A 113,134-nucleotide genomic window follows, 5' to 3' on the forward strand; every position below is an offset into this window, starting at 1 on the left:
TTGAGACGTCAGACATCTCGATCAACAGCTCGGGGGCCTCGCTCGTTGCGCTTCAGGGCCCATCACCCGATCGGTGGCCAACTCGAAGAAGCTCAGTGAACATGCGGGCCCTGAAAAAGGGGCTTGGCCCACCGCCATCTTGAGTGCCACCAAGGCAACTGTCTGGGGTAGCGCTGTCGGCGGTGCCGAAAGTGGTCAGGAGGACGACTCCCGAGACCAATCCGGCCGCTACCACGCCCAGTCCCGCCTTCGTGCCGTTGTTCATCGCGCCGCCGTCACGCCCAGGGCAGCGCGGTGACGCGCCAGCCCTCGGAGGTGTGCTCCAGGCGCAGCGCGAGCTGTTCATTGCTTCGGCGTAGGTGTCCCGACCGCGGCACGGTCGGGACGGTGTATCCCACGCGGACGAGGGCGGAGGCCCCGGTCGTGGGCGGTGCGCCATCGGGGACGACCGCCGACGTGATCTTGGTGGCCTGGTGGGCTTGCTCGGCCCGAAGAGCGGCCCACTCGACGCCCTGACTCGGATGCTGCTCGGCCAGGGCATCCGCCAGTTCACCGGCTGTGAGCCAGGTGGCCCTGGCGCCGGCATCGGGATACGAGCTATCGGCACCGTCGCGCGCATCGTGCTCCGAGTAGGCCGTGACGAACGCGGGAGCCGTGCGCTCAACGTCCCTCGGCAGGGCAGCTGTGGGCGGTCTGGCGCTCCGCACGCGCGGCGACGGTGTGTCGGTGGCCGGAGCCGAGGTCGCGTTCGTCCGGACGTCCGTGTTCCTGTGTGAACCGCTGGTTGTGGTAGAGCAGCCGACGGAAAGGACAGCCAAGGAACCGACTACGCCCATTGTGACTGATATGGGTATGAAATGCCCGGTCGAGGCGTGGGGAAATTGCCACCTTGATTCATGGGTTCGAGATAGCGGGCGGCGTGGCTCCTGGGGGTTGGAGGCCACGCCGCCCCTTCGCAGGGAGTGGGGGAATACTCCCTGCGGGCTTTGGGGGCAATTGCCTGCATGCTTTGAAGAAGGTCGATACATGAACCTGCGCAGCAAGGGAGTCCTTGCCGCTTTGGCTGTGCCTGAATTTTCGTAGAGGTCTGCGGACAACTCGAATCAACAAAAATCCGGAACCTGATTCCAGGAATCAGATTTCGGTTTGTGTGGCGGAGGAGAAGCGCCTTATTTGTATGCCCCGGCTCCCGCCGATGATGACGTGCTTGTGTGTATCTGACTCTTCCCTTGAGCGCCACGGGCGTGACTGGTGGAGATCTGGTGATCCCGATGAGTCTGGCGTCGGGGTGAGAGGGCGCAGGCATCGTGAGGGAGACCGGGCGCAGGTGTCTGGGCTATCCATGTCCACGCGCGACCGCCCTGACTTGACCTGTAGTGCGCTCCAGGTGGAACAGTGGGGGTTGTGAGCGATCTACTCCTTCCGGACATCTCGGTCAAGGTTCCCGCCGAAGGTCTCGCCATCGGCCAGGCCGCGGAGGCAACGGGGGTGGCGGTCGAAACGCTGCGCTACTACGAGCGGGAAGGTCTTTTGCTGGATCCAACCCCCCGAGATGGCGGCGGCCGCCGGCGATACCGTGCAGCCGACCTGTCGTGGATCGCGGGGCTGGTCATGCTGCGAGAAACGGGGATGTCGATCGCGGACATCCGCGTCATGGCCGACCTGAGCCGTCGTGACGGGACTGCCGAGGAGCGGCTCAAGCTCCTGTCGTCCCATAGGGAACGTGTCATCGAGGAGATGCGCCGCACGCAGAGGCATCTAGTCGCCATCGACCGCAAGATCGCTTCCTACAAGGCTCTGACGGAAGGGCGCCAGCCCCAGGACTAGGGCCCCCTCAGCGACTCCGCCCCGCCGGAGCCCGCCATGCACAACACGCCGCTGACCACAGCAAGGAGCACGACAACCATGTCACCCACCGCGCCTGAATGGATCACATCGTTCCTTCGTTCCGTCGACGCGGGGCAGCACGAGACCGCGTTCGGCGTATTCGCTGACGATGCGGTGCTGCACTTCGGGAGCACCACGGTGCAAGGGCTCCCGGCCATCAAGAAGTTCATGGCCGACCTCGGAACCCCGCGAGAGGTCGAGCACCGAATTCGTCAGGCGTGGCAGGTCGACGGCGACCACATTGTCCGCGGTGTGGCGGGTGTTCCCGCAGGAGGCCGCCTGGATGATGCCGACGGTCTGGCATTCGTACAGATCTTCTCCGTCGGACCGGACGGGCGGGTCACCCGCCAGAGGGTTGTCTTCGGCCCGCCCGCCGCCTGATCGACAGCATCAGACCGTTGTACGGACAATAGTGAAAGGCACATCGCATGAGGACCATTGAGCTCGGCACGCAAGGGCTGAAGGTCTCCCGGCAGGGATTTGGCGCAATGGGAATGAGCGTCGCCTACGGCGCGCGCGACGAAGAAGAGGCTGTCGCCACTTTGAACCGCGCCGTCGACCTCGGCGTCACCCACATCGACACCGCCGAAGCGTACGGTCCCTATGAGAACGAGAAGCTGATCGGCCGCGCACTGGGCTCCCGGCGGGACGAGATCACCATCGCCACCAAGTTCGGACGTGACTTCGAGAACAACGCTGTCATGGACGCCAGCGCAGCTCACGTACACCGCGCCGCCGACCGCTCCCTGCGCCACCTCGGCATCGATGTCATCGACCTCTACTACCTGCACAGGGTCGACCCGGACGTGCCGATCGAGGAGACGGTCGGTGCCATGGGAGAGCTCGTGCAGGCCGGGAAGGTTCGCTATATCGGCCTGTCCGAGGCAGCGGCCGGCACCATTCGCCGTGCCCACGCCGTCCACCCCCTGACCGCCGTGCAGTCGGAGCTGTCCCTGTTCAGCCAGGATCTCTTGGTCAATGGAATCAAGGACACTCTGAATGAACTGGGTATCGGTCTGGTCGCCTTCTCCCCGATCGGCCGTGGCTTCCTCACCGGACAGATCCGTAGCGTGGACGACCTCGACGCGGATGACGCCCGCCGTACCTTGCCGCGCTTCTCGCCCGAGAACATCGCGGCCAACCTGCACCTGGTCGACAGGATCCGCGACATTGCCGCCGCCCGACAGGCGACGCCCTCGCAGATCGCTCTTGCCTGGGTCAGCGCGCAGGGGGCCGTTCCCATCCCGGGCACCAAACGTCGCCGCTATCTGGAGGACAACGCCGGAGCCGGTGACATGGAACTGGCTGAGCAAGAGCTCGTAGCCCTCGCGGAAGCCGTTCCGCGGAACGCGGTGACCGGCGCCCGGGACACCGAGGAAGGACTCGCGGCTACCAACCTGTGACCTCGGACGGTTGGGAGACACGGCCATGGCCGGTGACCCTTTGTCCCAGGTGCTCGCAACCCTCGAAGCGCGGTATGCGGTCTCCGGGGGATACCGCGCGGCCGACGAATGGGCCTTGTCCTTCGCCTCAGAGTGCCGCTGAAGGAAATTGATCAGAGCCCAGCCGGAGCGAACCCGGCGGGCGGCCTGCTGAGCCACTCCAGGCAGGCGACTCCGCGTTCGACGGGGGCCCGGGCTGTGGAGAGGGGTCGGTTGAGGTCTGTTCGGTGGGCGTGAGTTCGCCACCTGGCGGGCGGTGTTTGGCGGTGGTGACCCAGTCGCCGGCGCCGATGTAGGCCATGTCCCCGAGGATCGGGACGCCCTGACGCTCGCAGATGCGGATGATCCGGTGGGTGCGGGCGGCGGTCAGGTCGTGGGCCCGGCCCGGCGGCGCCAGCGCCAGGATCTTCCCTTGGGGATCCGTGACGACCTGCACGTGCACGCCGCGCCGCTTGTGCTTGGCGGAGCAGTCGGCCCGCTCGTCGCCAACCCGGTCGGGCTCGGCGAGCGTGCCGTCCAGCAGGGCGAAGTCAGGGTCCGTCTCACGCAGGACCTTCAGCAGCCCCAGCGTCCGATCCGCCAGGTGCCCGATGGCGGAGGTGACGTAAGCGTGTGCGGTGCAGGGGGCAGCGCCGGTCGTCCCCACGGGTGACGATGAGCATGGTTACCCACTCAACCAGAGCGTGGGGGAGGTCGAGTGCGACAGGATGGGGAACCAACGGGGCTCCTGAGCCGCTTAGTTGAGACGTATATAGATCCTTGGGTTCCCGTTATAGCTGGGCTATGCCGTGTTCGATAGCGACGCCGAGCCATGGTGCTGCCGGACCCGAGAGGGGCAGAGGGGCGCATACGCTGTACGAGAGAACGGCCTCGTACTGTCCGACGGTGACTCCGGTCAGGAGGGCGTGGTCGAACGGCAGCCAAGTGCGCGCCCGGGGGAGCCGGAGTCGTACTCCGGTGGAGGTAAGGGCCAGATGGCGTCCCTTCATGGGGTGTAACGGATCTTGGCTGGGAAGTGCGCCGTTTCTGTGCCCCCGTGTGCATCGGCTGCCGGTGAACGCTCCCTGAAAATGGGGCAGGCCGCCGTGCAACTGCCCTTGGTGAAGTGCCAGTTCGGTCCAAGGGGGTGCCTGGTGGCCTTGTCCCAGCATGACCTACTTCGCCTGCTTGAGTCGCTACGTTCGGCAGATGGTTTGAACTCGTCCGAGAGGTCGCAGAGCGGCTGCTGCGGGAACTGATCGAGGCCGAGGCCACCGCCAGGATCGGTGCAGAGCGGGGGAGCGGACCGACACCCGCACCGCTTTGCGTAACGGGCACCAGGAGAAGACCGTGACCACGCAGGCCGGTGACCTGGAACTCGCGATCCCGAAACTCCGGGCCGGGAGTTTCTTCCCCAGCCTGCTCGAGCGTCGACGCCGGATCGACCAGGCTCTCTACGCGGTCGTCATGGAGGCATACGTCCACGGTGTCTCCACCCGTTCCGTAGACGACCTCGTGAAAGCTCTCGGATCGGACACCGGCATATCGAAGAGCGAGGTCTCCCGGATCTGCGCCAGCCTGGACGAACAGCTCGACGCGTTCAGGGCACGGCCCCTTGATCACACCCGGTTCCCCTACGTCTTCCTCGACGCCGCCTACGTCAAGGCCCGCGTCGACCACCAGCTCGTGTACCAGGCCGTTGTCATCGCGACCGGCGTCACCGAGGAGGGAGGCCGTGAAGTCCTGGGCGTCATGGTCGGGGACAGCGAGACGGAGGCCTTCTGGACCGAGTTCCTCCGCTCGCTGCGGCAACGCGGCCTGAGTGGCGTCCGCCTGGTCAGATCCGACAGCCACAGCGGCCTGGTCAACGCCGTTCGCAAGGCCATGATCGGAGCCGGCTGGCAGCGCTGTCGCGTTCACTTCGTGCGCGATGTCTTCTCCGTGATCCCGAAAGGGGCCGCGGAGAGGGTCACCGCGACGATCCGCACAGCCTTCGCCCAGCCCACTACCGAGGCGGTCAGGACCCAGCTCGACACCGTCGCCGGCATGCTCGGCCGACAGTTCCCCAAGGTCAAGCAGATGCTGCTGGAAGCGAAGGAGGACCTGACCGCGTTCGCGGACTTCCCCAACCAGCACTGGAAGAAGATCCAGTCGACGAACCCGCTCGAACGCCTGAACCGGGAGAGCAAGCGACGCTCCGACGTCGTCCAGGTCTTCCCGAACGCAGCCGTCGCCCGCCTGGCCACGGCCGTCCTCGTCGAATTCCACGACGAGTGGATCGCCTTCCCCCGCCGCTGTCTCTCCATCGAGAGCATGGACAGCCTCTATCCGGACAACACCACCTGCCTGCCCGCCACCGCCGAATGATCAGCTACACCACGTGAAGGGACATGACCTAGGCCTTGTCGGCCGCGAGGCTGTCCGGCTTCTTGCGTGGTCGCCCTGGGCTAGGTCTGGGCACCCGTATCTTCTCCAGGACCGGCTTGAGCTGGGTGTAATCGGCCCGTTGGCCTGGCGTGACGATCAGGGAAAGCGGGCGGCAGCCGCCGTCCGCGCTCAGGTGGGGCTTGCCGGAGAACGGTCGGTGGGGGCGCCGGCCGCGGCTTGGACCTGCTGGAGCGGACGTTCCCAGGTGCCGTCGGCCGACCACAGGCCACAGGCGGTGGCGTTCGTAGACGGTCTTCCGCGGCCCGAAGCGTTCGGGCAGGTCACGCCACGGCACCCCCGTCCGCACCCGATGCGGAATCCCGTCGATCACCTGCCGATGATCCCGCCACCGGCCACAACGTCCATTGCTGGCAGGCAGGAACGGGCGCAGCCGTTCCCGCTCGGTGTCGCTCGGAGCATCTCGTCCCGTGTCAGGAAGACGACCTGGACGGACGGCAGTCGTAAGGTCACATGGATTCTGATCCCTACTCCGTGATGAAGGGCGCGTATCCGATCGGGACCTCGCTCACCTGGAGGTCCGAGAAGAGCAAGGTCATGATGTGGGCGTTGGTTTCGATGCGGACCTCGTGAAAGTCGATCCCAAGGGCCTTCGACCAGCGGCGAGTTTCCTCGGACTCGGGAAGCAGTTTGGCTCCCGGGTACAGGGCGTGGCACTTCACCCCCCAGACGTATCCGTCAAGATCGGCACCGGTTTCGTGGTCGATGAGCCGGTCGTCCAAGGAGACCCGCCAGATGTCCGCCGGCACTGACGTCTCACACCGGGCCTCGACGCAGTACCGGAAGAGATACCGCAGGTAGGCCGGCTTGATGCCGGTTCGGGGATCAGCCGTCGCGTAGACGATGATCTCGTAGTCGCGCATGTAGTTGGTGTATCCGTGGTGCACGAGCGCGTGATCGAAGGTGTCGTCCAGCAACTGCTCAAGTACGGCGGTATCCATGCCGCACTTCTACCTCATCGGGCATGACCCTCGATAACGAGATTCAGCTGATGACCTCGATCCCGCGCCTGTCCCGTCGAGGAGGGCTTCCTGTCGCGTTGCGGGACTGCCGAAGCCCGCTCTCTGGGTGAGGGATCAGACCGGCGCGCTGTCAGCCAGGTGAGCCGGTACCCGGGCTGGAAGGAGCTTGGTCACGCCGGGGTCTTGCGCGCGCCGCTGAACGGGAATGTGCCCGTCGGGAGCACTGCCGAGCCGGTGATCGTGTCGCCGTCGATGGTCGCGGTGCGGTCGAGGGTGGTGGGAAAGGGCGCGTCGACCTGGGCCTGGAAGGTGATCTGCCAAGTACCCGTCACCGCGCGGGACTGCATGGTCGGCTCGTAGCGGCGTACGGCCGATTCCGGAGTGTCCTGCTGGGCGATGGCGTGCGCGAGTTCGACCGCGTCCAGCAGTGCCAGGTTGACACCATGACCGTCGAACGGCTCCATGGCGTGTGCTCCCACGTCAGCGGGGTCGGCGGAGACCAGATCGCCCGCTCGACATAGCCGTCGCTGTCGGTGAGGAACGAGTGGAGGTCGGGCGCCCAGTCGCTGAAGCGCTTGAGCAGGTAGGCCCGCAGGGCGGGCAACTCGTTGGCCTTGACGCCCGCCTCGACGACCCAGTCGGCCGCGTTGCCCTCGCCGCTGCGGGCGAACAGATGGCCGCGGTCGAGCTGTGCGGCCAGAGCGGGGTGCCGTCGGCTGGTGTTTGGGGGCCTGGGGGTGAGACCGCTGATCGCCCGCGCGCGTTCGTCCATCCGCACTGGTTCCGCCGCCTGCGAATCCGCTGGGAGGTCCGCGACGGCATCCACGAAGCCTTCCTCGGCCTCGGACGTGCACCGGTCTGCCGGCGACGTCTGAACCCGCCCCGCTTCAGAAGGACCGAGGCGGCTGTTGGAGGATCCTGGAGTCGGGAATCAGCTCCAGGAGGCACCCCATCACCATCATCACGCACGAGAACCCGATCGGTCGGGGCCCCGCCAACTACATGATCCACGCCAATCTGTCGGACCGGCAGGACGGTTCGCGCGAGCAGCTGTGGACCCGCCGGCTTACTGAGGACACCTTCGAGGTGGCTTGTCTGCCGTTCTTCACCTACGGAATCTGTTATCGCGACGTGGTGGCCATCGACAGCGACCACCTGGTGACCGAGGTCCTGCGCAAGTCCGGCCATCGGACCCTTCGCGTCGCACTCGTCGTGGAACACGCGGACCGAGAGCGGGTGCACGAGCTCCTGCACGGCAAGGCCGTCGACACCGGCCTGCCGCATGAGTGGCTGCGGGGCACCTACCTCGCCGTGAACCTCCCGCCCGGCGCGGACGAGTCGTCCTTCGTCGAGACGTTGGAACCCCTGGCCCAGGCCGGCGCCCTTTACTGGGAGATCGACTCCTGACCCGTAGATCATTCCGGCAGGAGTTCTCAGTAGCTGCCTCGCAGTGCGGTGACATGGTGGCGGACGTAATGGATGACGTGGGCGGCGCGTACGAGGGCCACGCTTTCGTCGCCGAGCCAGTGGAGTGTTCAGCGTCCACCGCTCGAACGGGCTGAGCCGGCCGTACCCGCTGACCCCGCCGCTCGTACCGAGCCCGGGCCCGCGTCAGGTCGTACAGCGCGGCGCCGTTCCGGGGCACCTCGGCCAAGTGCACGCCGTACGCCATGACGGGCGTCCGGTGCCGGCGGTGACCATCTCTTCTGCGGCTGTCATGCTGACGCCAGGTCAATCATCATCCAAGGCACCGCCTCCTCGCGGAACGAGTGCCCGACGGGGTCCGTGCCGTTGCGGTCGTCGAGGCTGAAGCCGGTCACCATGATCATGTCGGAGCCGTCGGCGAGCGAGACGAGCTGGCTTCCACAGCGGGGGCAGAAGCCGCGGTGCAAGGTCGGCCAACTCGCGTACCACGTTGGCTCGCCGCCCGGCCCGACCCATGTCAGGCTGTCCCGGCGGAACCCGACCCACAGGACCGCGGGTCCGCCGGAGATCCGCGTTTCGTGCCGGCACGAGCACAGTTCCCTGTCAAGTCCTTGTGTCCGGCCGTGGGCTGCCTCAGCGTCCGCACCGCACTGGGTCGGCGGGGCTTCGGCAGATGTGACCGATAACGAGTGCGGCGGGGCGTCGCTCCGGTGCGATCCCTGTAATCAGCCGTGGGCGGTGCAGGTCCGCAGCTACTGCGGGGCCGCTATCCTCGGCCGCGCCGGGCTTCGAAGGTCAAGTTTGCTCCGGCGCGGGTGCCTGAGCGGCAGGGGGGCGATGGAGAACTATGAGGCCGGGCTCAGAAGCCAGGATGAGGCTTGAGCCCGGTCGCGGGCGGCGTCCGTCGCCCCGTTGGAGCGGAGGACCCCCGCGCGCTCGCGCCGCTCCAAGCCGCCCGCGACGATTTGGAGGCATGCTGCTAGCCACTCGCACGGGCAAGCCGCTGCTGATGTTCAAGCGGATCGTCGCCACGCTCGGTGTGCAATCCGAGCGGGCCGCGCAATGCCGCTACCGTCGGAAGGTCGGCATTCCCGAACGCCTCGGCATCGGGCATCGATGGCCCCCGTAGCTACGACCATCAGGCACCCGCCTCACGGCTCCGTTCCGCGTCACAGTTCCCAGCGCCGCTCCGCCGGCGCTTGCATGCCGACCGCAGGGATTCCCGAAGTGACGGTGGTGCCTGCCAGCCGGTCGGCTACAGCTTGTTGGTCATGGTGCCGTCGTCGGCCTGGTGGAACCCGAGAGCAGCGTAGAAGGCCACCAGGTCGTGGTCCCATGCCGCCATGAGTACTTCTGTGTCCGGGAAGGCGGCCAATACGTGGGCTATCAGTGCCCGCGCTACACCGCGGTTGCGGTGCTGTGGAGCAACGATGATCCGATCGACGGCGATGTAGCCCGACTCTGGCGGACGACAGGCGCCGTACACCCAGCCGAGCACCGTGTCGCCCTCTGTGCAGAGATACGCGAAGGCCGGGCTGCGGTCTTCACCTGCGAGGCATATGGCGCCGCTCGGCGCCGCGATCAGTTTCCACTGCTTCTCTTCGCCGATCGCGTTCGCGGCGTGGAGGTCGGAGGCAGTGATCGGACGCACATCAAAGGTCATCGCTTCAGAGTATGGGCATCAGCCGACCTTGCGTCGATCTGAAGGCCGAGCGGAACAGCCCTGTGTGGAATAGGCCGGCGACGTTGGGCAGCGTGCTCACTCTCCGGTCTCGTCGCCCAAATCGGGGGCGTGCGGGTTGGGATGTGTGCAGGACACCAGTGGCCGGGACGCTGTCGGTGACGTTGTAGCGGCCGAGCAGGTTCTTCGGTGCATGAGCGGGGAGATCCGGGCTATGTCTTCCTCTGCCGCGAGAGCCATCTGCTCTGCTCGACGCCGAGACTCGGCTTCGGCCGCCCGGGAGTCCCGAAGAGCTCCCTTCAAGCGGACAACCTCTTTGCGGATCCGCCTTTCGACTTCCGGTGTCTGGTGCGTTTCCGTACGCACCCGCGCGTAGAACTCCTCCTTGACGTCGGCATGGCGCTTCTGCAGAGCCATGCGGTGAGCACCAGCCTCCACTCACCCAGGGGCTGGGGCCACGAGGGTGCCCTCGCATCGAGCTGATCAGCGTGTTCTCGTGCCGGCTGCGCGTGACTGTCGGTGCGGATCGCGTTGCCGCAGCCGAGTCGGCAGGCGAACTGGTTGGGGGCCGTCGTCCCGGGGTCCGGGTCACATAGCGCGGTCTCGCGCCTGAAGGCGCGGAGGACTAACGCGTCGGGGTTGTCGAAGAGCACGAGTCCGTCACGCGCGAGGAACTTGACGGCGGCCTTCGGGGTGGTCAGTGCAGGAAGCTCAGACCGCCGTTGCGAGCGAGCGCGGTCGCGAGTTCCGGTGTGCTGACGGCCTGCATGATCGCGGACGTGAACGGGGAGTGCGACTCGATCGCTGACGGCTCGCCCACGATGTGCCGCACCAGGGGCGTGTGCAGCTCGACCGTTGCGGGCGAGCAGTCGGTCCGGGGCCAGTTGGGCAAGAGCAGAGACTCGTTGAACGTCCGTGAGACTTAGGCGATGATCTGTGTCACTCGTTCCTCCTGACCCGTCGGCCGGGGCCCGACTGCCCCGCCGTGGAGATCGCACCGTGTCTCAGGGCCCGGGCAGGCAGGGGTCGGCACGGCAGCCGTGGAGGTGCCACAAACTGTGACAGAACCCTGACCGGCTCGTGGATCGGAACAGTGGAAACCTGCTGTGCAGCTACGAGTCGTTGACGGCTGGTTCCATCCTGGGCCCCAGGTCCCACTGGCCTCATGTGTTCGCCGTGATGAAAGCTCGGGAGGATCGATTCGGTGATGACGCCGTTCGTCTCGTCGTGGCCTTCGACTGATCAAGAACTCGTCGGCTCGTCGACCACGGAGCTGCTGCCGTAGCAGAGCACCATGGCACCGGACGTGACAACACGTCGGGTACTTCGGCCCGGGCGGCCGCTCGGACGCGGTTCCGTCGGTCTCAGGATGTCCGGGTCCCGTACCCGCCGCCGCCCAGCAGCAGCGCCACGTCCAGTGCCGCCACGGCGACCGCCGCAGCGAACGCGGCCCGTTCCCGGCGGCGGCCCAGCACCGTACCCGCCGCCGCGATCAGCCCGGCCCCCGCCAGCGCGGCCAGGTGCCGGGCGCCGGGCGGTCCGGCGGGCCCGAGTGCCAGCAGGGCCGACGCGGTGACCAGGGGTACCGGCAGCAGCAGCCGTACGCGGTCGGGGCCGAGCCGCTGGGGCCAGCCCCGTACGCCGGTCGCCAGGTCGCCCCGGATGTCCGGCAGTACGTTGCCGAGGTGGGCGCCGACGCCCAGCAGCGCACCGGCGGCGAGGACCCACCAGGCGGGCCACGGGTGCCCGGGCAGGCCCAGCGTGACGAAGGCCGGGAGCGCGGCGAAGGCCACCGCGTACGGCGCCCAGGACCAGCGGGTCGCCTTGAGCCGCAGGTCGTACGCCCACGCGGCCGCGACGGCGGTCAGATGCACGGCGCCCGCCGCCCACCCGGAGGCGAAGGAGAGCGTCACGCACACGGCCAGCGCGGCCCACGCGGCCGTCCACACCTGCCCGGCCTCGATCGCGCCGTCCGCGACGGGCTTGCCCCGGCGGCCCGTGACGCTGTCCCGGCGCGCGTCGACGGCGTCGTTGCACCAGCCGATGGAGAGCTGCCCGGCGAGCACGGCGCCGGTGGTGAGCAGGCAGCGGCCCGGTTCCTGTCCCGCCGTCGCGGCAAGCGCCGCCGTCAGCGCGGTGACCGCCGCCAACGGGCCGGGGTGGCACGCCCCGGCCAGGGCGGAGAACCTGCGGGCCGGGACCGTCGACTGCTCGGGAGTCACCACCCGGCGATCGTAGGAGCCCCGCCGGGCGCGCTACGATCCGGAACGGCCGGACGGGCGATCTCTGGTGCCGGGCCGGCCACCCCGGGAAGGCCTGCTGAGTCCACCGGGATCGGCCGACGTACGGGAGCGTCATGACGCGGATCGCCGCCGTGCACGGTGCCCTCGCGCCGTACCGCTTCGCCCAGGCCGAGATCACCGACATGGTGGCCGGCGCCTGTCTGCCCCGGGGCGCCGACCGCCGGGTGCTGGACCGCCTGCACCGCAACTCCGGGGTACGCGCCCGCCACATGACGCTGCCGCTCGACCGGTACGGGACGCTGGACGGCTTCGGCGCCGCCAACGACCTCTACATCACCGCCGCCACCGACCTGGGCGCCCGTGCGGTCCGGGACGCGCTGCGCGCCGCCGGGCTGTCGGCGGCCGACGTGGACCTGCTGGTCTTCACCTCGGTCACCGGGGTCGCCGTACCGTCCGTCGACGCACGGGTGGCGGGCCGGCTCGGGCTGCGGCCGGACGTGCGGCGGGTACCGCTGTTCGGTCTGGGCTGTGCCGGGGGCGCGGCCGGGCTGGCGCGCGTGCACGACTTCCTGCTGGGGCGCCCCGGGCAGGTGGCGGTGCTGCTGTCGGTCGAGCTGTGTTCGCTCACCTTCCAGCGCGGGGACGCCTCCATGGCCAACCTGGTCGCCACCGGCCTCTTCGGTGACGGCGCCGCCGCCGTGGTGGCCTGCGGGGCCGACCGCGCGGAGGCGTTCACGGGCCCGACGGTCGTGGACACCCGCAGCCGGCTGTACCCGGACACGGGCGGCGTACTGGGCTGGGACATCGGGGATTCCGGGTTCAAGGTCGTCCTCGATCCGGGCATCCCGCAGGCGCTCCGGCAGCATCTGGCCGACGACGTACGGGAGTTGCTCGGCGACCACGGTCTGAAGCCGCAGGACGTGACGGCCTGGGTGTGCCATCCCGGCGGCCCCCGCATCCTGGAGGCCGTCACCGCGGCGCTGGATCTGCCCGCCGAGGAACTCGACCTCAGCCGACGCCACTTGGCCGAGGTGGGCAACCTCTCCTCGTCCTCCGTGCTGCACGTCCTGCGCGACACCCTCGCCGAACGCCGCCCGCCGCCGGGCACTCCGGGACTGCTGCTGGCCGTCGGGCCGGGTCTGGCCTGCGAGTTGGTGCTGCTGAGCTGGTGAGCACGAGCGCGAGCACGACAGGAGGACAGACACATGATCTGGTACGCGCTGCTGGTGGCCGCCGTCGCGGGTGAGCGGGTGGCCGAACTGGCCGTGGCCCGCCGTAATGAGCGCTGGAGCAGGTCGCGCGGGGCGATCGTGGCGGGTGACGGACACTATCCGGCGATGGTCGCCCTGCACGTGGGCCTCCTGGCGGGCTGTCCGCTCGAAGTGTGGCTCGGCGGGCGGCCGTTCGTGCCCGCGCTGGGCTGGCCGATGCTGGCGGTGCTGGCGGGCGCGCAGGCGTTGCGGTGGTGGTGCGTCGGGACGCTCGGACCGCGCTGGAACACCCGCGTGCTCGTCGTACCGGGGCTGGCGCTGGTGACCCGGGGGCCGTACCGGCTGCTGCGGCACCCCAATTACGTGGCCGTGGTGGCCGAGGGGGTGGCGCTGCCGCTGGTGCACACCGCCTGGGTGACCGCCGTCGTCTTCACGGTGCTGAACGCAGCCGTGCTGACCGTGCGCATCCGCTGCGAGAACCAGACGCTGGCCGCCGCCGGCACACCGGTTCCGGCATGATCGACGTCCTGGTGGCCGGTGGCGGCCCGGCCGGGCTCGCGGCGGCCGTGCACGCCACGCTGGCCGGGCTCACGGCAGTGGTGGTCGAGCCGCGCACGGCGCCCGTGGACAAGGCGTGCGGCGAGGGCGTCATGCCCGGCGGTGTCGCCGCCCTCCGGGCGCTGGGCGTGGAACCGGCGGGCCGGGAGCTGCGCGGCATCCGCTACGTGGACGGCCTCCGCCGCGCCGAAGCACCCTTCCGGGACCGGCCGGGGCTGGGCATCCGCCGTACGACCCTGCACCGCTCGCTGCACGAGCGCGCCCTCGGCCTCGGCGTACGGATCGTCCCCGGCAGGGTCGGCGAGGTGCGCCAGACGCGGGACAGCGTCAACGCCGCCGGAATCACGGCGCGTTGGCTGATCGCCGCCGACGGTCTGCACTCTCCCGTCCGCCGCCGGCTCGGCCTGGAACTGCCCCGCAGCGCGCGGGGCCGGTACGGACTGCGCCGCCACTACCACGTCGCCCCGTGGACGGACTTCGTGGAGGTCCACTGGTCCGGCCGGGGCGAGGCGTACGTGACCCCGGTCGCCGACGGCCTGGTGGGGGTCGCGGTACTGAGCCGCGTCCGCCGCGGGTACGACGAGCATCTGACCGGCTTCCCGGCCCTCACCGCCGCGCTGCGCGGGGCCCCCGCCACGGAGGTACGCGGTGCGGGGCCGCTGCTCCAGCGGGTGCGGCGCAGGGTCGAGGGCCGGGTCCTGCTCGTCGGGGACGCGGCGGGCTACGTGGACGCGCTCACCGGTGAGGGCATCGCGCTCGCCCTGGCGACGGCCGAGGCCGCCGTACGGTGCGTCGCGGCCGGGCGGCCGGAGCGGTACGAGCGGGAGTGGGCCCGCGCCACACGCCGACACCGCCTGCTGACCAGGGCGTTGCTGGCCGCGAGCAGCCGCCCGGCCGGCGCCCGGCTCATCGTGCCGGTGGCGTCCCGGCTGCCGCCGGTCTTCGCGGCGGCGGTGCACGCGCTCCGCTGAGGAAGCCGAGCGCCGGTTCGCTTTGGGCCGTTGCGACGGTTTACGATCGCCCACTCCCACCACCGCGACCACACCGTCCAGACCCGGGCCCCGCCCGCCTGCCTGCGGCGGACGTCCCACCGGCGAGGCAGCCCGACCTTCAGGTGTCAGGGCCGGGAAGCGTTCCGCAGGCCGGCGAACCCGCTCCCGCCCTCGTCGTGGAAGGCGATCGCTTCCCTGCCGATGCCGAGTGCGTCCAGCAGGATGTCAAGCGCCGCCTCGACGTCAAGACTGAGCGCGGCTGACCCAGGCAAACCTATGCGGTCACAGCACTAGCCAAATGGTTCGGAAACAGCCTGAAATCCGCCACGAACGGTGGTTCTCGACGGGGCTCGCCCACAGGCACTGTGGTCAGCCCCGTCCGAAGCAGTAAGCATGTGAAGGAACGCCGCGATGTCCACCACGCACGTTGCCCGGCCGCCGTTCGACCCCGAGCTGGGCGCTGTCCTGTCGGTTCTCGGCAAGCAGCTCCCGAACCTGACCGCGGAGACCATCCGGCCGATGCGGGAGATGATGCACGCCGAGGCCGACCTGACCGGCGAGGCCCTGGCCAAGGCCGGTCTGGTCGTCCGGGAGATCACCATCGCGGGGTACGAGGGCGCGGACATGGCGGTCTCGGTCATCTCCCGCGCCGATCGGACCGGGCCCGGACCCGGGATCTTTCACATCCATGGCGGCGGCATGGTGCTCGGCCACCGCATGGTCGGCACCGTCCAGTTCCTGCCCTGGATCCTCGACCACGACGCCGTCCTGGTCACCGCCGAGTACCGGCTGGCGCCCGAGTTCCCCGACCCCTACCCCGTCGAGGACTGCTACGCCGGTCTGGTCTGGACGGCCGAGAACGCCGCGGAGCTGGGGATCGACCCGGCCCGGATCGTCATCGCCGGTGCGAGCGCGGGCGGCGGCCTCGCCGCCGGCACCGCACTCCTGGCCCGCGACCGCAGGGGACCGGCCCTCCTCGGCCAGGTCCTGGTCTGCCCGATGCTCGACGACCGCGACGAGACGACCTCGACGCACCAGTACGACGACGCCGGCGTCTGGATCCGTTCCAGCAACCGGTTCGGCTGGGGAGCGCTTCTCGGGGAGCGCCGCGGCGGCGACGACGTCTCGATCTACGCCGCACCGGCCCGCGCGACGGACCTCACCGGGCTGCCCCCGACGTACATCGACTGCGGCTCGGCGGAGGTCTTCCGCGACGAGGACGTCGCCTACGCCAGTGCCTTGTGGGCGGCCGGCGTACCGGCCGAGCTGCACGTCTGGGCGGGCGGGTTCCACGGGTTCGAGCTGCTCGCGCCGCATGCCGCGGTCTCGCAGGCGGCGGCCGCGGCCCGCAACGACTGGGTCGCGCGCCTCCTCGCCTCCTGACCGGCGCCGGACGCGCGGCGATACGCTGGCTCGAAGACGCTTGAGAGCGGACTCGAAGACGCTTGGGAGCGCGGATGCAGGAACTCCTCGGACGGCTCACCGCCCTGGACCCGGAGGCGAGCGAGACACTCAAGGTCGTCGCCTACTTCGACGCCCTGGTGGTGGCTGCCGTGGGAATCGACGGACTGCTGCGCGCCGCCGCCGCGATGTCGGGCGCGGTGGCCGGCATCGAGCGCCGCGACCGCGTCAGCCGCTTCAGTCCCGAGGGCCGGCGCCTGGACGACGTCGGCGGTCCCTGTTCACCGGAGCTCGTCAAGCCCGGCTTCCGGGTCTGGCTGGAACGCGAGGGCGCGCCGCACGCCAACGACGAGATGGTGGTCGAGCGGCTCGCGCTGGCTCTGGAGCTGCGCGACGCCCGCCACGGCGCGGGCAGCGGACTCGAGATCGCGGTCGACGCCGCGACGCCGGTCGGCGAGCGGGTGGCCGCGCTGGCCGCCCTGCGGGTCGACGCGGGCGCACGGATCCGGCTCGTCGCGACGAGTCTGGACGACCCGGCCCCGCAGGGTCTCTCGACGGTCGTCCCGACGCGTTACGGCATGCTGCGGGCGACACTTGACGCCTTCGGCACCTGCTCGCCCGCAGGCCACGCGGGACTCGGTCCGTGGGTCGGCGCCGACCATGCGCCCACGTCCTGGAACGGCGCGATCGTCGCCTACCGGCTCACCGGCGCCGACGACCCGGTCATCGACGCGGCCTCTCTCGGAGTCATGCTGGAACTCGTCCAGTCCTATGACCCCGACCGCCCTCACGAGGACGTGGTGGCACTCGGCCGGCTCGACGCCCACGAGTCCGAGATCCTGCGCGCCCTGGTCGAGTCCGACAGCGTCCGGTCCGCCGCCGCCCGACTCGGCATCCACCACACCACCCTGCGGGCCCGGCACGAGACACTGACCCGCCGGCTCGGCTACGACCCCCGAACCCCGGTGGGACGCATGCGCGCCGTCACGGCGACCCTCCTTCTGCGGCTCCACCACGCCTCGCCCCCACGGCACTGACCCGATCCGCCCCATCGGCCGCAGCACGCGGCCGCACACCGGCTGGGCGCTGCGGCTATCGAGGGTCCCGCCCCTCGGTCACGTCGACCATGCCGGTGAGTTCGTAGGCGAAGCCGTGCGGTGGCGGGTGCTCGGTCAGCCGCTCGGTGACGGGGGAGCCGTCGGTGAAGTGCGGCTCACGGGCCGGTCCGGCGCGGTCCCATCCGATCCGCTTGTGTGATCAACATGCGTCAAGAGTCCTCCTCGGGCAGGGCGACCACCCGGTTCTGGTAGGCCCAGACGACCGCTTGGAGACGGGAGGCCGCGCCGAGCTTGGGCAGCATCCGGGTGAGGTGGGACTTCACCGTGGACGGTTCGATGCACAGCTCGGACGCGATGCCGCTGTTGCTCATGCCCTGTGCGAGCAGCCGCAGGATGTCGAGTTCGCGCAGGGTGAGGATGCCGCCGGCCACCGCGTCCTCCCGTACGGTGACGGGCCGCCCCGGGCGGAGTGCGACGAAGGCGCGCAGGACACGCCGGGTCAGTTCCTGGTCGATCATGCCGCGGCCGCGCGCGACCTGACGGATGGCGTGGGCGATGAGATCCGGATCGGAGTCCTTGAGCAGGAACCCCGCGGCCCCGGCCTCCAGCGCCCCGAAGACGTACTCGTCCAGGTCGAAGGTGGTGAGCATGAGCACCTCCACCGGGTCGTGCCGCACGGCGCGCGCGACCTCCACGCCGTTCATCCGCGGCATGCGGATGTCGAGGCACGCCACGTCGGGGCGCTGCTGCCGGATCAGCCGCAGGGCCTGAGCGCCGTCCTCGGCGACGCCGACGACCTCGATGCCGTCCTCGGCGCCGAGGAGCGCGGCGAGTCCCTTCCGTACGAGTGGTTGATCATCGGCGATCACCACGCGGATTCCCGTGGTCACGGCTTCACCCCTCCGGTCAACCGCTGTTGTCGCGACGGCAGTTCGCGCGGGAGCACCAGCAGTACCTGCCAACCGCCGCCCGGCGTCGGCCCGTAGTCGACGCTTCCTCCCACCAGGGCGGCTCGCTCGCTCATGCCGATGAGTCCGAAGCCCTCGCGTTCCGACGCCGGGACAGAACCCGGAGGGCGGTCGTTGCGGACGGTGATGGCGACGCGGTCGTCACCGGTGCCGTCGAGTGTGACGGAGCATCGCGCGCCGGGTGCGTGCAGGGACGCGTTCGCGAGCGCCTCCTGGACCATGTGGTAGCCGACCACCTGGGCGAGGGCGGAGACGCCGGCGCCCGGGTCGGCACCGTCCGGCCGGACGGTGAGACCTATGCCGTGACCGCCCGTACGCCCCGTACACCGTGCTGCGAGCAGGTCGGGGATCGCCCGGAGCGAGCGCTCGGCGAGCGGTGCCATGTCGTCGTCGCGCAGCAGCCCGACCATTCTGCGGAGGTCGCCGAGGACGGCCATGCTCTGGGCGCGGATGTCGTGCGCCGACTCCCGCGCGGCGGCGGACCGTTCGTCGAGCTGCCGTTCCAGAGCGGCCGCGAGCACGGCGATGCCGGAGAGGTGGTGGGCGGCGATGTCGTGCAGATCGCGGGCGAGGGCGACGCGCTCGGCGACGACCGCCGAGGCGACCAGGGCCTCCCTCTCGCCGGTCAGCGCGGCGATCTCCCGCGCATGGGCCGCGCGCACCTCACGTCTGCCGACGACGACAAGGGCGATGAGCAGCGGAACCCCGACGACGATCAGACCCTGACCGACTCCCAGACCCAGTGCGACGAGAGGACCCGCCGCGCCGGACCGTACCGCGTTCACGGCGGTGGCGGCCGTGACTCCGGCGAACAGCGCCGCCGCCGTCTGGTTTCGGAGCCGGTGACCGGTCGTCACGGCGAGCAGATGGGCGGCGGCGATCTCGGGCACCGCGGTCACGCTGACGAGGTCGCCCGGCGCGACACCGGCGAGGGTTATCGCGGCGAGGACGACCAGGGCCACGGCGGTACGAGGGGTTCGCGTGCTCGTCGCGGCCGCGGCCGACTGCACCGCCACGGCGACGAGGACCGCGCACCACGCGGCGGAGCCCACGGCGGGCACGGTGCCGGAGCCGCCCGGCACGTCGGCCACGGGCGGCACCGCCAGGAGGATCGCGAGGGCGAGGGCGAGGCAGCAGATCCCCGCGACCACGGCGCCGTTCCGCGGTTCCCGCCCGGGCGTGCTCGGCGACGTGGTCATCCTCGGGAGTGTAGGGGAGCGGCGCGGCGCGCGAACGACGTTTCCTCCGGGGCCGGTTGACCGAGCCGGCCCCGGGTGAGCGCGATGATCGCGAGCGCCGCCACCACGGAACCCACGGCCATGACGGGGACGGCGACGGTGGCGAGGCCGGGGAAGAGGTCCGCCCAGAGCACGGAGACGAAGGTGTTGACGCTGACGTGCATGAGCATCGACAGGGGCAGCGACTCGTTCGTGCGGTTGAACATCCACGACATCACGACGTTGAACGACACACAGAACACGGTGAAGGCGAGCAGCCCGGCCCAACCGCGGTTGCCCTCCGCCCAGTCGGTGAGGAACAGGGGGTAGTGCCACACCGCCCACACCGGACCGAGGATCGCGGCGGACACCAACGGCGAGTACCGCCGCTGCAGCCTGTTCAGGGCGAAGTCGCGCCAGCCGGGCTCCTCGGCGAGCCCCGTGGTGACCAACTGGAGTACGAGGACCGGGAGATACGCGGCGAGCAGGGACGGAGCCGCGATCCGGCCGCCCGAGAAGACCGTACCGACGACCATCAGCCCCGCGGGAACGGCCAGCAGCGCGACGGCGTACCACCGCAGCCCGACCCGCCACCGAAGCAGCCGTCCGGCCCAGGCGCGCAGCCCGGCGCGACCGTCGACGACGGCGGTGACGACGAGGGCCGCGCCGATCGGGCCGAGGTACGCGCCGGGCAGTACGCCGAGGAGCTGAGTGGTCCCGAGAACGGCCGGGTAATCGACATCGGTGATGCCCAGGCCCTGGTTGGAGAGGATGTAGTTCAGCCAGCCGAGCCAGCTGAGCGCGCAGGCGAGAGTGAAGAAGGCGGCCAGTGGATGCGAGCGGATGAGCGAGGACATGGGTGTTCCTCCCGGACGGTGGAGAGCGACCATCCGACGGTAGGGACCGCACCGCTCGCGCTTCGAGCGCCGTTCCGCCGAACCTCGGCGCCTGCGACTTTCGATGCAACCGAAGGGGTCACCGTGTCAGACCTGATCGAACTGTCCGAGTTGCGGGTGCGGCGTGAGCGGTGGATCGACGCGCCCCCGCAGACCGTGTACGACCTGATCAGCGACGTGGAGGCATCCGCCGCGTGGACACCCGACCTGGTCTCCGCCACGTACGAGACCGAGGGTGTGCCACGGGTCGGCGCATGGTTCACCGCCGTCAACGCCGACGTGCGGCACGAGCGCGAGTGGGTGACGCGGTCACGCGTCCACGCGGCTGAGGCCGGACGCGCATTCGCCTGGTACGTCGTGATCCAGGGCGTGGACGCCACGCTGTGGCACTACCGCCTCCGGCCTCAGGACGGGGGCACCCTCGTGACGGAAAGCTGGCAGGTCGAACACCTCTTCCCGGTCATGGGCAGGAGCCGGGAGGAACTCCTCGACCTGAAGGCGCACAACACGGCGGGCATGGAGGCGACGCTGGACGCCCTTGCCGAGGTGGCGGCTGGACGTGGGCGCTGAGTCCGAGGAGGTGGGGGTGCGCGCACCCGCACGTCTCGCTATATACGTGTGCTAGCAGATGTTCTTGCGAGCAGAACATCTGTGGCGCATAGTGGAGCTCCATGGCCGGCTGGTCGACTCCCTCCGACCTTCCCTCCTGCTGTCCAGTCGACTTCCGTGTGCAAGTTCCTTCTGCCGATGGGAAATCGTGAACATAGTTCTGTGGGTCATCGCTGCACTGCTCGCCGCGGCTTTCCTTTTCTCCGGCCTGTTCAAGCTGGCCCTGTCCCACGAGAAGTACGTCGCCGCTCAGGACTGGGCCGCCGGCGCACCGCGCTGGGCTCCGCGCGCGATCGGCACGCTGGAGGTGCTGGCCGCGATCGGCGTGGTGCTGCCCGCCATTGTCAACGTCGCGCCGATCCTGGTCCCGATCGCCGCAACCGGACTGGTCCTGGTGATGATCGGCGCCGTGGCGATGCACCTGCGACGCGAAGAGATCCCGGCGCTCGCGCCCAGCGGAGTACTGCTGATCCTGGCCGCCGTGGTGGCGTGGGGCCGGTTCGGACCGTACGCGTTCTGACCCGGAGCAAGGGCCGTGCGGCGCCTCGCGATCGAGGCATCGCCGGCGCGGTGCGGCTCGGCCACCGTCACCCGCCTCTGGGGCCACCCGGTGAGGTCGGCGGAGCGTGGAGTGTTCCTACGGCTGGGTACCGCCGGGCGTCGGAGCGGCGGTCGTGCCCGTGAGGGCGGCCGCGCGGGTCAGCAGTGAGGCGTGCAGGGCGCGTACGGCTCTTGGTGTGTCGCCCTTGCGGCGTTGCAGCACGACCAGTACGCGCGTCGTCTCGTCGAGCAGGGGACGGTACGTGATCAGGCCCGCACGCTCCAGCGGGTCGCCCGCCACGCTGAAGTCCGGCAGCAGCGTGGCGCCCAGGCCCTCGGCGACCAGGACCTTGCCGAGTTCGGCGCCGTCCGTGGAGTAGGCGAACTGCGGGGCGGTGCCGCCGAACAGGCGGTGGGCGTAACGGTGCATGACGTAGCCCGCGCGCATCCCGATCAGCGGGACCTCCGCGAGGTCGGCGGGGGTGAGGGCGCCGCGCTCGGCCAGGGGATGGTCGGTGCGCAGGCAGACGACCGGGCGGCCGCGCAGCAGCTCGGTCGTCTGCAGATCGGGTGGGGTGTCGTCGCCGTCGAGGTAGTTGACCAGGCCCAGGTCGAAGCGGCCCTCACGCAGGCCCCGGTGGATGTCGTCCTGCTGGGAGCCGACCATCTCGACCTGCGTCGCCGGGTTCTCCGCGCGGAAGTCGCGCACGGCGGGCACGAGGAGCGGGACCGTCGCCGCGTTCACCGTGGCGACGCGGACCATCCGGCTGCTGTGGTGCTGGTCGTGCGCCGCGCTGCGCAGCCGGTCCACGGCTTCCAGGACGCCGATGATGTGGGGCAGCAGCTCCTGCCCCTCGTCGCTGATCTTGGCGCCCGAGCGGTGCCGGTCGAGCAGCGCGACCCCGAGCTCCCGCTCCAGATTGCGCACGGTCTCGCTCAACGCCGGCTGGGATATGTGCAGTTCCAGCGCCGCGCGCCGCAGCGAGCCGAGCCGGGTGACCGCCTCGATGTACTCCAGCTGTTCGGTCCGCACTCCGGATCCCTCACCACCGTAGGCGTAGGGGCAGTATCCCCAGGGTACAAGGGAAACCCTATCAGGGCCTCGTGATTACCGACTCGACGGACCGCCCGGACGGCTGCTTGAATCGAGCCATGGACGCAGGGCGAGAAAACCTCACGCGGCGACGTCACGTCGACCTCGCGCGGGTCTGCAGCGCCACCTGTCGTTCCTCCCGCTGAGCCCTTCCGCGGCTCCTCGCGCCCGAACTCCTCCTGCCTGTGCGGCGGTTGAGGACGAATCCCGTGCGCGACGCGTTCTTCCGCCACGGCGGCCGGCCGCAGTCACGGCTGACCTGCCCCCGCGCCCGTACCCCCGCACCCGTACCCATGGCCGCCCCTGTCGCGGGCCCCTCCCGCTTCCGACTCCCGCATCCCGACTCCGCAAAGGACTCGCTGTGGCCTTTCTCCTGACCCTCACCGGCAGTGCCTCCGCCCCCGGTTCCTCCCGCACCGCCCATCTCGTCGCGCACCTGGGCCGGCGGTTCACCGAGGACGGCCACGAGGTCCACCACGTCGACGTGCGCAGCCTGCCCGCCGAGGCGCTCCTGTCGGCCGACGCCACGGACCCCGGCGTCGCGCGGGCCGTCGCGCTGGTGGCCCGCGCCGACGCCCTGATCGTGGCGAGCCCCGTGTACAAGGCCGCGTACTCCGGAGTGCTCAAGGCCTTCCTCGATCTGCTGCCCCAGTACGCGCTGCGCGGCAAGGCGGTACTGCCGCTGGCCACCGGCGGTTCCCCCGCCCACGTCCTCGCCGTCGACTACGCGCTGCGCCCCGTACTCACCTCACTCGGTGCCGAGGTCGCGCACGGGTGGTTCGTCCTCGACCGGCACATCACCGTCGACGCCGACCGTGCCATCGCCCTGACCCCCGAGGCGGACGACGCCCTCACCCCGGTCGTCGACCGGTTCCGCGCGGCGCTGCCCGGCCGCTCCCGGCTCGCCGCCGCCTGACCGTGGCTATCGGCTTCCCCTTTCACCTTGTCGTCCCTCACTTCGCGGAAGGGCCCACGCCATGACCCCTGCCACCCGCTCGACCCGCTCCACCCGTGTCACCCCGTTCGGCCCGGACGCCACCGACATCCAAGTGCTCTCCGTCGTACGCGAGTTGGCTTCCAGGTGCGCCGCGGAGGACGCCCGGCGTGACGCCGAGCGGATCCTCCCGTACGACGAGATCCGCGACCTGGGCGAGGCGGGCCTGTTCACGCTGACCGTGCCCAAGGCGCACGGCGGGCCCGAGGTGTCGACGCGCACGCTCGGCGAGGTGTTCACCGAACTGACCGCGGGCGACGCCAGCATCGGGCAGATCCCGCAGAACCACTACTTCTTCGTCAACGTCCTTGCCTCCGCCGGGACTCCGGACCAACAGGCCTTCTTCTACGAGGAGATCCTCCAGGGGCGCCACTTCGGAAACGCCCTGTCCGAGCGCGGCTCGCGCACCGCCCGCGACTTCGAGATCGGCTTCGCCCGGCAGCCCGACGGCAGCCGGATCCTGCACGGCACCAAGTACTACGCCACCGGCGCCCTGTTCGCCCACTGGATCCCCGTCTACGCCACCGACGAGGAGGGCCGGGTGCACGCGGCCTGGGTGCCGGCCGACGATCCCGGCGTCAGCGTCGAGGACGACTGGAACGGCATGGGCCAGCGCACCACCGGCAGCGGCACCGTCCGCTTCGAGCACGTCCGGGTACCCGCCGAGCGGATCGTGCCGGTGTACACGATCTTCGAGAAGGACGAGGTGTTCGGCGCGTTCGGGCAGTATCTGCACGCCGCCATCGACACCGGCATCGCGGTCGCCGCGCTGCGCGACGGCAAGCGGCTCATCCACGAACTGGCCCGCCCCCGCAAGGAGACCGGCCTCGACCGCGCCGCCGACGAGGAGGCGGTCATCGACCTCTTCGGCGGGCTGGCGCTGCGGGTGCGCACCGCCCGCGCCCTGCTCCGGGAGGCGGGCGAGGCCGTGGACGCCGCCCGCGCCGACCTGAACAGCCGTACGGCGGCGGAGGCTTCGGCCGCCGTGGCCGCGGCCCGCGCCCACTCCGACGAGGTCGCCCTGAAGGTGTCCAGCGGCATCTTCGAACTCATCGGCACCCGCGCCGCCGACCGCGCCCTGCGCCTGGACCGGCACTGGCGCAACGCCCGCACCCACACCCTGCACGACCCCCGCCGCCTCAAGCTGCGTTACCTCGGCGGCTGGGAGCTGAACGACACCCCGCCGCCCGCCAACGGCCTTGTCTGACCGACCCCGCCCAGGACTAAGGATCCCCATGTCCCTGACCTTCCACTGGTTCCTGCCCACCAACGGCGACAGCCGCCACATCGTCGGCGGCGGCCACGGCGTCCCCACCGGCTCGGCCGGCGGCGACCGGCCCGCCTCCCTCGCATACCTCGGTCAAGTCGCCCGTACCGCAGAGCAGTTGGGCTTTGAAGGTGCCCTCACGCCGACCGGCGCGTGGTGCGAGGACGCCTGGCTGACGACGGCGATGCTCGTGGAGCAGACCGAACGGCTGAAGTTCCTCGTCGCGTTCCGGCCCGGCCTGGTCGCGCCCGCGCTCGCCGCCCAGATGGCCGCGACGTACCAACGGCACTCCGGCGGGCGCCTGTTGCTGAACGTCGTCACCGGCGGCGAGGACCACGAGCAGCGCGCGTACGGCGACTTCCTCGACAAGGAGGCCCGCTACGCCCGCACCGACGAGTTCCTGCACATCACCCGGGCCCTCTGGCGCGGTGAGACGGTCGACTTCGACGGCGTCCACGAGCGGGTCGCCGACGCCCGGCTGGCCCGCCTGCCCGACCCGATGCCGCCCGTCTACTTCGGCGGTTCCTCGAAGGCGGCGGGTCCGGTGGCCGCCCGGCACAGCGACGTCTACCTCACCTGGGGCGAGCCGCCCGCGCAGGTCGCCGAGAAGATGGGCTGGATCCGCACGCTGGCGAGGGCCGAGGGCCGCGAGGTGCGCTTCGGGATACGGCTGCACGTCATCGCACGCGACACCGCCGAGGAGGCGTGGGCGCAGGCCGGGCGGCTGCTGTCCGGCATCGACCCACAGGTGATCGCCAATGTCCAGGCGGGCCTTGCCCGTTCGGGCTCCGAGGGGCAGAAGCGGATGCTCGCGCTGCACGGCGGCTCCACCGACGGACTGGAGATCCACCCCAACCTGTGGGCCGGTGTCGGTCTCGTGCGCGGCGGCGCGGGCACCGCCCTCGTCGGCTCGCACACCGAGGTCGCCGACCGCATCGCCGAGTACCACGCCCTCGGCATCGACGAGTTCGTGCTCTCCGGCTACCCGCACATCGAGGAGGCGTACTGGTTCGGCGAGGGTGTCCTGCCCGTCCTCGCCGAGCGCGGCCTGTGGCGCCACCCGGACGCGGCGGCGCTGGACCGGACTCCGCCGGCGGTGCCGTTCGCCTCGTGACCCGCATGCGTGAGGCCCCCGGGTGGTTCCCGGGGGCCTCATGTGTGCCGTCAGCCGCGGCGGTGCCGCGCCGCCGGGTGGGTCGCGGGCAGGCGGTCGCCCCGCCCGAACAGCTTCTGCCGCAGCGTGCCCTCCTCGTACGCCGTCTTCAGCAGGCCCCGCTTCTGGAGCACCGGCGCCAGGTGGTCCGCGAAGTCCGTGAAGGTGCCGGGGCTGGTCACGTACGCGAGGTTGATGCCGTCCACCCCCGCGTCGCGCCACCGCTCCAGCTCGTCGGCGATCCGCTCCGGCACCCCGGCCACCGGCCGTGTCCAGGCGCGCGCCCGCAGCACCTCACCGAACGTCCACGTCTTGTCCGGTGCCCCCTCCACGAGCGAACGCACGAAGCCCTGCACGCCGTTCGTGTCGATCTCGCCGACGGGGGAGTCGAAGTCGACCTGTGACAGGTCGAGTTGGAGTGAGCCGGACATGTGGGCGGCGAATCCCTCCAGGCTCGTGTGCTCCCGGTAGTCCGCCAGCTTGCGTTCCGCCTCCTCCTCGGTGCTGCCCACGATCAGCGTGAGCCCCTGGAAGAAGAGGATGTCGCCGCCGTCCCGGCCGTGCGCCACCGCCCGCGCCCGGACATCGTCCACCTGCGTCCGCGCGCCCTCCGGCGAGACGGCGCCGAGGAAGACCGCCTCCGCGTTACGGGCCGCGAACTCCCGTCCCCGTTCGGAGGATCCGGCCTGGAACAGGATCGGGGTGCGCTGCGGCGAGGGCTCGGAGAGGTGCGGGCCGTGCACGCGGTAGAAGCGGCCCTCGTGGCGCACGTCGTGGATGCGTGCCGGGTCGGCGTACACGCGCCGCTCACGGTCGCGGACGACGGCGCCGTCCTCCCAACTCCCCTCCAGGAGCTGGTAGAGCACGTCCGTGTACTCCTCGGCGCGCTCGTACCGCTCGTCGTGCGGCGGAAGTCCGTCCAGACCGAGGCCGCGTGCCGCCGACTCCAGATACGACGTGACGATGTTCCACGCGACCCGCCCCTGGGTGAGGTGGTCGAGGGTGGAGAGCCGGCGCGCGAAGTTGTACGGGGGTTCCTGGAGGACCGACTGGGTGAAGGCGAGACCGAGGTGCTCGGTGGCGTGGGTGATCGCGGCGATGAGCAACGACGGGTCGTTGACCGGTATTTGGAGCCCCTCGCGCACCGCCGTGTCCCGCGAGCCGCGGTAGGTGTCGTACGTACCGATGACATCGGCGAGGAAGAGCGCGTCGAAGTACCCGCGCTCCAGGGTGCGGGCCAGCTCCGTCCAGGTCTCCAGGTCGGTGTAGGAGGTCTGGCTCGTGTCGTCGCGCACCCACTGGCCGTGGTTGATGTGCGAGACGCAGTTCATGGCGAAGGCGTTGAAGCGCAGCGGCCGGGGTGCGGAGGTGTCGGTCATCGGGTGGCTCCGGTGGGGGTGGTCGTGGTGTGCGGACGTACGGTGTCCAACAGGGCGCGGGTGCAGGGGTGTCGGGGCGCGGTGAAGAGGTCCTCGGCGGGGCCCGACTCCACGACGCGGCCGTCCTTCATCACGAGGACCTCGTCGCTGACGTGCCGGACCACGCCGAGGTCGTGCGAGATGAAGAGAGGGGCGAGGCCGAGGGTCTCCTGGAGTTCGGCCGGCAGATCGAGCACCTGGGCCTGCACGGAGACGTCGAGCGCGGACACCGGCTCGTCGAGCACCAGGACGGTCGGGTCCGGCGTCAATGCCCGTGCGAGCGCGACGCGTTGCCGCTGTCCTCCGGAGAGGGCCAGCGGGTGCCGGTCGAGGGCGCCGTTCCCGCTCGGACAGCTCGCTCCACGGCGCGCCGTGCAGGTGGACCGCGATCTCACCGCCCCGCATCACCGCCACCCGGCCCGCGAGCCGCCGGGGGCGGGGCGGGCCGACACGGTGGACGTGGTGTCGGTGGCTCCGCAGGCGGTGGTCGGCAGGGGCAGGAGGGCGGCGGCGAGTGAACGGGGTCGTTTCACGGAGGCTCCGGAGAGGGCGTGGGGGGCGGGGCGGCGGTCAGAAAAAGCCGTTGAGCGGGGGCGGGCTGTCGTTGAGGAGCCAATCGCCGGTGACGCGCGCCTTGTGCGCGATCGGGTTGTGCGAGGCGACGGTGCGGGCGGCGCGCCAGTGCCGGTCCAGGTGGTGCTCGCGCAGGGTCGCGGAGGCGCCGCCGACGTCGTAGAGACGCTCACCCGCACTCAACGCGGCGCGCGCGGCGGTCACTTGGGCTTGCGCCACCGTGACGGCTGCGGCGTGCAGGGCCTGCGGATCGCCGGTGACGCCGTCGCTTTCGCCCTCGCCCTCGCCGTCGGCGGCGTGCAGGGCGAGCGCCGCGTCGATCTCGGCGGCCGCGTGCAGCACCACGGTCTCCGCCGCGAGCGCCCCGGCGGCCATCTCGCCGACGGCGAGTTGGACCAGCGGATCCTCGACCGCCTTTGTGACACCGGCGTGTTGGACGGGGCGCGCCTTCTCGCGGGCGTACGTCACCGCGTCCGCGAGGGCCGCCTTCGCGATGCCGGCGTGCACGGCGGCCAGGAACAGCTGGTAGTACGGGCCCAGATGGGTACGGCGCTGCCGCCCTGTCGCGTCGAGCGCGATCTCGTCCTCGTACGCGACCACGTTGCTGAGCCGTGTGGTGCCGGACGCCGTGGTGCGCTGGCCGAGTGCGTCCCAGTCGTCGAGCAGTTCGACGCCCTCCCGGCCGGCCGGCAGCACGACCCGCACCCGGCGGTCCTCGTCGTCGAGCGCGATGACGACGACGTGATCGGCGAAGAGAGCGCCCGTCGAGTAGAACTTCGTTCCGTCGACACGGTAGTTCGCGCCGTCGCGGCGGATACGGGTCCTTATCTCGCCCGGGTGCGCGGTGCCGCGCTCGGAGGCCGCGTTGCCGAACAGCTCGCCGGCGACCACCTTCGGGTACCAGCGGTCGCACTCGGCCAAGGTGCCCTGGCTGATCAGCAGTTCCACGAAGCCGAAGTGCGGGCGCAGCGCCTGCGCCACGTTGGAGTCCGCCTCGGCCAGGGCGATGACGACGCGGAACAGGTCGACGAGCGAGCCGCCCGCGCCCCCGTGCTCACGCGGAACACGGAGTGCGCCCAGGCCGCTGTCCCGTACCAACTGCACACTCTCATAGGGAAGTTCGCGAGCCGCCTCCAAGGGGGCGGCGACGGCACGGATACGGTCGAGCAGGGCGGCGGGGATCGCTGCGGGGATGCGCGGGGTGACGGACGAGGACATGGAGAAGCCTCCGGAGGGCGGCAGAGCGTGTCGGCGGGCGCGCGAAGCAAGGGGCGGACGGTCAGCCCCGGCGGTCGGCCTTCAGAAGTGCGGCGACCTCACGTCGGCATCGACGGACCCCTCCGGGCCACCGAAGGCCGGGAGACGGAGGAGGTGCCGGAAGGCGGCGCGGGGTGTTACGCGACAGCGCGGCGACAGACGGCACTCGAAACACGCGACAGGTCGACATGACGTCGCCGTGTGAGTTCCTGCCGTTCGTCGGACATACCCCCGATTCAATCAGCCGGCCCGGTAGGCGGTCGAGTCGGCATTGGCGAAGCACCTATCGGGATTCCCTTCCACCGGGTGCGGGACCGCCGGGCAACGTGACGGCCGGGGAGAGGGACGTGCCATGGGTGGTACGCCACGGCATCAGAGCCAGGCCAGGGTGAATGAACCTCCGTATCAGCTACCAGACTTGGGAGCGTATGCCCTCGGTGTTTACCTTGGACGTCCCGTCCCGGCGGAGCTCTCCGCCGGGACGGGACGGAATCGCTCGCGAGTCGGATCAGCTACGAGGAGTCGCTGGTCTCGCGGATGCCGTCGCCCGGTTCACCGGGTGAGGGGGAGGCCGCCGGTTCGTCAGGCCGTGTTCGTCGTCTTGCTGAGGGAGCGGGCGTCGGTCCCGGGGGTGTCGTCGGGCTGGTCGAGGCGGAGGGTTCGGACGCCGGGGACCAGGGCCGTGGCGGTGCAGACGGTGGCGACCAGGGCGGCCGAGAGGGCGAAGGGGAGGCGGGGGCCCCAGGTGTGGAGGGCGATCGGGGCGAGGATGACGCCGAGGGGCTGGGCGGCGAGGGAGAGCAGCCAGTCGTAGGAGCTGACGCGGGCGAGGACGTGCTGCGGGATGACCGTCTGTACCGCGGTCTGCCAGGTGGGGTTCAGGAAGCCGAGGCCGGCCATGGCGATGCCGTAGCCGGTCACGAGTACGGGTACCGGGGCGCCGATCGCGAAGAGGGCCAGAGGGATGGCGTAGGTCGCCAGGACCAGGTTGCCGGCGAGGATCGGGCGGCGGGGGCGGGCCCGTGCGGCCAGGAGTGAACCGGCCAGCAGGCCGACTCCGCCCGCCTGGGTCACCGCGATCCAGGTGCCCTGTCCGCCGAGTTGGGTGACCGCGATGAGCGGGCCGAGGGTGAGCAGGACGTTGGCGACGAAGTTCCAGGTCGCGTGCGCGATGAGGCTGATCCAGTACCAGTCCCGGGCGCGTACCTCGGTCCAGCCCTCGACCAGGCCGGCGAGGATCGCGCGCCGGGCGCCGGCCGGTGTCGCCTCCCGGTTCAGGCGGACGAGGAGCATCATGGCCGCGCTGACGGCGAAGGCGGCGGAGTCGAGCACGAAGACCCAGCCGATGCCGACCGCCCATATCAGCGTGCCGGCCAGGGCGGGGCCCGCCAGCTGGGACACGCTCTTGGCCACGCCCATCAGCGAGTTGGCCGTCCGCCGCTCGGGGCCGGAGCCGGGGATCACCCGGGTGACCAGCGGCGCGAGGTTGGAGAGGCCGACCGCCGAGGCCACTCCCGCCACCGCCTGGGCCACGGCGATGAGCGCGATCGAGGGGTGGCCGCCGACCAGTTGGACCGCGACGAGGGCCTGTGTCAGGACCCGGGTCAGGTCGGCGCCGAAGGCCACCCGGCGGGTGTCGTAGCGGTCGGCCACCACTCCGGCCACGGGCAGCGTGAGCAGCCGGGCGCCCAGGGCGCAGCCGAGCACCATGGCCAGGGCGGACGCCGATCCGGTCACCTCGATCACGGCGAGGCTCAGAGCGGTGGGCACCAGCGCGTCGCTGAGCGTGGACATGGTGCGGCTGACGAAGAGCAGCCGGAAGTCACGAAGGCGGAGAGGGTGAGTCACCCCGGCACTTTACTTCGACGCCGCAATATTTGGCAGCACAATATTCGGAAGAGTAATGTACGGCGGTGTAATTTGTGACGATGAAGTAGATTGGTTCCATGACCGCACGTGACTCGGTGGACGACCACCTCAACCGCTGGCTCAAGGTGCTGCCCTCCCTCGATCCGACGGTCGAGGGAGTGGTGAAGCGGATGTGGGTGCTGACCAAGCACCTGGGCGCCACGAAGGAGGAGTCGCTGGCCGCCCACGGTCTGCAGACCTTCGAGTACGTCACGCTGCACGCCCTCGCCGGCCGCGAGGGCGTGGCCTCCCCGTCCGAACTGGCCACCGACCTCAAGCTGTCCCCCTCCGCGATGACCGGCCGGCTCGACGGTCTGGAGCAGCGCGGCTTCGTCCGCCGCAGCCCCAGCACCGTCGACCGGCGCAGACTCGACGTCCGGCTGACCGACGAGGGGCGGGCCGCCTGGCAGGGCGCCCTGGAGAGCCAGGGCCGGGAGGAGCACCGCATTCTGCGCGCGCTGTCCCCCGACGAGCGGGGACAGTTGGAGGACCTGCTGCGGCGGGTCCTGATCGAGGCCGAACAGCGGGACGACCAGCGCGACGACCAGCGCGACGACCTCCGCTGAAGGTCACCGGCCCCCGGCGCAGCCGGTCGCGGGCCGGCTGATCCCCCGCCGGTCATCCGGCCGGCGCCCGGCCGGACCGGTCACCGCTTGTCCGCACGCCCCGTCGCCAGCCCCGCCAGCAACGCCGCCGCCACGTCCAGGACCGAGTCGTCGAACGCCGCGACCGGCGAGTGGTTGTACGCCGCCGTGAACGGGTCCAGTTCCGGCGGACAGGCCCCCAGCATCAGGTACGCGGACGGCACATGTTCGCCCAGCAGCCCGAAGTCCTCCGACCCCGTGATCGCGTGCGGCAGCTCCACGCAGCGCTCGGCGCCGACCAGTTCACGGGCCGTCGACACCGCGAACGCCGTCTCCGCCGCGTCGTTCACCGTCACCGGGTACCCCTCGCGGAACTCCGCGTCCACCTCCAGCCCGTGCGCCGCCGCGATCCCGCGGACGAGCCGCAGCGACTCCTCCCGCACCCGCTCCCGCGTCTCCCGCGAGAACGACCGTACGGTCGCCGCGAACGCGGCCTCGTCCGGGATGACGTTGTCCGCCGTCCCCGCGTGGAAGCTCCCCACCGTGACCACCACCGGGTCGAACGCGTCGAACCGCCGTGTCACCATCGCCTGCAGCGCGGTGACCGCCTCGCACGCAGCCGGCACCGGGTCCAGCGCGGTGTGCGGCATCGAGCCGTGGCCGCCCCGCCCGCGCATGGTCACGGCCAGCACGTCCGCCGCCGCCATCACCGGGCCGGGCCGGGTCGCCACCCAGCCGTGCGGCAGCAGCGCCGAACCGACATGCAGCGCGTACGCGGCGACGACCCGCTCACCGGCCGCGTCGAGCACCCCCTCCTCGATCATCAGCCGCGCCCCGCCGAGGCCCTCCTCACCCGGCTGGAACATGAACACCACGTCCCCCGCCAGCTCCTCCCGCCGCTCCGCGAGCAGCCGGGCCGCGCCGACCAGCGCGGCGGTGTGCAGATCGTGCCCGCAGGCGTGCATCGCCCCCGGAATCCGCGAGGCGTACGGCAGACCCGAGGTCTCCTGGACCGGAAGGGCGTCCATGTCGGCGCGCAGCAGTACGGCGGGCCCCGGGCGTCCGCCGCGCAGCACGGCCACGACCGAGCTGAGCTCGCGGCCCAGGGTGATCTCCAGCGGCAGGCCCTCCAGCGCGTCCAGGACCCTGGCCTGGGTCAGCGGCAGATCGAGCCCGATCTCCGGCTCCCGGTGCAGCGCGCGGCGCAGCTCCACCAGGTCGGGACGTATCGCGGCCGCGGCATCGGTCAGGCTGGTCACAGCATCTCCTTCGGGTTCCACGGAACGGTCGGTCAGACGGACTCGACGGCGACGGGCACCCCGCCGCCTCCCCACAACGCCAGCGCCACCGGCGCCCCCAGCGCGCCGAGCGTCGCGCAGCCCAGCCACACCGCTACGTACGCGCCCTCCTGCGGCACGCCGGCCCGCAGCACCGCCGCGTTCAGCAGCGCCGTACCGGCCGCGCCGGTCGCCGCGCCCGCGAGCGTCTTGAGCGTGTTGTAGACGCCGGTGCCGACACCGGTCTGCTCGGCCGGCAGCCGACGCATCAGCAGCGCGGGCAGCAGGCTCAGCCCGAGCCCGCCGCCGAACCCGATCATCAGACCGGTCGGCACGAAACTCGCCGCCGTGCCGTGCCACAGCGCGATCGCCACATAGCCGACGGCCGACAGCGCGAAGCCGCCCACCAGCACCTGCCGTACGCCGAACCGGCGCCCGAGCCGGTCCGCCACCAGCGCGCCGATCAGCGCGCCGAGCACGGACGGCACGGTGAGCAGGCCCAGCAGATCGCTGTCGGCCCGCAGCCCGTACCCCGTCACCGCAGGGTCCGCGGCCTGGAAGCTCCGGGTGGGGGCCTGGGCGCCGTACAGCACGCAGCCGAGCAGGAAGCTCAGGCCGAACACCGGTGCCGTCGCCCGTCCGGTCAGCACGCGCAGGTCCAACAGCGGTGTCCTGGTGCGCAGTTCGTGCCGGACGAACAGCGCGAACAGTCCGGCCCCGGCCAGCAGCAGCGCCACCGTGCCGAGAGCGCCGAGGCCGCCGGCCCCGCTGAAGCAGCCGAACAGCAGGCTCAGCCCGAGCGAGAGCAGCGCCGCGCCCCGCCAGTCCATCCGGCCCGAGGCCCGGACGTTCGACTCCGGCACGCCCAGGCCGACCAGCAGCAGCCCGAGCAGCGGGACCGCCGTCAACCCCCACAGCAGCGGCCGCAGTTCGTCGTGCCCCGCTCCCAACATGCCGACCAGGACGGCCCCGACGATGCTGCCGACGGTCAGTGAGCCGACCAGCTGCCCCACCGCGCGGCCGCCCCGCTCGGGGCCGACGAGGTCGCGGACCAGCGCGAACTGGAGCGGCAGCCAGCAGGGCAGGAAGCCCGCGAGCGCCCGGCCGGCCAGCAGCATCGCGAGCGATCCGGCGGTCGCGGTGAGCACGTAGCCGGCGAAGGTGACCAGGAGCGTGATCCACAGCCAGCGGCGGTGGCCGAGGAGATCGCCGAGCCGGGAGGTCACCGGTACGACCATGCCCGAGACCAGGAACTCGACCCCGGTGGCGAGGGACTGGTCGCCCGCCCCCAGGTGCAGCCGGTCCGCCAGACCGGGCAGCAGCACCGGAAAGCCGCCCTGGAGCATCCCGCTGCCGAACTCCAGCAGTACCAGCAGGGCGACGACACGTGCGGCGGACCGGGGCATGGGCGGCTCCTGAGTGAACGTCCGGGCGGCGCTCGGCGGTTGGCGAATGCGTGACAGGTGGCCGACAGAATGGCTAACCTCGTGCGCCGTGACACCGGACTGCGTGAATCGGCCTCGACAGGCCTCGCCGTGCACGGATCCGCCGTGAACGACGAGCTGGACCTCGCCCTGGTCGACGCCGTGCGGGTCGCCCCGCGTGCGCCCTGGTCGAAGCTGGCCGGACCGCTGGGCGTCGACCCCGCCACCCTGTCGCGGCGCTGGGCCAGGCTGGCGTCGTCCGGGGACGCCTGGGTGACCTGCTATCTGTCGGTGGACCGGCTGGGAAGCGGACTCACCGCGCTGGTCGAGGTCGACTGCGTGGCCGGGCGGGTCATGGACGTCGCCGCCCGGCTGTCCGCCCAGCCCTGGGTCGCCTCCGTCGAGATCGTCTCCGGCGGTACGGACCTGGTGCTCACCGTGGCCGCGCTGGGCCCCGCGGAGCTGGGCCGGTGCGTGCTGCGGCACATCGCCACCGTGCCGGGCGTCCGGGCCACCCGCACCTCGCTGGTCGAGCGGACCCTGCGGGAGGGCAGCCGCTGGCGCGACGGCGCACTCGACCCCGAGCAGCGCCGCGCCCTCGCCGCGACGGCCGGCGACCGCGGCGGCGCGCACCGGGCCGCCACGCCCCCGGCGGACTGGCGGACCGATCTCGCCCTCGCCCAGGCCCTCGGCGCCGACGGCCGGATGCCGCTCGCCGAACTCGCCCACCGCACCGGCCTGCCGGCCACCAGCCTGCGCCGCCGGCTGTCCCGCCTTCGCTCGGACGGCCGGCTCGTCCTGCGCTGTGACGTCTCCCCGCGCCTCAACGGCCACCCGCTGGGCACCATGCTCTGGCTGGATGTCCCGGCCGCCGAACTCCCCTCGGTGGTACCGACACTGGCCGAACTCCCACAGCTCCGGATGTGCGCGGTGACCCTGGGAAGCGCCAACCTGGTCGCCTACGTGGTCACCCACCACCCCTCCGAACAGCGCCGTTTCGAACAGGAACTCACGGCACGCTTCCCCGGAGTTCGCCTGCTGTCACGCCAACTGGTGTTCGGCACGGTGAAGTTGGTCGGCCATCTGCTCGACGCGGAGGGGCGGGCCGCCGGCTATGTCCCGATCGCCCTCGCCGACCAGCTCTGCGAGGGACGGCTGCGACCGGACGTGCCGCCCGTGGAGTGAGGTGGCCTGCCCGATCCGGAATGCGAGCCTCGCCCAGCGGCGAACCCGCCCTACGACGAGGCGGATTCCTGCGCGGAGCGGAGTACGAGCAGGGTGATCTCGCTCGGGGCGAAGACGCGGAAGGGTGGGCCCCAGAAGCCGGTGCCGCGGCTGGTGTAGAGGAGGGTGCGGGGGCCGTGGTGGGTGAGGCCGGCGAGGGCGGGCTGGTCGATGCGGACCAGGTGGTGGAAGGGCCAGATCTGGCCGCCGTGGGTGTGGCCGGAGAGCTGGAGGTCGATGCCGTGGGCCGCCGCGCGGTCGATGAACTTGGGCTGGTGGGCGAGGAGGAGGACGGGCAGATCGGGATCGGCGCCGGTCAGGGCCTCCGTGAGGTTCGCGCGGTGGCCCGGCAGGCCCGAGGACTCGGCGGTGACGTCGTCGACGCCGGCGACCACGAGGGTGTCACCCCCGCGTTCGAGCAGCAGATGGCGATTGCGCAGCGGCTCCCAGCCCAGCTCGTCCATCAGGTCGACCCAGCCCTGGGCCTCGCTGTAGTACTCGTGGTTCCCGGTGACGTAGACACGCGCCCGGGTCGCCCGCACCGTACCCAGCGGGGCCGCCTGGGCGCGGCGGCGGTCGGCCGTACCGTCCGCGATGTCGCCGGTGTGGCAGACCAGGTCGGCCTCCAGGGTGTTCACCGTCTCGCAGACCCGCTCCGACCAGCGGGCGCGGTCGAGCGGGCCGTAGTGGGTGTCGGTGATCAGGACGACGCGGGTGCCGTCCAACCCGGCGCCCAGTCGCGGGAGTCGCACGTCGAGCCGACGTACGCGGGGCACGCGCCGGGCCTCGGTGTATCCCCAGACGAGCAGTACGGCGGCCACGCCGAGGACGGCCCAGGTCACGATGCGCGCCCGGTCCTGTCCGTCGCCGACGCCGGCCACGGTCAGGGCGAGCCGCAGTAGGACACCGAGCAGCACCGACCAGGTGAACAGCACCCAGATGCCGCCCAGCAGCGTGTCACCGATGATCGCCGCCCGGTCCTGCTGGCGCCGGCCGTGGCCGCGTGCCATCGCGAGCGGCATACCGGTCAGGCCGAGGACGAACAGCGCGGTGCCGGTCAGCGTGGCGGGGAGCGGCCAGTGCTGGCCGGTGTACAGGAGGACCCAGCACGGCACGGTCCACAGCAGGACGGGGGCGACCAGGGGGATGTAGCGCATCAGGCGCTGCAGTCGGCTCCGTGGCGCCTCATGCGCTTCATCGGCGGCGGATCGGGTGTCGCTGGTCTCGGTCACGCTTCCCCTCCTGAGGTCCTGTCCGGCGGATCGTCCCCGTGGCGGAGCCGGGCGGTGGCACGGCGTGGTCGCCGTACCCGTCCGCCACTCGTGGCCCGGCGCGAACCGCCGCCCATGCCCTGATTCTGCTCCGCTTCGACCGCCGGAGCCCCTTGGACAGTTCATTGTCCGCCGTCGCGGAAAGAGCCGCCCTCCAGGGTCCGTTACGCGGTCGCGGGACGGCTCTGGGTTCCCCGTTCGTCACCCGCTGTGCCGTGCCGTACCGATGTGCGGCTAATTTGTGTGCAGCACAGGTACACAGGGCCGTGGTGGCAGAGGTGCACGGGGAAACGGGAGGTCGGGGACGGTGTCGCTGCGCGAGGGTGATCCAGCCGAGATCGGTGGTTATCCACTGGAGGCGCGGCTCGGCTCGGGCGGCATGGGCACGGTCTTCCTGGCCCGTACGGACTCGGGGCGGCCCGTCGCGATCAAACTCATCCACCGGCAGTTCGCGGAGGACGACGAGTTCCGTATCCGGTTCCGGCAGGAGGTGGCGGCGGCGCGGCGGGTGAGCGGCGCGTTCACCGCCGCCGTGGTGGACGCCGACTCCGAGGCCGGGCAGCCGTGGATGGCGACGGCGTACATCGAGGGTCGCACGCTCGCCCAGCACTGCGCCGCGGAGGGCCCGTTGAGCGGGGCGGAGCTGCGGAGGCTCGCCATCGGGCTGGCGGAGGCGCTGCGCGACATCCACCGCGTGGGGGTCGTCCACCGTGACCTGAAGCCCTCGAACGTCGTGCTCTCGCCCGAGGGCCCGCGCGTCATCGACTTCGGCATCTCGCGCGCCGCGGACCAGGAGACGCTGACGATGACGGGGCGGGTGATCGGTACGCCGCCCTTCATGTCGCCGGAGCAGTTGCAGGCGCCGCGTGACGTGGGGCCGCGGTCGGACGTCTTCTCGCTGGGCACGCTGCTGGTGTACGCGTCGACGGGCCGGGGTCCCTTCGACGCGGACAGCCCGTACATGACGGCGTATCAGGTGGTGCACGAGGAGCCGTCGCTCGATGCGGTGCCGGCGGCTCTGCGCGCGGTCGTCGAGCCGTGTCTGGACAAGGAGCCGAAGGGGCGTCCCACGACGGACGAACTCCTCGTGCTGCTGCGGGACTTGCCGGCCGACCTCGGGGGGACCGGTGGGGCGGAGGCGGCGGGAGCCGGTGCGGGCCGTACCCGCGACATGATCACCCAGCATCACTCGGCGACGGCGGACACCCCGGCGCCGGGCACTCCGCCGCCGGCCGGCTCGGCCGCCCCGGCCCCCTCGGCGTCGGCCCCGGCCGCCGCCCCTGCCGGTCCCGGCGCGGAAAGCGCAGGCACCCCCACCGACCGCCGTCCCCGCCGTCGATGGCGGACCGCGCTCGCCTCCGCGGTCGCGGTGGCGGCGATCGGCGGGGGAGCCGCCGCACTGAACACGGTCGGCTTCGGGGACGACAGCGGCGTCCACAGCAGCGGCGGCAACGGCAAGGGCGTCGGCGTCGCGTCGGCGCAAGCCACGCTTCCGGCGGGCTTCAAGCCGTGGCGCACGACCGTCCAAGGAGGTCAGGACGTCCCCGACGAACTGCGCTGTGTCGCGCGCGGCGACGCGCTGTACTGCGGGGGCGGCGGTGTGGTCGCGACCCGTATGAAGGTGGCGGACGGCTCGCGGGTGTGGACGGAGAAGAGTCCCGGCATCCCCGCTCAGGGCATGTACATGGTGGGCGCCACGGACGACACCGTGCTCGGCTACCGCATCGCCGCCCAGGACAACCCGCAGGACCCTCCCACCGAGGTGGTGGGCCTCGACGCGAAGAACGGCCGGGAACTGTGGTCCGCGCCGTCCGGCGCCCAGTCCCAGTTCATCACGGGCCGGACGCAGGACGCCGTCGTCGCCGGCTCCGCCGTCGTGATGGTCGACGGTTCCGACTCCCGCCTGGAGGCGCGCGACGCGCACAGCGGCGACCTCGTCTGGGCTACGCCGTTTCCGGCGGGTACGCAGTGCGCTCCCGTCCCGGTGGGCCGGCTGCTCTTCGCGATGTGCGCGACGTACGAGGAGGCGGACGGCCCGGAGGTGCGTCACCCCCTCCTGTACCCGGTCGACCGGGCCTCGGGGAAGCTGGGCGCCGCCATCGCGGTCGACGGCCCCGCCGTCCCGATGGGGGTCGCCGACGGCAAGCTCGTCCTCCTCCAGGAGCACACGGAGGTGTCGGAGTCGGTCGAGTACCACGGGGTGGTGAGGGTCGACCCGGCCTTGCGGAAGGTCACGTACTCCCGGACGGACCGGGTCTACACCGGGACCCCCGGCATGGTGGACGGCACCGTCTACCTGAGCGGGCAGACCGGCCTCATCACGGCGCTCGACCCCGCGACCGGCCGGAGGAAGTGGTCGCGGCAGACGGACGTGGAGGGCGCGTCGGGTCCCGTCTCGGCGTCCGGCACCCTCTACTTCAGCTCGGCCACCGGCCGGGTCGTCGCCCTCTCCCCGAACGACGGCACCTCCCTGTGGGAGACGGTGCCCCAGGCCAACGGCCTGACGGGCGAACAGGGCGCGAGCCCGCGCGTCACCGTCGCGGGGCGCGTGGTGGTCGCGGCGGCGGCGAGGAACACGCTGTTCGCCTTCGACACGCGGAAGCCGCCGAAGTCGGGCTGACCTTCGCGCCCCGTGCGCGTGGTGGCGGTGTCAGCTGGAGCCGGGCGGCTTCGGCCACTCCTCGCCCTTCGCCGCGGCGTCGAGGACGTCCCCCAGCCGCAGCCACGCGGTCGGACCGGAGTACGACGCCGGGCTGGTGGCGAAGCGGGACCACGCGGCGTCGTCGTCGCCGAGCGCGGTGAGGACGGCCGAGGCGACGGCCGCGTGGGCGGTTCCGTGCCGGGCGCCGCCCACGGTGAGCGCGCTCCAGGCCGGCAGGGCCCGCACCAGTTCCGGCCGGCAGTCCGGGAGCGCGAGCAGCTGTCGTGTCCAGGCCTCCCGCGGACCGGGGCCGCCGCCCAGCCGCCGGCGGAGGTCCATGGTGATCCGGAGCAGCGCCGTGTCCGGTGCGGAATGGAAGGCGAGTACGTCGGGCAGGGGGAGCTTCGGCCGGTACGACACGTGGGCGAAGGAGAGCAGCGCCTTTTCGGTCAGCTCGTCGTCGGTGTGCCGGGCCAGGTAGTCGCGCAGGGCCTCGTCGGGAGCGTTGGCGAGGTCCCGTACGGTGATCCGTTCCGGATCGCCGAGTGCCGACCGGCGCGACGGCGCGGAGGGATCCGCCAGGATCCGCTCGATGGCGGCGCGCAACTCGGTCAGTCGCCTGTTGTCCTGCTCCGTGCGGAAGTCCGTGTAGTCCCATCGGTCGCGCGTGCGTGGCCGGACGTGCCGGACCACTGCCTTCGCCTTCTCCTTCACCTCGTCCGTCAGAAGAGGCAGGTGCAGGAGCATGGCGTGGACCCATTGCAGGTTCTGGGGACGCGGGCCGATGTGCCTGTCCTCGGGCTCCCACAGGCGCAGAGCCTTGACCGCTGTGTCCGCGAAGAGACGGCCGAGGGGGACGAGGAGTTCGTCGGACGCGAGCCAGGTGTGCGGTTCGCCGTAGCGGGTCTTCGCCCGGGAGGGGGCGAGGAGGTGGCGCCATGGCCCGGCTGCGGCGGATTCGACCCAGTCGACCGCCGAGCGAAGAACGTACTTCAGCTCGTCCTTCCCCATGTCGAAGATGTCCTCGACGTACTCGCGCTGCCGGGGTGCGAGCATGTCCAGTTCGGGGGCGAGCCGGGAACGGACTTCGTCCGGGGCCACGCCCTCCCGCGCCATGAGGCACATGCGGGTGATCAACTCGTCGGCGGTGAACTCGGCAAGGTGATCCCGGGCGGCCTCTTCCAGCAGGGACGGTTCGACGTCCCAGGGGGCGGCGCCCAGGAGATGGTCGCGTATGACGTGCTTCGTGAAGTCGTCCGGAGCCCATGCGACGAGGTGCCGGTGACGGCGGGTGTGCAGGGTCACCAGCTGCTCCCACATCGTCCTGAAAGCGCTGGTCGCGGCGCGGCGTTGCTTCATCCGGGCCAGGATGTCGTCGCCGTCCGTCTTGTCCTCGATCCCCAGGCGCGGGACTGTCGGCAGCAGATCCAGGGCGCCGGTGAACACCACGTCGTGCAGATCCGTCTCGCGCAGGACGAGCTGAGGCGCGGTGGGCTCTTCGAGGAGTGCGGGGGTCATGGGCTGCCCGTGCGGTCCCCGGCTCTCCAGTTCCGTGACGATCGCCCGCGCCAGTACGTCGCCGCAGCGAGAGTGGCCGAGGCCCGCCAGCTGCGGTGCCGAGCAGCGCCGCAGCGTCTCCGTGCGCAAGGCGTCGGAGCACGACGGGTGCGCGAGCACCACGGTGGCGAGGGGCAGACGCGCGCCCAGGTACGCAGAGGCATCCTTGGCCACGTCGCTCTCCACGGCCTCCTTGAGGATCCACTCGGGAGCCGTGTCACGCAGCGCCCCTCGGAGAAGAGCCAGCAGGAGGTCGTCGCGGGCGTCACCCGGCGGCAGATCCCGGACCTTCTCCACTGCCATGCGAACCGGCGGTGAGTCCGGGCTCGCCTCCGCGGCGAGCGTGAGGAGAAACGGAATGGGCAGCCCGGAACGCGGCTCTTCAGTGGTCATGCGCATCCCCCAAGGACGTCTTCGTGCGGAGCCCATCGTGGCGCATGCCACTGACAACGGCCCTCGCACGCGTCGTCGGCACCCCGCCATGGGGGAGGGTTGTCACGATCATGTGACTTTCGCCGGATCGAGACAACCTCACAGTTCCTTCACCTGTCACACAGGCGCTTTCATCGCTGAAGAAGGCCAGGCGGTTGAGGCGATGGTCCGCTCAACCGCCCGGCCGCCCACGACACATCAAGGAACGGACTGTCAGTGAGCGTTGCCGGATCTGGGGGACGGATTCAGCCTGGCCGAGCCGGTGATCCCTCCCGCGTCGGCCCGTACCGGATCATCGGACGTCTCGGTTCGGGAGGCATGGGTGTCGTGCACGCCGGTCTTGCCGCCGACGGGCTCCGGGTCGCGGTCAAGGTGATCCACCCCGCGCAGGCGGAGGACCCGGAGTTCCGGGCGCGGTTCCGCCGGGAGGTCCAGCTCTCCGCCCGGGTGAAGGGTCCGTGCCTCGTGCCGCTCCTCGCCGCGGACACCGAGGCCGCCGAGCCGTGGCTGGCGACCGCCTATGCCCCCGGTCCGACCCTCAACCAGCATCTGGCGGGCCACGGTGCGCTCGCCGACGGCACCCTCTACGCCTTTGCGACCGGGACCGCGCAGGCCCTGGCCGCCATCCACGAGGCCGGCGTCGTCCACCGGGACGTGAAGCCGCAGAACGTCATCCTCACCCCCGCCGGGCCCCGGGTGCTGGACTTCGGTATCGCCCGCGCCTCCGACGGCACCAGCGTCACGCGCACCGGTGTCATGACCGGCACCCCGGGCTGGATCAGTCCGGAGTACTACCGCTCCAGTACGGCCGGGCCCGAGGGCGACGTGTTCGCCTGGGGCGCGCTCGTCGCCTACGCCGCCACCGGCCGCCTGCCGTTCGGCACCGGTGCGCCGGACGCGGTCGCCTTCCGCGTCATGTCGGGCGAGCCGGATCTCGCCGGGGTCCCCGGGGAACTGCGGGAGATCCTGGAAAGGGCTCTGGCGAAGGACCCCTCCGAGCGGACGACCGCGGCCGAGGCGGAGGAGGCGTGTTCGAGGCTCCTGGCCGCGCAGGCCACCCGGGTCCTCGGCGACGGAGGGCTGGAGCCCACCCGGGTGGGCGAACTCGTCATGAACGAGTGGGACATGCCCACGCTGGACGACCCGGCCTGGCACGCGCCGACCCCGCCCTCCCGCAGGCGCGCCGTCCTGGCCGTCCTCGTCGCCGCGGCCGTGGCCGGGGGCGTCGCCGCCGGGACCGCCTTCGCCTTCCGCGGCAACGGTGACGGCGCCACCCCGGCCAGGACCGGCGTGGCCGGGCGCTCTCCGGGCGGGCACGGCGCGTCCACGGCCGCGCGCCCGAACGCCCCCGCCTCACCGGCACGCGCCGGCGGACCGGGGGGTACGAGTACGGCGTCGGCCGATCCGCGCGATGCCGTCGTCCCGTCGGATCCGCTGGCGGGCGTGGCCGACCCGGCCTTCACGCGGGCGGGCGAGACGACCGAACCGACGCCCGAGGAGTGGCGGGCGAGCACCGTCGCGAGCACCCCGGAGGAGAAGGGCGTCGACAAAGCGATACGGGACCGCATGACGGCCATGCTCGCCACCAAGGACATGGCCTTCATGACACCCACGGTCACGTTCAACAAGCGGGCGCAGACCGTGATGGTGACCGGCGGTCCGGTCTCCCAGATCCCCGAGGACGACCAGGAGGTGTTCCGCCGGGCCGCGGACATGGCGGCCTGCACCGCCCTCGCGTACCGGCTCGCGGACCACCCCACCACCTGGCCCTACGGGCGCTTCGTCATCTCCTGGAGGAACGTCGACGGCGACCTCGAACCGGGCGTCCTCGGCTTCGGCGAGGCCACCGACGGGTGCCACAACGTGATCGCCGGCCAGTGGCAGGGCGACGCGTCCGGCATCGCGACCGCCGCGATACCGAGCGGCGACAAGGCCGAGATCCGCGTCGCCGACGCCGCCGACAAGGCCATCACCGCCGACTGGAAGACCAGGACCGCCCAGGACGACGGCCTCGCGCCCCTTGCCGCGGACGACACGATCGACCTCGGCTTCGACCCGGTCGAGGGGGCCGCGTACGTATGGGCGCGGGACGCCAGCGGGGGACTCATGGGCCGGGCCCAGCGGGCCAATTTCCAGGACGCCGCCTCCACCGTCCTGTGCCGGAAGCTGACCGCCGAGTACCGCGTCAACCGGGCCTGGGACTACACCCGCTGGTCCGTCGCCGTCTACGAGGGGAACAGTGGTGAACCCGAACTCGTCGGCTCGGGCGAGTGCGCTCACTGAACCGCCGGGCTGACGGCGAGCGCGCCCGGAACTCGGGGCGGAAGGGGCGGCTCCGGGGCGGATAGGCTGGTCGGATGCTTGAGAATCCTCCTCCCTGTCCGAAGTGCTCCTGCGAGTACACCTACGAGATGAACGCCCTGGTGGTGTGTCCCGAGTGCGCCCATGAGTGGGAGCCCGGGGACGCCGGTGCCGAGGGCGGTGAGCGCGTCGTCAAGGACGCCGTCGGCAATGTGCTGCGCGACGGCGACAGTGTCGTGGTCGTGAAGGCGCTCAAGGTCAAGGGCAGTCCGTCCGGGATCAAGGCCGGTACCAAGGTGCGGAACATCAGGCTGGTCGACGGGGTCGACGGGCACGACATCGACTGCAAGGTCGACGGGTTCGGTGCGATGCAGCTGAAGTCGAGCGTGGTCAAGAAGGCCTGAGTCCGGACGGACACGGACTCCCCCTTCGGCGGGGGTCGCCACGGCCCTCGTCTCTTGAGGAATTGCAGAATTTCGCAATTGCTTAGATGCTGTCCTGGTTGTGTCCGCAGGCAGGAAGCCGAGAAGTCCGTGTCCGTACCGCTGTCCCCGGCCAGGGCCGCCCGTCTGTGGGCCTCCCTCGCCGCGCTGCTGCCCGGCCGGGGTGACGTGGCCCAGATGCGGCGCGACCCGCGCCGGGATCTGCTCGCCGGGCTCACCGTGGCCGTCGTCGCGCTCCCGCTGGCGCTGGGCTTCGGGGTCTCCTCCGGGCTCGGTGCCGAGGCGGGGCTCGCGACCGCCGTCGTCGCCGGCGCCGTGGCGGCGGTCTTCGGCGGGTCCAACCTCCAGGTGTCCGGGCCCACCGGCGCGATGACCGTGGTCCTCGTGCCGATCGCGGGCCGGTACGGCCCGACCGGGGTGCTCACCGTCGGCCTCATGGCGGGCGTCATGCTCGTCGGGCTGGCCCTGCTGCGGGCCGGGAAGTACATGCGGTACGTTCCCGCGCCGGTCGTCGAGGGGTTCACCCTCGGCATCGCCTGCGTGATCGCCCTGCAGCAGCTCCCCAACGCCCTGGGCGTGGCCAAGCCCGAGGGCGACCGCGTGCTCGTCGTGACCTGGCGCGCGGCGGAGGAGTTCGCGAAGGACCCGAACTGGACGGCGGCCGGGTTCGCCGTCGCGGTGGCCGCCGTGATGCTCGTGGGCGCGCGGTGGCGGCCGACCGTGCCCTTCTCGATCGTCGCCGTGATCGCGGCGACGATCGTGGCCCAGGCCGGCGGATTCCACGACGCCAAGCCGATCGGCGAACTGCCGGCCGGTCTGCCCCTGCCCTCGCTGTCCTTCCTCGACCTCGGCTCGCTCGGCGGCCTGCTCGGCCCCGCCGTGGCGGTCGCCGCCCTCGCCGCGCTGGAGTCGCTGCTGTCCGCCTCGGTGGCCGACGGCATGACGGTCGGGCAGCGGCACGACCCCGACCGCGAACTGCTCGGGCAGGGCCTCGCCAACATCGCCGCCCCGCTGTTCGGCGGCGTACCGGCCACCGGCGCCATCGCGCGCACGGCGGTCAACGTCCGCACCGGCGCGGGCTCCCGGCTCGCCGCCCTCACCCACGCCGCCGTCCTCGCCGTGATCGTCTTCGCCGCCGCGCCGCTCGTCTCGAAGATCCCGCTGGCCGCGCTCGCCGGAGTCCTGCTGGCCACGGCGATCCGCATGGTGGAGACCGGCGCGCTGCGGGCCATGGTCAGGGCCACCCGCTCCGACGCGCTGGTGCTCGTCCTGACCGCCGTCGCGACCGTCGCCCTCGACCTCGTCTACGCCGTCGTCATCGGCCTCGCCGTCGCCGGGGTGCTCGCGCTGCGCGCCGTCGCGAAGCAGGCCCGCTGCGAACGGGTGCCGCTCGACCGGGCCGACCACAGCGCCGAGGAACACGCCCTGCTCGCCGAGCACATCGTGGCGTACCGCATCGACGGTCCGCTGTTCTTCGCCGCCGCCCACCGCTTCCTGCTGGAGCTGGCCGAGGTCGCGGACGTACGCGTCGTCATCCTGCGCATGTCGCGGGTGTCGACCATGGACGCCACCGGCGTGCTCGTCCTCAAGGACGCGGTGGAGAAGCTTCAGCGGCGCGGCATCCGCGTCCTGGCCTCCGGGGTACGGCCCGGTCAGCGCCGGGTGCTCGCGTCCGTGGGCCTACTGGAGCTGCTGCGGGACGAGGGCCGCGAGTACGCCACCACCCCCGACGCGATCCGGGGCGCCCGCGAGCACCTGGAACGCACCGGAGTGCTGCCCGCCCCGCGCGCGGGAACCACCCCGGCACCCCGCCCGGTGGAGGCGTGATGTTCACCGAGCTGAACTCCTTGCCCCACCGGCACGTGCTCACGCTGCCCACGGAACCCTCCGCCGTACGCCTCGCCCGGCAGACCGCCGAGCAGGCGCTGGCCGAGTGGGGCATCGGACCGCGCCACCCGGCCGTCGACCCCGCCCTGCTGATCGTGAGCGAGCTGGTGACCAACAGCGTGCGGCACGCCGCCGTACTGTCCCCGCAGGTCACGGTGGTCTACGCGGCCGCCCCCGACCGGGTCGCCCTCGTCGTCCACGACCGTCATCCCCACCGGCCCCGGCTCGACGGGCCGGGGCTGGCCGCGAGTACGGGCGGTCTGGCCACGGTCATGGAACTGACGCTCGGCCTGGGCGGCAGCGCCGCCGTCCGGGCCGACGACGACGGGGGCGGCAAGAGCATCTGGGTCACGCTTCCGCTCTGAGGGCGGTGTCGGCGTACATCGGCCGGAATACGGGCCGGTCCGCCGTGTCGAAGACTTGCTAATCTCGGCAATTCACGAGGTCATCGCCGCCGCGACCGGTGGCTCCCGTCGTCGACGTGGATTCGGCCGGGCCGCCGCCGCACGCGAGGATGGGACGCATGGTGTTGAGGAATGGCCGGACGCGAGGCGCCGGAGCGCGACCGGCGTCGTCGTGCCGCCGCGCGGAAAGGGAGACGGCCCGGTGAGTACGCCGCTGTACCAGCTCAAGGCGGAGTTCTTCAAAACCCTGGGCCACCCCGCTCGCATCCGGGTCCTGGAGCTGCTGAGCGAGCGCGAGCACGCGGTCGCCGAGATGCTGCCCGAGGTCGGCATCGAGCCCGCCAGCCTCTCCCAGCAACTGGCCGTCCTGCGCCGGGCCAACCTGGTCAGGACGCGCAAGGAGGGCTCGAACGTCTACTACTCCCTCACCAGCCCGCATGTCGCGGAGCTGCTGCGTGTGGCCCGGACCATCCTCTCGGGCGTCCTCGCGGGCCAGGCCGAACTCCTCGCCGACCTCCAGGCGACCCAGGGCGAGGGAAAGCGGGCCTGAGCCTCCGGCCCCGGCCCGCTCGTGCGGGTTCGCGTCTCCTTGGGGTGACTTTCCCCGTTGATCGCTAGAGTCATGGTGTTCACATCAGGTGCACCGAATCTCCACACGAGCGTTCGGTGAGGGCGGGGGGTTCCTTCTGCCTGGTGACCGGTCGGGAGGCCGTGTGTACGAGATGACCAAGGGCGCCAACGTCGTTCTGGGCGGCCTGACGGACGGCGACGTCGAGTCGGTGGTGGTCAGCCTGGGGTGGGTGAGTCCGACCGGTGAGGGCGACGCGGACGTCTCCGTGCTCCTGCTGGACGAGAACGGCAAGGTGCGCGGCGACACCGACTTCTACTTCTACAACAACCCCTGCGCGCCGGACGGAAGCGTGCAGCTGCTCGGCAAGACCCCGGTGGGAGAGGGCAGCGAGGACCGGATCGGCTTCGACCTCAAGGCACTCCCGGACGACGTCGCCACGATCCTCGTCGCGGCCAGCCGGTACGAGTCGGCCCGCTTCGACGAACTGGAGAACCTGCGGCTGACGTTGAGCGACGGCTCGGGCGAGCCGCTGCTGACGTACGAGGTCGGGGACGCGGGCGGAGTCAGCGCGCTGATCTTCGGCGAGCTGTACCGGCGCGGCGAGGAGTGGAAGTTCCGCGCGGTCGGGCAGGGGTACGAGGCGGGGTTCGCGGCGCTGGCGTCCGATCACGGGGTCGACATCGAGGACGATGCCGGGCACGCCGAGGTGGTGGACGACGCGCGTGCGGAGGGGGCCGAAACGGCGGCCGAGGAGGCCGGTGAGCCGGCGGTCGAGCAGGTCACCGCGCCGACGCCGGCGGACGACCCCGGTACGCCCGCCGTGGCCGCCGTCCCGGCCCCGCGTACGTCCGCCGCCGAAGCCGTACCGGCCCAGCGAAAGACGCGCCCCCGGACCGCCAAGAAGAAGGTCACCCTCCCCGCGACCCTGAAGAAGTCCCTCGCGGAGAACGACGCGTGGCGCGGTGCCCGGCTCTTCCCCGTCTCCGCGCTGAAGAGCGACCGGGACCGGGAGATGCGGGCCACCTCCGTGCTCCTGGCCGTGATGGCGCAGGTCCCGGAGTTCGGGCGCCGGCTCACCGCCGGGTTCGGTGCTCCCGCCGGACGGATGGAGACCTTCACCGAGGTGTCGCTGCCGCACGGCGACACGCCCCGGCGCCCGGACGGCGTGATCCGGGTGGAGCGCGCGGGCAAGCTGTGGACCGCGCTCGTGGAGACCAAGACGAACGGCAACCCGCTCAAGGCCGAACAGGTGCAGGCGTACGCCGACATCGCGGCGCGGCGGGGGTACGAGGCGGTCATCACGCTCTCCAACGACGTGGCGCTTGAGGGCAGTCCGCTGGTCGAGGTGAAGATCGACCGGCGGCGCAAGAACAAGGTCAGCCTGTGGCATCTGTCCTGGGCCGAGGTGGCGCACCAGGCGCAGCTGCTGATCCGGCACGAGGGCGTGGCGAATCCGGCCCACGCCTGGCTCCTTGAGGAACTCCTGCACTATCTCCTCCACGAGAACTCCGGCTGCCACGGCTTCCAGAACATGGGCCCCGCCTGGGTGCCCGTGCGCAGCGGCATCCAGGACGAGACGCTCTGCCAGGGCGACCCCCGGGCGCTGGAGACCGTCGAGAGCTGGGAGCGGCTGGTGCGCCAGGTGTCGCTGGGCCTCGGCGGCGAACTCGGTCTGAAGGTCCTCCCCGTCCAGCGCGCCCGGCGCGGCACGGACGCGGTGGCCCGGCGCTCCCGTATGGCCGACCAGCTGTGCCAGGACGGCAAGTTGCAGGCGGAGCTGCGGATCGAGGGCGTCACGGGCGTACTCGGGGTGACGGCCGACCTGCGCACCACGAAGATCCGCACCTCCATCGACATCCCGGCCCCCGCACAGGGCTACCCGCTCTCCTGGGCCAAGCGCATCGTCCGCGAACTGGCGGAGGCACCCGCCGACCTGCACATCGAGACCCTGGTCGAGGGCGAGACCGGCGGCCCGCGCGGCACCCTGGAACGCCTGCGCCCCGAGCCGGGCGACATGCTGCCCAAGAGCGGCGTGAAGATCACCGGCTTCCGGCTCTCGCTCTTCAGGAGCATGGGCGCTCAGCGGGGCAACACGGAGGCGGGCTTCATCCGCAGCATCGACGAAGCGGTGCACAAGTTCAACGCGGGGGTGCTGGCCCACTTGGATCGGCTGGTGGGGAAGAAGGCGGCGTAGGACCCGCGTGGGAGACTCCGCCTCATGACTCTCGATGATCTTGATTTCGCCGGGTGGCGGTCCCTCGACGCGTCCACGGCGCGGCGGTTGGCCGAGGAGACGGCGCGGCGGGTCGGGGGATCGGTGAGCGAGGTCGGGGTCGGCGAGCACCTCGGTGGACCGTGGCATCGGGTGCTCGTCGAGCGGGACGGGCAGGAGTTCGCGCTGATACCCGGGGGCCGGGTCGTGGTCGGTTTCGACCTGGCCGCCTGGCAGCCCACGGCGGAGCAGGAGGCCGACCACGCCGAGAGCCTGGCGCAGGGGCTCGCGTACGGTCCCGATCTGCGCGCCCACCTCGCGCGGGTGCTCAGCCCCCGGCGGACCGTCACCGTGCCGACCGTCCTGATGGCCGTCGAGGCCGAGGCGCTGACCGAGCCGCCCGCCGACCTGCCGGACGCGCTCGCCGCGCGCGGGCTGCGGCTGCCCAGCGCCGACGAGTGGGAGCACGCCTGCGGGGCCGGGGCGGGCACGCTGTTCCGATGGGGCGACGCGTGCCCGCTCGACCGGGTCCCGTACGGCGACAGCACCGGCCCGCACAACGACCGCAACGCCTTCGGTCTGCGCATCGCTGACGACACGTACTCCGCCGAGCTGAGCCAGGACCCCGGTGCCGTGCACGGCGGGGACGGGGGCGAGTCGGTGTGCGGCGGATACGGGACGTTCCTGGGCTGGCTGCCGCTCGCCACCGCCAACCGCAATCCCTCCATGGCCGACTTCGTCCACGGCGAGGACGGCGAGGACATGTGGGAGGACTTCTCCACCCGGCCCGTGCTGCCCCTCTGAGCGACGACGGCCGGGTCAGACCGGCTTGCGCCAGACGGAGACGTGTTTCGGGGAGTCGTCCGTGAACGGCGTCCCGTCCCAGTCCGCCACGCGCCGCTCCAGTGCGAGCCCGGCGAGCCGTGCCATCAGGTCCAGCTCGGCCGGCCAGGCGTAGCGGTGCCGGGAGGCGTCGCGGCGGTAGCGGCCGTCCTCGCCGTCGCGGGTCAGATGGTGCGAGACGAGGATCTGCTCGGCCAGGTCGAACGTGTCGAAGCCGAGGTGCCGGTCCGACACGTCGAACGGTACGGCGGCCGCGCCGGGCGGCAGGAGCCGCAGCGGGGGCACGTTGAGTTCGATGACGAAGCGGCCGCCGGGCGCCAGATGGCGCGCGGCGTTGCGGAAGCACTCCACCTGCTCGTCCTGGGTGAGCAGGTTGGAGATCGTGTTGTAGACGAGGTAGACCAGGGTGAACTCGCCCGGCACGACCGTGGTCGCCATGTCCCCGATGACCACCGGCAGGGTCTCCTCGTCCACCTTGCGGCGCAGTACGGCCGCCATGGGCGCGGACAGTTCGACGCCGGTCACGGGAATCCCGCGCTCCCGCAGCGGCACACCGACGCGCCCGGTCCCGATGGCGAACTCCAACGCCGCTCCCTCACCCGCCAGTTCGGCCAGGAAGGCGAGGGCCGGGTCGAGTACGGCGGCGGAGAACATCTCGGCGTCCTCCGCGTCGTACCGCTCGGCGGTGGCACGGCTCCACAGTTCGCTGCTCGTCACGGCGGGGTACTTTTCCGGGTCGGTCCGGGGTTGTCGAGCGGTTTACCGTCCGTTACGCGCTCCAGCCCGCCACACACAACGCCCTGTCCAGCGCCACCGTGTACTCCCGCGCCTTCAGCCACGCCTCCGTGAAACGCGTCGGGTCGGCCGGCAGCAGGCGCCCGAACGCGTCGCGGGAGCGGGTCGTCGCCGAGGAGTGCAGCTCCGTCAGGAGGGCCGCGGCCGTCGGGAGGCCGTGGGCGGTGAGGTGACGGGGGTCGGTGGCAGTGCCGGTGCCGGGGTGGGCCAGGGCGCGGCGGCCGCCCGCGGTGGCCTGGTGGACGCGGCGGAGGAGGAGGTGGACGGGGGGTTCGTCGGCCGGGGGCGTGGGGTGCGGGAGCGGGGTGTGGGGTGGCAGGTCGGCCTTTTGCAGGCGGTCCAGGCCCACGTCCACGTGCGTGCCCGGGACGGCCGGGTGTTCCGTCGCCAGGAGGGTGGCCCGGGGGTGGGAGGCCGGGGTGAGGCGGGCGATGACGCGGAGGGGGGTGCCCGTGGCGGCGGCCAGGAGGCGGAGATTGTCGCGGTGGGGGAGGGAGGGGTTGTCGTGGGCGGCGGTCAGGCGGAGGGTGACGCCGTCCGAGGCGGCCAGCAGGCAGTCGCCCGCCGACTCGGGGGCCGTGCCCGTGAAGGTCACCTCCAGGAAGAGCAGCCCGGGGGAGCCGGGCGCCAGGGCGCGGGTCAGCTGCTCCCCGAGGGGGACGCGCCAGAGCCGGTCCAGGGGGTCCGCGCGCCAGTCGACGCCGGGGGCGCGTACCGCGCGCACCTTGGCGCCCGCGCCGAGCCGGCCGCTGGGGGAGACCGTCGCGCCGGAGACCGCGAGCCCCGCCCGGGACAGTTCGCGGTGGGTGAGAGCCGTGTCGCCGAGGCGCACCGCGCGGTCGGCGGCGCCCACCGCGCGGGCCGCGCCGCCGGGCGCCACGTCCGGCACCTGGTAGAGCCTGCCGCTCGCGTCGGCCGTCCACGTCACCACGCCCGCGTAGCCGTTGGCCGTGAGCACCGGCTCGGTGAACAGGCCGTACAGCCGCAGCGAGCCGTCCGGGCGGTACGGCTGCCGCGCGGTGCCACGCAGGGCGGCCACTTCCTCCCCCTCGGCGGACGGCAGGCGGTGGGACACCGCGAGGACGTCGCCGAGGGCAGCGACGAGGTCCGCCAGCCGGTAGGACGGGTCGGCCGAGCGGGCCGCGCGTACCGCCGTGACCACCGAGGACGACGCTGCGGCGACACGGTGCAGACCGGCCAGGCGCGCGGTGTGGGCGGCGCGCAGCAACTCCGCCTGGAGGACGGCCCCGCAGCCGTCGGCGCCCGCGTCGAGCACGGCGGCCGCCGCGCTCCATACGGCGCGTACGGCGGTGAGCTGTGCGGGAGTCGGCCGCTCGGGCTCCGGCGCGGGCGCCTCGAAGCCCGAGGGCTGCGTCGGTTCCTCGGCCAACGCCCCCTCGTCAAAAGCCGGTTCGGCATCCGCCACCGGTGCCGACGACGCGGCTGCCGCCCGGTGCAGACAGTCCGGCGCCAGCAGGCACCCGCAGCGGACCGCGTCCGGAGTCGTCACCGTGCCGCCGGGCGCATGGAGTTCGACGTACGTGCTGTCGTCGACGGCGATGCGTACGGTGTCGCCCTCGCGGTCCACCGGGCGGTCCGCCAGCTTGGCGATCCCCGCGTCCAGGCGCTTGCGCAGCCGGGGAGAGAGCGCCTCGACCAGTGCGGCGGTCACCTCCGGTGCGACGGGCGGCAGTTGGGTGCTCATGCGATCTTCTCCCCAATCCAGCGGGCGAGTTCGAGGGGGCTGAGGGCGGCCACCGGCATCCCCGCCTCGACCAGCCGGCCCGCCACGCCGGTCGAGTAGCGCGGGCGGCCCGCGTCGTCCAGGCTCGCGCAGCCCAGTACATGGCAGCCCGCGCCGACCAGTGCGCGTACCTCGCCCAGCAGTCCGCCGAGCGGGTAGCCCTCCTCGAAGTCGCTGATCAGCACGACGAGCGTCCGCGAGGGCACGGTGACCAGCTCGCGCGCGTGCCGCAGCCCCGCCGCGATGTGCGTACCGCCGCCGACGCTCACCTCCAGCAGCAGCGACAGCGGGTCCTCCACCCGGCCGGTCAGGTCGATCACCTCGGTGGAGAAGGCCAGGAAGTGCGTGGACAGGGTGGGCACCCCGGCCAGCACGGAGGCGGTGAGCGCCGCCCAGATCGTGGACGCCTCCATGGAGCCCGACACGTCCGTGACCAGGATCAGCCGCCAGTCGGCCGCCTTGCGGGCCCGGGTACGGAACACCGGCCGCTCGGGGATCACCGTCACCGTGCCGTCCGGGGCCCGGCGCGCCGTGGCCAGGTTGGCCCGCAGCGTCCGGGGCAGATCGAGACCGCCGCCGGGGCGCCGGCTCGGCCGGGGCAGCGCGGTGCCGTGCAGCGCGGGGCGCAGCCGGGTGGCCAGCTCCCGGGTCAGCGCCTCCACCAGGCGCCGTACCAGCGGCCGCAGCGTCGCGAGCCGCGCCTCGGGCAGGCCGCCCGCGTGCCGCAGCACCGAGCGGAGCAGGTCCACCGAGGGTCGGACGCTCTCCGCGTCGAGTTCCGTGAAGACATCCGTCCGGCCCGTCGCCGCGGCCGCCGCGAGCACCTCCTCCCGGACACCCGGACCGAACAGCGCCGCCAGCTCCTCCGACCACTCCCGCACCCCGGGATACGGCGCCTCCCGGCCACCGCCGGACCCCGAACCCGATCCGGCTCCGGTGAGATCGCCCCGGCTGCCCTCGCCGCGTCCCGTGCCGTACAGCTCGTCCAGCGCGGTCGCCAACCGGCGTGCCGAAGGCGGCAGTTGGTCGCGGCGGCGGCCCAGCACCAGTCGCCACCGGTCGGCCGGGGCGAGCTGTCCGGCGAAGGCCGGGGCCGGCTCACCGGACGGACCGGGGGTCTCCGGACCGGGCCCGGCGACCGTCTCCGGCAGCAGCCCCACCGCCGCCAGCGCCTCCCGCGCCGCCAGATCCGCCCGCGTCCACCTCGCCAGCGCCACCGGATCGACGGCGCCCGTGTCCGCGAGGCGCCGCACACCCAGCCGCTCCTCCACGGTCGACAGCAGCCGCTCGCGCGCCGCCGGGCTCAGCGTGTCGAAGCCGCCGCGCAGGGCCGGGAGACGGGAGAGGAAGTCCTCGTCGGACAGACCCGACACCCGGTTCAGCAGCGGCTCCAGCGCGGGAGCCGCCGACTCCAGCAGGGGTCCGGCGGCGGTGAGCAGCCCGGTCAGCCGGTCGGTGAGCGCCGTGCGGCTCGTGGTGTCGGTCGCGCCGTCCACCCAGGACGCCACCCGGTCGCCCAGGGCCCGCGGCTCCTCGTGCCCCAGCAGCACCCGTACGGCCCCGGCCGCCCCGCGCATCAGCGGCGAGCCCTCGCGGGCCAGCCGGGCGAGCGCGTCGGCGAGCCGGATGCCGCCGAACACGTCGGCGCGGTGGGCGAGTTCGAGCAGGGCGCGGGCGTCGGCCGGGTCGTCGGAGCCGGTGAGACCGTCGACCTGGCGCACGGCCGCCGAGGTCAGCAGCTCGGCGACCTCCGCCAAGCGCGCCCTCATATCGTCGTCCGGCGCACCCGAACCGGCGAGATGACCGGCCCGCAGACGGTCCAACAGGGCCAGTCCGGCCAGGAGTTCGGGCAGCGTACCGGAGTCCGGCAGCACCGACGCGATGTCCTCCACCCGCTCCTCGGTGAGCGCCGGGAGTCCGCACCGGGCCGCCTCCTCAAGGCCCCGCAGCGCCTGGGCCGCCGAGGGGCCGCCCTCCTCCCGCTCCGCGCGCAGCCGCTCGCGCAGCAGCCCCTCGGCGGCCTGGGCCGAGGTGACGCCCCGGACCCCGGCCGCGTTCAGCACGGCCGCCGTGGCGGGCGTCCAGCGCACCTCCCAGCGGGAGGTCAGCGCCTCGCCGCCACCGGCCGCGCCGACCTCCTTGGGCTCGGCGTACGGCACCCCGCACACCGTCAGCCGGCGCAGCAGCACCTCCCGGCGGGCGTCCAGCGCCGAGCGGAGCGGGTCCAGGCGCAGGTCGCGGGTGGTGCCCGGGTCGGCCGGGCCGGGCAGGCCCAGCTCCGCCAACTCCGCCTCCACGGCGGGCGCGAGGCCGCTGCGGGGCGCGTCCGGCGCCGGGCGCCCGGCACGTGTGCCGACGAGCACGCGTTCCATCGCCCGCGCCACGGCCCGCCCACGCCCGTACGGCTCGCCCTGCGCGAGCACCGTCTGCACCGCCTCCACCAGTTCGCCCCGGCCCGCCGCGGGCAGCCCCCGCAGCCGGGCCAGGTCACCGGCGAGACGGGTGATCTCCCGTGCGTCGGCGGGCCCCGACGGATGCCCGAGCGCCCGCAGTTCGGCGCAGATCCGCACCGCGGCGCCGGTCAGCGCGTCCGTCAGGGCGGAGGGATCGCCGGCCGCGTCGAGCACCAGGTGCTGCCACTCGGGGTCGCGGATACCGGCGGGGTAACCGGAGCGCTCGTCCAGCAGGGCGTAGGTGTAGGGGATGAGGGAGGTCGTCCAGGCCGGGGCCGGGGCCGGGGAGGGGCGTGAACCCGAGCCCTCGGCCGGGGCGAGCGGCACCGGGCCGGGCAGCGTCGAGTCGAGTGGCACCGGGCCGGGCAGCGTCGGGTCGAGCAGCGCCGGAGCGTGGAAGGCGCCCACGACCACCGCCGCCCGCTTCCCGTCGGCCGTGGCGGCGGCCAGCCGGGACCGCATCCAGCTCTCCCTGCGCAGGTCCAGCTCCGGCACCCCGCCCGAAGCCGCGGCCTCCTCGCGCAGCGCCCACCCCGTCAGCAGCGCCGCGCGCCGCAGCGCCTCCGGCGGGGAACCGGGCGCGGCGGCCTCCACCAGCCGGTCCCACAGGTCGTCGTCCGGTCGCCCGGTGAGCCGGGAGCGGAGGGCGGCGGTGATGCCGGGGGCGGAGGCCGCCCGCCGTGCCGTCTCCCCGCCCGCCCACGCCCGGTCCGCCAGCGGCAGATCGCAGGTGAGCACCGGCACCCCGCGCCGGGCCGCCCACCGCACCGCCGCCAGCTCGGGCGAGAAGTCCGCGAAGGGGTAGAAAGCGGGCCCCACGTCTCCCCTCGCCGACCCCGACCCCGGCGCCGCCGCCAGCGCGACCGGCGCCCGCGTCTCCTCATGCGCGAGCCACGGCAGCCACTCCTCCAGCTCGGCGGGCAGCTCCACGAGCACCACGTCCGGTTTCGCGGCGTCCAGCAGCGCCGGTACGGCCGCCGCCAGCGAGGGCGCGTGGTGCCGTACCCCGATGAGATACGGCGCCGCCGGGTCGGTCAGGGCGGCCACCGCCGCCTCGGGGGATGCGTGGGACACGGTGCTCAGCCCTCCAGTACCGTGCGCAGGTCCCACAGGGTGCGCCAGGTGGCGGAACCCTGCTCGGCCCGGCGCCGTACCGGACCGTCCCAGTAGCCGCGCAGCCGGGCCGCGTCGGCCGGGTCGTCCTTGCGTACGACACCGAGGAGGTGACCCGGCAGCAGGCCGAGCACGTCACGGTCCCCGGGGAAGTAGACGGCGGCCAGCCCGAGCGCGCCCGCGACGGACACCGCCTCGGCCGTGCTCATCACGGTGGAGGGCCGCTCCACCTCCCAGCCCTCCGCCGACCGTCCCTCGCGCAGGTCCCGGAACGCGGTGACCAGGGCCTCCAGTACCGCGTCGTCCACCTGGAAGGGCGCGCCCGAACGCTCGACCGCCGCCCGGGCCTGGCCGCGCACCAGCGCGGTCTCGGCGTCGAGGTCGGAAATCGGGCCCACCGTCTCGAAGTTGAAGCGGCGCTTGAGCGCGGCGGACATCTCCGAGACGCCCTTGTCCCGCAGGTTGGCGGTGGCGATCAGGTTGAAGCCGGGTGCCGCGTGCGCCAACGCGTCCTCGCCGCCCGCCAGTTCGGGTACGGCCATGCGGCGCTCGGAGAGCAGCGACACCAGCGCGTCCTGCACCTCGGGCAGACAGCGGGTGACCTCCTCCACGCGCGCGATCGCCCCGCGCGTCATCGCGGTGAGCACCGGCGAGGGCACCAGCGCCTGCCGGCTGGGCCCCTGGGCGAGCAACAGGGCGTAGTTCCAGCCGTACTTGAGCTGGTCCTCGGTCGTCCCCGCCGTGCCCTGCACCGTCAGCCCGCTGGTGCCGCACACGGCGGCCGACAGCAGCTCGGACAGCATCGACTTGGCGGTGCCCGGCTCACCGACGAGCAGCAGCCCGCGCTCCCCGGCGAGTGTGACGACACACCGCTCCACCAGCGCGCGGTCACCCACGAACTTGCCCGTGATCTCCAGCCGTCGGGGCACCCCGGGCGGGACCACCGCGTCGGCCGGCAGCGCGAGGGCGCGCCCGTCGCTGCCCATCACGAAGGTGACGACGGCGCGGGGCGTCAGCCGCCAGGCCGGCGGGCGCGGTCCGGTGTCGTGCGCGGCGAGGAAGGCGAGTTCGGCGGCGAACCGGTCCTCCGGCGGGACGATCTGGCGTGCCGCGCCGGGGGCGAGGTCGGTGGTCATGAGCGGGAATCCTTCGCGGTGGTGCGGGGGAGAGGGCGGTCATCGGCGCCGCCCTCTCCGGGAACGTCGTGGACGTCGTGGACGGGGGCGCTCACCTGCGCCGTCCCCTCCGGTTCGCCCGGGTGGTCAGCTCCTCGTACGCCGGTCCGTCGCCCGCGCGGACCCGTTCCCAGGCGCGGGCGAACAGCTCGGGCACCGGCAGCAGGGGCACGGCGCGACGGCGCTCCGGCACCGGGTACAGCCCCTCCTTCCACGTCTCCACCGGCAGCGCGGGCGACTTCAGGTCCCGCCAGCCGCACGGCAGGAAGAGGGTGCGCCCGGCGCGCGGCCGCTTGGCCTCGACGACCAGACCGCTCGCGACGAGTTCGGTCCGCGCCTTCTTCGCCCGGCCGGGCCGCCAGCCGGTCCAGCGCGTCCGGTTGCGGTCCGTCGGGTCGGGCAGCGCCAGCAACTGGAGGTAGAGCACGGCCGCGTCCTCGCCGAGACCGTGCGCGGCGGCGACCTCGGCGACCAGCTCGGGCACGCTGACCGACGGGTCCTGGGCGTGGCCCCGCGGACCGTCGGCACCGGCCGCCACCGCGCGCTCCAGCTCCGGGCCGAGGAGCGCGCTCAGCGCGCGCAGCCCGTCGCCGCGATCCGGGCCGACCAGCCCCTCGAGCAGCCCGAACACCGGGTCGTCCGGGCCGGCGAGCGCGGCCGTGCGGAGCAGGACCGCCTCCCCGTAGTGCCAGGGGCGCAGGACCAGGGCGTCACCGGCCCGGACCAGCCCCCGCGCGTCGGCGCCGCCGGTGGCGGGCAGCCCGTACGCCTTGCGCACCTCCGCCCCCGTGGGCTTGCCCTTGTCCGTCCACGCCACGCCCGGGTCGTGCAGCAGCTCCGGGTCGGCCATCCGGCGCCGCACGGCGGCCAGGCCCTCCGGCAGGGCGGCGCGCAGGGGGTGGCCGTACGGCAGGACGTACGCCAGCGCCGCGAGCGAGACGGCCACGCCGGACAGGGCGGACCCGCCGGGCAGCGCGGCCGGGTCCTCCGGGCCGAGTTCGCCGTCCGCGCCGAGACGCAGCCGCGTCGTACGGGCCAGCCAGGGGGTGCGGGACGGGTTGAGGACGTTCTCGGCGTGCCCGGCGTTCAGCCCGGTCAGCTCGGCGTCGACGTCCTCCGGTATCCGGACCAGCGAGCCGAGCCGCTCGGCCCAGACGCGTCCGGCCGCGCCGGTGTCCGGGCCCGAGGTCCACAGCGCCTCCGGGCCGGCCGGCAGCAGCGCGCCGAGCAGGGCGGTCCGGGTCTCGGCGGGGAGCGTGCCGAGCCGGGCGATGCCGTACTCGTACTGGCGGATCTTCAGACCGGTGAGGGCCAGTGCCCCGGCCGGGGGCTCCGGCTGGAGCGCGGCCAGCACCGCCGTCGCCTGGAGCGGGCCGAGGCCGCCGCCGGTCGCGGCCGTCAGCGCCTCCGGGGCCCCGGGCTGCCAGGGAGCGGCGCCCTTGGCGCGGATCAGCCGTGTGACGGCGGCCAGGTCCTCGCCGGAGATCCCCGGGTCGTGCCGGACCTCGTCGCTCAGGGTGAAGTGGGCGACCGGACCGAACGCGCCCGACGGATCGTGGTCGAGGGCCAGCCAGTCGATGCGGTCCCGCATCCGGTCGATGCGCAGGCTGCCGAGGATCACGACCGTGCGGCCGCCGTGCCGCAGCACCTGCCCGGTCCGCAGCCAGCCGTCGGCCGACTCGGACAGGGTGACCTCCCGCAGCGTGCCGGGCCCCGTGACGAGCGGCCCCTCGCCCACCGCCTCGAAGAGCAGGAGCAGCGCCTCGCGCGCGGCGTCGGTCAGGGCCACGGAGGCGGCCCTGAAGGCGAGTGCCCGCAGGGCGCCCAGGGCGCCGGGCCACACCAGGCCGATGCCGGGGACGGTGTGTGTCTCGCTGTGCCAGCCGCCGGTGAGGGCGGCGTTGCGCTCCGGGCTCGTCAGCGGCTTGCCGTGGGCGGCGTGGCCGGACAGGACGTGGTTCACGGCCCGGATCTGGCGCAGCGCGGTGCGCTGCTCGCCGTGCCAGTAGCCGTACACGTTCACGATCCCGGCCAGCGCCTCGCGCAGGGTGCGGTCCTCCCCGTGCTCGGGGCTGTAGTCCCAGAACATGCCCTCGGTGTGCTCGCGCGACCGGGCGGGGCGCTCCCGGGGCGGTTCGGCGAAGGCGGTCGCCGAGGCCGTGAGGCGCAGCGCCGAGCGGACCAGCGAGGCCACGCCGGTGAGCAGCCGGGCGTCGGTGAGGCCCGGCAGCCCCTCGCGCACCGCCCGCAGGGTCAGTTCGGCCTCCGACGGCAGCGCCTCCCGCGCGGCCTTGTCGTCGCCGGCGCGCTTGACGGCCTCCTGCCGCTCGGCCAGCGCCTTCGCCGTGCTCCGCGTCAGCTCGGCCGCCTGCTCGTCGGTGACGACGCGCAGTACGGCCGAGCCGTGCTCGTCGCGCGGCCGCAGGGCGTGCCAGAACGGCAGCGGGGGCACCAGCGGGGTGCCCGCGGCGAACTCGCCGCCCGGGCCGTTGAGCGTGACCGTGCCCAGCCGGCCCGTGCCGGTGGGGTCGTCGCCCGCGCACAGCGCGACGGTCTGGCGCATCCGCGTGACGACCGGCTCGGCGCCGGGCAGCCGCAGCGCGCCCAGGGGAAAGCCGTCCGTCATGGGCATCGACACCGTACGCCCGTCCGGAGCCCCGGCGGTGCGGCACCGCTCCGCGCCGTCCCCCTCGGTGCGCACCCAGCGGCCCAGAACCGTGCCGTCGGTGCCGAACGGGCTCTGCTCCAGGCCGGGTTGCAGCGGCAGCAGCTCGCACATCCCGGCCACCAGCTCGGCGTCCTCGCGGACACCGGCGCGCAGCGGCGCGGGCAGGGAGGCGCGGCCGTGGTCGCCGGTCACCGGGTCGTACTCCAGCCACACCGTGCGCAGACCCTGCCTGCCCTCGCGCCAGTACCCGGTGCCGTCGCCGAGGACGGTACGGCTCGGCGGGAGGTCCGTGTCACCGGCGTGCAGGGCGCGGCCCCCGGAGGCGCGGCCGCCGCCGGGCAGCGGGATCGAGGCGGCGAGGTCGTCGTGCCCGTACCACCAGGTCGGGACCTGCTCGCCGCCGAGCGCGAACACCTCGGCAGGACGGTTCGACCAGTAGGCGCACTGCTTGTTGTTGCGCCGCCAGACGACCAGCAACTCCCCGTCCACGTAGCGGAACCGGGGGCGCTGATGGCGGTCCAGGTCCTGGGGCAGCCGCAGGTCGTGGTCGAGGAGGATCTTCTCCGGGCCGACGACGAGCGCCTTGTGCCCCCGGGAGACGATCAGCGCGGGCCATGCCTCGTGGACGGTGACCGGGTGGTGGTTCTTGGGGTCCAGGCTCTGGGCGTCGAGCAGGTCCAGCGCCTCTTCGAGGGCGGGCCAGCCCAGTTCGTCCAGGACACCGGCGCGCAGCGTGCGGCCGAGCAGGGGCGCGAGCGGATGCCCGGCGATCCGGGCGACCGACTCGGGTCCCGCTCCCGGGGCGACGCTCCGGAAGGGCCGCAGCCGGTCGAGTGCCGTGCGCGCGGCGGGCAGTCCGGTCGCGCGGGTGAACTCCCCCGACACCTCGTCGAGCCACTCCCGCAGCACGTCGGAGAGCACCGGATGGGCGGCGATCTCCTTCAACACGTCGTCGTTGTGGGCGCGTTGGCCACCGGCCTGCTCCACGGCCCCGTGCAGCAGGCGCCGCAGACGCGGGTCGGCCGCGACGGCCACCAGGTCCCGGCGGCCCTCCCCGGTGTCCGACAGCCAGTTGGTCACCGACAGCTGCACCCGGGCATCGGCGGCCGGGAGCGACAGCGGCACGCCCTCGGCGGCGCACAGGTCCAGCAGATCGAGGTGGGCGCTCGCCCCCCAGGCCCCGGCGAACAGGTCCACCGGGCGCCCGGCGGAGCGCAGCAGCGGCGCCATCCGCGCCGCCAGCGCGAGCGTGCCCGGCGAGCGGTGGGCGAACGAGCCGCCGCGCTTGCGGTGCAGCGCCCAGCGGGACAGCCAGCCGGCCGGGTCCACGCCGTGCTCGCGGGCCGCCGCCTCGTCCGTCAGCAGCCGGTCGGCGCCGGCCCCGGCCAGCAGCGCCAGCCAGAACTCGTCGCCCTCGACGCCGCGTTCGAGCCCGGCGGGCATGATCTCCAGCAGCCGCGCCCGCACCCCGGGCCGCTCCTCGGCCAGGACGCACAGGGCCGGGCGGTAGGCCGTCCAGAAGGACGCGGGCGCCCGGACGACGGCGGGCGAGGCGAGCAGATCGGCGACGAGCGCGCGCTCCTCGGTCTCCCGGTCGAGCCCGGCCGCCTTGATCAGCCCGCGCGCGTCCTGCGGCAGCGAGGCGTACGGCGGCATCCCGGCCGCGCAGCGCTCCACCGTCAGCTGCCGGAACTGCGCCCACGCCGCGGCCGGGTCGAGCCGCCGGCCCAGGTCCTTCACATGCTCCCTGAGCGCCTTCACGGTCAGCGCCCCGGCGAAGGCGAACTCCAGGAACACCGCCCGCTGCCGCTCCTCGTCCACCGCGAGCGCGTGCACCCGCTCGGCCTCGCGGGCCCGGCCGAAGAACGCGGCGGCGTACGTGGTGTTCTCGTGCTGGAGGAAGGCGCGCGCGGCCTGCTCGTAGAACGTCGGCAGGAAGTGCGGCACCGCCCGCCCGAGCCGTACGCCCAGCTCCTCGAAGCCCTGCTTGGCGTTGCCCGGGCGGGACTTGGCCTGCCGGGCGAGCCGTTCCACGTCCTTGACCAGGGCGAGCGCGTGATGGCCGTTCGCCGGGTCGTGCACCAGCGCCCAGGCCGGGAAGCCCAGCGTCTCGCGGCGCACCTGGCCGACGTTTGGCGCCGCCGGCTCCCGGGCCAGACCGAGGAACTCCAGCGCCAGGTCCTCGGCCTCCCCGAGGGTGCCCGGCACCAGCCGGACGACCTGCCGGCCGTCCAGCGCGGGGTGGGTGTAGGTGCGGACGGTGAGCGTGTCGGCGTCCTCGCGCGCGGTGCTGCCGGGCGGCAGGACCGCGCCCGCCTCCAGGAGCGCGGCCAGGGTGGTCTCGTCGTACGTCGTCATGCCGCCCGCTCCTCGTTCTCCATGTCACGCCCCGCGTACAGCGCGGCGGCCATGCGCATCCCCTCCGACCACGCGACCGGACCCACCTGACCGAGCTTCAGCACCCGTCCCGCCGGGTCGGTCCACATCAGCGGGCCGGTCTCGACGCTCTCCCAGCCGTCGTAGTCACCGATCCAGACGCGGGCCTCGACGCCGCGGCCGTCCTCCAGGACGGGGCAGACCGCCTGGCCGCCGCGCACCCGGTAGCCCAGCTGGGCGGCCCGGCCGTGCAGGAAGCGCAGCTCCTTGAACGCGCCGCCCGCGTACTCCTCGACCTGGGTGGCGCCCTCGGCAAGCGCGGCCGGGCGGTGCCAGACCTCGCGGAAGAGCTGCTGGGCGCGCTGCTCCACGCCCAGTTCGACGGCGAACTCGCGCAGGTCCGCCAGGTCCTCCAGGAGCACCGGGTGCGGGATGCGGACCAGCTCGGGGGTCATGCGCACCGTGTCGCCGTCCAGGTCGACCAGGCCGAGGCCGCGCGCGGGGTCGGCGTCCCGCAGGAAACCGGCGATCCGGCCGTCCTCCCCGGTCACCACGAGGTCGCGCAGCGCCGCCTGCCAGGCAGGGTCGGGCCAGACGCGGGTGAGCACGGCGAGCGGCACCGGGAGCGAGCGGACCATCCACCGCTCCACGCTCGCCAGGCACTCCCGCTCGTGCCGCTCCAGCCACTCGGTGAGCTGCGCGAGCCCCACGACCGCCGGATCGTCGGCGATCTTCGACGGCACCGACTTCAGCCGCCGTCCGGCCGCGTTGCGGCACACCACTTTTCCGCCGTCGAGGGTGACCTCGTAGTCACCGGCCGACACCCACCCCATACGTGCCTCCCCGCACCGCAATGATCAAGTGGGAGGAACTGTAGGGGCGACCACTGACAACGCCCCCCGGCGAGGCCGGGGGGCGTGTGCGGGGCGGGCGGGGTCAGTCCTCGCGGGCCGCCTTCTCCTGCTGCAGGTTCTTGATCCGTACGGCTTCCTTGCGGACCTCGGCCTGGGTGGCGCGCTCCTTTTCCAGCCACTCGGGGCGCTCCTGCTTGAGCGCCTCGATCTGCTCGGTGGTGAGCGCCTCGGTGACACCGCCGCGCGCCAGACCGGCGATGGACACGCCGAGCTTGGCCGCGACGACGGGACGCGGGTGGGGTCCGTTCTGGCGCAGCTCGCGCAGCCACTCGGGCGGGTTGGCCTGGAGCTCGTTCAGCTCGGCGCGCGAAACGACACCCTCCTGGAACTCTGCGGGGGTGGCGGGGAGGTACACACCCAGCTTCTTCGCCGCCGTGGCGGGCTTCATCGTCTGGGTGCTCTGCTGCGAACTCATGAGGTCAAGGGTATCGGCCGCGTACGGGTGGGCCGACCGGGGCCGGTAGCCTTGGCCTGGTGACAGGCTCGGAGGAAACACCGTCGTTCCGGCTCGCCTACGTTCCCGGAGTGACGCCCGCCAAATGGGCGCGGATCTGGAACGAGCGGCTGCCGGACATCCCGCTCACCCTGCTCCAGGTCCCGGCCGCCGGGACCGACGGGCTGCTGCGCGCGGGGGACGCGGACGCCGCGTTCGTACGGCTGCCGGTGGACCGTACGTACTTCAGCGCGATCCCGCTCTACACCGAGACGACCGTGGTCGTCGTCCCCAAGGACCACCTGTTCACGGCGGCCGAAGAGGTGACCCTCGCCGACCTCGCCGGGGAAGTGCTCTTCCACCCGCTGGACGACGTCTTCGACTGGGACGCGCCCCCCGGCGAGCCCGCCTTCGAGCGCCCGGCGACCACGGAGGACGCGATCGAGCTGGTGGCGGCGAACGTCGGCCTCCTGGTCGTCCCGCAGTCCCTGGCCCGCCTCTACCACCGCAAGGACCTCACCTACCGCACGCTGGCCGACGGCCCCGAGTCCAGCGTCGCCCTCTCCTGGCCCGAGGAGGCCACCACCGACCTGGTGGAGGACTTCATCGGCATCGTGCGCGGCCGCACGGTCAACAGCACGCGGGGACGCTCCGCCGGGGCCGAGCCGAAGCAGGAGCGCAAGCGCCCGGAGCCGGGCCGGCAGAAGAGCGGGAAGCCCTCCGGCGGGGCGAAGTCCTCCGGAGGAGCGAAGTCGTCGGGCGGGGCCAAGTCGTCGGGCCGGGGTGCCCGGGGCCGCACCGGTACCTCCGGAAGGGGCACGGGCAAGCCCCGCCGCAAGTCCTGAGCGACGGGGCTTGCCCCGGGGGATCAGCGTCCCGCGCCCGTCGGCTCCGGCGTCGCGGGGCCCTCGACGGGTGCCGTCGGCTCCGGGTGGTTCCGGCGTTCGCGCAGGTCCGCCACCGCCAGGGCCAGGGCGACCAGGATGATGCCCACGGCCGTCAGCAGGCCGAGCTGGAGGGCCGTCGTGGGGTTGCCGTCGTTGGCGAGGTGGGCGAAGTACACCGCGCCCACGGCCGCGATGCCCGCCGCCGAGCCGACGCGCTGGGCGGTGACCAGGACGCCGCCCGCCGCCCCGGCCCGCTGGACCGGCACCCGGGCGAGGGTGAGGGCGGTGTTCGGGGAGATGGTGATGCCGGAGCCGAGGCCCGCGATCAGCAGGGGGAGTGCCGCCGCCCAGGCCGCGCCGCGCCCCGGTACGGCCTGGACCGTCACGATGACCGCGAGCAGCCCGACCGCCACCGCGCTCAGCCCGACGACGACCAGCCGGCGCCCGTGCCGTACCACCAGCCGGCCGCCCCGGGCCGCGCCCACCGCCGAGCCGACCGCGAACGGCAGCGAGGCCAGCCCGGCCCCGAGCGCGCCGTAGCCCAGGCCGTTCTGCAGGAACAGGGTGTAGACGAAGAACACGGTGGTGAAGCCCGCGAAGTACACCACGTTCAGCAGCACGCCGAGCGTGAAGGACCGCAGGGCGAAGAGGTTCAGGTCGACCAGCGGAGCCTGCCCGCGCCGCCCCTGGCGCCGCTCCCAGGCCCAGAACGCCGCGAGCAGCAGCCCGGCCACCGGGAGCAGCGCCCACTTCTCGCGCCCGGTCCACTGCTGCTCCTGCACCAGCGGCAGCATCAGCGCGAGCATGCCCGCGCCGAGCAGCGCGACCCCGGGCAGGTCGACGCCCTCGCGCGGACGGCCCGGGGTGACGGGCGTACGGGGCAGCAGGCGCAGCGCGGCGCAGAAGGCGGCGATCCCGATCGGCACGTTGATGTAGAAGATCCAGCGCCAGCCGTCCGCCACGCCGAACGCCTGGATCAGCACTCCGCCCGCGGGCGGCCCGACCGCCGTGGAGACACCCACCACGCTGCCCAGCAGGCCGAACGCGCGCGCCCGCTCGGCGCCCTGGAACATCTGCTGGATCAGCCCCGTCGTCTGCGAGGCGATGACACCCGAGGCCGCGCCCTGCACCAGCCGGTACAGCACCAGCCAGCCCGCGCTGGGCGCCAGCGCGCACGCGACCGAGGACAGCGTGAACAGCGCGAGCCCGAACAGGAAGGCCGCCCGCCGCCCGCGCACGTCGCCGAGCCGGCCCGCCGGGACCAGCGTGAGCCCGAAGGTGAGCGCGAAGCCCGACACCACCCAGGACACGTCGGCCGCGTCGGCGCCCAGGCCGCGTTCCATCGAGGGCAGCGCCACGTTCACGATCGAGCTGTCGAGCATCGTCATGAAGCCCGCCGTCAGACAGACCCCGAGCGCCTTCCACCGTCGTCGGTCGTCGGCGGCCGGGCGGGTCTGGACTGTAGTCATACGATCACGCTATGCAGGGGGCGTGTCGGGCGCGCGCGGAGATCCGCCCCGCCCGCCGCCGCCCGAACCGCCCGCCGGGTGCCGTCCGGCCGGGGTCAGGAGCGCGCCGCCGCCCGCCCCACCGACTCCACCAGCGGCAGCAGCCGGTACGGCACGCGCTCGCGCAGCACCACCTCGGTGCGGGTGCGCACCACGCCCGGCACGCTGATCAGCTTCTGGATCACATCCTCCAGATGGGCGTTGTCCCGCCCGACCACCCGGGCCAGCAGATCCCCGCCGCCGGTGGTCGAGAACGCCTCCACGATCTCCGGCACGGACGCCAGCGCCTCCCCGACATCGTCCAGATGGCCCTGCGTGACCTCGATGTGCACGAACGCCAGCACCGGATGCCCGAGCGCGGCGGGGGAGAGCGAGGGCCCGGTGCCGGTGATCACACCGTCCCGCTCCATGCGGTCCAGGCGGGCCTGGAGGGTGCCCCGGGCGACGCCGAGGATGCGGGCGTACTCCCGCACACTGGTGCGCGGCTGTTCGAGCAGCAACCGCAGGATGCGCGTGTCGAGTTCGTCCACCGCCATGGAGCTCCGCCTCCTCGTACCGCACCGGTCACCGGCGACTGTACCAATGGCCCAGTCGGGCGCCACTCCCGCATGCCGTGTGACCTGGACCGTTGGCCCGCCGCTGGCTTCACGTCCTCCCGCTTCGCTGGTCCAATGGCCCAGTGAATCCGAGGCCAGTTGAGCCAAGTGGCCCTGTGATGCTCATATAGTCAGGTCGATGGCGCTGCGGATCACCGCGGCGCCTTTTTCGTGCGGACGGCCACAAGGGGGCGGACAGCAGTGCTGAAGAAGGTGTTCGTGGCGCCGGACCCGGGACATGTGCGGCTGCGCTTCGCCGCGCGCGCGGTCCTCGGGATCGGGCTCGCGGTCGTCGTGTGCGGTGTCGCCGGGCACTCCCTCGTCGGCATGGTCGCGGGCGGACTCGCCGCGCTGCTCGCGCTCTTCACCGTCGCCGACGCCACCGTGCGCGGCCAGGCGGTCACCACCGCTTTGCTCCCGGTCGTCGGCATCCCGGTGCTCGCGCTGGCCGCCGCGTTGCACGCCCACCCGGTCGGCCGCGACTTCGCCTTCATCGCCGTCGTCGGCGCCGGGGTCTACGCCCGCCGCTGGGGGCCGCGCGGGCACAGCCTCGGCGTATTCGCGTTCATGATGTTCTTCGTCGGCCAGTTCCTGCGGGTCACCCCCGCCCGGCTGCCCGAGCTGTACGCCTCCCTGCTGCTCTCCCTGCTCGCCGCCGCGGCCGTGCGCTTCGGCCTGTGGTGCTACGAGCGCCGGATGCCCCCCGCCGCTGTACCCGCGCCGCCCGGCGGCACCGGGCTGGCCCGGGTCACCACCCGGCAGGCGGTCCAGGCGGCCGCCGGGGCCGGGTTCGCGCTGGTCATCGGGCAGCTGGTGTCCGGACAGCGCTGGTACTGGGCCGTCGGCGCCACCTGGTGGGTCTTCGTCAACACCGCCTCGCGCGGCGAGACCCTGGTACGCGGCTTCCGGCGCGTGCTCGGCACCCTGCTCGGCGTCGCCCTCGGCGTGCTCGTCGCGATGCCGGTGGACGGCGAGCCGGTCGCCAGCGCCGTGCTCGTCGCGATCTCCGTTTTCGGCATCTTTTATACGGCGTCCGTCTCCTACACCTGGATGATGCTCTGGGTGACCCTCCTCGCCGAACTCCTCTACGGCCTCTTCGGCGTCCTCGACCCCGGGCTGCTCGCGCTGCGCGTGGCCGAGACCGCCGTCGGTGTCGCCGGTGCCGCGCTCGCCGTGCTGTTCGTGCTGCCCGTCACCACGCACCTCACCACCGACGCCTCGATCCAGCGCGCTCTGCGCTGTGTGCGGGCCTGCACCGCCGAGGCCGCCGCCCGCCTCGCCGGGTCCGACGCGGACCCCGCCCCGCGCGTGGCCGAGCTGGAGCAGCTGCTCGGCCGGGTACGGCTCTCCGTCGCACCGCTGACCCATCCGCTCAACCCGCTGCTGTGGCGCAAGCACCGCGCCCGCCGCGTCCTCGCGCTCCTCGACGACTGCGCCCGCGAGGTGCGCGGCCTGGTCGCGGTCGCCGCCGACCCCGAGGCCTCGCACGACGCCCGGCTCGCCGCCGCGTGCTGGCGCGTGGAGGCCGCCGTCGAGGCGCTCACCGAGGGCGGCGCCGGACACATCCTGCGCCCCGCCGAGACCCCCGCCGAACCGGCCCTCGCCCACCTCCACGGCCTGGAGCGGGCCCTCGCCGAACTGGCCGAGCCGCTGCGCGCCCCGGCGCCCTCCCGGCTGGTCGGCGCCTGACACGCACCCGCCGCCACCCCTGACAGCCGCCCCCGTCATCCCGGCGCGCACCCCTCCGCCATTTGGTCCAGACCGGTTGTGACCTGCTGCTAGCGTCGGCACTGTCTCGACCGAAAGGGGACAGGCGTGGCAGAAAGCGGTGAACACGGACAGGTGCCCCGCCGGGCCTTCATCGGCTCGTACACGGCGGCCGGCGGCCACGGTCTGGTGACGGCCGAGGTCCGGCCCGGCGACGGCGCCCTGATCCGCACCGGCGTCCTCGGCGCCGTGCCCGACCCCTCGTACCTCGCGCTCTCGCCCGCCGGGGACATGCTCTACGCGGTCAGCGAGACGGCCGAGGGCGCGGTCGCCGCCTACCGGGTGCGCGGGGACAAGCTGGAGCCCGCCGGGCCACCCGTCCCGGTGGACGGCAGCGGCCCCACCCACCTCGGCCTGCACGCCGGACACCTGCTCACCGCCAACTACGGCAGCGGCACCGTCACCGCCGTCCCCGTACGCCCCGACGGCACCCTCGCCCCCGCACCCTCCGGGCAGCTCCAGCACACCGGCTCGGGCCCGCACGACCGCCGCCAGCGCGCCCCGCACCCCCACCACGTGCAGTCCGACCCCGAGGGGCGCTGGGCCGTCAGCGTGGACCTCGGCACCGACTCGGTGCGGGTCTGCGCCCTGGAGGCGGGCGTGCCGGTGCTGCACCGAGAGATCGCCCTGCGGCCCGGCTCGGGCCCGCGCCACCTAGTCTTCCACCCCGACGGCCTGCACGCCTACGTCGTCAACGAACTCACCCCCACCGTCACCGTCTGCCGCTGGGACTCCGGCGCGGGCTCGCTGCGGCCGCTGACCGAGGTCCCCGTCCTGCCCGGCGCCCCGGCCGGGGACGCTCACCCCTCCGGCATCGTGGTCTCGCCCGACGGCCGCTTCGTGTGGACCGCGACCCGCGGCGAGGACGTCCTGTCCGTCTTCCGCGCCGAGGGCGACGGCCTCCGGCCGCTCGGCACGGTCCCGAGCGGCGGCCACTGGCCGCGTGCCCTGGCCGAGCACGGCGGCCGCCTCTACGCCGCCCATGAACGCTCCGGCGGCGTGACCTGGTTCACCGTGGACGACAGGACCGGCCTGCCGCGCTACGACGGCTCCCTGGACGTTCCCGCGGCCTCCTGCGTGATCTTCGGCTGAGCGGCCCGGAGAACGCCGCCCAGGGGCACGGAAGGGCCTGCTCAGGTGCGGGGGCGGGCCCGCTCGGACATGCCGAATGGCCTGCTCAGGCGCGCCGAAGGGCCTGCTCAGGCACGCGAAAGGGCCGGCTCAGGCATGCGAAAGGGCCCGCCCCGGTCTCCCGGGGCGGGCCCTCGTGTCGTACGGGTGTCGTGCCGCGTCAGCGGACCGGCGCTCCCTGCGGCTGCTCCGGGGCGATGCCCAGCGCCGTCGTGTACTTGGCGAGCGCGAGCTTGCCGATCGCCGGGTAGGCGCCCAGCGCCTCCGAGGTGGCGCAGTCCACCTCCTCGGCGGCCGCGGTCAGCAGCGAGTTGTCGATCTCCGGACCGATCAGGTACGGCGCGAGGGCCAGCTGCTGCGAGCCGGACGCGCGCAGCTGCTCGGCCACGGAGGCGATCGAGCCCTCCTGGTCCAGCGCGGCCGCGATCACCGGCACGGCCAGGCGCGCGGCGAGCAGCATGCCGGTGATGCCGGCCGCCTGCACGGCCTCCTCGCCGCCCACGGAGGCCAGGATGATGCCGTCGGCCGCGGTCGCCACGGTGAACAGACGGGCGCGGTCCGCGCGGGCCAGGCCCGCCTCGGAGAGCCGCACGTGCAGGGCCTCGGCGAGCAGCGGGTGGGGGCCGAGCACGTCGGTCAGCTCGGCGGCGACCCGGCTGTCCATCATGGCCTGGCGGATCTGGCGCAGCAGGGCGCCGTCGGGGCCGGCCAGCAGCGGGACGACCGCGGCGACGGGGCCCTCCGGCTTCTTCGGGTCACTTCCGGCGGCGAGGGCCTGCTCGTAGCGGGCGGTGCGCTCCTCGGCGGTCCGTGCCAGCACGGACTTGAGGGTCGGGAAGTCCGCGTCGTCCCCGTCCAGGTAGCCGATCCGGGCATCCAGGCCGGGCAGCTCGGAGCGGGCGATGCTCACGACCTCCTCGGCGAGGCTGCGCGTGGCGGCGCTGGGCGCGCCGGGCACGGCGAGGACGAACGCGGGCGCGTCCTCGGGAGCCACCAGCGGTTCCGGACGACGGTGACGTCCTGGCTGGCGGGGTCGCGGCATTCGAACTGGCAGGCCGGACTCGGGTCCAGTGGGGGAGCTCATGGCGCCGCATGTTACTGGTTTCCTGTGCTCCCCTGTTCGGGGAGGGTGCAGGTGAGCGGTATCCGTCCGGTTTTGTCTGATGAGTTGCGCAGGTGGGGCGGCTCTTCCCGTCACGCATCGGACAGTTGGTGATTCAGCCGACTCAATCCGCACTTATGGTGACCACATGGAGCATGGCCGGCGCAACCGGGACATCGCACCGCCCGGCCGCGAGATCCGTCGCGAGCCGGACGGCGCCGTGCAGCGGATCGCCCTCGGCCGGTACGGACGTGGCGTGCGGCAGCTGTTTCGCCAACTCCTCGCGCAGGGGCGCCAGCAGGGGTTCGCCGAGCTTGAAGAGACCTCCCGTGAGCGCCACTTCGGGCTCCCCGTCCGCCGGGCACACGGCCGCGGCCGACTCGGCCAGATGCCGGGCCGCCGCACGCAGGATTCCGGCCGCGACCGGATCGTGCGCCGCGCACTCGCCCACGGCGGGCGCGAAGGAGGCGAGCGCGGCGGCGCGGTCGGTGCGCGGGTAGATCCGGGCGGGCAGCCCGGCCATCGGCCCGAACCGCTCCACCGCGCACTCCAGCAGCGCGCCCGACCCGCCGTCCCGCCCGTCGTGCGCGCGCAGCGCGGCCTCAAGGCCGGCCCGGCCGATCCAGGCCCCGCCGCCGCAGTCGCCCAGCAGATGACCCCAGCCGTCCGCCCGGCGCCAGGTGGTGAGGTCGGTGCCGACGGCGATCAGGCCGGTGCCCGCCGCGAGCACGGCGCCGGGGCGGGGACCGAGCGCGCCCACGTACGCGGTCACCGCGTCGGCGGCGAGGGCCACGGTCCGTACCCCCAGCTCCCGGGCCAGGGCACCCGGCAGTTCGGCGCGCAGGGCGTCCCCCAGGCTCGCGAACCCGGCGGCGCCGACGACGGCCCAGGCGATGCGGTCCGCCCCTGCCTCGGCCGCCAACGTACGGGCCAGGGGGGCGACTTGGGCCATAAGGTGGCCGGGGTCGATGCCGCGCTCCGAGGTCCGCACCGGCTCCCGGGCCGCCGCCTCGGCGGTACGGCCTGTGCCGGGGACGCCCACCGCCACCCGGATACCGGAACCGCCGGAGTCCACGGCGAGGAAGGCGGACGTCACGGCGGACGCCGGTACCGGCCCGGCTCCATCGGCCAGGTCGGCTTGCTCGGCTCCGTCGGCTCGCTCGGGCGCACGGCTCACGGGGACGAAGAGTAGCGGGGCGCGGGCCGGGCGTCCCGGATGTTCCGCGCTTCTCCACTCGCCGGAGGGGATTGTCAGTGGGGGCCACTAGAGTGACTTGACGTGGCACGACGACCGTTGAGTGAACTTGTTGAGGCCGGCTGGGCGAAGGCCCTGGAGCCGGTGGAGGGCCGTATCGCGGCCATGGGTGACTTCCTGCGCGCCGAAGTGGCGGCGGGACGGACCTATCTGCCGTCCGGGGCGAACGTCCTGCGCGCCTTCCAGCAGCCCTTTGACGATGTCCGGGTCCTGATCGTGGGCCAGGACCCCTATCCCACGCCGGGCATGGCCATCGGCCTGAGCTTCGCCGTGGCCCCGGAGGTACGGCAGCTGCCGGGCAGCCTGGAGAACATATACCGGGAGCTGCACTCGGACCTGGGCCTGCCCCGCCCGTCCAACGGCGACCTGACCCCCTGGACCCGGCAGGGCGTCCTGTTGCTGAACAGGGCGCTGACCACGGCCCCGCGCAAGCCCGGCGCCCACCGCGGCAACGGCTGGGAAGAGGTCACCGAGCAGGCGATACGCGCCCTCGCCGCGCGCGGCAAGCCGCTGGTCTCCATCCTGTGGGGCCGCGACGCCCGCAACGCCCGTCCCCTGCTCGGCGACTACCCGGCCATCGAGTCCGCGCACCCCTCGCCCATGTCGGCCGACCGCGGCTTCTTCGGCTCGCGCCCGTTCAGCCGGGCCAACGAGCTGCTGGTGCAGCAGGGCGCGCAGCCGGTGGACTGGCGCCTGCCGTAACGGAGTGCGGGGCGTCGGGGAACCCGGATGGTTCCCCGACGCCCCGCAGACCGTCGTGCGGCGGGCGCCGGGTCAGGCGGCCGGCAGCCATTCCGGCCGCTGGGAGCCGCGCGGCACGAGGATCTGCCGGTAGGCGCCCGGGGTGTCCGACATCCGCACCTGGTCGGTGATGCCCTGGTAGTGGCCGAGCGGCGTCTCGGCGGTGAACAGCTCGGGGTCCGGGTAGGCGTGCAGCTCGCCGGTTCCGGCGACCGCCTCGGCGTACGCCTTGTCGAAGATGCCCATGGACAGAATCCACAGGGCCACGCGGGACAGCGAGACGTGGACGCGGTAGCTGCCGCCGTCCATGGCGCGGCGGCGCAGCGCCTCGGTGATGCCGGCCGTCAGGAACCACGAGACCAGGTAGTCGTTGACGACCGTGATGGGCGGCAGCGCGGGCTTGTCGCCGTCGCCCTCCAGGTGCAGCAGACCGGTGAGCGCGCCCGCCGTCTGGTCGAAGCCGAGGTAGTCCTTCCACGGACCCTCGTGACCGTTCAGCGACACCGTGGCGTAGACGAGACCGGGGCGCCGGGCGATCGACTCCTCCTCGGACAGGCCGATGGACTCCAGGAAGCCGGGGCGCCGGTTGGCGAAGAACACGTCGGCGCCGGACTGGAGTTCATGGATACGGGCCAGGCCCTCCGGGGTGTACGGGCTCACCGTGGCGGAGCGCACGCCGACGCTCGTCGTCAGGTAGGTGACGTCGTGCTCCAGCTCGTACGGCCGCCACAGGTTCAGCACGTCCGCGCCGTGCAGCGCGAGCGCGCGCCCCGCACCGGCCCCGGCGATGATGTGACCCATGCCGAGCGCGCGTACGCCGTCCAGCGGGGCGGTGGGATCGGCGGGCAGCGGCTCGGGGTCGCTGTCGCCGACGCGGGTGATCTCCACCAGTGGCAAGTGGGCCAGGACGTCGGTGTACTGACGCTCCGTCAGGATCTCGGCCGGAGTGCGGACCATCGGCATGACACAGCCGGCTTCGGCGCCCGCCCGCTCCAGTTCCCGGGCGTCCCACTTCGCGATCGCGGCGGCGACGTGCTCCGGCACGTCACCCACGCCGAGCAGCCGCTCGGCGGCCACCTTGATGTTGGGGTAGATGTTGAACGGCATCATCCAACGGCCGTCCGCGCTGCGGTAGAAGTTGTTGGCGAGGGCCATGTTGATGATCGACGGGGTGCCCCCGGTGTAGCCGTTGAGGAGCTCCCACTTCTGCTCGTAGAACGGGCACAGCCGGTGCGGGCCCACGCGCAGGTCCATGTGGATGTCCTGGCCGCGCCCGGTGCGGTCCTTCCACAGCGCGGCGAGCGCGGCGGACTTGGCGACCAGGGCGATGCCGGAGGCGGCGCCCAGGCGCAGGGTGCTGGGGACGACCGGGTCGGCGCCCTCGAAGGTGATCGTGCCGCCGGTGTCCTCCGGCTTCAGCCCGATGCCCGCGAGGACGTCGGTCAGCTCGGCGTGGACGTCGAACGCGTCGTCGGTGGCGGGGGCGTCGATCGCCCGCGTGATCTTCTCGGTGAGGTTCATGGGGGTGCGTTTCTCGCGATGTGTGGCGTGAAGGGGGGTGTCCGGCCGTGGTGATCCGAGTGGCGCGTCAGGCCGGCTCGGAGTCCTGCCGGTCCGGGGTCTCGCCCAGGGCGCGCATGAGCGCGATCTGTGCGCGGTCGCGTGCGGCGGCCAGTTCTTCCACCGTGCCGTCGCCGAAGGCGTCGCGGGCCTGGCCGGAGAGGAGTGCGACCGTGGCGTCGTCCAGCGTGGGGTTGCCGAGGGCGGGCCACATGTGGTCGGCCATGGCGCGGCCCAGGTGCTCCATGAAGTGGGGCAGGCCCTCGGGCCCGCCGCCGAGGTGGAAGGTGCGGAACGGGCCCGCGACGGCCCAGCGCAGCCCGATGGAGGAGGTCACGATCTCGTCCAGCTCCTCCTCCGTCACCACGCCCTCCTTGACGAGGTGCACGCACTCGCGGAACAGCGCGGACTGGAGGCGGTTGGCGACGAAGCCCGGGATCTCCTTGTGCAGCACCTGCGGCTTCTTGCCGAGCGCGGTGTAGAAGTCCACGGCCTCGCGGACCACCTCGGGCGAGGTCTTCTCGCCGGGCACGACCTCCACCAGCGGTACCAGGTGCGGCGGGTTGAACGGGTGCCCCACGACGAGCCGTTCGGGCTGCGACAGACCGGCGGCGATGGCGGTCGCCGGGATGCTGGAGGTCGAGGTCGCGAGCAACGCGTGCGCGGGGGCGGCCTCTTCGACGGTGTGCCAGATCTCCTGCTTGAGGTCCAGGCGCTCGGGACCGTTCTCCTGGACCACGTCCGCGTCCGCGACGGCGGTCGCGAGGTCGGCCTCGAAGGACAGCCGGTCGGTCAAGTGCTCGGTGGGCAGCCCGAGTTCGTCAAGGGTCGGGACGATCTCGGCGAGACCGGCGCGGACGATCTCCTCGATGTCCGGCCGGGGGTCGCTGACGACCACTTCCATGCCGTGCGCGAGGAAGAGGGCGGCCCAGGAGACGCCGATGACGCCACCGCCGACGATCGCGGCGCGCTTGCGGGGGTGCGGGGCGGGGCCGGAAGCGGTGGGTTCGGAAACAGAGGACATGATGTCGCGGCTTTCTCGAAGCTCGAAGCTCGAAGGAGGAAGTGGGGGGAAGGGGGACGGGGGCTCGCGCCGGGCCGCCCGCCCGGGCTCAGGCGAGGTAGTCGAAGACCGGCTCGACCGGGTTGAGGGACAGATCCGTGAGGATGTGGCTGGCGCTCACGACCTCCAGCACCGGCAGATCCGCGAGTGGCGCCATCACATGCGCGAAGAGGTCGAGCCGCGCGGGTCCGGTGTACGCGCTCTTCACGGTGATGTCCGTGATCCGGGTGCGGACCAGTTCGCAGATGCGCGGGGTGCCGTCGTAGTTCGGCACCGTCTTGAGCATGAACGTCGGCACGCAGATCTCGGCGCGGGCCTCGTCCAGGTCCATCGCGCGCTGCTTGTAGCCCATGGTGGCGTTGGCCACGCGCAGGCTGCCGTAGTCCAGCGTGCCCACCAGCGTGTCGGAGTCGACGTACAGCGCGGGGGAGCCGGACTTCTTCGGGTACGCGCTGTACTCGCGGCCGCTGGAGATCGCCGGGACGCTGTTCACGTACATCGCGAGGTTGAACTCGCCGCGCTCACCCTCGTGTTCGACGGTGATGAGCTGCCCGGCCTCGGTGTAGTCGCCCAGGCCCGTGGTGTCGGGCATCCGCATGACCTCGAAGCGGACCAGCGGGTCGGGGACCGTCAGTGGCTCCGGGACCAGGCGGCGCAGCGCCTCGGGGTCGGTGCGGTAGGTGATGTTCAGGTACTCGCGGTCGGTGAAGCGGTACCGCGTGGGCGCGTAGGCCGGGGAATCCACCGGGGTGGTGAAGAGCCGGGCGACGTCCTGCTTGCGCATGGGGTGCCTCCAGGGAGAGGGCCGCCGTACAGGCCCGGGCCCCTCCCGCGTGGGATTGCTGAAACCGGTAGTGCCGGGGAGCCGCCGCCGTGTCGCGTGGCATCCCCTGGTATCCAGTGGACGCCTCGCGCGCAGGTCTGTCCAATATATGATTGGCTAGCATTCGATATGGCTGACGATATCAATCTGACAAAGCGCCTCCTCGAACAGTTTCTGGTGGTGGCCGACGAGCGGCACTTCGGCCGGGCGGCGGAGCGGCTCTTCATGAGCCAGCCCCCGCTCAGCCAGTCGATCCAGCGCCTGGAGCGCGGGCTCGGGGTGCGGCTGTTCGACCGGGGTCCCGGCGGAGTCGCGCTGACCCCGGCGGGCGAGGCGTTCGCCGTGGACGCCCGGCACCTCCTGGACGCCCAGTCCGCCGCGATCGAGCGGGTACGGCGCGTGGCCGCGGGCCTGGAGGGCGTCGTGCGCGTGGGGTACGTGAGCGTCCTCAGTCACCTCTATCTGCCCGGCTTCCTGCGCGCGGTGGCCGAGGAACTGCCAGGCCTGCGCGTGCATCTGCACCACGACTCCTCGGTCGCCGTGGCCGAACTGGTCCGCTCCGGCGCCCTGGACCTCGGCTTCCTCCGTGACCCCGCCTCCGTGTCGGACGACCTCGTCAGCGAGCGGTTCGCGGTGGAGCGCATCGCCGCCGCCCTGCCGGACGGCCACCCCCTCGCCGGGGCCGACGAGGTGAACCTCGCCGAACTGAGCGACGAGGACTTCGTCCTGCCCGACCCGGTGGCCCTGCCGACCCTCGCCCGGCAGGTCCAACTCGCCTGTCACGACGTGGGGTTCACACCCCGGGGCCGCGCGGTGGCCGACGATCTCTCCGGGCTGTACAGCTATGTGGCCTCCGGGCTGTGTGTCGGACTGCTGCCCGGGCGGCTGAGCGGCTTTCCCGTTCCCGGGGTCGTCTTCGTCCCGCTGCGGGGCGCGTCGTCGTACCTGGAGACGAGCGTGGTCGCCGTGTGCCGCCCGGGGGCCGACGCGGCCGTGCGGCGTCTGCTGGAGCTGATCCACCGCCGTACCGGGGAGTGAGCCGTCGTATCTCGGCCACTCTGCCGGTGACCTGGATCTCCGTCCGCCGGGTTCGCGCAGGTCAGCGGGGGTCGGCCCGGCCGGGAAGCGGGGTCCTCCGGGCGGTCTGCCGGATGTTCCTGCGCGCGGGGTGTCCGCCGTGCGACCGTCGGGAAGGCGGACCGTCCTGAGCAACAGGGCGGAGTCGCCCGTATGGGAGGACGGTACGGCCCGGTCGGCGCGCTCGGTGAGGAGGATGCCCTTGATGGCGTTCCGTGGTCCGCAGGTGTGGCTCTGGCGCTGGCGGCGCAACCCGCTCAGGCGCCGTGTCGACGTGGTGGAGGCGTGGGTGGTGCTCGGCGCCTGGGCGCTGACGGTGCTCGCCGGCGTACTGGCCGGGCTCGCGGCGGCCCGGTCGGTGGACAGCGGACTCGCCCGCGACCGCGCCACCTGGCATCAGGCCGTCGCCCGCGTCGTTTCGCGCGTGCCCGGCAAGTCCGCCGCGCGGAAGCCGGGGTCCGACGGCGAGCGGGTCTGGGCCGAGGTCCGCTGGACCGTGGCGGACGGCTCCGCCCACACCGGCCAGGTCCGGGTCGCGCCCGGCAGCCCGGCCGGTACGCCGGTCACCGTGTGGACCGACCCGCGGGGCCATCTCGTCACGCGCCCCGCCTCCGCCGCCGAGGCCACCTTCCGCGCCGGTCTCCTCGGCACCCTGGTGGGTACGGCGGCGGGCGCGGTCCCCTTCCTCTGCGGCCGCGTCGTCCGCACCGCCCTGGAGCGGCGCCGGCTGGCCCACTGGGACGCGGAGTGGGCCAGACTCGGACCGCAGTGGGGGCACACGACGGGGTGAGGGGCCGCAGGACGGGACGAGGCCGCAGAGCCCCCTGCCCAGGGGCCGTCAGCCCCGTTCCGGCAGCGCCCGCTCCAGGATCGCGTCCAGGTCCGCCCCCGCCGGAAGCGTGCCGAACGCGTGCCCCCAGTCGCCGGCCAGGCGGGTCGCGCAGAAGGCGTCCGCGACGGGGGCCGGAGCGTGGCGGACCAGCAGGGCGGCCTGGAGGGCGAGGGCCATGCGCTCGACCAGCCGGCGCGCGGTGACCTGGTCGGCCTCGGCCAGCTGCCGCTTCAGGTCGGCCACCGTCGCGTCCAGGCGGGCGTCCGCGCCCTCGGCCAGGGCGAGTTCGGCGAACAGCGCCTCGGCGCTCTCCGGCTCGCGCACCAGCGCCCGCAGCACGTCCAGCGCGTTGACGTTCCCCGAGCCCTCCCAGATGGAGAGCAGCGGCGCCTCCCGGTAGTGCCGGGGCATCCCGGAGTCCTCGACGTACCCGTTGCCGCCCAGGCACTCCAGCGCCTCGGCGGTGAAGGCCGGGCCCCGCTTGGTCACCCAGTACTTGCCGACGGCCGTGGCGATCCGGCGGAAGGCCCGCTCCCCGGCGTCCCCGCGCACCGCCCGGTCCGCCGCCCCGGCAAGGCGCAGGGTGAGCGTCGTCGCCGCCTCCGATTCCAGCGCCAGGTCGGCCAGGACGTTGCGCATCAGCGGCTGGTCGAGCAGCCGGGCGCCGAACGCGCTGCGGTATCGGGCGTGATGACCCGCCTCGACCAGCGTCTTGCGCATGAGCGTGGCCGAGGACATCACACAGTCGAGCCGGGTGCAGTTGACCATCTCGATGATGGTCTTCACCCCGCGCCCCTCCGGACCCACCAGCCAGGCCACCGTACGGTCGAACTCCGGCTCCGAGGACGCGTTGGAGCGGTTGCCCAGCTTGTCCTTCAGCCGCTGGATGCGGAAGGTGTTGCGGGTGCCGTCCGGCAGCACGCGGGGCACCAGGAAGCAGGAGAGCCCGCCGGGCGCCTGGGCCAGCACCAGGAACACGTCGCACATCGGCGCCGAGGTGAACCACTTGTGCCCGCGCAGGGTGTACACCCCGGGCTCGCCGGTCGGCGTGGCCACCGTGGTGTTGGTGCGCACGTCCGAGCCGCCCTGCTTCTCGGTCATGCCCATCCCCGCGAGCAGCCCGGCCTTCTCGGTGGGCACGCGCAGCCCCGGCTCGTACACCCGGCTGGTCAGCAGCGGCTCGTAGACCTTGGCGAGGTCCGGCTCGGCGCGCAGGGCCGGTACGGCGGCGTACGTCATCGACGTGGGGCAGCCGTGGCCCGCCTCCGTGTGCCCCCAGACCAGACCGCCCGCCGTGCGCGCCACGTGCGCGCCGACCCGGTCGTCCGCCCACGGGGCGCCCGCCAAACCCGCCTCGACGGCGGCGCCCATCAGGTGGTGCCAGCTGGGGTGGAAGTCCACCTCGTCCACGCGGTTGCCGTAGCGGTCGTGGGTGCGCAGCTCCGGCTCGTGCCGGTTGGCCAGCTCACCCCACTCCTGCGCCTGCGCACCGCCCGCGCGCACACCGAGGCGCCGGATGTCCGCCTCGGCCCACTCGGCGCCCTCCCGGCGCAGGCCCTCCAGGAGAGCGCGGTCGGCGGAGGCGTCGTATGGGGCCAGCGGCGGGGGCTGGTTGGTGACGTCGTGGGTGGCGGACGACGGCGGCTGCGCGGGTGTGGAGACCATACGGTCATGTTGCACTCTCCCTGCGGTCGCAGCAATAGTGCAACAACGATCCGCCCGTACAGTACGTGCCCATGCGCATGAAAGATCCGGAGGCCGGCGACGGCCCCGCACCGCGCCCCCTGTCCGCGCGGTCGGTCGTCCTGAGCGTGCTCCTCGGCGCGCACCCGCCCCGGCTCCCCGTGAAGGACCTGCTCCGGCTGGTCGAGCCGTTCGGCGTGGGCGGCTCCACCCTGCGCGCCGCGCTGAGCCGGATGGTCGCGGCGGGCGATCTGCGCCGCACGGACGCGGTGTACGGCCTCAGCGACCGGCTGCTCGCGCGGCAGCGGCGGCAGGACGAGGCGGTACGTCCGCTGACGCGGGGCTGGGACGGCGACTGGGAGATGGTCGTCATCACCGCGACCGGCCGCGACCCCGCCGCCCGCGCCGATCTCCGCTCCCGCCTCGGGGAACTCCGCCTCGCCGAACTCCGCGAGGGCGTCTGGCTCCGCCCGGCCAACCTGGAACGGCCGCTCCCCGCGCACCTGAACGACGTCGCCCTGACGTACCGGGGGCGCCCCGACGAACCCGCGCCGCGCCTGGTCTCCCGCCTGTGGCCGCTGCCCGCCTGGGCGAGGACCGCGTACACCCTGCTGAACCGGGCGGAGGCGGCCGGGACCCCGGCGGCCCGGCTGGCCGCGTACGCGGCGGTGGTCCGCCATCTGCTGACCGACCCGGTACTCCCGCCCGAACTCCTGCCCCCGGACTGGCCGGGGGAGCGGCTGCGGGCCGCCTACGCGGAGTACCAGCGGGAGCTGGCCGGGCTGCTGCGGTCGGGCTGAACGGTCCCGCCGCCGGGGCCGGTGCTCTCCCGTACCCCGCCCGCCCCCGCTGAGTGGCGGCGAGCCACGCCCTGACGTTCCCTGGGATGAGGGGGTGGACCAGCGTGTGCGTGCTCGTGGGGCACGGCAGGCGAACGCACCCGAGGAGAGTCATGGCTGAGCGGAAGTCCTCGTCGGTCCTCACCGCGCCCCTGCGCGGCGCCGCCTCCGTCCTGGGGAAAGTGCCCGGTGCCGCCACGGTCGGCAAGGCGGCCCAGGAGACGCTGGACAAGGTCGGCGTGGTGTCCCCGCGCGGCCGCCGGGCGCTCGTGTACGCCGGGGCGGGGGTGCTCGGGGTCACCGGTGTCGTGGAATGGCCGGTCGCCCTCACCGGAGCGGCCGTGGCCTGGCTGACGCAGCCCCGCCCGAAACATTCCGCGAACGGCGCGCCCCAGGCGGAGGAAGCGGCGGGAGAGACCGGCGCGGCCCCGGACCCGGACGCCCCCCACGACCTCGGCACCGCCGCCCTCAGATCCGGCGGCGAAGCATCCGGCAGCGAAGCATCCGGCACCGAAGCGTCCGGCACCGAGGCGGCGGCGCACCACCAGGAACCCCCCGGCCCCGTCAAGGCGCCCCACGCCAACCCGGACCGCACCGGCGGCCACACCAAGGGCACCACGGGCCCCCTCGGCCCCACCGCCCGCCCCGAACGCACCAGCCTCTGACGGCGCCGCAATGGTGCTCAAGCTGCTGACGTCACCGTTCGCCGCCGTACGACGGCTGCCCGCCGTACCCGGACTTCTCGCGGGAGCCGCCGCGCCCGCCGTCGGAATGGCGGCGGGCGCGGCGGTCGGGACCGCCCGCGCCGGAGTGCGGGCCGCCGACACGACCGCCCGGGTGGGCCGCGTCGTGCGCTCCGCGCTGCCCGGCGGCCCCGCCCACTGGCGCTCCGGCGCCCGCGCCCACCTCCCGCTGCGCGCCGCCCACCCCGAGCGGGTACGCCACGAGGGCGGCACCGCGCACCTGGCCCGCCGGATCGCCGTCGCCCTCGCCGAGCGGCCCGACGTGGTCTTCGCCTACTGGGACGAAGGCCTGGCCCGGCTCGTCGTCACCGTCACCGAGGACGACGTGCTCGACCGGGTCGTGGACCACGCGGCCGACCTCGCCGAGCGCGAGGGACTGCTCGTGGCGGGCGGCGACCCCGAGGAGAACACCCACCCCGCCGACCCCGCCGGAGTGCGCGCCGCCGCGACCACCCTCGGCATCGACATCCTCGGCATCTCCGTCGCGGTCACCACCTTCCTGCTGCGCACACCGCCCACGCCCCGCACCCTGACCGCCGTGGTGACCTTCCTGCGCGAGAACCCCCGCTTCCGCGCCCTGCTGCGCGCCCGCATCGGCGCCACCCGCATGGACCTCCTGCTGGCCACCGCGAACGCCACCGTCCACGCCGCCGGGCAGACCCCCACCTCCCTGGTGCTCGACGGCACCCTGCGCGGCTGCCAGCTGGCGGAGACCGTGGCCCGCGCGGCCGCCTTCGACAGCGTCCACGACCAGCTGTGCGCCCCCGGCCGGGTCAGCGTCACCGCCGACGACACCCCGCGCCCCTCCCTGCGCGAATCCCCGGCGCAGACCTACGCCGCCCACGCCTCGATCGGCAGCGTGCTCGGCGCGGTGGCCGCCTTCCTGGTCAAGCACGACACGAACTCCGCCGCCGAGGCCGTACTCGCCGGCTCGCCCAAGGCCGCCCGCTACGCCCCCGCCGCCTTCCACGCCGTGTTCGGCGCCTCCCTGGCCCGCGACGGCGTCCTCGTCCGCGACCCCGAGCGGCTGCGGCAGCTGGAGACCGCCGGCACCCTCGTCCTCCACCCGAGCGCGCTGCGCACCGAGGAGGGACTCGCCGACCCGTGGACCGAGGCCGTACTCGACGCAGCCCGCCGCGCGGGACTGCGCGTCGTCCTGGTGGACGACCCCGCCCTGGAGGACTTCACCGGACTCGCCGACCAGGTGGTGGACGCCCGGCGCCCGCTGGACGACGTGGTGTACGGCCTGCGCGCCGACGCCGGGGACACGGACGAGCGGCACGACGAGCACGCCGAGGGCCGCGAGGACGTCGTCATCACGGTGGCCCGGCCCCGCACCGCCGAGGAGCGCGAGGTGCTGGCCGGGCTGCGCGGCAGCGACATCGCCGTGGTGCTCACCGACCACGGCGGCGCCGTGGTCTGGGGCGCCGACATCCTCGCCCCGCACGGCCTGCCCGACGTGTGGCGGCTGCTGACCGCGATCCCCGTCGCCCGCGACGTGAGCAGGCGCGGACAGGTCCTCGCCCGCTCCGGCGCCGCGCTCTCCGGCCTCCTCGTGGCCATCGGGGACGGCCACGACGGCGGCCGGCGCCACTCCCTGCTGCCCGGACTGCGGCACGCCCCCGTCGACACCGGCGCGCTCACCGCGCTGTTCTCCGGCATCTGGGCCGCCCTCGGCGTGGCCTCCGCCCGCTCCCCGCGCCCGCGCGCCCGGGTGCGCTGGCACGAACTCGGCCCCGACGAGGCCATGGAGCGCCTGGACCGCACCGCCGACGCCCCGCCCACCGCCCTGGAACGCACGCTCGCCACGGCCCGGCACACCGTCCGGCACGTGGTACGGCATCCCGCGCTCGTCCCCGCCCGGCTGAGCTGGCAGCTCGGCCAGGCCGTACGCGGCGAGCTGGACGACCCGCTCACCCCGGTCCTCGCCGTCGGCTCCGCGGCCTCCGCCATCCTCGGCTCGGTCGTGGACGCGCTGCTCGTCGTCGGCGCCCTGGACCTGAACGCGCTCGTCGGCGGAGTACAGCGGCTGCGCGCCGAACGGGCCCTGTCCGGACTCCAGGCCGAACAGCAGCGCAAGGCCCGCGTGGCACCCCCGCCGGAGGAGGCCCCGGCCGGCGGCACCGTGACCGTCGACGCGGGCAAGCTGCGCCCCGGCGACGTGATCGAGCTGAAGGGCGACGACGTGGTGCCCGCCGACGCCCGGCTCCTGTGGGAGGACGGCCTGGAGGTGGACGAGTCCGCGCTCACCGGCGAGTCGCTGCCGGTGCAGAAGGACCCCGACCCCACCCCGCACGCCCCCGTCGCCGAACGGCGCTGCATGGTCTTCGAGGGCACGACCGTGGTGGCGGGCACCGCCCACGCCGTCGTGGTCGACACCGGGGAGCGCACCGAGGCCGCCCGCGCCGTCCACCTGGCGGGGCGTACGCCCCCGGCTGCCGGAGTGCAGGGCCGCCTCCAGGAACTCACCCGCAAGGCACTGCCGTTGACCCTCGCGGGCGGCGCCGCCGTCACCGGCCTCGCGCTGCTGCGCGGCACCCCGGTCCGCGAGGCGGTCAGCGGAGGCGTGGCCGTCGCCGTGGCCGCCGTCCCCGAGGGCCTGCCGCTCGTCGCCACCGTTGCCCAGCTCGCCGCGGCCCGCCGGCTCAGCCGCGACGGCGTGCTCGTGCGCACCCCGCGCACCCTGGAGGCGCTCGGCCGCGTCGACACCTTCTGCTTCGACAAGACCGGCACCCTCACCGAGAACCGGCTGCGCCTGGTGCGGGTCTCCGACGCCGAGGGCACGGTCGGCGCCGTGGACGACCCCGGTCCCGCGCGCACGCTGAGGCGCGCCGCCCGCGCCTGCCCCCGCGTCAACGGCGGCTCGGGCCGGCCCGTGCACGCCACCGACGAGGCGGTCCTCGACGCCGCCGGACCCGACCTCGGGTGGACCCAGCTCGGCGGCCTGTCCTTCGAGGCCGCCCGGGGCTACGCCGCCGCCGTCGGCCGCGAGGGCGACGGACCCCGCCTGCTGGTGGTCAAGGGCGCCCCCGAGACCGTGCTCCCCGCCTGTGAGGGCACCCCCGACCGCGCCTCCGTCACCGCGCACGAACTGGCCGGCGACGGACTGCGCGTCCTCGCGGTCGCCGCCCGCCGCCTCGCCGACGACGAGGAGGAGACGGCGGTCCTCGAAGACCCGCTGCACGCCCTGGAGTTCAACGGCCTCCTCGCCCTCTCCGACGTACCCCGCGAAACCTCCCGGGCCCTGGTGCACGGCCTGTACGAGGAGGGCGTACGCCCCGTCATGCTGACCGGCGACCACCCGCAGACCGCCCGCGCCATCGCCCGCGACCTGGGCTGGCCCGAGGACACCGAGGTCGTCACCGGGGACGAACTGGCCGCCGCCGACCGCAGGACCCGGGCCCGGATGCTGCGCGACGCCGGAGTGGTCGCCCGGGTCGCGCCCGAGCAGAAGCTCCAGGTCGTCGAGGCGCTCAGGGACGCCGGCCGGGTCGTCGGCATGGTCGGGGACGGCGCCAACGACGCGGCCGCGATCCGCGCCGCCGACATCGGCGTGGGCATCAGCGCCCGGGGCTCGGCCGCCGCCCGCAACGCCGCCGACATCGTGCTCACCGACGACGACCTGACGGTCCTGATCGACGCCATCGGCGAGGGACGCTCGCTGTGGCACAGCGTCGCCGACGCCATCGCCATCCTCATCGGCGGCAACGCGGGCGAGGTCGGCTTCGGCATCCTCGGCACCCTGATGTCGGGCACCGCACCGCTGTCCACCCGCCAGATGCTGCTGGTCAACCTGTTCACCGACCTGTTCCCGGCCATGGCGGTCGCCGTCACCCCGAAGGCGCCCGACGACGCGGCGGCGGGGGAGTGGACCACCACCCCCGAGGATGCCGCGGGCAACGTCCTCGGCGCGCCGCTCATCCAGCAGATCCGGCACCGCGCCCTGACCACCGCCCTCGGCGCCGTCACCGCCTGGCTGATCGGCCGCTTCACCCCCGGCACCGCCCGCCGCTCCAGCACCATGGCGCTGTGCGGAGTGGTCGGCACCCAGCTCGCGCAGACCCTCCTCGACCGCCGCGACAGCACCCTGGTCCGGGTCACCGCGCTCGGCTCGGCCGGTGTCCTGGTCGCCGTCATCCAGACCCCCGGCGTCAGCCGCCTCGTCGGCTGCACCCCGCTCGGGCCCGTCGCCTGGACCGGCGTGGCCCTGGCGATCCTCCTCGCGGTGGCGGGCCAGCGGTCCCTGCCGCACCTGGAGGAGGCGGTCGTACGGCTGCTGCCGAAGGACGAGGAGGACGAGGAGGGAGCGGAGGGCGTGGCGGTCTAGGCGCTCGGTGCGGGAGCCTCCGGTACCGCCGCCCCGGACCCCTCCGCCGCGACGGCGCCCCCGTTCCGCGACGGCAGGTGGTTGAACAGCAGGTTCAGCGCGATCGCGGTCAGACACCCCGCGCTGATCCCGCTGTTCATCACCGTCTGGAACCAGTCCGGGAACCTCGCGTACACGCCCGGCACGCCCACCGGCAGCATCCCGACCGCCACCGAGACCGCGACGACCGTCAGATTGTGGTTGTCCTTGAAGTCCACCCGCGCCAGCGTCCGCAGCCCGCTCGCCGCGACCGTCCCGAACATCACCAGCCCGGCCCCGCCGAGCACCGGCGCCGGGACCGCCGCCACCAGGGCGCCCAGCTTGGGCAGCAGACCGAGCAGCACCAGGAGCGCCCCGGCCGCGGCGACCACCCAGCGGCTGCGCACCCGGGTCATCCCGACCAGCCCCACGTTCTGCGCGTACGCCGTGTACGGGAAGGTGTTGAACACCCCGCCGAGCACGGTCGACAGACCGTCCGCGCGCAGCCCGTCGGCCAGCGAACGCGGTTCCACCCGGCGATCCGTCAGCTCACCCACCGCGATCAGGTCACCGGTGGTCTCCGTCATCGTCACCAGCGCCACCACCAGCATGGAGACGATCGCGGACACCCGGAACTCGGGCGCCCCGAAGTGGAACGGCGTGCTGATCCCGACCCAGTCCGCGTCCCCGACCCCGCCGAAGTCCGTGAAGCCGAACGGCACGGCCACCGCGAGCCCCACCACGATGCCGGTCAGCACGGCGATCCGGGAGAGGAACGCCGGGGCGAACCGCTGCACCCCGAGCACCACCAGCAGCACGAACGCCGCGAGGGCCAGATTCCTCGGCGCCCCGAAGTCCTTCGCGCCCGTGCCGCCCGCCGCCCAGGCGCCCGCGACCGGCAGCAGCGAGACGCCGATGATCAGGATGACCGTGCCGGTGACCAGCGGCGGGAAGAAGCGCAGCAGCCTGCCGAACACCGGCGCGAGCAGCATGATCGCCAGCCCCGCGACGATCACCGCGCCGTAGATCGCGGGCAGTCCGCCGCCCGTCGTCCCGATCAGCACCATCGGCGAGACCGCCGCGAACGTGCACCCCTGCATGATCGGCAGCCGTACGCCGAACCGCCAGAACCCGACGCACTGGATCAGCGTCGCCACCCCGCACACCAGCAGATCGGCGGTGATCAGATACGCCAGGTCGGCGGCCGACAGCTTCATCGCGCCGCCCACGATCAACGGCACCGCCACCGCGCCCGCGTACATCGCGAGCACATGCTGAAGGCCGAAGGCCGCGAGGGCGCGCACCGGGGGTATCTCGTCGACGGGATGGACAACTGCGGTCTCTGCCATGGGTACTCCAGAGCGGCGGTGGGGAGCGGCATCCGAACTGCACGTGACGGTAGGCGCCTTGAACAGATTGTTGATTTCCGCGGTGTTGCCGCCGTGTGTCCTGCCCCGCCGGGGCCGCGGGGATGCCAACTCCCGTGCGCGCGTTGCCTATACGGTCCGTGCCGCCGCCAACAGCTCGTCCCAGTCCGCCAGTTTGACCACCTTCCGCCCGAGGCGTGCCCCCAGCTCCGCCTCGGCCCGCTCGATGGCCAGCCAGCCCGGCCAGGGCACCGGCTCGACGCCCGACTCCCGCAGCGCCGTGAGCGGTTCGTCCGGCACCTCGCGGGCGGCGAGCGCGGGCGCGTCGGCGAGCAGCGAGGCCACCGTCTCCTTGGCGCACGACCGGTTGCTGCCGATGACCCCGGTCGGGCCGCGCTTGATCCACCCGGCGACGTACTCACCGGGCGACGGCGTCCCGTCCCGCAGCACCCGGCCCTCCTGATGCGGCACGGTCCCGGTCGCCGGGGCGAACGGCAGCCCCTCGGGCGGCGCTCCGCGATAACCCACCGAGCGCAGCACCAACTGCGCGGGCACGTCCTCGAATTGGCCTGTGCCGACCACACCGCCCCGCCCGTCGGGCGCCGTCCGCTCGAAGCGCACCCCGCCCACCCGGCCGTCCTCCTCCAGGATCTCGACGGGCCGCAGGAAGAACCGCATCCGGATGTTCCGCTCCGCCTCCGGTCCCGGCAGGGCCGCCCAGTCGCGCAGCACCTCGGCGTTGCGCCGCTGCGCGCCGGGCAGCGCGGACAGCTCGGCGAACGCCGGGTCGAGCGCCAACTCGGCCGGGTCCACATGGACTTGGGCGCCGGGCAACTGCCCCAGCTCGCGCAGCTCCTTGGTGGTGAACCGGGCCTGCGTGGGACCGCGCCGCGCCGCCATGTGCACCTCGCCGACACCGCTCGCGGCCAGCGCGTCCAGGGGCGCCTGCGGCATGTCCGTGCCGTGCAGCTGCTCCGCGCCCCGCACCAGCATCCGGGTCACGTCGAGGGCCACGTTCCCCGCGCCGATCACCACCGCCGAGCGCACGTCGCTCAGCGAGCCGAGGCCCGCCGCGTCCGGGTGGGCGCTGTACCAGGACACGAAGTCCGTCGCCGCCCAGCTGCCCGGCAGATCCTCGCCGGGGATGCCCAGCCGGCGCCCGGTGGCGGCGCCCACGCAGTACACGACCGCGTGGTACGTCTCCCGCAGCCGCTCCGGCGCGATGCCCTCCGGGCCGCCGACCTCGACCCCGCCGAGGAAGCGCACCCGCTCGTGCTCCAGCACGGTCCGCAGGCTGTCCTGGAGCGACTTGATCTTCTCGTGGTCCGGGGCGACGCCGTACCGCACCAGACCGAAGGGCGCCGGCAGCCGGTCCAGCACGTCCACCCGCACATCAGGATGCTGCTGGACCAGGTTCTGCGCGGTGTAGCACCCGCTCGGTCCGGAGCCGACGACGGCGACACGCAGCACGGCGGCCTCCTCACCCCGAGGGCATCGGGAGAGTGCCCTGACGGCTCCAGCATGGCACCGGCGGGCGGGCGCGGCAGGGGGTGAGAGGCCACCTGGGCGGTGCCGCCCCCGGGTCCGGCCCGGGGCCGGCCTCAGGTCTGCTCTCGGGTCCGGTCTCAGGCCCGCCCTCGGGCCCGGCCTCAGCTCCGGTCCGGCTCCGGCCGCTCCCCGGTCGCGAAGAACCGCGACAGATCCTGCTCCGCCCCGCACGCGGCGCTCTCCGGCGGCACGCCCAGCTCCCAGTCCAGGCCGTACCGCCCGAACAGCTCCGCGCGCAGCACCGGCACCGGCATCGGCACCCCGGGTACGAGCGCCGCGTACACCGCGCCCATCAGCAGCGCCCGCAGCATGGGGTAGTCCACGGGAACGTCCGCCGAGCCGTACCGCGCGACCGTGTCGCCGAGCAGCTCCGAGAGGCGCTGCTGCTCCGGACACTGCACGAAGCCCTCGGCCTGGAGCAGCCCGGCCATGTGCTGGCGCATGAGCACGGGCCGGTCCCGGGCCAGGCCCAGGATCGCGTCGACCGCGCGGGCCAGCCGCTCGCGGCCGTCCTCGGTGCGCGGCTCCCGCTCCAGCGCCTCCTCCAGCGTGCGGTGCATCAGCCGGTGCACGGCGGACTGCACCAGCTGGCGCTTGCCGGGGAAGTAGTACGACACCAGCCCGCGCGCCGAACCGGCGCGGTCCGCGATGTCGCCGAGGGTGGTCGCGTCGTAGCCGCGTTCGCCGACCAGCTCCACCGCGGCCTGCAGCAGACGCTCCCGGGAACGGCGGCGCAGCTCTTCGTTGACCGAGGCGCTGCGCGGGGACATCGTGGAACTCCTGCGTTGACTGGCTGGCGGCCAACTATACTCGTCGGACCAGGCACCGCTTCGCGCGGGGCCTGCTCGGTGGTGCCGTCCGTCTGGGGCGACGCGGGGGATCGTCTCAGGCGGCCGGCCCACCGGTGAGCCGTTTCGCGGTATTCACCCGCGACCTCGTTCCCCGTGCCCTCAGCCGCTCAGGTCCAGCACCGGCAGCAGCGCGTCCGGACGCCGGTCCACCGGCAGGTGGTCCACGAAGTGCACCCGGCAGCCGAGCGCGGCCGCGCCCCCGTCCGCCGGCCGGCTGTCGCCGACCATCAGCGCCTCGCCCGGATCGACGCCCAGCCGCTCGCAGGCCAGCGAGAAGAGCCCGGGGTCGGGCTTCTTCATCCCGTGCTCGTAGGACAGCACATAGGTGTCCACGTACGCGTCGAGCCCGTGCGCGCGGAACACCGGACGCAGGTCCCAGCCGATGTTGCTGACGACCCCGATCGCGGTCCCGCGTTCCCGCAACTTGCGCAGCACGTCCGCCGCGTCCGGGTACGGCGACCACGCGGCCGGTGTCATGTGCCGGTCGTACAGCACGTCGTGCAGGTCCGGGTCGGGCAGCGGGACGAGCCGGGAGAGGCCGGTGTAGGCGGCCCGGTGGGCGGCGGCGCTCTCGTCGCGGGTCGCCCACAGGTGCGCCAGCGCGTCCGGCACGCGCAGCGGTTCCGCGCCGCCCGGGAGCGCCCCGGCCTCCTCCAACCGCCGTGCCGTGGCGGCGAATTCGGCCTCCCCGAGCCGGGCACCGGTGGCCGCGAGCCCGGCCCGCAGCCACGACTCGGCCGACTCGATACGGAACAGGGTGCCGGAGAAATCGAACAGGACGGCGTTCATGAGGGCGTGACTACCCCTGCCCGCGCCCCCGTACGCCACACCGGGGCCACTCGTGCACCACGACCGCCACCGCCACCACCAGCGCCCCGAACAGCCAGCCGCCCAGCACGTCCGAGGGCCAGTGCACCCCGAGCCACACCCGGGTCGCGCCGACGCCCACCACCGCGAGCAGCGCCACCGCGACGGCCGCCCGCCACAGGGCTCCGCGTACACCGGCCCGGTACAGCAGCCACAGCAGCAGACCGCACACCACGGTCGCCGTCATCGCGTGGCCGGAGGGAAAGGCCGCGAAGCGCGCGGAGTCCACCGGGTCCGGCCACACCGGACGCGGCCTGCCCACGGCGGCCTTCACCGACTGCTGCACCACCACCGCCACCCCGCAGGTCAGCACCAGCCACAGCGCCGACCGCCAGGCCGCCCGGCGCCACAGCAGCCACAGCGCCACGACCGCGCACACCAGCCGCATGGTCAGCGGATCGAGGACCCAGTCCGACACCACCCGCGTGACGGAGGTGACCCCGCCCTCGCGGACCGCCCAGCGGTGCGTCGTCCGGGAGACCGAACCGTCCGCCGAGGCCAGCGGCTGCCACTCGGCCGCCACCAGCGACGCCAGCACGGCGCAGCAGACGGCGAGGACGGCCGCCACGAGAGCGGCCGTCCGGGCAGCGGGGGAGGGGCGGCGGTCGGGCACGGTCCTGGAGAGCTGGTCACACATGCCGCGATCCTCGTACATACGGCGGTACATGGGCATCCCACCGCTCCCGGCGCGTCGGCGCTCCAAGCGCCCGCCGGCCCGGCGCCCGGAGCCCTAGCCCAGTGCCCGCAGCGCCGGAACGAGCGTCACCAGCACCGGAATCACCGGGACCAGCGCGGCCGCCGCCGTCAGCCGCAGCCGCCGGGGCGCCGGAAGCCGCTCGGGGGCGGTCAGCAGTCGGTCCACCCGCTGCGGCACATGGGACTGCGGGGTGGGGCACGGCCCGAACACGCCCCGGTGGTGGTTGAGTTCGACCAGCGCGAGCGCCGTCGTCACGCGGCCGAAGCGCCGGGAGGCGGTGTCGTCGGCGGCCAGTTCGACCAGCCGGTGCATCTCGTCGCGGAACGCGGCGAACACCGGCACGCGCGGGAAACCGTCCGCCAGCGCGGCCGAACAGTGCAGCAGCCAGTCGTGCCGGGCGCGCGCGTGACCCTGCTCATGGGCGAGCAGGGCGTCGAGCTGACGCCCTTTCAGGCGGCGCAGCGCGGCCGTGGTGACGACGAGCCGGGGTGCCGTGCCGGACAGCCACCAGGCGTCTGGCCGCTCGCCCTCCAGCACCACGAGCCGCCCCTCCGCCGGCACCTCCCCGGGCAACAGCGGCGCGCGGAGCAGGAGTTCGGCGCGGTGCCGCTCACGGTCCTGCCGGACCCGTACCACCTCGCGGACCAGCATCGCCGCGCTCCACAGACCGCCGCACGCGAGGGCCACCGCCGTCCCGGCCGCCCATACGCCGCCCGTGCCGAGGGCGTACGCCTCGACGACCGCGTGCGGTGCCGGGGCGAACACCCGCCCGCGCACCGCCTGCCAGGCCGCCGCCGCGCTGAGCGTCATCGACAGCGCGCAGCACAGCAGCACGGCCGCCACCACGCACTGCCACGCCCACAGCGCCACCACCGGCTCCCGGTCCGGCCAGTCCGCCCGCCCGAGCAGCCGGGGAGCGGCGGCGGAGGTCAGGATGCCGAGCAGCAGCAGCGCCACGGGGACCATCATGGGCAGCACCCTATGGGTGGGACGGGTGGCCAGGGCCCCGCGGTCCGCCGAAGTGACGCAGACAACGCCCCGGCGCGCGGCGGATGTTGACGTATGCCGCAGGCGGCCGGGCCCTCACATCGTCAGCAGCATCGCGACCGTGCCTATCCCCATCGACAGCCGGCAGACGCGCGCCAGTTCGGTCCGGTCGCCCCACCGCCCCGAACCCGGCCCCGGGGCCGCCGCGGCCGGCACCAGGCGGGCCCCGGTCAGCAGCACATAGCCGGTGAAGTACAGCAGCAGCACGCCGGTCACCGGGGCCACCCCCGAACCGCCGGGCATGTGGTGGTGCCCGGCCGGGGCGGCCGCCATCACCACGGACATGTAGACCATCGCCGAGGTGCCCATCAGATGGTGCAGATGGTGGGCGTCCCGGCGCGCCGCCCACAGCGCGCGCAGCGCGGCCGCGCCGAACACGGCCGCGTACACCGGCCACACCCAGCGCGGGGGAGCGAACACCGCCGCCGGGACCGCCATCGCCGCCATCCCGAAGCCCATCAGCGCCTCGCCGCCCGCCGCGCGGCGCTGCTCCTCGACACCGCTGCGCATCCGCAGCAGACAGTAGGCCCCGGTCGCCGCGCACAGCGCGACCAGCAGCCAGGCCGGTGAAGCCGGACCGTGCACGCCCACCACCCCCGTTCGACGTCGGTCGAGGGATGCGATGCCCACGACACGCGGAGCGCACGCGAGCGCAAGGAGGTACACGGGGAGCACTCGCCGGAGCGCGCGCCCGCCGAGGGTAGATGTTTTACAGATAAAACACATGCTAAGTTCATCGATATGAGCAGCCTGTCCCTCCGCCCCCTCCCGCTCGCTCAGACGCTCCGTCTCGGACGGCCCTCCGCGATCTGGTTCAAACCCGCCCTCAGCGTGGTGGCCTCGACCCTCCCGCCCAACCTCGTCCTGCTGGCCCTCGGCCGGCTCGACCTCGCCCTCTACACGATGGCCGGGGCGCTGTGCGCGCTCTACGCCCACGACCGCCCGTACGCCGCCCGGGCCCGCGTCCTCGCCCTGGTGGTCCTCGGCATGACCGCCGGTCTGGCCGCCGCCCTCCTCACCGCGTCGCTCACCTCCGACCCGGTGGTCCTGGTGACCGTCGGCGCCCTGCTGGCCGCCGTGCAGAAGACCGTCTGCGAGGCCACCCGGATCGGACCGCCCGGGAACGTGGTCGTCGCCTTCGTCATGTCCGCCGCGCTCTTCGTCCCGCAGACTCCCGGCCAGATCCCCGGCCACCTCGCCCTCGCGCTCGGCGCGGGTGCCTGGGCCTGGCTGATCGGCATGGCCCCGGGCCTCTTCCGCCCGCACGGCCCCGAACGCCGTGCCGTCGCGGCGGCCCTGCGCGCGGTCGCCGCCCAGGTGGGCGGCGGCGCGGGAGCGGCCCGTACGGCCGCCTACGCCGCCCTGCACACCGCCCGGTCCGCCCTGCACGCCTCCGGCGTCCGCCCCGACCCCACCCGGCGGGCCCTCGCCGCCCTGCTGACCGAGGCCGAGACCGCCCTCGCGACCCCGGACGCCGACGCCGCCGTACTCCGCGCCCACGCCGACGCCCTGCGCGGCACCGGCCCCGTCCCCGGCGCCGCCGTCACGGCGCCGGAACCGCCGTACCCCCGCCCCCGCCCCGTCCCCCTGGCGCACCTCGCCCCGCTCGCCCTCCGTACCGCCCTCGGCTGCGCGCTCGCCGGCTACGCGGCCCTCGCACTCGGTGTCGGCCGCCCCTCCTGGGCCCTCGTCACCGCCGCCGCGCTGTACCAGGCCAACGTCACCCGCACCTGGAGCCGCGCCCTCCAGCGGGTCCTCGGCAACCTGCTCGGCGTGCTCCTCTTCGCCGCCCTCGCCCCGCTCACCCACCTCCACCCGGTGGTCCTGGTGCTGTGCTGCGCGGCCTGCAACTTCGGCGCCGAGGCGCTGATCGCCCGCAACTACTGGCTCGGCAGCGTCTGCGTGACCCCCATGGCACTGCTCATCACCGAGTTCGCCCACCTCCAGGACCCCGGCGCGCTGATGACCCAGCGCGTCCTGGACACCCTGGTCGGCGCCCTGACCGGCTTCGCCGCCGCCGTCCTCGTCACCAACCGCCGCGCCGGACGGCACCTGGAGCACGCCCTCACCGCCGTCGAGGAGGCCCGCGCCCACGCCGACCGGCTGCTCGCGCGGCCCCGGCCGGGCACCCTGGAACCCGCCCGCCGCGCCCTGGCCGTCGCCCTGGTCGACCTGCGCGTCACGGCCGACACCGCGCTGGGGGAGTGGTGGCAGCGGCCCCTGCCCGAGGAGCGGCTCCTGCGCGCCGAGCGGGCGGGACACCGTACGCTCGGCGAGACGGCGCGGCACACACGGGGCGCGCCCGCGCAGGCGCACGACAGCGGGACGACGGAGGCAGTACGGCCATGACGGCGAGCAACGGGCAGCCGGACACCGGGGACGAACGGACGGACGGCCCCGGACCGACGGCCGAGGGTACGGGCGGCACCGGCGGCACCGGCGGTACGAGCGGCACTGGTGCCACCGATGACACCGGTGGCGCCGCACGCGCCGACACCGTCGCCTCGGTCGTCGCCCAGTGGCGCGCCGTGCACCCCGGGCTCGACACCGGGCCCATGGAGGTCATCGGCCGGATCAACCGCTGTGCCGCCCTGCTCCAGCAGGCCGAGGACGCCCCGCTGCGCCGCGCGGGACTCAGCCGCGCCGAGTTCGACCTGCTCGGCGCGCTGCGCCGCACCGGCCATGAACTCACCCCCGGCGAGCTGGCCCGGGAGACCTTCTCCTCCGGGGCCGCCGTGACCAAGCGCCTCAAGCGGCTCACCGAGACCGGTCTCGTCGAGCGGCGCGCCGACACCCGCGACCGCCGGGTGGCCCACCTCCGCCTCACCGACGCGGGCCGCGACCTCGTGGACGGCCTCCTGCCCGAGCAACTCGCCTACGAGAAGGCCGTGTTGTCCGCCCTCGCGCCCGAGGGGCAGGAGGAGCTGTCCGACCTGCTCGCGGTGCTCCTCAACGGACTGGAGGGCCACTCGGGCGCCCTGCGCGCCTGAGGGAGCCGGCCCGGCTCCGGGAGGGCTCCCGCCGTCAGATCCCCGGCCGGTACCGCAGCGGATGCTCCGCCGGGACCTCCACCAGCACGATCGGGATGCCGTCCGGGTCCGCGATCCACATCTCGTCCAGCCCCCACGGCTCCCGCTCCGGCGCCCGCACGATGTCCACGCCCTTCTCCCGCAGCTCCTTGTGCGCGGCCCGCAGATCCGGGACCTGGAGCCACAGCCGCACCTCGGGGGACGGCGGGGTCTGCGCGCGCCCCGAGACCTCCAGGAAACCGCCGCCCAGAAAGTAGACGGTCCCGCGCTCCGGACCCGTACCGAACTCCCGGTGGACGGCGAGGCCCAGCTGTTCCCCGTAGAAGGCGCGGGAACGGTCGGGGTCGGTCGGGCGGACGAGCAGACGACTGCCGAGTACATGCACCATGCGGGCGAAGCCTAATGGGCCGGTTACCCTCGACCCTGGCCGAGCCGCGCCCGAGAAGTCGGAGAACATTCCATGAACCACCCCACCGGACTGACCTTCCGTGACGCGACCGACGCCGACGTGGACACCCTCGTCGCGCTGGTCGAGTCGGCGTACCGGGGCGAGGCGAGCCGGGCCGGCTGGACCACCGAGGCGGACATCCTGGACGGGCAGCGGACCGACCCCGAGGGCGTGCGGGAGATCGTCAAGTCGCCCGACAGCCGGCTGCTCGTCGTGGAGCGCGACGGCCGCGCCGTCGCCTGCTGCCAGCTCGAACACCGGGGTGAGTACGCCTACTTCGGCATGTTCGCGGTCAGCCCCGCCCTCCAGGGAGAGGGCCTGGGCAAGGCCGTCATGACGGAGGCGGAGCGGCAGGTCCGCGAGGCCTGGGGCGTCACCGAGATGCACATGACGGTGATCTCCGTCCGCGAGGACCTGATCGCCTGGTACGAGCGCCGGGGCTACCGCCGTACGGGAAAGACCTCGCCCTTCCCGTACGGCGACGAGCGCTTCGGCATACCGCGCCGCGCCGACCTGCGCTTCGAGCTGCTGGTCAAGCCGCTGGTGTGACCCGGCGGCCGCCCCGGGCGGCTCGGGCGGGCGCGGCTCGACGGCGCAGGCCGCTCGGGCGGCTCAGGCCGTGAAGCGGCCCGTGCGCTTGATCTCCGGATAGTCCGTCGTCGCCCCGTCGAGCTGGAGCGCGCGCACCAGACGCAGGTCGTCCTGGGTGTTGACCACCCAGGCCACGATCCGCAGGTCCGCCGCGCGCGCCTTCTCCACGATCTCCTGGGTGAGCCGGCGGATGTTGAGACAGACGGTCGCGGCACCCACCGCCACGGCCCGGTCCACCACGTCGGTGCCGTACCGGCTCGCGATCAGGGCGGTGCGCACCCCGGGCACCAGCCGGGAGATCTCCGCCACCGCGTCGTCGTGGAAGGAGGACACCTCCACGCGGGAGACCAGGTCCCGGCGGTGCATGACCTCGGCGAGCGCCTTGGCCGCCGCCTCGTCCTTGATCTCCGCCTGGAGGGGCACGCTCACCGCGTCCAGGACCTCTTCGAAGACCGGCACCTGCTCCCCGAGCCCCGCGTCCAGCGCGCGCAGCTCGGCGAGGGTCTTCTCGGAGATCGCCCCGGTGCCGTCGGTGGTGCGGTCCACCTCGGCGTCGTGCATGACGACCAGCGCGCCGTCCTTGCTGAGGTGCAGGTCGAGTTCGATGACGTCGAGGCCGGCCTGCTGCGCGGCGACGAAGGAACGAAGGGTGTTCTCGGGCTCGACGCCCTTGACCCCGCGGTGTCCGATGGTAAGGAAGTTCAAGGTTCAACTCGCTTCCGTCGACGGCGGCCCGGTCCGCGGACCCGACGGACGTCGTCGACCGCGCGGCACGTTCCGCAGCCTAATGGCCCCGTCCCGGGATGGCTCTTCATGTGCGTCCGCTCCGTCACGGACCGTGTGCCGCTGCCCGCGCGCGGGGTGGCTGAAACCCGCAGGCGCCGGCATGGCCGTACCCGTCCGGCGGAAGTGAGCGCCGTCACGGTTTACCGCAGGAAAAACGGCGGTCCAATGGCGGCTGCGCAGAATAATTTCCCGAGACCCCTCTTGTTCGGCGAAACCGGGTATGCATACGGTGTCCATACGCGAGGTTCTCCCGTGGAGGATGGGTCATGACGGAAATTCTTGTGCAGGCGGGTGCGGAGGAGCAGCTTCCTTCGCTGACCAGGGTGATTGAGCACCCGGCCTGGCCGATGCTCAAGGATGCCGTGGAGCGGATCCGGCCATGGCAGTCCAAGGACGGATCGATCGACTTCGAGGCCGAGGGCGCGCCCGCGCGGGCCGACGCCGAGGCGGCCGTCCGCCGGGTGACGGAGGCCGTCGGGCAGCTGGCCCCGCTGCTCCCGCACGACGCCGCCTACCACGAGGCCCTCGTGAAGGACCTGCGCCGCTGGGCCGAGGGCGGCTTCGGGGTGCCGGACTTCCTCGACTCGCTGCTGGCCTTCCAGCCCGCCGCGCGCCGCGAGCACGGACTCCAGCACCTGGTCGTCTTCCCGATGTACACGCAGAACGGCAACCCGGACCGCAATCTGGAGGCGGTCGTCCTGCGCATGGTCTGGCCCGACTGGCTGGCCGAGCTGGAGCGCACGCGGTACGACAACCCGCTGTTCTGCGGCATCACCTTCGAGGACTTCACCTCGGGCTACGACACCAACTCCGCCGTCCTCTTCCCGGAGACCATCGCCGTCCGCGAGGCGCCGGAACGTTTCTCCTGGGGCGGCATCTTCTGCGACCGCGAGGCCGCGCGCTTCCGCAAGGTCACCGACGCCGCCGTCGCCCTCCTCGGCCTGGAGCTGCCCGGGGACATCGCGGAGATGGTCCACGACCAGAAGCGCTGCGAAGAGGCCTTCGTGCTCTGGGACATGGTCCACGACCGCACCCACAGCCATGGCGACCTGCCCTTCGACCCGTTCATGATCAAGCAGCGCCAGCCGTTCTGGATGTACGGCCTGGAGGAGCTGCGCTGTGACCTCACCGCCTTCAAGGAGGCCGTGAAGCTGGAGTCGGACGGCGTCCCGCAGGCCCGTGACGTGCAGTACGCGGTCCTCTTCGACCGCATGTTCCGCTTCCCGGTCACCGGCGACCGCGTCCGCAACTACGACGGGCTCGGCGGCCAGCTGCTCTTCGCCTACCTGCACAAGCACGATGTGGTCCGCTGGACCGACAACAAGCTCACCATCGACTGGGAGCGCGCCCCCGAGGTCACCAACCGGCTGTGCGCCGACATCGAGCAGCTCTACCGCGACGGCATCGACCGGCCCAAGCTGGTCCACTGGTTCGCCGGCTACGAGCTGGTCGCGACCTACCTCGCCCCGCACCCCGGCTCCAAGTGGGCCAAGGGCCCCGACGCCCTCGACCTGAGCCTGCCGCCGCGCAAGCTCGTGGACGACGTGCTGCCGGACGAGTTTCCGCTCAGCATGTTCTATGAGGCCCTGTCCAAGAAGCTGAAGAACGTGATTGCCTCGACCAAGGGCATTCGTCGGGACGACGCCGAGCGGACTGCCGCGTGAGCGACGGCCTCCAGGTGAGCGACGTCGACGAGAGCGACGTCCACGACAGCGGCGTACACGAGAGCGCGGAGCGGGAGAGGAAGACGATGGGCAACGGGGTTCTGCGGGGTGCGGTGATCGCGGTCGCCGGAGCGGGCGGACCGGCGGGGCGCGCGGCCCTGGTCCGGCTGGCCGAGGCGGGGGCGACCGTCGTCGGCGCGGACAACGACCCCGCCCGGCTGGCGGAGGCCGTGGACGCGGCCCGCTACGCCAACGGCGGTGCCACGGTCACCGGCGAGACGGTCGACCTGCTCGACCTCGACTCCACCCGGGCCTGGGCCGCGGGCATCGAGAAGGAGCACGGCCGGATCGACGGCCTGGTCCACCTGGTCGGCGGCTGGCGCGGCGGCGCCACGTTCGACGCCACCGACCTCGCCGACTGGGACCTGCTGGAGAAGCTGCTGATCCGCACCGTCCAGAACACGTCACTGGCGTTCTACGACGGTCTCCAGCGCGCCGGCAACGGCCGCTACCTGCTGATCAGCGCCGCGGGCGCCGCCAAGCCCACGGCGGGCAACGCGGCGTACTCCGCCGCCAAGGCCGCCGCCGAGGCGTGGACGCTCGCCATGGCCGACGGCTTCCGCAAGGCCGGGGGCGAGGACGGGCCGCGCGCCGCCGCTGCGATCCTGGTGGTGAAGGCGTTGGTGCACGACGCGATGCGCGCCGAGCGCCCCAACGCGAAGTTCGCGGGCTTCACGGACGTCAAGGACCTGGCCGACGCCGTCGCCGGCGTCTGGAACGAGCCCGCCGCCGAAGTGAACGGAACCCGTCTGTGGCTGACCGAGAAGCCGTGAACCCTCCCCGGACCGACGCGCGTCGTCGTCACGACCCGACGGTCCGGGGCTTCGCCAGCGACAACTACGCCGGTGCGCACCCCGAGGTGCTGGCCGCCGTGGCCCTGGCCAACGGCGGCCACCAGGTGGCGTACGGCGAGGACGAGTACACCGGGAACCTCCAGCGGATCATCCGGGGCCACTTCGGCGCCACCGCCGAGGCGTTCCCGGTGTTCAACGGCACCGGCGCGAACGTCGTCGCGCTCCAGGCGGTCACCGACCGCTGGGGCGCGGTGATCTGCGCCGAGAGCGCGCACATCAACGTGGACGAGGGCGGTGCCCCCGAGCGCATGGGCGGCCTCAAGCTGCTCACCGTGCCCACGCCGGACGGCAAGCTCACGCCCGAGCTGATCGACCGCCAGGCCTGGGGCTTCGACGACGAGCACCGGGCCAAGCCGCAGGTCGTCTCGATCACCCAGTCCACCGAGCTGGGCACCCTCTACACGCCCGGCGAGGTCCGCGCGATCTGCGAGCACGCCCACGCGCACGGCATGAAGGTGCACCTGGACGGCTCCCGCATATCGAACGCCGCCGCCTCCCTGAACGTCCCCATGCGGACCTTCACCAACGCGGCCGGCGTCGACATCCTCTCCCTCGGCGGGACGAAGAACGGCGCCCTGCTCGGCGAGGCGGTCGTGGTGATCAACCAGGACGCCGTCTCCCACATGAAGCACCTGCGCAAGCTGTCCATGCAGCTCGCCTCCAAGATGCGCTTCGTGTCGGTGCAGTTGGAGGCCCTGTACGCCAAGGACCTCTGGCTCCGCAACGCCCGCCACGCCAACGAGATGGCCCAGCGCCTGGCGGAGGGCGCCCGCGCGGTGGACGGCGTGGAGATCCTCTACCCCGTCCAGTCCAACGGCGTCTTCGCCCGCCTCCCGCACGACGTGAGCGAACGCCTCCAGAAGCGCTTCCGCTTCTACTTCTGGGACGAGACGGCCGGCGACGTCCGCTGGATGTGCTCCTTCGACACGACAGAGGACGACGTCGACCTGTTCGTGTCGGCGCTCAAGGAGGAGATGGCGCGCTGAAGCCCGCCCCAGGCGGTGAGACCGGCGAAGCCGGGGCGCGGACGATGATCGTCCGCGCCCCGGCTTCGTTGTCCGCTCGTCCCGCCTCAGAGCGCCTGGACCGCCCGCAGTTGCTCCGCCGTCGGGGCCGTGCCGCCGAGGTGGGCCGGGAGCCACCAGGAGTCCTCGGGGGACTTGGGGCGGGCGGGATAGGCGCGCTGGGCGGCGTCCAGGAGGTCCTGGACACGCTCGCGCAGCCGGCGGGTGATCGCACCCGCGTACTGGTCGCGCGGAGCCTCCACCGCCTCGCCGACCCGGACGGTGATGGGGGTGTGGCTGCGCTTGAAGTTGCGCGGGTGACCCTTGGTCCACAGCCGCTGGGTGCCCCACAGCGCCATCGGGACCAGCGGGACGCCCGCCTCCTGGGCGAGCCGCGCCGCACCCGACTTGAAGCTCTTCAGCGTGAAGGACTCCGAGATGGTGGCCTCCGGGAACACGCCCACGATCTCGCCGGAGCGCAGCGAGTTCAGCGCGTGCGCGTACGCGGCCTCGCCCTGCGACCGGTCCACGGGGATGTGCTTCATCCCGCGCATCAGCGGACCCGACACCTTGTGCCGGAAGACCGCGTCCTTGGCCATGAACCGCACCAGCCGCTTCTGCGGCAGCGCCGCCAGGCCGTTGAAGATGAAGTCCAGGTAGCTGATGTGATTGCTCACCAGAACGGCGCCACCGGTGCGCGGGATGTTCTCCGACCCCTTGCAGTCGATCTTGAGGTCCCACACCTTGAACAACGTCTTCGCGAAACCGACGACGGGACGGTAGACCAGTTCTGCCATGGGCGGGGTCGGCCCTTTCTGCTCTGCTCGGGAAAGGGGCTCCCGGCGGGAAGTTACGCAGCCGTAGGTTTACGGCGTCTCCAGATCGTGCCCCAAGAACGGACGGGTAGCCAGTCCTGGTGCCCCGTGGCGGCGAGATCCTCGTCACGTCCCTGTAACAGCCCGTCCAAGGGCGGCGCACGCGCCTCACCCGCACCCCGCGCACCCCGCGCGCGGGGTGCGGGAATCCCTCGCGGCCCGCCGGTGCTTGTGCTGAGGACGACCGGACCGGCCGAAGGGCCGGACATGTGCCGCGCGAGCGGCGGAGCGGAGGGCACGCGTGCGCGCGCAGGGCGAGGAACAGCGGCTGGGGCCGGCCGACCTGAGCGGCGAACTGGGCGAGCGGGCCACCCTCGTTCAGTTCTCCAGCGCCTTCTGCGCCCCCTGCCGGGCCACCCGCCGCACCCTGAACGAGGTCGCCGCCATGGTGCCCGGCGTGATGTGTGTCGACATCGACGCCGAGGCCCATCTGAGCCTCGTACGCGCCCTCGGCATCGTCCGCACCCCCACCGTCCTGGTCCTCGACGCGACGGGACGCGTGGTGCGCCGGGCGGCCGGACAGCCACGCAGAGCGGATGTGATCGCGGCCCTCGGGGAGGTTCTGTGAGCGCCGGCAACCGTCCTGCCTGGCCTCTTCCAGATCATGGACCGTACTTGACTGTGCGCGCCATCCGTCGTCAGCCTGGCCGTATGCCGACCGAACTCCTTCTCGTCGGGCGGGCCCACGTCGACCTGGCCCGCACCGCGAGCGCGCGCTGTCCGGGCTGTTGAGCAGCCACGGCCTCCGCTCCGCTCGCCCTCCTCAGCAGAAGGACAACTCCATGACGGCCACGCCCGATCTCGGCACCCACCAGACCGCCTCGCCCGAACTGCTGCGCGCCACCTTCCGCCGCCACGCCGCCGGTGTCGCGGTCATCACCGCCCGCGCCGACCACGGCCCGGTCGGCTTCACCGCCACCTCCCTCACCTCCGTCTCCGCCGAACCCCCGCTCGTCTCCTTCGGCATAGGCACCGGCGCCTCCAGCTGGCCCGCCCTCTCGCGCGCCGAGCACGTCGGCGTCCACCTCCTCGCCGAGCACCAGGACGACCTCGCCGCCACCTTCGCCCGTAGCGGGGCCGACCGCTTCGGCCCGGCCACCGCCTGGCGCGAGGGCCCCGAGGGCGTGCCCGTCCTGGACGACGTGCTCGCCTGGCTGGTCTGCCGGATCGTCGGCCGCGTCCCGGCCGGGGACCACCGGATCGTGCTCGCCGAGGTCGTCCTCGGCGACCCCTCGGGCACCGGCCGCCCGCTGCTCTACCACCAGGGCCGGTTCAACGCGCTGCGGGACTGACCCGGGGGCGCCCCGCTCCGGCGGGGGTGGCCCGCTTCGGCGTCGCCGTCGAGTTCCGGTTACGCTGCGTTGCGAAGGTCACAGTTCAAAGCGCTTGCTCAGCGGGCATGAACTGGATGTACTGGCGAGTAATATTTCGGCCGGGAGCGCACCGACGCCCCGACCGGGACAGGCCGCTTGAGGCGCCTATGCTGCCTTCAAGAGGCAGCCCGGAAATGACGATGCAGTAGGAGAGCCGGCGTGAGCTTGAGGATCGTTGTCACTGTGAAGTACGTGCCCGACGCCACTGGCGACCGGCACTTCGCCGATGACCTGACCGTCGACCGCGACGATGTGGACGGTCTGCTCTCCGAGCTGGACGAGTACGCGGTCGAGCAGGCCCTCCAGATCGCGGAGGACGCGGACGACGCCGAGGTCACCGTGCTGACCGTCGGCCCCGAGGACGCCAAGGACGCGCTGCGCAAGGCCCTCTCCATGGGCGCCGACAAGGCGATCCACATCGAGGACGACGACCTGCACGGCACCGACGCCCTCGGCACCTCCCTGGTGCTGGCCAAGGCCATCGAGAAGGCCGGTTACGACCTGGTGATCTCCGGCATGGCCTCCACCGACGGCACCATGGGCGTCGTACCCGCCCTGGTCGCCGAGCGCCTCGGTGTGCCGCAGGTGACCCTGCTGTCCGAGGTCTCCGTCGAGGACGGCACCGTCAAGGGCCGCCGCGACGGCGACACCGCCTCGGAGCAGCTGGAGGCCTCCCTGCCGGCCGTCGTGTCCGTCACCGACCAGTCGGGCGAGGCGCGTTACCCGTCCTTCAAGGGCATCATGGCGGCCAAGAAGAAGCCGGTGCAGTCCTGGGACCTGTCCGACCTCGACATCGAGGCGGAGGAGGTCGGTCTGGACGGCGCGTACACCAAGGTCGAGGCCGTGGCCGAGCGCCCGGCGCGCACCGCGGGCACGATCGTCAAGGACGAGGGCGAGGGCGGCAAGCAGCTCGCCGAGTTCCTCGCGGGCCAGAAGTTCATCTAAGGGGCGGGCGGCGCGGGCCGGTTGCAACTCGACCCGCGCCCCTCGGAGTGCTCTGTCATCGCAGGAGAGCAATCCCGTGACTCCACCCCTGAAGGGGCTTCTCACTCGACTGTCGAGACAGCCTCGTGACGGACAAGCCCTGTCCGGCGCCTGAAGGCACGGACGCGAGCGTAGCAGTCAACAAATCTTGCCCCGGCTGAAGTTCGGGGTTTTCGCCCAGGAGTAGTAATGGCTGAAGTCCTTGTCTACGTCGACCACGTGGACGGTGCCGTCCGCAAGCCCACCCTCGAGCTGCTGACGCTGGCCCGCCGCATCGGCGAGCCCGTCGCCGTCGCGCTGGGCAACGGCGCCGCCGACACCGCCGCCACGCTGGCCGAGCACGGCGCGACCCGCGTGCTCACGCACGACGCGTCCGAGTACGCCGACTACCTGGTCGTCCCGAAGGTCGACGCCCTCCAGGCCGCCGTCGAGGCTGTTTCCCCGGCCGCCGTGCTGGTGCCGTCCTCCGCCGAGGGCAAGGAGATCGCCGCCCGCCTGGCGCTGCGCACCGGTTCCGGCGTCATCACGGACGCCGTCGACATCGAGGCGGGCGACGAGGGTCCGGTGGCCACCCAGTCGGTGTTCGCCGCGTCCTTCACCACCAAGTCCCGTGTCGTCAAGGGCACCCCGGTCATCACGGTCAAGCCGAACTCGGCCGCCGTCGAGGCCGCCCCGGCCGCCGGCGCCGTCGAGGCCCTGTCGGTCACCTTCTCCGACCAGGCCACCGGCACCAAGGTCACCGCCCGCACCCCGCGCGAGTCGACCGGCCGCCCGGACCTGACCGAGGCCGCGATCGTCGTCTCCGGCGGCCGTGGCGTCAACGGCGCGGAGAACTTCGCGATCATCGAGGCGCTGGCCGACTCCCTCGGCGCGGCCGTGGGCGCCTCCCGCGCCGCCGTGGACGCCGGCTGGTACCCGCACACCAACCAGGTCGGCCAGACCGGCAAGTCCGTCTCGCCGCAGCTCTACATCGCCAACGGCATCTCCGGCGCCATCCAGCACCGCGCCGGCATGCAGACCTCCAAGACGATCGTGGCCGTCAACAAGGACCCCGAGGCCCCGATCTTCGACCTGGTCGACTACGGCGTCGTCGGCGACCTCTTCGAGGTCGTCCCGCAGCTCACCGAGGAGATCAAGACCCGCAAGGGCTGATCCCCGCCGGAGTGCGCCCCCGCGCACCCTTGGCTACGCAGCCCCCGCGACCGGCCCCGGTCGCGGGGGTTCCGCGTCTTCCGCCCCGCCCGGGGGACGCCGACCCGGCCCGGAGGGTGTTGACCAGCGAGAATCACCCCGGATAGCTTCGGCGCGCGGACCCCTCCGGTTCCGCGCCGCGCGAGGGAGGGTGTGGATGGACGGGCAGGAGAAGATCAGGACCAGCCTCACGGACGCGGTCGCGGAACGCGTCGGCGCCCTTCTCGCCCCCGTCGACGCCGACCTGGCCCGCCGCTACCCCGGCGACCTGGGCACCCGGCAGCCCGTCCACACCGTCTACGTCCCCGCCGACGCCTTCGCCGCCGACACCCCGCGCACTTGGGGCGACCGCGCCCTCGCGGCCCTCGACGAACACGCCCCGGACGCCGAGTCCTTCGCGACCGTCCTCGGCCTGCCCGCCGAACTCGCCGACGCCGTGTACTCCCGCGTCCGCGCCAAGCTGGAGCGCGAACCGGTGGAAGACCTCCGGGTCGACTTCGAGGACGGCTACGGCATCCGCCCCTCCGAGGAGGAGGACCGGGCGGCCGCCCGCGCCGCCCGGCTCGTCGCCGAGGCGTACGAGAAGGGCACGGCACCCCCGTACACCGGCATCCGCGTCAAGTGCCTGGAGGCCGCGGTGCGCGAGCGGGGCATCCGCACCCTGGACGTCTTCCTCACCGGACTGCTCGCGGCGGGCGGGCTGCCCGAGGGGCTGGTGCTGACGCTGCCGAAGGTGACGTACGCCGAGCAGGTGACCGCGTTCGCACGGCTGCTGGACGCCTTCGAGGAGACCCACGGCCTGGAGCGCGGCCGCCTCGGCTTCGAGATCCAGATCGAGACCAGCCAGGCCGTCCTCGCCGCCGACGGCACCGCGACCGTCGCCCGCATGATCCAGGCCGGCGAGGACCGCGTCACCGGACTGCACTACGGCACCTTCGACTACAGTGCCGCCCTCGGCGTCTCCGCCGCCCACCAGGCCCCCGACCACCCCGTCGCCGACCACGCCAAGGCGGTCATGCAGGTCGCCGCCGCGGGCACCGGCGTACGCCTGTCCGACGGCTCCACCAACGTGCTGCCGGTCGGCCCCGCCGAGCAGGTCCACGCGGCCTGGCGGCTGCACCACGGCCTCGTCCGCCGCTCCCTCGCCCGCGCCTACTACCAGGGCTGGGACATGCACCCGGCCCACCTGCCGACCCGCTACGCGGCCGTCTTCGCCTTCTACCGCGAAGGGTTCGAGCGCGCCGCCGACCGGCTCGCCCGCTACGCCGCCCGCGCGGGCGGCGACGTCCTGGACGAGCCCGCCACCGCCCGGGCGCTCGGCGGCTACCTCCTGCGCGGCCTGGACTGCGGCGCCCTGGACACCGCCGAGATCACCGCCCTGACCGGGCTGAGCCGGGCGGACCTGGAGTCCTACGCGGCTCCTGGCGGGCGCCCGGCCTGAGGGGCGCCCTTGAGGGCGGCCGGCTCAGTCCGCCGGGGGCAGCTCGCCCGAGCCCCGCTCGATGAGCCGGGTCGGCAGTTCGATCCGCTCGGCCGCCGCGAGCGCGCCGTCCAGCCGCCGGAACAGCCGCTCGGCGGCGGTACGGCCCAGCGCCGCCGAGTCCTGCGCGACCACCGTCACCCCGGGCCGGAGCAGGTCGGCCAGCTCGAAGTCGTCGAACCCGACCAGGGCGACCGGGCGCGTGTGCCCGGCCAGCACCCGGATCACGGTGACCGTCACCCGGTTGTTGCCGGTGAATATGGCGGTCACCGGCGAGGGGCCGGTCAGCATCTCCTCGGCCGCCCGGCGGACCCGCTCGGGGTCGGTCGCCCCCAGCGACATCCAGTCGTCCTCGACGGGTATCCCCGCGTCCTCCATGGCGGCCCGATAGCCGCGCAGCCGCTCCGCCGCCGTGTGGATGTTCGGCATGTCGCCGATGAAGCCGATGCGGCGGTGCCCGTGGGCGATCAGGTGGGCCACGCCGTCCCGGGCGCCGCCGAAGTTGTCGGAGAGCACCACGTCCGCGTCGATGCGCCCGGCCGGGCGGTCCACGAACACCGTCGCGACGCCCGCCCTGATCTCCGGCTCCAGATAGCGGTGGTCGTCCCCGGCCGGGATCACCACCAGGCCGTCCACCCGCCGTGCGCACAGCGCGAGCGCCAACTCCCGTTCCCGGTCCGGGTCCTCGGCGCTGGAGCCGTTGATCAGCAGGGCGCCGTGGGCGCGGGCCACCTCCTCGACCGCGCGGCTGAGCGGGCCGTAGAACGGGTCCGCGAGGTCCTCCAGGACCAGGCCGATGCTCGCCGTACGGCCCTTGCGCAGCACGCGCGCGCTGTCGTTGCGCCGGAAGCCGAGGGCCTCGATGGCCTCCTGTACGCGCCGTTCGGTGTCCGGGGTGACGCCGGGCTCGCCGTTGACCACGCGGGAGACCGTCTTGAGCCCCACCCCGGCCCGCGCGGCCACGTCCTTCATGGTGGGCCGGTTGCCGTAACGGCCGGTGCCGTTGGCGCGTTCTGCTCCGCGGGTGGTCTCGGGCACGATGTGCTGTCCTGTCGTCCGTGGTCTTCACTGGCCGGTGCCCCAGGTCGGGGCCGGTACGAGCATGTGGCGTCGAGCATAGAGCCTGGACAACGTTGTCAGGTGCGCGAGAGACTGTCCACCGCCGTCCCCGGTCCAGGTCCGTCATGACCGGTCGGGGGCGTTTTCCGGCTTCGCTCCAACTCACGGCTCGACGGGGAGACCTGACACTGATGCACACCGACCTCGTGGCCGCTCTGGACATCGGCGGCACCAAGATCGCGGGCGCGCTGGTGGACGGCGACGGCCGGATCCACACGCGCGCGCAGCGCGCCACGCCCGCCCGCGAGGATGGCGAAACGGTTATGCGCGCGGTCGAGGAGGTACTGGCCGAGCTGTCCGCCTCACCGCTGTGGTCCCGCGCCGAGGCCATCGGCATCGGCAGCGCCGGACCCGTGGACGCCTCCGCGGGCACCGTCAGCCCCGTCAACGTGCCGGGCTGGCGCGGCTATCCGCTGGTGGAGCGGGTGCGCGCGGCGACCGGGGGCGGTCTGCCGGTGGAGCTGATCGGGGACGGCGTCGCCATCACCGCCGCCGAGCACTGGCAGGGCGCGGCGCGCGGCCACGACAACGCGCTGTGCATGGTGGTCTCGACGGGTGTCGGCGGGGGGCTGGTCCTGGGCGGCCGGCTGCACCCCGGCCCCACCGGCAACGCCGGTCACATCGGCCACATCAGCGTGGACCTGGACGGCGAACTGTGCCCGTGCGGCTCGCGCGGCTGCGTCGAGGGCCTGTCCAGCGGGCCCAACATCGCCCGCCGCGCCCTGGAACAGGGCTGGCTCCCGGGCCCGGACGGCGACACCTCCGCCGTCGCCGTCGCCGCCGCGGCCCGCGCGGGCGACCCGGTCGCCGTCGCCGCCTTCGAACGCGCCGCCCAGGCCCTGGCCGCCGGCATCGCGGCCACCGCCACGCTGGTCGAGATCGACATCGCGGTGATCGGCGGGGGTGTGGGCAAGGCGGGCGACGTCCTCTTCGCCCCGCTGCGCAAGGCGCTCGCGAGCTACGCGACGCTGTCGTTCGTCCAGCGACTGACGGTCGCGCCCGCGCAGATGGGGACGGACGCGGGGCTGGTGGGTGCGGCTGCGGCGGCGCTGAGCCGGGGGCCGGGGGCGGCGGCTGCGGGGGTGTGAGGGGCGGTGGGGTCTTTGTTGTGCGGGGCCTTCGTTGCGCGGGGGACAGGGCCCTAGGTACGGGGTACGGGGTACGGGGTACGGGGTACGGGAGTCTGGGGCCCGGGTCTGGGGGATGGGAGCCGGGAGCCGGGAGCCGGGAGCCGGGAGCCCGGTCCGGGGAACGGGGGTCGGAAGCCGGGTCCGGGGGACGGGAGTCGGGGTCGGGAGCTGGGCCCGGGGGACGGGAGTCGGGGTCGGGAGCTGGGCCCGGGGGACGGGAGTCGGGGGCTCGGTCCGGAGGCCGGGAGCCGGGGGCCGGGCGGTGCGGTCTCCGGACCCGGTGTGCGGTCGGGCCATGGCCGGGCTGCCCTCGGCCGGCTTCGTACCGAGGAACGCGCGCGGCAAGCCTGCCGTACGGCACCGGGATCAGTTGGGTTGTGCGGCCGAGGACAAAGGGCCGTGCCCCCGGAGGGTTTCAGGGGCACGGCCTCGGGGCGGCCCCCGGCCGCCCGGTCGCCCGCACAGCGACCGGGCAGGGGACGGTGGTTCAGATGGCGGTGCGCCCGCCGTCGATGTGGACGGTGGTCCCGGTGATGTAGGCGGCTCGGTCCGAGGCGAGGAAGCCGACGAGTTCGGCGATCTCCTCGGGCTGGGCGACGCGTCCCACGGCGGTGGTGGCCGCGAGCTGGTCGAGGACGTCGGGGCTGCCCATGGGGGTGTCGACGGGGCCGGGCGAGACGGTGTTGACGCGGATGCCCTGGCCGCTGAACTCGGCGGCCCACTCGCGGGTGAGCGAGGTGAGCGCGGCCTTGCTGGCGCCGTAGGCGGAGGAGCCGGCGATGCCGATCGTCGCGGCGAGGCTGCCGATGTTGATGATCACCCCGCTCCGCTTGGTGAGCATGGCGGGGACGAACGCGGCGACCAGGAGGAAGGGGCCGCGGACGTTGGTGGCGTAGGTGGCGTCGAGGTCCTCGACGGTGAGGGTCTGTGTCGGTCCCCAGATCGCGAGGCCGGCGTTGTTGACCAGGATGTCGACGTCGCCCGCTTCCTTGCGCAGCGCCTCGATGTCGGCCGGGTCGCCGATGTCGGCGGACACGAACCGGGCGCTGCCGCCGGCGTCGGCGATCTCGCCCACGACGGCGGTGCCGCGTCCGGCATGGCGCCCCACGACGATGACATGGGCGCCCTGAGCGGCGAGGTTGCGGGCGATGGCCGCCCCGATGCCGCTGGTGGCACCGGTCACCAGGGCGGTCCGGCCGTTGAGGGTGGAGTTGTCGGACATGAGTGAGGATTCCTTCTGTCGGGAGTGTCGAGCCCGGGGGCTCAGAGGGTGACGGCGCCGAGCTGGATGAGCATCTTGAGGAGGTTGCCGACACCCCAGTGATCGGTGATCCGGCCGTTTTCGACCTTCATGACGTCGACGGTCTCGAATTCGACGCTGCGGCCGGTGGGCGCCACTCCGAGGACGGGGCCCCGGTGGGTGCCGCGGTAGATCTTGTAGGTGGTCACCATGGGGCCGTCGGCGATCTGCCACCGGATCTCGGGCCGGAAGTCCGGGAAGCCGTGGCGCAGGGCCTGGTAGAGGGCGCGGACGCCGTCCTTGTCGGGTGTGGTGCCCGGCTGGGGCGTGTGGTCGACGAAGTCGTCGGCGAAGAGTTCGTCGAAGAGGTCCCAGTCGCCGTGTCCTTGGACTTCCTCGGTGTTGCGCCGTACGACGGAGAGTGCGATGTCGGACTCGCTCGACACGTCGTTCACCTTTCGATCGGCTCGTCGGCTCCGCTCCGTCCGTCCGTGGCGGAAGGGCGGGCGCGGTCGGGCCGGAGCGGGGTTCAGATCTGGGTCTGGCCGCCGTCGACCTGGAGATCGGCGCCGGTGGTGAAACTGGAGTCGTCCCCGGCCAGGAAGAGCACCGCGGCGGCCACCTCCTCCGGACTTCCCAGCCGGTCCATCGGGATAGCGGCGCGCATCTGCTCACGCAGGGCGTCCGCGTCCGTTCCGGCCTGGGCTTCGAAGATGGGCGTGTCGATCGGGCCGGGGCTGACCGAGTTGACCCGGATGCCGCGTTCCCTGAGCTCCGCCGCCCAGCTGCGGGCGAAGGACCGGACGGCGGCCTTGGTCGCCGAGTAGGCGGTGTACGGGGGGACGCCGAGCAGGTGCCCGGTGGAGGACACCAGCACCACGGAGCCGCCGTCGTTGAGCAGCGGCAGTGCCTTCTGCACCGTGAAGAACGTGCCCCGCGCGTTGGTGGAGAAGGTCTTGTCGAAATGGTCGGGCGTGGCTTCGGCCAGGGTGGCCAGCTCGACGAACGCGGCGTTCGCCACGATCACGTCGACCGAGCCGCGCTCGGTGCGGACGCGGTCCCACAGCCGGTCGAGGTCGTCCAGGTCGGAGATGTCGCCCGGCACACCGGTCACGTTGGGCCCGATCTCCGCCTCGGCCTTGGCCAGGGCCTCGGGGCGGCGGCCGGTGATGAAGACATGTGCGCCCTCGGCTGCCAGCCGTCTCGCCGTGGCCAGTCCGATGCCGCTGGTGCCGCCGGTGACGACCGCGGTCTTTCCGTCCAGCTTGCCCATGATCGGTTTCCTCGTTCCTGCGCTGATCATATTTGTGTAGCGATCGCTAAGGTGCTCGCCGTCTACAATGTAGCGGTCGCTAAGAAAAAGCAAGCCGGAGAATGGGGTCACCGGGAAGCAGGAGGATGGACATGCCACGAGGCCGCAGGCGCGCGTTCGACAGGGACGCCGCATTGGACACCGCCATGGAGATGTTCTGGCGACGCGGGTACGCGAGCACGTCCGTCGCCGACCTCACCTCGGCGATGGGCATCAATCCGCCGAGCCTGTACGCGGCGTTCGGCAACAAGCGCGCGCTCTTCGAGGAAGCCCTCCAGCGTTACTCGAAGGAGCGGGCCCGGTATCTGAGCGAGGCGATGGCCGAACCCACCGCCCGCGCCGCCGTGCTGCGCTTCCTGGCCGGGACGGCCGAGGCCGCCACCCTGCCCGACCGGCCGGCCGGATGCATGACCGTCCAGGGCGGACTGGCTTGCGCCGAGGAGGACCGTGAGGTGGTCGAACTCCTCGCCACCTACCGCGCCGGAACCCGCCAGGCCCTGCTGGAACGCTTCGAGAAGGCCCTCGCCGACGGCGACCTGCCGCCCGGCACCGACTGTGCCGCTCTGGCGCGCATCGTCGTCGCCGCCGCCGAAGGCCTCAATGTCGAGGCGGCGGCCGGTGCCACCCGCCAGGAACTCGCCGCCGCCGCCGCACTGGGGGCCGCCCTCGTCCCGGGCTCGTGAGTCCTGTGTGAGATGAGCGTGCCCCGCCGGGCAGGTCAGGGTGCCGGACCTGCCCGGCGAGGTGCCGCTCTCAGCAGCTCAGGCGCGCGTTCGCCCAGTCCGCGTGGTCCGAGTCGATCCCGTCGCCGCCGTCCGTGACGACGAGGCGTACGACGCGGGCGTCCGTGATGTCGGCGGTCAGGGGCTGGGCGGGGTCCGCGTTGGTGAGGACGCCGGTCGAGGCGGCTTTCGTGCCGTCCGCCCAGATCTCGAAGGCGACCGTGCCCTTGGCGCCCTTCTCGTCGTCCACGCCCACCTCGGCGGTGACCTTCGCGCAGCGGCCGCCGGTGTAGTAGGCGATCTCGCTGGGGGCGTGGGTGCCGAGACCCTTGGCGTACGTCACCGAGCCGATGGTGAGCGGGTTGCCGTCGCCCGCCGCGCTCTCCCCGTTGCTGGTGTCGCGCTCGACCGGCCCCCAGCCGCCGGTGGCCGACATCCAGGGCAGGTCGCTCAGGTACGACGTGCCGGAGGGCGGGCGTACCACCACGTCGGCGGTCAGCGGGAGTTCGTCGGTGACCCGGGTTCCGGCGGCCGAGCGGTAACTCGCCCGCAGGGAAAGGGAGTAGGAGCCGGTGGGGGTGCCCTCCGGGGCCGTGGCCCGCCAGCGGGTGCGCAGGGACCGGCCCGGTGCGAGCGTGGCGGTCCGGGTGGGGGAGAGGGCACTCACACGCCACCCCTCGGGGCCGGTCAGGGAGACGGAGGCCCGGTGGGCCGTCGTACGCCCCAGGTCGGTGAGGGCGGTGGTGAGCGTCGTCGGAGTGCCGGCCTCGATCAACGGCTGTTCGTCCAGACCGAGTTCGGCGGCCGGGGGATGTGCCGCCCAGTGGCCGTCGGCCGACACGCGGAGCAGAACCGTGCCGTGGGCCGGGACGGTCGCGGCGATCGTGCCGGAGGTGTTGAGGCTCCGGTGCTGCCAGAGGTCCCGCTGGGTGTAGCCGGGCGCCTTGGGCAGGCCCACGGCCGAGGCGCTGGTGGCGATGTGCTGAGCGGTCGCGGACTCGTTGAACAGGGCCACCGTCCGGCT

General features: G+C 73.1%; 98 protein-coding genes and 4 pseudogenes (1 of these 102 cut by a window edge). 49 read left to right on the top strand and 53 right to left on the bottom strand.

The annotated features are described in order from the left end of the window. Positions 1-275: 275 nt before the first annotated feature. The gene (locus tag AB0898_RS27055; protein ID WP_366805602.1) at positions 276-707 is read right to left on the bottom strand and encodes a hypothetical protein; all 432 of its coding nucleotides are present in this window, start codon (positions 705-707) and stop codon (positions 276-278) included. Between the two features lie 697 nt (positions 708-1,404). Here AB0898_RS27055 and AB0898_RS27060 point away from each other — a divergent pair. The 3 genes from AB0898_RS27060 (at position 1,405) to AB0898_RS27070 (ending at position 3,290) form a co-directional block, all read left to right on the top strand. Beyond that, positions 1,405-1,827 carry a MerR family transcriptional regulator gene (locus AB0898_RS27060; RefSeq protein WP_366805603.1) on the top strand — a complete coding sequence of 141 codons (423 nt, stop codon included), beginning with the start codon at positions 1,405-1,407 and terminating at the stop codon, positions 1,825-1,827. A 78-nt stretch (positions 1,828-1,905) separates the two neighbouring features. Next, entirely contained in the window at positions 1,906-2,268 is a 363-nt protein-coding gene (locus AB0898_RS27065; RefSeq protein ID WP_366805604.1) for a nuclear transport factor 2 family protein, read from the top strand. A gap of 47 nt (positions 2,269-2,315) precedes the next feature. Continuing rightward, the gene (locus tag AB0898_RS27070; protein ID WP_366805605.1) at positions 2,316-3,290 is read left to right on the top strand and encodes an aldo/keto reductase; all 975 of its coding nucleotides are present in this window, start codon (positions 2,316-2,318) and stop codon (positions 3,288-3,290) included. Positions 3,291-3,487: 197 nt separating this feature from the next. On the opposite strand, the pseudogene AB0898_RS27075 reads toward AB0898_RS27070, so the two are convergent. Next, a pseudogene (locus AB0898_RS27075) lies at positions 3,488-4,048 on the bottom strand (transposase family protein); the annotation flags it as partial. A 414-nt stretch (positions 4,049-4,462) separates the two neighbouring features. On the opposite strand from AB0898_RS27075, the pseudogene AB0898_RS27080 reads away from it, so the two are divergent. Continuing rightward, a pseudogene (locus AB0898_RS27080) lies at positions 4,463-5,675 on the top strand (IS256 family transposase). A gap of 31 nt (positions 5,676-5,706) precedes the next feature. Here the strand turns inward: AB0898_RS27080 and AB0898_RS27085 are convergent. From AB0898_RS27085 to AB0898_RS27095, 3 genes and pseudogenes are all read right to left on the bottom strand, one after another. Continuing rightward, a pseudogene (locus AB0898_RS27085) lies at positions 5,707-6,162 on the bottom strand (transposase); the annotation flags it as partial. A 58-nt stretch (positions 6,163-6,220) separates the two neighbouring features. Next, a complete protein-coding gene (locus AB0898_RS27090; protein WP_366805606.1) occupies positions 6,221-6,694 on the bottom strand; it encodes a hypothetical protein in 474 nt (157 codons plus the stop codon). Between the two features lie 191 nt (positions 6,695-6,885). After that, positions 6,886-7,179, bottom strand: a complete 294-nt coding sequence (locus AB0898_RS27095; protein ID WP_366805607.1) for a hypothetical protein — start codon at positions 7,177-7,179, stop codon at positions 6,886-6,888. A 538-nt stretch (positions 7,180-7,717) separates the two neighbouring features. Here AB0898_RS27095 and AB0898_RS27100 point away from each other — a divergent pair. Then, entirely contained in the window at positions 7,718-8,122 is a 405-nt protein-coding gene (locus AB0898_RS27100) for a DUF4265 domain-containing protein (protein WP_366805608.1), read from the top strand. A gap of 308 nt (positions 8,123-8,430) precedes the next feature. On the opposite strand, the gene AB0898_RS27105 is transcribed toward AB0898_RS27100, so the two are convergent. Further along, on the bottom strand, positions 8,431-8,736 hold the full coding sequence (locus AB0898_RS27105; RefSeq protein WP_366805699.1) for a GFA family protein: 306 nt from the start codon (positions 8,734-8,736) through the stop codon (positions 8,431-8,433). 377 nt (positions 8,737-9,113) lie between these two features. Between AB0898_RS27105 and AB0898_RS27110 the strand changes: the two genes are divergently transcribed. After that, a complete protein-coding gene (locus AB0898_RS27110) occupies positions 9,114-9,269 on the top strand; it encodes a hypothetical protein (protein ID WP_366805609.1) in 156 nt (51 codons plus the stop codon). Between the two features lie 126 nt (positions 9,270-9,395). Here the strand turns inward: AB0898_RS27110 and AB0898_RS27115 are convergent, their stop codons facing one another. The 3 genes from AB0898_RS27115 to AB0898_RS27125 form a co-directional block, all read right to left on the bottom strand. Then, on the bottom strand, positions 9,396-9,803 hold the full coding sequence (locus tag AB0898_RS27115) for a GNAT family N-acetyltransferase (protein ID WP_366805610.1): 408 nt from the start codon (positions 9,801-9,803) through the stop codon (positions 9,396-9,398). 715 nt (positions 9,804-10,518) lie between these two features. Continuing rightward, on the bottom strand, positions 10,519-10,713 hold the full coding sequence (locus AB0898_RS27120) for an IMP dehydrogenase (protein ID WP_366805612.1): 195 nt from the start codon (positions 10,711-10,713) through the stop codon (positions 10,519-10,521). 472 nt (positions 10,714-11,185) lie between these two features. Then, positions 11,186-12,046: a UbiA family prenyltransferase gene (locus AB0898_RS27125; RefSeq protein ID WP_366805613.1), complete on the bottom strand. Its 861-nt coding sequence runs from the start codon at positions 12,044-12,046 to the stop codon at positions 11,186-11,188. Between the two features lie 131 nt (positions 12,047-12,177). Between AB0898_RS27125 and AB0898_RS27130 the strand changes: the two genes are divergently transcribed. The 5 genes from AB0898_RS27130 to AB0898_RS27155 all read left to right on the top strand — a co-directional run bounded on the left by AB0898_RS27130 (position 12,178) and on the right by AB0898_RS27155 (position 17,263). Beyond that, positions 12,178-13,236, top strand: coding sequence for a 3-oxoacyl-[acyl-carrier-protein] synthase III C-terminal domain-containing protein (locus AB0898_RS27130; RefSeq protein ID WP_366805614.1), 1,059 nt, complete (start codon positions 12,178-12,180; stop codon positions 13,234-13,236). A gap of 33 nt (positions 13,237-13,269) precedes the next feature. After that, a complete protein-coding gene (locus tag AB0898_RS27135; RefSeq protein WP_366805616.1) occupies positions 13,270-13,794 on the top strand; it encodes an isoprenylcysteine carboxyl methyltransferase family protein in 525 nt (174 codons plus the stop codon). Continuing rightward, positions 13,791-14,804, top strand: coding sequence for an FAD-dependent monooxygenase (locus AB0898_RS27140; RefSeq protein ID WP_366805617.1), 1,014 nt, complete (start codon positions 13,791-13,793; stop codon positions 14,802-14,804). Before AB0898_RS27135 ends, AB0898_RS27140 begins: the two co-directional genes overlap by 4 nt. 432 nt (positions 14,805-15,236) lie before the next feature. Further along, a complete protein-coding gene (locus AB0898_RS27150) occupies positions 15,237-16,208 on the top strand; it encodes an alpha/beta hydrolase (protein WP_366805618.1) in 972 nt (323 codons plus the stop codon). Between the two features lie 74 nt (positions 16,209-16,282). Beyond that, positions 16,283-17,263 (top strand): helix-turn-helix domain-containing protein, encoded by a 981-nt coding sequence (locus tag AB0898_RS27155; protein ID WP_366805619.1) that lies wholly within the window; start codon positions 16,283-16,285, stop codon positions 17,261-17,263. 230 nt (positions 17,264-17,493) lie between these two features. Here the strand turns inward: AB0898_RS27155 and AB0898_RS27160 are convergent, their stop codons facing one another. Genes AB0898_RS27160 through AB0898_RS27170 form a run of 3 tightly spaced genes read right to left on the bottom strand, consistent with a single transcriptional unit; the run spans position 17,494 to position 20,326 of the window. Beyond that, a complete protein-coding gene (locus AB0898_RS27160) occupies positions 17,494-18,174 on the bottom strand; it encodes a response regulator transcription factor (RefSeq protein ID WP_366805620.1) in 681 nt (226 codons plus the stop codon). After that, positions 18,171-19,451, bottom strand: a complete 1,281-nt coding sequence (locus tag AB0898_RS27165) for a histidine kinase (RefSeq protein WP_366805621.1) — start codon at positions 19,449-19,451, stop codon at positions 18,171-18,173. The genes AB0898_RS27160 and AB0898_RS27165 overlap by 4 nt, the downstream gene beginning before the upstream one ends. Continuing rightward, positions 19,448-20,326 carry a type II CAAX endopeptidase family protein gene (locus AB0898_RS27170; protein ID WP_366805622.1) on the bottom strand — a complete coding sequence of 293 codons (879 nt, stop codon included), beginning with the start codon at positions 20,324-20,326 and terminating at the stop codon, positions 19,448-19,450. Before AB0898_RS27170 ends, AB0898_RS27165 begins: the two co-directional genes overlap by 4 nt. A gap of 123 nt (positions 20,327-20,449) precedes the next feature. Here AB0898_RS27170 and AB0898_RS27175 point away from each other — a divergent pair, with 123 nt between their 5' ends. Together AB0898_RS27175 and AB0898_RS27180 are read left to right on the top strand one after the other, a co-directional pair. Then, positions 20,450-20,935, top strand: coding sequence for an SRPBCC family protein (locus tag AB0898_RS27175; RefSeq protein WP_366805623.1), 486 nt, complete (start codon positions 20,450-20,452; stop codon positions 20,933-20,935). 187 nt (positions 20,936-21,122) lie between these two features. Beyond that, on the top strand, positions 21,123-21,494 hold the full coding sequence (locus AB0898_RS27180) for a DoxX family protein (protein WP_366805624.1): 372 nt from the start codon (positions 21,123-21,125) through the stop codon (positions 21,492-21,494). Between the two features lie 117 nt (positions 21,495-21,611). Here AB0898_RS27180 and AB0898_RS27185 read toward each other — a convergent pair whose 3' ends face one another. Next, positions 21,612-22,547, bottom strand: a complete 936-nt coding sequence (locus AB0898_RS27185) for a LysR family transcriptional regulator (protein ID WP_366805625.1) — start codon at positions 22,545-22,547, stop codon at positions 21,612-21,614. A 119-nt stretch (positions 22,548-22,666) separates the two neighbouring features. Between AB0898_RS27185 and AB0898_RS27190 the strand changes: the two genes are divergently transcribed. From AB0898_RS27190 to AB0898_RS27205, 4 genes are all read left to right on the top strand, one after another. Next, positions 22,667-22,753 carry a putative leader peptide gene (locus tag AB0898_RS27190; protein WP_366805700.1) on the top strand — a complete coding sequence of 29 codons (87 nt, stop codon included), beginning with the start codon at positions 22,667-22,669 and terminating at the stop codon, positions 22,751-22,753. 215 nt (positions 22,754-22,968) lie between these two features. Next, complete coding sequence (gene ssuE / locus AB0898_RS27195) at positions 22,969-23,523, top strand: NADPH-dependent FMN reductase (protein WP_366805626.1); 555 nt, start codon at positions 22,969-22,971, stop codon at positions 23,521-23,523. 61 nt (positions 23,524-23,584) lie between these two features. Next, the gene (locus tag AB0898_RS27200; protein ID WP_366805627.1) at positions 23,585-24,808 is read left to right on the top strand and encodes an SfnB family sulfur acquisition oxidoreductase; all 1,224 of its coding nucleotides are present in this window, start codon (positions 23,585-23,587) and stop codon (positions 24,806-24,808) included. A gap of 28 nt (positions 24,809-24,836) precedes the next feature. After that, a complete protein-coding gene (locus AB0898_RS27205; protein WP_366805628.1) occupies positions 24,837-25,982 on the top strand; it encodes an LLM class flavin-dependent oxidoreductase in 1,146 nt (381 codons plus the stop codon). 50 nt (positions 25,983-26,032) lie between these two features. On the opposite strand, the gene AB0898_RS27210 is transcribed toward AB0898_RS27205, so the two are convergent. The 6 genes and pseudogenes from AB0898_RS27210 to AB0898_RS27235 form a co-directional block, all read right to left on the bottom strand. Next, the gene (locus tag AB0898_RS27210) at positions 26,033-27,400 is read right to left on the bottom strand and encodes an LLM class flavin-dependent oxidoreductase (RefSeq protein WP_366805629.1); all 1,368 of its coding nucleotides are present in this window, start codon (positions 27,398-27,400) and stop codon (positions 26,033-26,035) included. After that, a pseudogene (locus AB0898_RS27215) lies at positions 27,397-27,771 on the bottom strand (ATP-binding cassette domain-containing protein); the annotation flags it as partial. The gene AB0898_RS27210 and the pseudogene AB0898_RS27215, both read right to left, overlap by 4 nt. Positions 27,772-27,843: 72 nt before the next feature. After that, positions 27,844-27,972, bottom strand: coding sequence for a hypothetical protein (locus AB0898_RS27220; RefSeq protein WP_366805630.1), 129 nt, complete (start codon positions 27,970-27,972; stop codon positions 27,844-27,846). A 37-nt stretch (positions 27,973-28,009) separates the two neighbouring features. Further along, positions 28,010-29,230, bottom strand: coding sequence for an acyl-CoA dehydrogenase family protein (locus AB0898_RS27225; RefSeq protein WP_366805631.1), 1,221 nt, complete (start codon positions 29,228-29,230; stop codon positions 28,010-28,012). Between the two features lie 176 nt (positions 29,231-29,406). Then, the gene (locus AB0898_RS27230) at positions 29,407-29,496 is read right to left on the bottom strand and encodes a putative leader peptide (RefSeq protein WP_351257587.1); all 90 of its coding nucleotides are present in this window, start codon (positions 29,494-29,496) and stop codon (positions 29,407-29,409) included. A 355-nt stretch (positions 29,497-29,851) separates the two neighbouring features. Then, positions 29,852-31,117, bottom strand: coding sequence for an MFS transporter (locus AB0898_RS27235; RefSeq protein WP_366805632.1), 1,266 nt, complete (start codon positions 31,115-31,117; stop codon positions 29,852-29,854). A 98-nt stretch (positions 31,118-31,215) separates the two neighbouring features. On the opposite strand from AB0898_RS27235, the gene AB0898_RS27240 reads away from it, so the two are divergent. Then, complete coding sequence (locus AB0898_RS27240) at positions 31,216-31,743, top strand: MarR family transcriptional regulator (protein ID WP_366805633.1); 528 nt, start codon at positions 31,216-31,218, stop codon at positions 31,741-31,743. 80 nt (positions 31,744-31,823) lie between these two features. Here AB0898_RS27240 and AB0898_RS27245 read toward each other — a convergent pair whose 3' ends face one another. Together AB0898_RS27245 and AB0898_RS27250 are read right to left on the bottom strand one after the other, a co-directional pair. After that, positions 31,824-33,020, bottom strand: coding sequence for a M20 family metallopeptidase (locus AB0898_RS27245; protein ID WP_366805634.1), 1,197 nt, complete (start codon positions 33,018-33,020; stop codon positions 31,824-31,826). 32 nt (positions 33,021-33,052) lie between these two features. Then, positions 33,053-34,444, bottom strand: coding sequence for an MFS transporter (locus AB0898_RS27250; RefSeq protein WP_366805635.1), 1,392 nt, complete (start codon positions 34,442-34,444; stop codon positions 33,053-33,055). A 69-nt stretch (positions 34,445-34,513) separates the two neighbouring features. On the opposite strand from AB0898_RS27250, the gene AB0898_RS27255 reads away from it, so the two are divergent. Further along, the gene (locus AB0898_RS27255) at positions 34,514-35,647 is read left to right on the top strand and encodes an Lrp/AsnC family transcriptional regulator (RefSeq protein ID WP_366805636.1); all 1,134 of its coding nucleotides are present in this window, start codon (positions 34,514-34,516) and stop codon (positions 35,645-35,647) included. Between the two features lie 50 nt (positions 35,648-35,697). Here AB0898_RS27255 and AB0898_RS27260 read toward each other — a convergent pair whose 3' ends face one another. Further along, positions 35,698-36,918, bottom strand: a complete 1,221-nt coding sequence (locus tag AB0898_RS27260) for a metallophosphoesterase (RefSeq protein WP_366805637.1) — start codon at positions 36,916-36,918, stop codon at positions 35,698-35,700. Positions 36,919-37,264: 346 nt separating this feature from the next. On the opposite strand from AB0898_RS27260, the gene AB0898_RS27265 reads away from it, so the two are divergent. Further along, positions 37,265-39,577, top strand: a complete 2,313-nt coding sequence (locus AB0898_RS27265; protein ID WP_366805638.1) for a protein kinase domain-containing protein — start codon at positions 37,265-37,267, stop codon at positions 39,575-39,577. Positions 39,578-39,607: 30 nt separating this feature from the next. On the opposite strand, the gene AB0898_RS27270 is transcribed toward AB0898_RS27265, so the two are convergent. After that, positions 39,608-41,458 carry a hypothetical protein gene (locus AB0898_RS27270; RefSeq protein WP_366805639.1) on the bottom strand — a complete coding sequence of 617 codons (1,851 nt, stop codon included), beginning with the start codon at positions 41,456-41,458 and terminating at the stop codon, positions 39,608-39,610. Between the two features lie 447 nt (positions 41,459-41,905). Here AB0898_RS27270 and AB0898_RS27275 point away from each other — a divergent pair, with 447 nt between their 5' ends. The 7 genes from AB0898_RS27275 to AB0898_RS27305 all read left to right on the top strand — a co-directional run bounded on the left by AB0898_RS27275 (position 41,906) and on the right by AB0898_RS27305 (position 50,209). After that, on the top strand, positions 41,906-43,870 hold the full coding sequence (locus AB0898_RS27275; RefSeq protein WP_407078416.1) for a protein kinase domain-containing protein: 1,965 nt from the start codon (positions 41,906-41,908) through the stop codon (positions 43,868-43,870). A 74-nt stretch (positions 43,871-43,944) separates the two neighbouring features. After that, positions 43,945-44,292 carry a zinc ribbon domain-containing protein YjdM gene (locus tag AB0898_RS27280; RefSeq protein ID WP_366805641.1) on the top strand — a complete coding sequence of 116 codons (348 nt, stop codon included), beginning with the start codon at positions 43,945-43,947 and terminating at the stop codon, positions 44,290-44,292. Positions 44,293-44,508: 216 nt separating this feature from the next. Continuing rightward, on the top strand, positions 44,509-46,158 hold the full coding sequence (locus AB0898_RS27285; RefSeq protein WP_366805702.1) for a SulP family inorganic anion transporter: 1,650 nt from the start codon (positions 44,509-44,511) through the stop codon (positions 46,156-46,158). Next, positions 46,158-46,583, top strand: coding sequence for an ATP-binding protein (locus AB0898_RS27290; RefSeq protein ID WP_366805642.1), 426 nt, complete (start codon positions 46,158-46,160; stop codon positions 46,581-46,583). The genes AB0898_RS27285 and AB0898_RS27290 overlap by 1 nt, the downstream gene beginning before the upstream one ends. A gap of 241 nt (positions 46,584-46,824) precedes the next feature. After that, complete coding sequence (locus AB0898_RS27295) at positions 46,825-47,172, top strand: helix-turn-helix transcriptional regulator (RefSeq protein ID WP_199581990.1); 348 nt, start codon at positions 46,825-46,827, stop codon at positions 47,170-47,172. Positions 47,173-47,344: 172 nt separating this feature from the next. Further along, positions 47,345-49,387 carry a TerD family protein gene (locus AB0898_RS27300; RefSeq protein ID WP_366805703.1) on the top strand — a complete coding sequence of 681 codons (2,043 nt, stop codon included), beginning with the start codon at positions 47,345-47,347 and terminating at the stop codon, positions 49,385-49,387. A 24-nt stretch (positions 49,388-49,411) separates the two neighbouring features. Continuing rightward, entirely contained in the window at positions 49,412-50,209 is a 798-nt protein-coding gene (locus tag AB0898_RS27305; protein WP_366805643.1) for a hypothetical protein, read from the top strand. 15 nt (positions 50,210-50,224) lie between these two features. Here AB0898_RS27305 and AB0898_RS27310 read toward each other — a convergent pair whose 3' ends face one another. The 7 genes from AB0898_RS27310 to AB0898_RS27340 all read right to left on the bottom strand — a co-directional run bounded on the left by AB0898_RS27310 (position 50,225) and on the right by AB0898_RS27340 (position 63,901). Further along, a complete protein-coding gene (locus AB0898_RS27310; protein ID WP_366805644.1) occupies positions 50,225-50,965 on the bottom strand; it encodes a class I SAM-dependent methyltransferase in 741 nt (246 codons plus the stop codon). Between the two features lie 52 nt (positions 50,966-51,017). Further along, positions 51,018-52,748 (bottom strand): hypothetical protein, encoded by a 1,731-nt coding sequence (locus AB0898_RS27315; RefSeq protein WP_366805645.1) that lies wholly within the window; start codon positions 52,746-52,748, stop codon positions 51,018-51,020. After that, a complete protein-coding gene (locus tag AB0898_RS27320) occupies positions 52,745-56,314 on the bottom strand; it encodes a DUF5682 family protein (protein WP_366805646.1) in 3,570 nt (1,189 codons plus the stop codon). Before AB0898_RS27320 ends, AB0898_RS27315 begins: the two co-directional genes overlap by 4 nt. 5 nt (positions 56,315-56,319) lie before the next feature. After that, a complete protein-coding gene (locus tag AB0898_RS27325) occupies positions 56,320-57,489 on the bottom strand; it encodes an AAA family ATPase (protein WP_366805648.1) in 1,170 nt (389 codons plus the stop codon). 91 nt (positions 57,490-57,580) lie between these two features. Beyond that, positions 57,581-62,554, bottom strand: coding sequence for a hypothetical protein (locus AB0898_RS27330; protein ID WP_366805649.1), 4,974 nt, complete (start codon positions 62,552-62,554; stop codon positions 57,581-57,583). Then, positions 62,551-63,405: a DUF4132 domain-containing protein gene (locus AB0898_RS27335; protein WP_366805650.1), complete on the bottom strand. Its 855-nt coding sequence runs from the start codon at positions 63,403-63,405 to the stop codon at positions 62,551-62,553. Before AB0898_RS27335 ends, AB0898_RS27330 begins: the two co-directional genes overlap by 4 nt. Positions 63,406-63,508: 103 nt before the next feature. Next, positions 63,509-63,901: a DUF5997 family protein gene (locus AB0898_RS27340; protein WP_366805651.1), complete on the bottom strand. Its 393-nt coding sequence runs from the start codon at positions 63,899-63,901 to the stop codon at positions 63,509-63,511. A 59-nt stretch (positions 63,902-63,960) separates the two neighbouring features. On the opposite strand from AB0898_RS27340, the gene AB0898_RS27345 reads away from it, so the two are divergent. Then, a complete protein-coding gene (locus AB0898_RS27345) occupies positions 63,961-64,764 on the top strand; it encodes a LysR family transcriptional regulator substrate-binding protein (protein ID WP_366805652.1) in 804 nt (267 codons plus the stop codon). 23 nt (positions 64,765-64,787) lie between these two features. Here the strand turns inward: AB0898_RS27345 and AB0898_RS27350 are convergent, their stop codons facing one another. Continuing rightward, positions 64,788-66,275 (bottom strand): MFS transporter, encoded by a 1,488-nt coding sequence (locus AB0898_RS27350; protein WP_366805653.1) that lies wholly within the window; start codon positions 66,273-66,275, stop codon positions 64,788-64,790. 95 nt (positions 66,276-66,370) lie between these two features. Continuing rightward, positions 66,371-66,850: an Lrp/AsnC family transcriptional regulator gene (locus tag AB0898_RS27355; protein WP_018546418.1), complete on the bottom strand. Its 480-nt coding sequence runs from the start codon at positions 66,848-66,850 to the stop codon at positions 66,371-66,373. Positions 66,851-67,111: 261 nt separating this feature from the next. On the opposite strand from AB0898_RS27355, the gene AB0898_RS27360 reads away from it, so the two are divergent. Continuing rightward, positions 67,112-68,599, top strand: coding sequence for an FUSC family protein (locus tag AB0898_RS27360; RefSeq protein WP_366805654.1), 1,488 nt, complete (start codon positions 67,112-67,114; stop codon positions 68,597-68,599). Positions 68,600-68,725: 126 nt separating this feature from the next. Further along, entirely contained in the window at positions 68,726-69,769 is a 1,044-nt protein-coding gene (locus tag AB0898_RS27365) for a lactonase family protein (RefSeq protein WP_366805655.1), read from the top strand. A gap of 199 nt (positions 69,770-69,968) precedes the next feature. On the opposite strand, the gene AB0898_RS27370 is transcribed toward AB0898_RS27365, so the two are convergent. Together AB0898_RS27370 and AB0898_RS27375 are read right to left on the bottom strand one after the other, a co-directional pair. Beyond that, a complete protein-coding gene (locus AB0898_RS27370) occupies positions 69,969-70,892 on the bottom strand; it encodes a hypothetical protein (RefSeq protein WP_366805656.1) in 924 nt (307 codons plus the stop codon). Between the two features lie 142 nt (positions 70,893-71,034). Then, complete coding sequence (locus tag AB0898_RS27375; RefSeq protein WP_407078419.1) at positions 71,035-72,042, bottom strand: N-acetylglucosamine kinase; 1,008 nt, start codon at positions 72,040-72,042, stop codon at positions 71,035-71,037. 147 nt (positions 72,043-72,189) lie between these two features. Between AB0898_RS27375 and AB0898_RS27380 the strand changes: the two genes are divergently transcribed. Then, complete coding sequence (locus AB0898_RS27380) at positions 72,190-72,867, top strand: uracil-DNA glycosylase (protein ID WP_366805657.1); 678 nt, start codon at positions 72,190-72,192, stop codon at positions 72,865-72,867. Between the two features lie 72 nt (positions 72,868-72,939). On the opposite strand, the gene AB0898_RS27385 is transcribed toward AB0898_RS27380, so the two are convergent. The 3 genes from AB0898_RS27385 to AB0898_RS27395 form a co-directional block, all read right to left on the bottom strand. Continuing rightward, entirely contained in the window at positions 72,940-74,427 is a 1,488-nt protein-coding gene (locus tag AB0898_RS27385; protein WP_366805658.1) for a CoA transferase, read from the bottom strand. A 67-nt stretch (positions 74,428-74,494) separates the two neighbouring features. Next, positions 74,495-75,490, bottom strand: coding sequence for a 3-hydroxyacyl-CoA dehydrogenase NAD-binding domain-containing protein (locus AB0898_RS27390; RefSeq protein ID WP_366805659.1), 996 nt, complete (start codon positions 75,488-75,490; stop codon positions 74,495-74,497). Between the two features lie 88 nt (positions 75,491-75,578). Continuing rightward, positions 75,579-76,313 carry an acetoacetate decarboxylase gene (locus tag AB0898_RS27395; protein WP_366805660.1) on the bottom strand — a complete coding sequence of 245 codons (735 nt, stop codon included), beginning with the start codon at positions 76,311-76,313 and terminating at the stop codon, positions 75,579-75,581. Positions 76,314-76,481: 168 nt separating this feature from the next. Here AB0898_RS27395 and AB0898_RS27400 point away from each other — a divergent pair, with 168 nt between their 5' ends. Further along, positions 76,482-77,390, top strand: coding sequence for a LysR substrate-binding domain-containing protein (locus tag AB0898_RS27400; RefSeq protein ID WP_366805661.1), 909 nt, complete (start codon positions 76,482-76,484; stop codon positions 77,388-77,390). 244 nt (positions 77,391-77,634) lie between these two features. Beyond that, positions 77,635-78,219 carry a hypothetical protein gene (locus AB0898_RS27405; protein ID WP_366805662.1) on the top strand — a complete coding sequence of 195 codons (585 nt, stop codon included), beginning with the start codon at positions 77,635-77,637 and terminating at the stop codon, positions 78,217-78,219. A gap of 48 nt (positions 78,220-78,267) precedes the next feature. On the opposite strand, the gene AB0898_RS27410 is transcribed toward AB0898_RS27405, so the two are convergent. Further along, positions 78,268-79,926, bottom strand: a complete 1,659-nt coding sequence (locus AB0898_RS27410; RefSeq protein WP_366805663.1) for an acyl-CoA dehydrogenase family protein — start codon at positions 79,924-79,926, stop codon at positions 78,268-78,270. Between the two features lie 71 nt (positions 79,927-79,997). Between AB0898_RS27410 and AB0898_RS27415 the strand changes: the two genes are divergently transcribed. The 3 genes from AB0898_RS27415 (at position 79,998) to AB0898_RS27425 (ending at position 85,853) form a co-directional block, all read left to right on the top strand. Continuing rightward, positions 79,998-80,744 carry a PaaX family transcriptional regulator C-terminal domain-containing protein gene (locus AB0898_RS27415; RefSeq protein ID WP_366805664.1) on the top strand — a complete coding sequence of 249 codons (747 nt, stop codon included), beginning with the start codon at positions 79,998-80,000 and terminating at the stop codon, positions 80,742-80,744. Positions 80,745-80,896: 152 nt separating this feature from the next. Continuing rightward, positions 80,897-81,448 carry a hypothetical protein gene (locus AB0898_RS27420; protein WP_366805665.1) on the top strand — a complete coding sequence of 184 codons (552 nt, stop codon included), beginning with the start codon at positions 80,897-80,899 and terminating at the stop codon, positions 81,446-81,448. A gap of 10 nt (positions 81,449-81,458) precedes the next feature. Further along, on the top strand, positions 81,459-85,853 hold the full coding sequence (locus AB0898_RS27425) for a cation-translocating P-type ATPase (protein WP_366805666.1): 4,395 nt from the start codon (positions 81,459-81,461) through the stop codon (positions 85,851-85,853). On the opposite strand, the gene AB0898_RS27430 is transcribed toward AB0898_RS27425, so the two are convergent. The 7 genes from AB0898_RS27430 to AB0898_RS27460 form a co-directional block, all read right to left on the bottom strand. Next, complete coding sequence (locus AB0898_RS27430) at positions 85,850-87,220, bottom strand: nucleobase:cation symporter-2 family protein (protein WP_366805667.1); 1,371 nt, start codon at positions 87,218-87,220, stop codon at positions 85,850-85,852. The genes AB0898_RS27425 and AB0898_RS27430 overlap by 4 nt on opposite strands. Before the next feature lie 147 nt (positions 87,221-87,367). Beyond that, positions 87,368-88,708 carry an FAD-dependent oxidoreductase gene (locus AB0898_RS27435; RefSeq protein ID WP_366805668.1) on the bottom strand — a complete coding sequence of 447 codons (1,341 nt, stop codon included), beginning with the start codon at positions 88,706-88,708 and terminating at the stop codon, positions 87,368-87,370. A 179-nt stretch (positions 88,709-88,887) separates the two neighbouring features. Then, the gene (locus AB0898_RS27440) at positions 88,888-89,556 is read right to left on the bottom strand and encodes a helix-turn-helix domain-containing protein (RefSeq protein WP_366805669.1); all 669 of its coding nucleotides are present in this window, start codon (positions 89,554-89,556) and stop codon (positions 88,888-88,890) included. A 180-nt stretch (positions 89,557-89,736) separates the two neighbouring features. Then, positions 89,737-90,426 carry an HAD-IA family hydrolase gene (locus AB0898_RS27445; RefSeq protein WP_366805670.1) on the bottom strand — a complete coding sequence of 230 codons (690 nt, stop codon included), beginning with the start codon at positions 90,424-90,426 and terminating at the stop codon, positions 89,737-89,739. A 10-nt stretch (positions 90,427-90,436) separates the two neighbouring features. Continuing rightward, the gene (locus tag AB0898_RS27450; protein WP_366805671.1) at positions 90,437-91,141 is read right to left on the bottom strand and encodes a phosphatase PAP2 family protein; all 705 of its coding nucleotides are present in this window, start codon (positions 91,139-91,141) and stop codon (positions 90,437-90,439) included. 93 nt (positions 91,142-91,234) lie between these two features. Beyond that, positions 91,235-92,170: a M56 family metallopeptidase gene (locus tag AB0898_RS27455; RefSeq protein WP_366805672.1), complete on the bottom strand. Its 936-nt coding sequence runs from the start codon at positions 92,168-92,170 to the stop codon at positions 91,235-91,237. Positions 92,171-92,284: 114 nt separating this feature from the next. Beyond that, on the bottom strand, positions 92,285-92,833 hold the full coding sequence (locus tag AB0898_RS27460) for a DUF5134 domain-containing protein (protein ID WP_366805673.1): 549 nt from the start codon (positions 92,831-92,833) through the stop codon (positions 92,285-92,287). A 156-nt stretch (positions 92,834-92,989) separates the two neighbouring features. Here AB0898_RS27460 and AB0898_RS27465 point away from each other — a divergent pair, with 156 nt between their 5' ends. Both AB0898_RS27465 and AB0898_RS27470 read left to right on the top strand, forming a co-directional pair. Then, a complete protein-coding gene (locus AB0898_RS27465) occupies positions 92,990-94,597 on the top strand; it encodes an FUSC family protein (RefSeq protein ID WP_366805674.1) in 1,608 nt (535 codons plus the stop codon). Beyond that, on the top strand, positions 94,594-95,238 hold the full coding sequence (locus AB0898_RS27470) for a MarR family transcriptional regulator (RefSeq protein ID WP_366805675.1): 645 nt from the start codon (positions 94,594-94,596) through the stop codon (positions 95,236-95,238). Before AB0898_RS27465 ends, AB0898_RS27470 begins: the two co-directional genes overlap by 4 nt. 34 nt (positions 95,239-95,272) lie before the next feature. Here the strand turns inward: AB0898_RS27470 and AB0898_RS27475 are convergent, their stop codons facing one another. Beyond that, on the bottom strand, positions 95,273-95,665 hold the full coding sequence (locus AB0898_RS27475) for a VOC family protein (RefSeq protein WP_366805676.1): 393 nt from the start codon (positions 95,663-95,665) through the stop codon (positions 95,273-95,275). Positions 95,666-95,737: 72 nt separating this feature from the next. Between AB0898_RS27475 and AB0898_RS27480 the strand changes: the two genes are divergently transcribed. Next, entirely contained in the window at positions 95,738-96,274 is a 537-nt protein-coding gene (locus AB0898_RS27480; protein ID WP_366805677.1) for a GNAT family N-acetyltransferase, read from the top strand. A gap of 63 nt (positions 96,275-96,337) precedes the next feature. On the opposite strand, the gene AB0898_RS27485 is transcribed toward AB0898_RS27480, so the two are convergent. After that, complete coding sequence (locus AB0898_RS27485; protein ID WP_366805678.1) at positions 96,338-97,021, bottom strand: glycerophosphodiester phosphodiesterase family protein; 684 nt, start codon at positions 97,019-97,021, stop codon at positions 96,338-96,340. A 347-nt stretch (positions 97,022-97,368) separates the two neighbouring features. Here AB0898_RS27485 and AB0898_RS27490 point away from each other — a divergent pair, with 347 nt between their 5' ends. From AB0898_RS27490 to AB0898_RS27500, 3 genes are all read left to right on the top strand, one after another. Next, the gene (locus AB0898_RS27490; RefSeq protein ID WP_366805679.1) at positions 97,369-98,766 is read left to right on the top strand and encodes a DUF6421 family protein; all 1,398 of its coding nucleotides are present in this window, start codon (positions 97,369-97,371) and stop codon (positions 98,764-98,766) included. A gap of 86 nt (positions 98,767-98,852) precedes the next feature. Then, positions 98,853-99,599: an SDR family oxidoreductase gene (locus AB0898_RS27495; protein ID WP_366805706.1), complete on the top strand. Its 747-nt coding sequence runs from the start codon at positions 98,853-98,855 to the stop codon at positions 99,597-99,599. After that, positions 99,596-100,666, top strand: a complete 1,071-nt coding sequence (locus AB0898_RS27500; protein ID WP_366805680.1) for a low specificity L-threonine aldolase — start codon at positions 99,596-99,598, stop codon at positions 100,664-100,666. The genes AB0898_RS27495 and AB0898_RS27500 overlap by 4 nt, the downstream gene beginning before the upstream one ends. Positions 100,667-100,752: 86 nt before the next feature. On the opposite strand, the gene AB0898_RS27505 is transcribed toward AB0898_RS27500, so the two are convergent. Next, positions 100,753-101,481: a lysophospholipid acyltransferase family protein gene (locus AB0898_RS27505; protein ID WP_366805681.1), complete on the bottom strand. Its 729-nt coding sequence runs from the start codon at positions 101,479-101,481 to the stop codon at positions 100,753-100,755. Positions 101,482-101,800: 319 nt separating this feature from the next. Here AB0898_RS27505 and AB0898_RS27510 point away from each other — a divergent pair, with 319 nt between their 5' ends. The 5 genes from AB0898_RS27510 to AB0898_RS27530 all read left to right on the top strand — a co-directional run bounded on the left by AB0898_RS27510 (position 101,801) and on the right by AB0898_RS27530 (position 106,548). Beyond that, positions 101,801-102,127 (top strand): thioredoxin family protein, encoded by a 327-nt coding sequence (locus AB0898_RS27510; RefSeq protein ID WP_366805682.1) that lies wholly within the window; start codon positions 101,801-101,803, stop codon positions 102,125-102,127. A gap of 214 nt (positions 102,128-102,341) precedes the next feature. Beyond that, positions 102,342-102,851, top strand: a complete 510-nt coding sequence (locus AB0898_RS27515) for a flavin reductase family protein (RefSeq protein ID WP_366805683.1) — start codon at positions 102,342-102,344, stop codon at positions 102,849-102,851. Positions 102,852-103,091: 240 nt separating this feature from the next. After that, positions 103,092-103,877, top strand: coding sequence for an electron transfer flavoprotein subunit beta/FixA family protein (locus AB0898_RS27520; RefSeq protein ID WP_366805684.1), 786 nt, complete (start codon positions 103,092-103,094; stop codon positions 103,875-103,877). A gap of 228 nt (positions 103,878-104,105) precedes the next feature. Continuing rightward, positions 104,106-105,068 carry an electron transfer flavoprotein subunit alpha/FixB family protein gene (locus AB0898_RS27525; RefSeq protein WP_366805685.1) on the top strand — a complete coding sequence of 321 codons (963 nt, stop codon included), beginning with the start codon at positions 104,106-104,108 and terminating at the stop codon, positions 105,066-105,068. Between the two features lie 196 nt (positions 105,069-105,264). After that, entirely contained in the window at positions 105,265-106,548 is a 1,284-nt protein-coding gene (locus tag AB0898_RS27530; protein ID WP_366805686.1) for a DUF6986 family protein, read from the top strand. A 24-nt stretch (positions 106,549-106,572) separates the two neighbouring features. On the opposite strand, the gene AB0898_RS27535 is transcribed toward AB0898_RS27530, so the two are convergent. After that, entirely contained in the window at positions 106,573-107,625 is a 1,053-nt protein-coding gene (locus AB0898_RS27535) for a LacI family DNA-binding transcriptional regulator (protein ID WP_366805687.1), read from the bottom strand. Between the two features lie 212 nt (positions 107,626-107,837). Between AB0898_RS27535 and AB0898_RS27540 the strand changes: the two genes are divergently transcribed. Continuing rightward, positions 107,838-108,794 (top strand): ROK family protein, encoded by a 957-nt coding sequence (locus AB0898_RS27540; protein ID WP_366805688.1) that lies wholly within the window; start codon positions 107,838-107,840, stop codon positions 108,792-108,794. A 529-nt stretch (positions 108,795-109,323) separates the two neighbouring features. Here the strand turns inward: AB0898_RS27540 and AB0898_RS27545 are convergent. From AB0898_RS27545 to AB0898_RS27555, 3 genes are all read right to left on the bottom strand, one after another. After that, complete coding sequence (locus AB0898_RS27545; RefSeq protein ID WP_366805689.1) at positions 109,324-110,058, bottom strand: glucose 1-dehydrogenase; 735 nt, start codon at positions 110,056-110,058, stop codon at positions 109,324-109,326. 41 nt (positions 110,059-110,099) lie between these two features. Beyond that, complete coding sequence (locus AB0898_RS27550) at positions 110,100-110,522, bottom strand: ester cyclase (RefSeq protein ID WP_366805690.1); 423 nt, start codon at positions 110,520-110,522, stop codon at positions 110,100-110,102. A gap of 83 nt (positions 110,523-110,605) precedes the next feature. Continuing rightward, positions 110,606-111,349, bottom strand: coding sequence for a glucose 1-dehydrogenase (locus AB0898_RS27555; protein WP_366805691.1), 744 nt, complete (start codon positions 111,347-111,349; stop codon positions 110,606-110,608). Between the two features lie 125 nt (positions 111,350-111,474). Here AB0898_RS27555 and AB0898_RS27560 point away from each other — a divergent pair, with 125 nt between their 5' ends. Then, positions 111,475-112,071: a TetR/AcrR family transcriptional regulator gene (locus AB0898_RS27560; RefSeq protein ID WP_366805692.1), complete on the top strand. Its 597-nt coding sequence runs from the start codon at positions 111,475-111,477 to the stop codon at positions 112,069-112,071. A 70-nt stretch (positions 112,072-112,141) separates the two neighbouring features. Here AB0898_RS27560 and AB0898_RS27565 read toward each other — a convergent pair whose 3' ends face one another. Beyond that, positions 112,142-113,134: the 3' portion of an NPCBM/NEW2 domain-containing protein gene (locus AB0898_RS27565; protein ID WP_407078417.1), read on the bottom strand. The gene runs 1,083 nt beyond the window's last position; only the last 993 of its 2,076 coding nucleotides appear in the window; the start codon falls outside the window, past its right edge; its stop codon occupies positions 112,142-112,144.

The sequence above is a fragment of the Streptomyces sp. NPDC005435 genome (genome assembly GCF_040703155.1).
GTDB lineage: Bacteria > Actinomycetota > Actinomycetes > Streptomycetales > Streptomycetaceae > Streptomyces.

What these genes read in the sequence shown, in the direction of transcription:
- AB0898_RS27065 (WP_366805604.1), top strand. Translation starts at nt 1,906, where the DNA reads ATGTCACCCACCGCGCCTGAATGGATCACATCGTTCCTTCGTTCCGTC.
- AB0898_RS27070 (WP_366805605.1), top strand. Translation starts at nt 2,316, where the DNA reads ATGAGGACCATTGAGCTCGGCACGCAAGGGCTGAAGGTCTCCCGGCAG.
- AB0898_RS27090 (WP_366805606.1), bottom strand. Translation starts at nt 6,694, where the DNA reads ATGGATACCGCCGTACTTGAGCAGTTGCTGGACGACACCTTCGATCAC.
- AB0898_RS27095 (WP_366805607.1), bottom strand. Translation starts at nt 7,179, where the DNA reads ATGGAGCCGTTCGACGGTCATGGTGTCAACCTGGCACTGCTGGACGCG.
- AB0898_RS27100 (WP_366805608.1), top strand. Translation starts at nt 7,718, where the DNA reads ATGATCCACGCCAATCTGTCGGACCGGCAGGACGGTTCGCGCGAGCAG.
- AB0898_RS27110 (WP_366805609.1), top strand. Translation starts at nt 9,114, where the DNA reads ATGCTGCTAGCCACTCGCACGGGCAAGCCGCTGCTGATGTTCAAGCGG.
- AB0898_RS27115 (WP_366805610.1), bottom strand. Translation starts at nt 9,803, where the DNA reads ATGACCTTTGATGTGCGTCCGATCACTGCCTCCGACCTCCACGCCGCG.
- AB0898_RS27130 (WP_366805614.1), top strand. Translation starts at nt 12,178, where the DNA reads ATGACGCGGATCGCCGCCGTGCACGGTGCCCTCGCGCCGTACCGCTTC.
- AB0898_RS27135 (WP_366805616.1), top strand. Translation starts at nt 13,270, where the DNA reads ATGATCTGGTACGCGCTGCTGGTGGCCGCCGTCGCGGGTGAGCGGGTG.
- AB0898_RS27140 (WP_366805617.1), top strand. Translation starts at nt 13,791, where the DNA reads ATGATCGACGTCCTGGTGGCCGGTGGCGGCCCGGCCGGGCTCGCGGCG.
- AB0898_RS27150 (WP_366805618.1), top strand. Translation starts at nt 15,237, where the DNA reads ATGTCCACCACGCACGTTGCCCGGCCGCCGTTCGACCCCGAGCTGGGC.
- AB0898_RS27155 (WP_366805619.1), top strand. Translation starts at nt 16,283, where the DNA reads ATGCAGGAACTCCTCGGACGGCTCACCGCCCTGGACCCGGAGGCGAGC.
- AB0898_RS27165 (WP_366805621.1), bottom strand. Translation starts at nt 19,451, where the DNA reads ATGACCACGTCGCCGAGCACGCCCGGGCGGGAACCGCGGAACGGCGCC.
- AB0898_RS27170 (WP_366805622.1), bottom strand. Translation starts at nt 20,326, where the DNA reads ATGTCCTCGCTCATCCGCTCGCATCCACTGGCCGCCTTCTTCACTCTC.
- AB0898_RS27190 (WP_366805700.1), top strand. Translation starts at nt 22,667, where the DNA reads ATGGACGCAGGGCGAGAAAACCTCACGCGGCGACGTCACGTCGACCTC.
- AB0898_RS27200 (WP_366805627.1), top strand. Translation starts at nt 23,585, where the DNA reads ATGACCCCTGCCACCCGCTCGACCCGCTCCACCCGTGTCACCCCGTTC.
- AB0898_RS27205 (WP_366805628.1), top strand. Translation starts at nt 24,837, where the DNA reads ATGTCCCTGACCTTCCACTGGTTCCTGCCCACCAACGGCGACAGCCGC.
- AB0898_RS27210 (WP_366805629.1), bottom strand. Translation starts at nt 27,400, where the DNA reads ATGACCGACACCTCCGCACCCCGGCCGCTGCGCTTCAACGCCTTCGCC.
- AB0898_RS27225 (WP_366805631.1), bottom strand. Translation starts at nt 29,230, where the DNA reads ATGTCCTCGTCCGTCACCCCGCGCATCCCCGCAGCGATCCCCGCCGCC.
- AB0898_RS27230 (WP_351257587.1), bottom strand. Translation starts at nt 29,496, where the DNA reads ATGTCCGACGAACGGCAGGAACTCACACGGCGACGTCATGTCGACCTG.
- AB0898_RS27240 (WP_366805633.1), top strand. Translation starts at nt 31,216, where the DNA reads ATGACCGCACGTGACTCGGTGGACGACCACCTCAACCGCTGGCTCAAG.
- AB0898_RS27250 (WP_366805635.1), bottom strand. Translation starts at nt 34,444, where the DNA reads ATGCCCCGGTCCGCCGCACGTGTCGTCGCCCTGCTGGTACTGCTGGAG.
- AB0898_RS27255 (WP_366805636.1), top strand. Translation starts at nt 34,514, where the DNA reads ATGGCTAACCTCGTGCGCCGTGACACCGGACTGCGTGAATCGGCCTCG.
- AB0898_RS27270 (WP_366805639.1), bottom strand. Translation starts at nt 41,458, where the DNA reads ATGGCAGTGGAGAAGGTCCGGGATCTGCCGCCGGGTGACGCCCGCGAC.
- AB0898_RS27275 (WP_407078416.1), top strand. Translation starts at nt 41,906, where the DNA reads ATGGGTGTCGTGCACGCCGGTCTTGCCGCCGACGGGCTCCGGGTCGCG.
- AB0898_RS27280 (WP_366805641.1), top strand. Translation starts at nt 43,945, where the DNA reads ATGCTTGAGAATCCTCCTCCCTGTCCGAAGTGCTCCTGCGAGTACACC.
- AB0898_RS27285 (WP_366805702.1), top strand. Translation starts at nt 44,509, where the DNA reads ATGCGGCGCGACCCGCGCCGGGATCTGCTCGCCGGGCTCACCGTGGCC.
- AB0898_RS27290 (WP_366805642.1), top strand. Translation starts at nt 46,158, where the DNA reads ATGTTCACCGAGCTGAACTCCTTGCCCCACCGGCACGTGCTCACGCTG.
- AB0898_RS27300 (WP_366805703.1), top strand. Translation starts at nt 47,345, where the DNA reads ATGACCAAGGGCGCCAACGTCGTTCTGGGCGGCCTGACGGACGGCGAC.
- AB0898_RS27305 (WP_366805643.1), top strand. Translation starts at nt 49,412, where the DNA reads ATGACTCTCGATGATCTTGATTTCGCCGGGTGGCGGTCCCTCGACGCG.
- AB0898_RS27315 (WP_366805645.1), bottom strand. Translation starts at nt 52,748, where the DNA reads ATGAGCACCCAACTGCCGCCCGTCGCACCGGAGGTGACCGCCGCACTG.
- AB0898_RS27325 (WP_366805648.1), bottom strand. Translation starts at nt 57,489, where the DNA reads ATGACCACCGACCTCGCCCCCGGCGCGGCACGCCAGATCGTCCCGCCG.
- AB0898_RS27330 (WP_366805649.1), bottom strand. Translation starts at nt 62,554, where the DNA reads ATGACGACGTACGACGAGACCACCCTGGCCGCGCTCCTGGAGGCGGGC.
- AB0898_RS27335 (WP_366805650.1), bottom strand. Translation starts at nt 63,405, where the DNA reads ATGGGGTGGGTGTCGGCCGGTGACTACGAGGTCACCCTCGACGGCGGA.
- AB0898_RS27340 (WP_366805651.1), bottom strand. Translation starts at nt 63,901, where the DNA reads ATGAGTTCGCAGCAGAGCACCCAGACGATGAAGCCCGCCACGGCGGCG.
- AB0898_RS27350 (WP_366805653.1), bottom strand. Translation starts at nt 66,275, where the DNA reads ATGACTACAGTCCAGACCCGCCCGGCCGCCGACGACCGACGACGGTGG.
- AB0898_RS27355 (WP_018546418.1), bottom strand. Translation starts at nt 66,850, where the DNA reads ATGGCGGTGGACGAACTCGACACGCGCATCCTGCGGTTGCTGCTCGAA.
- AB0898_RS27370 (WP_366805656.1), bottom strand. Translation starts at nt 70,892, where the DNA reads ATGAGCTCCCCCACTGGACCCGAGTCCGGCCTGCCAGTTCGAATGCCG.
- AB0898_RS27385 (WP_366805658.1), bottom strand. Translation starts at nt 74,427, where the DNA reads ATGAACCTCACCGAGAAGATCACGCGGGCGATCGACGCCCCCGCCACC.
- AB0898_RS27390 (WP_366805659.1), bottom strand. Translation starts at nt 75,490, where the DNA reads ATGTCCTCTGTTTCCGAACCCACCGCTTCCGGCCCCGCCCCGCACCCC.
- AB0898_RS27395 (WP_366805660.1), bottom strand. Translation starts at nt 76,313, where the DNA reads ATGCGCAAGCAGGACGTCGCCCGGCTCTTCACCACCCCGGTGGATTCC.
- AB0898_RS27400 (WP_366805661.1), top strand. Translation starts at nt 76,482, where the DNA reads ATGGCTGACGATATCAATCTGACAAAGCGCCTCCTCGAACAGTTTCTG.
- AB0898_RS27405 (WP_366805662.1), top strand. Translation starts at nt 77,635, where the DNA reads ATGGCGTTCCGTGGTCCGCAGGTGTGGCTCTGGCGCTGGCGGCGCAAC.
- AB0898_RS27410 (WP_366805663.1), bottom strand. Translation starts at nt 79,926, where the DNA reads ATGGTCTCCACACCCGCGCAGCCGCCGTCGTCCGCCACCCACGACGTC.
- AB0898_RS27415 (WP_366805664.1), top strand. Translation starts at nt 79,998, where the DNA reads ATGCGCATGAAAGATCCGGAGGCCGGCGACGGCCCCGCACCGCGCCCC.
- AB0898_RS27420 (WP_366805665.1), top strand. Translation starts at nt 80,897, where the DNA reads ATGGCTGAGCGGAAGTCCTCGTCGGTCCTCACCGCGCCCCTGCGCGGC.
- AB0898_RS27425 (WP_366805666.1), top strand. Translation starts at nt 81,459, where the DNA reads ATGGTGCTCAAGCTGCTGACGTCACCGTTCGCCGCCGTACGACGGCTG.
- AB0898_RS27430 (WP_366805667.1), bottom strand. Translation starts at nt 87,220, where the DNA reads ATGGCAGAGACCGCAGTTGTCCATCCCGTCGACGAGATACCCCCGGTG.
- AB0898_RS27440 (WP_366805669.1), bottom strand. Translation starts at nt 89,556, where the DNA reads ATGTCCCCGCGCAGCGCCTCGGTCAACGAAGAGCTGCGCCGCCGTTCC.
- AB0898_RS27445 (WP_366805670.1), bottom strand. Translation starts at nt 90,426, where the DNA reads ATGAACGCCGTCCTGTTCGATTTCTCCGGCACCCTGTTCCGTATCGAG.
- AB0898_RS27450 (WP_366805671.1), bottom strand. Translation starts at nt 91,141, where the DNA reads ATGTGTGACCAGCTCTCCAGGACCGTGCCCGACCGCCGCCCCTCCCCC.
- AB0898_RS27455 (WP_366805672.1), bottom strand. Translation starts at nt 92,170, where the DNA reads ATGATGGTCCCCGTGGCGCTGCTGCTGCTCGGCATCCTGACCTCCGCC.
- AB0898_RS27465 (WP_366805674.1), top strand. Translation starts at nt 92,990, where the DNA reads ATGAGCAGCCTGTCCCTCCGCCCCCTCCCGCTCGCTCAGACGCTCCGT.
- AB0898_RS27470 (WP_366805675.1), top strand. Translation starts at nt 94,594, where the DNA reads ATGACGGCGAGCAACGGGCAGCCGGACACCGGGGACGAACGGACGGAC.
- AB0898_RS27475 (WP_366805676.1), bottom strand. Translation starts at nt 95,665, where the DNA reads ATGGTGCATGTACTCGGCAGTCGTCTGCTCGTCCGCCCGACCGACCCC.
- AB0898_RS27480 (WP_366805677.1), top strand. Translation starts at nt 95,738, where the DNA reads ATGAACCACCCCACCGGACTGACCTTCCGTGACGCGACCGACGCCGAC.
- AB0898_RS27490 (WP_366805679.1), top strand. Translation starts at nt 97,369, where the DNA reads ATGACGGAAATTCTTGTGCAGGCGGGTGCGGAGGAGCAGCTTCCTTCG.
- AB0898_RS27495 (WP_366805706.1), top strand. Translation starts at nt 98,853, where the DNA reads ATGGGCAACGGGGTTCTGCGGGGTGCGGTGATCGCGGTCGCCGGAGCG.
- AB0898_RS27505 (WP_366805681.1), bottom strand. Translation starts at nt 101,481, where the DNA reads ATGGCAGAACTGGTCTACCGTCCCGTCGTCGGTTTCGCGAAGACGTTG.
- AB0898_RS27515 (WP_366805683.1), top strand. Translation starts at nt 102,342, where the DNA reads ATGACGGCCACGCCCGATCTCGGCACCCACCAGACCGCCTCGCCCGAA.
- AB0898_RS27525 (WP_366805685.1), top strand. Translation starts at nt 104,106, where the DNA reads ATGGCTGAAGTCCTTGTCTACGTCGACCACGTGGACGGTGCCGTCCGC.
- AB0898_RS27530 (WP_366805686.1), top strand. Translation starts at nt 105,265, where the DNA reads ATGGACGGGCAGGAGAAGATCAGGACCAGCCTCACGGACGCGGTCGCG.
- AB0898_RS27540 (WP_366805688.1), top strand. Translation starts at nt 107,838, where the DNA reads ATGCACACCGACCTCGTGGCCGCTCTGGACATCGGCGGCACCAAGATC.
- AB0898_RS27545 (WP_366805689.1), bottom strand. Translation starts at nt 110,058, where the DNA reads ATGTCCGACAACTCCACCCTCAACGGCCGGACCGCCCTGGTGACCGGT.
- AB0898_RS27555 (WP_366805691.1), bottom strand. Translation starts at nt 111,349, where the DNA reads ATGGGCAAGCTGGACGGAAAGACCGCGGTCGTCACCGGCGGCACCAGC.
- AB0898_RS27560 (WP_366805692.1), top strand. Translation starts at nt 111,475, where the DNA reads ATGGACATGCCACGAGGCCGCAGGCGCGCGTTCGACAGGGACGCCGCA.